The organism is Mesorhizobium sp. M0058, assembly GCF_040323095.1.
In the GTDB taxonomy this organism is placed as follows: domain Bacteria; phylum Pseudomonadota; class Alphaproteobacteria; order Rhizobiales; family Rhizobiaceae; genus Mesorhizobium.
On record NZ_JAMYUQ010000007.1, the window covers coordinates 169,718 to 279,832 of the forward strand.

Genomic DNA, 110,115 nt, shown 5'->3' on the forward strand with positions numbered 1-110,115 from the left:
TATCGAGCAACGTTCAGTTAGCGTGTTTGTTGCACCAAAAGCCGGTTTCCGGTTTCGGAACCATTTTAGCTTAAGCTTATTGAATGGCCGGGTGTGGGTGTGTTCATGCGTTTAAAATTCATCCGGCCAATGGAGCCCGAGCTTTTCGATGTGCCGCCGGCCGGCGACGATTGGAGCCACGAAATCAAGTTTGATGGCTACCGCACTCAGGTCATCAAGGATGAAGACGGCATCCGCTTCTTCACAAAGAACGGCTTCGACTGGACGGCTCGATATCGCTATCTCGCCGAAGAGGCGGCGGCGATCCACGCGGAAAGCTTCATCCTCGAAGGCGAAGCTATCATGATCAACGATGCCGGCCTGCCAGACTTCCATGCCATGCAGGCGGTGATTGGGTTGCGGCGCCCGTCGCCGGATATCTACCTGGTCGCATTCGATCTGCTGTTCCTGAACGGCCATGACCTGCGCGGGATGCCGACCGAAGATCGTCGCGAGATCCTGCACGAAATGATCCCGGCCGCTGGGCACATTCAATTCAGCGAGGCGATGCCTGGCACCGGCGACGCGGTTTATCACCTAGTCGACAAGGCCGGGCTGGAAGGCATGGTCTCGAAGCTCAAGGGCAGCACATATCTCAGCGGCAAGACGAGCGCCTGGCGCAAGATCAAGTGCTTTGAGGAAAAGGAAATGGAGATCATCGGCGCGCAGCGCGAGCGCGGCAAAGCTGCCCAGGTGATCATGGCTGAAAAGGGCCACTACAAAGGCGGTGCATTCGTCTCGTTCACTGCCGACAAGCGGCGGGCGTTATGGGATCGCGTCCAGGGCAAGGTTGGCGGCCCGGTCCCGAAGGGGCATAAAAAGGACAAGGCCGAGTGGCTGAAGCCCGGATTAGTCGGCCGGGTCAAGACCCTCAAAGGCGAAGAGAAGCTGCGGCACGCAAGGTTGCTGGACTTCTGGGAGGATGATGCAAATGGCCGTGCGTAAAGATCAGGAGCGCGTCACCTATGCATGGATGTACGGTGCGCAGGCGCGCAAGGATGGCAAGGAGCGCGCGGTGCCAGCTTACTGGCAGGAGCATGCCGACGCGTGGCTGCAGGGCTTTGATGGTGTGGCGGTGGACGGTTTTGGCAAGATCAAGACCGTCAACGGCGAGATTGTTCTCGAGTTTGGGTAAGGTCTTTCTTAATAAGCGAAATCTAATGTGACGTATTTCTGTCACTCAAACAGCCGCAGACTTCATTTTACTGATCACCGTTAGCTTCTTGGTAGCTCTCATGACTGTAAACGTCTTGCGGGCGAATAGCTTTCATGCTGCCTTCAGCGCACTCAGGAATCAGGGAGCTTAGGCATGGCGGAGCGGACTTTGGCGCGCGATGGGATTTGGGTTTTGCATCTCGCGCGCTTGCAGCAGCCAGCGTCGCTTCGCTGGAGCGCTTCTGCCTTTGCGATTCTTACGGTCACCCTTGCGCTGAGCGCCGCGCCGGCTTGGGCCGATGGCGGCAATGGCACAGGCGTGAGTGCTGGACAGGGGGGTGTGGACGGTGCACTAGCGGGCGCCACGGGTCAGAGTATCCCCAATGGGTCGACCGCCGGCGGCGGTGGTGGCGGCGTTGACCTAACAACGGGTAACGGTGCGCCCGGGGGATCGGGAGCGGGAGTCTTCACGGCCAACAGCCCAAATGGCATTGCCGGTGCGACTGGTGCTACGGGTCAGGTCATTTCCACAGAGGGGACAATTTCAACCAGCATCAGCGGCGGGGCTGGCGCCACAGGCTCACCTGGCACGAACAACGTCGTCAGGAGCGGCGGCGGTGGCGGTGGCGGTGTCGGCGTCAGTGCCACGGCCGACGTTACAGTTACTGGCACCGGATCGGTGGCTGGTGGCACTGGCGGTCGAGGCGGAACCGGTGGCACTTCCGGCAGCGGCGGTGGCGGCGTCGGCATATTTTCGTCTGCAAACGTGTTTGTAGAGGCGGGCGGCAGCGTTACCGGCGGCACGAGTGGCCTTATAGTTGGGGTCCAATCAGGCGGCGGCGGTGGCGCAGCTGCCATCGTCTTGACTGCCGGCGGGACAATCCAGAACAGCGGACATCTGCTCGGGGGTGCCGGCGGAAGAACCCTGCTCGGCGGCGGTGGGGACGGTGGCGCTGGTGTTCTTCTACTTTCGGGTGGAACGGTCATCAACGGGACCGGGGCGACGATCATTGGCGGCATTGGTGGTCAGGCCGGGGCGACCGGAACGGCAGGCGATGGCGGCGCTGGGATCAAGGGCTCCAACATCGCCGTCATCAATGCGGGTACGATCACAGGTGGCGCAGTCGGCGCGGGTGGTGGAACGCCGGTAGCCGGCAGAGCCATCCAGTTCACCGGTGGCGTCAATTCCCTGGAGATTCAGGCCGGCTCGAACATCACTGGCAATGTGGTTGCCTTCAGCAATGCCGATACGTTCAAGCTAGGCGGCGATACCAATGCAAGTTTCGATGTGTCCCAGATCGGCGCTGGCGCCAAATACGATGGCTTCGGACTCTATGAAAAAACCGGAAGCAGCACCTGGACACTGACGGGGACAACGACTGCAGTTACGCCGTGGACGCTGTCCGGCGGCGTCCTGCAGATTTCAAGCGATGGCAATTTGGGAGCCCCTTCGGGCGGCTTGACCTTCAATGGCGGCACGCTGCAGACGACCGCCGACATAGCCAGCGACCGGAGCGTCGCCCTGACCGGCAACGGAACGTTCCTGACCGACAACAGCACGACCCTCAGGCTCAGCAATGCCGTCTCGGGCGCAGGCGGCCTCACGAAAGCCGGAGGCGGCACGCTGGTTTTAACGGGCGTCAACACCTATGCGGGGGGCACGACGATCACAGCCGGCACGCTTGTCGGCAATGCGGCTTCGATCCGTGGTGACATCGGCAATGCCGGAACCGTCGTGTTCGACCAGGCGGCGGACGCCAGCTTTGCAGGCAATATCTCGGGCACCGGCGTGATGGTGAAGGATGGCGCGGGATCGCTAACGCTGTCGGGCACCTCTCTGCTTGACTGGACAATCGACCAGGGTGGTCTCGTCTCGGCGGCCGAGCGCTTCGGCGGCGATGCCGCGATCGGCGCCGGCGCCTCGTTTACATTCGACCAGGCTGCCAATGCGAGCTATGCCGGCGTGCTCTCGGGCGCCGGCAATTTCATCAAGAGCGGCGACGGCACGCTGGTGCTCGCCTCGGACAACTCTGCCTTTGCTGGCGGAACTTCGGTCACCGGCGGCACGCTTGCCGCGGGCGCTGCGAACGCGTTCAGTTCCTCCTCGCAGTTCTCCGTCGCCTCGGGCGCCACTCTCGATCTTGGCGGCACCTCGCAGTCGATTGCGGGGCTGAGCAACGCCGGAACGGTGCGCATCGCGGGCGGCGGCCTCGGCAAAACGCTGACCATCGGCGGCGCTTACGTCGGCAATGGCGGCAACGTCGTTCTCCACACCGAGCTCGGTGGTGACGGTTCGCTGACCGACATGCTGGTGATCGCGGGCAACACGTCGGGGACGAGCACCCTTCAGGTCGTCAATGTCGGCGGCTCGGGCGATCAGACGGTCGGAGGCATCAAGATCGTCGACGTCGGCGGCATCTCGAACGGCACCTTCTCGCTCAACGGCAATTATATCTTCGAAGGCGATGCGGCGGTCGTCGCGGGCGCCTATGCCTACAGGCTCTACCAGGGCGGCGTGAACACCCCCGGCGATGGCGACTGGTATCTCCGTTCCGAACTCGACAACAGCCTGCTCTTCCAGGCCGGTGCACCTGTGTACGAAGCCTATGCGGGCGTGTTGCAGAGCTACAATCAACTGGGTACGCTGCAGCAGCGGCTCGGCAACCGCTCGTGGACCGTAGAAGCGCAAGGCGCGGACGGTATCTCCGACGATGTAAAGGCCGAGGCCGGTATCGGGCTGTGGGGCAGGATCGAAGGCACCAGCGGCTCCTACGATCCTGAAAGCTCCACCACCGCAACGACGTATGATACCTCGACCTGGAGGCTGCAGACCGGCGCCGACATGCTTGTCTCGGATAGCGCGGCCGGTCAGCTCATCGGCGGCGTCGCCTTCCAGTATGGCACGGTATCCGCCGACATCTCGTCGGTGTTCGGCAGCGGGTCCATCGATACGACCGGCTATGGCGTTTCCGGCTCGTTGACCTGGTACGGCGCGGAAGGCTTCTACCTTGACGGCCAGGCGCAGGTGGTCTGGTACGACAGCAATCTCGACTCGGCGACCGCCGGACAGCGGCTCGTCGACGGCAACAACGGCGTCGGCTACGCGCTCGGTGTCGAAGCGGGCAAACGCATCATGCTCGATCCCAATTGGTCGCTGACGCCGCAAGCGCAGCTTGCCTGGTCGTCGGTCGATCTCGACGCCTTCACCGACCCCTTTGGCGCTAGGGTTACCCCCGGCACCAACGACAGCCTGCTCGGCCGCCTCGGCCTCTCGCTCGACCACCAGACGCAGTGGCAGGACCGTGCGGGCCGCGCCGGCCACACGAACCTCTACGGCATCGCCAACCTCTACTATGATTTTGGGGATGGCTCCTCGGTCGACCTGGCCGGCACCAACCTCTCAAGCCGAGACCAGCAGCTCTGGGGCGGTCTCGGCGTCGGCGGTACGATCAATTGGGCCGGCGACAAGTTCTCGGTCTTTGGCGAAGCTCTCGCCCGGACAGGTCTGAAAGACTTCGGTGACAGTTATGCACTGACCGGCTCACTGGGGTTGCGGGTCAAGTGGTGACGGAGGGCGCTCCCATCTGAAACTGGACCCTAGATGCCGAGCAGCTCATCCGTGAAAGCGGGTATTCTGCTCCGGAGTTGTGTTGAAATTCACGTGTCCTGGAAACTGCGCCGCCGGCGGGGGAACACGCCGGGCCCGCGCCGAAGGGCATGAAGCGGCCGGCGACGCAATGGGTCAAGCCGGGGCTAATTGGAGCGTGAAGCACCTGCGCGGCGAGGATGACCTGCGCCACGCCTCACTTCAGGACTTTCAAGAGGATGACAGAGATGGCCCAGCTAAGAAAGATCAGGAGCGGGCCACCTACGCCTGAGCACACGCGGCGTCAACTTTCTCGATTGGGCGATCGGCAACAATCTCCCCGAAACGGCTAAGACCGACGCCGTTTCGGTAAGTGAGTACATACACAAATTGTATGCCGACGCTAAAGCCTTGACGATCAAGCGCGAAGAGATCGACGAAGAGGTTGATAGCCTATATCGGACGCTGGTCGATGCCGTCGTGCACTTTGCCCCAGGTGTTCCCGAATGAGCAAGCCGGCCGTCCTATTCTTGAACCAATGGAAACACGATCTATCCGACGCCGGTGCGCCGAAAGAGCGAGCGGAGATCGAGCACCTCGCAAAGCGGCTAATCGCCGACGCGGAGGCTGAGGGGATTGCGGAAAGCGAGCTGACCGAGGCGTTCGACGACAAGGAGGTCGACAGCCTTTATCGTACCCTCCTCGATGTTAATTCTGGTTCTGGGCAACCAGAATGAGTGTTCGCGGCCTGAACCTTCTGGACAAGGGATAGCCGAGCAGCTGCCCATCGTGGGGAGGGGCGATCCGATCGCCGCCGGTGGCAGATAGGGGCCTCATGCGAGTGCAGGCGGCGCTTTGAATTGCGCCAACTGTGGCAGAAAAACAACTGCATGAATCGGCGCGCTCTGCTACCAAAAAAGGCAGTTATGGGAGATCACTTATGAAGAAGCTGCTTTTCGCTTTGTCATTGTCGTTGCTGACGTCGTCAGCCTTTGCTGCCGATGCCATCGTTGCAGAAGCCGCGCCGGTCTTTAGCTGGACAGGGGGGTATGTCGGCCTTCAGGCAGGCTATGCTTGGGGTGATGGTCGCGTTGACCAAATCGGTGGACCGGGCTTTGTAGACACAGACCCTGATGGGTTCCTTGGAGGCGTCTACGCCGGTTACAACTATCAGATGTCGAACAACATCGTGATTGGTGCGGAACTGGACGTCGTCTATGCGAATGTTGATGGCAGCGGCCAAGTATTCGCCGCTCCTGGTTTTCCAATTCCGGGCGCCAGCGTCACCGAAGAACTCAATTGGAGTGGGGCGGCAAGACTTCGCCTGGGATATGCAGCTGATCGCTTTCTTCCTTATATTGCGGGTGGCATTGCGTTTGGCGACATCAAAATAAGCAATGATACCGGTCCAGGTTCGTTTGGAGATACATTTACAGGATGGACGATAGGAGTGGGCTTGGATTATGCCATGACGGACAATCTGCTGCTGCGCGCCGAGTATCGCTATACTGACTTCGGCAGCGAATCATTTGAAGATACGGGATCGGATGTTGATCTGAAGACCAACGAGGTTCGCTTCGGCATCGCCTACAAATTCTAATCCCTGAAGTCCCATAGAAAGCCTGTCGCTTGCCGCGACGGGCTTTTTTTGTGCAAGAACCGGAAACATGTCCCTCGTTGCGCGATCCCCTCAACGGAGTTCGCTACCATGGTCAAGACGAAAACCCCTCACAACGAGTTTCGCAGGAACAGCTCGCCGCTCAGGACCGAGGCGGAACGGCTGCACAAGGCATCGTCAGCCCGCTTGTCGCCGAGCTGCGACAACCACCAGGCCGTGCAGGATCCGCATGAAGTGCTGCTCAAGACCGTGAAACAATCACCGACAGGGATGCGCTATCCGATGGCCTCTTACAGGTCCGGCGTCGCTGCCTAGTGCTGGATAGGTGGAGTCCCGAGACCAGGGAAGGGCAACACGTTGCCGCCCGTCCCCCGCTGGCGGCGCAATTCGATCTCGCGATAGATTAGGATGCCCATCACCATTTCCGCGCTGGCCATTTCCGATCTCGATGGCAACAACTTGAGCAATTGGTGCAGTTGTCGCGTTTCCATGGTCGCAATGTGGTGGCCGATGGCTTCGATGCTATCGCCCAAGTCCGCCAGTAGCCCTGCGGACCTCTGCATAGGCTTGCTCTACAGCCGCAAAAACGTGTTGAGATGCAGACGCATCCTTTGGCCTTCTGCAAATGCCAAGGCGTAGGATTCGATCGCGAATGATCGGGTAAGTTCCTGGTCTTCCTCGACCACGCGGACAAACCACTCGCCGCAGGCTTCGCCAACTTCGACACGAGGGTGTGCTTTGCGAATTGGAACTACGACAGCCATGGTGTTGCCTCCCCAGCAATCAGGCCAAACGGGGACCGTACTGTCGAAAGCGGTCTTCAACAAGAAAAGTTTGGGCTCCTATACGAAGCTGACGTGCCTCCAGAATGGCCGGCGCCAGTGGTTTTGGGGAACCTGGGTGGGTGCCGGCCAAGAGCGGACAGGTCCGCCGCGATGCATACATCGCCGATTGATGTCGCGGTGGTAATGGTGTGAGCGCGGAAGCTACGCTTTAGCCTTAGCCGTCTGCCTTGCCTTGCCCGTTGCAGTTGCCGTGGGCTGCGGTGCCTTCCTACCCAGACCGATCGACTTCGCCATGGCAGACCGTGAGTCCGCATAGTTGGGAGCGACCATCGGATAAGTGGATGGCAAGTTCCACTTCGTTCGATACGCGTCAGGAGTGAGACCGAAATCCACGCGCAGATGCCGCCGAAGGGTTTTGAACCGCTTACCATCTTCAAGACAGATGATGTAATCGGGAAATACTGACCTTTTCGGATTTACCGCAGGCACTGGTTCTTCGGTCGCGGCAGCCACGCGATGGCCGATGCCAGACAGCGACGCGTGCACTGAGGCTATCAGGTCCGCCAAGCCCGCGACTGGCAAGGGATTGTTGCTGACGTACGCGGACACCACGTCAGCCGTGAGTTCTACCAGTTCAGCGGCGTGGTTGTGGGCGTCGGTCATGGTGCGAGTCCTCGATTTTGAAGTCGATCTATTATAGCTGCTGCCGCAGCTGCGCAACTCGAGGCCCGATGATGGGCCGCTTCCCTAGTGGCCAGCGCCATTCCAAGGCCAACACCAAGCCGATGGGAAGGCCAAGGAACAGCTGGCGCGGACAGGGCGCCACACATCCAGGCGGGGCTCTCTGAGGGCGTTTGCGATATCGTCGAAGATCGCTTCGGTCCGGGCAATGTAGATCGAAACCTCGAATCGGTGAATCCCCGGTTTGTTCCGTCAAAGTCTAACGATCAGGGAAGCGCCCTGGAAAGCACGTGCAGTAACGGTTGATTCAACCATTGCTGGTAAATTGTGGAATGTGGGTGGCGGCTCCGACAGTTCGGGTGGAACTCAATGCCGAAGCCGCCTGCGCAGCCAAGGTTGGGGTTTGACCGCGCCGTCCTATAATGGGACAGCGCGGTCAACGATTCGTTAAAACGTTCTGGAACTAATTAAGCACGCGCTAATTGACTCGCGGTCTCGGGAGTCAGTGCATGCGTGAAGTTCATTCCTCCGATGGTGCCGATTTTGGCGGGACAAGCCTCCCGAGGGCTTTGGACAGCGTCACGTACCGGCCGGCGTCTTCGTCTTCCCTCTTCCTAGAGATCGGCCATTCGTTGGGCGAGTGGGTTGTTCGCATCATAGGCAGGAACGGTGAAACGTATTCCCGAGCATTCGAAAATGAGGCAGATGCCGTCGCTTTCGCTGGCGATCAGTCTTCTCGTCTAGGATTGGAAGCTCCCCCGAAGCGAGCAACTTGACCGCCCTTCTCTGAAGATCGAAAGCGCGAATCTGTGAATCCCCCTGGAACATCGTCGCCTCGAAACACTTCGGGCGGGTCGCACTGTTCCCATTTCAGGGTCTCCCAAAACTGCCCACTACCTGAACGGAGGTGGGCTTTTTTGTACATTAGCGGAACCTGACATTTGGGGGCTTGTTGCAAGAAGGGCAGCGAGTGGGTGTTCGCTGCTGGTTGAGGTCCCGCAAGACTCGGCCGGGCTCGCATCACCTGCCCTGGTCGGTGCGAGCCCACCGTCGCGCGACCAAGCGAGCTTCCCTGTGTCGGTCTCTATTTGATACTAGGAGACGGCGTTTTCATCATCACGCGCAATTGCATCTGGTCAATGGTTGCGACGATTGCAGCTGCCAGTGCTTCCGCCTCGTGGATCAGTTCCGGCCCATAGAGGCCATTCACCATCTCTTCGCTCGGTAACACGCCAGGCGGACAGTGATCCTCGATAGTGCGCCGGATGAGCGTCAGCGCTGCCCGGCATTCGTCGGCTTCGATCTTCATAATCATTGAAACATGCATTTGAGCTAAAATGTTCCGGAACAGATTTCGGGCTCGCGGCTTGAGACGGTGAGGGAAGAACACTAGTCATGCCCATCAGACGAAAAGCCGTGGATGCCGGGATTTTTAAGCCTGCCGAATTGGCCTTGCTAGGACGCGTTTTCGAGCAGCTTAAACTCGTCGACGACCAAACACCCGATGCGCAGGGCCGGTTGGCCTCTCGGATCATTGCCAACTACATGGCCGGGATAAAAGATGAGGCCGAACTTCTCTCGCTTTCGAAGCAGCCGTTAGGGCGGTAAGGTTGGGAAAGCTAGAGCTTCACCAGCCGCACAACATCAAGCGCGACCGTCACCACCGGGCCACCCAGGCTGACCGTTACGGCGTCCTTCTCGACCCGTGTGACGCTGCCGATCAGTTCGATGGTCTGACCTTTGACCACCTTCGTGGTGCTATCCCGAACGGAATGCGGAAATCCGTAGGTTGGTATCGACACGCTGATCCTGTCGTCAGTGACGCGTCGAATAATGGTGGCGTCGATCGCCACCTCATCGCCGATGTTGAGATCGCTAGCCATGCACTGGAGTCTGGTGCGGTCGTCTCACGGGTCAAGTAGCGGAACCTAATATGCGCTTTGAACTTATCGGCTGATGAGCACACGCGGCATCAACTTTCTCGATGGGTGAATGGCAGAGCACCTGCCCAACGCGATGACTGATGATCCAGCGGCGGTTAGCGACCTCGCTGACGAAATGATGAAATCTGCGGAGCGTGAGGGAATCGGTGCCGACGAGATCAACGAGGAGGTTGGCAGCGTGTTCGAGGTCATCCTTGAGGCGATGAAGAACCGGCCGGCGGCGAGGGTGGATGACACCATGCCGAGGTCAAAATGGTTCTGGATTGTCGTAGGGGTTCTCACAGCGCTTATCGTGCTCGCCTTAGTTATGTCCCTGACCCTTACCGCGCTCGGCTCGCACTGATGCCTAACGGACAATTCCAGCGATCCGGAGGGCGACTGCATCAAGTCCGCTTTTGTAAATCCTGGTGAGGACGTGCTCTGCGGCTTCTGCCCTTTGAGCAGTGCATCCGCGGAGGTCACCGCCTCCTAGCCTGGCAGGCCTATTGGCGAGGCAGTCCCAAACACCCCAGGTTCCCTTGGCTTCCATGTGGCAGTAAAATCTGTGCTGATGATTTTCCATATCTGCACAACGCCTAGCGCGATCTTTAGGGTGCATCACATCCTTGGAGGTGGTTAATGCGCGCCCGAGCGCCGCACAAAGTGAGCACACGTGGCCTAAGATTTCTCGACAGGTGGGTTGCTGCCGAGCAACTGCCTATTGTGGCGCGGGGAGATCCGATCGCTGCCAGCGACCTGGCAGATCAGCTGATGACCGCAGCCGAGAAGGCCGGCACCCCTGCCGACGAAATCAACGGCGAGGTCGAAAGCGTCTTCGAAGTACTCTTAGAGGTGATGCGTCGTCGCAACGGCCAGCGGTTGACACGTTCCTATTTCGTTCCCATCTTGCTTCCCCAACGTAATGAATGTGGGTTCTGGCTAAAATGTGCGGACGCGTCTTCGTCAAATCGACAATTCCCGACATGGTGCGGCGGTTCGAATTCGCCCATGCCGGCGATATCGAACGGCTCGGCAATGGCTTTCCAATCTGGAACGGTGCGCCGAGCCTCACCTATCCGATCATCGTTCGCGAAGAGCTGTCCACCAGTATGGCTGGCTTTGTTTCCGCGAAGTGGGGCCTTGTGCCTGGCTGGGCTCGAGATGGCGGCGGTCGGCCGCCGCCCGTCAACGCGCGCTGTGAGACCGTTTCGACCAATGGCCTGTTCCGGAAGGCTTATGCCTCGCGGCGCTGCCTGGTGCCGGTCGACGGATATTTCGAATGGCAGAAGCTCGATGCATCGGGCAAGAAAAACCAGCCCTACGCCATCGCCATGAAATCGGGCGAGCCTTTCGCCATGGCGGGCATCTGGGTAGAGTATGCCGACAAGACGACCGGCGAACTCATTCGCAGCTTCGCGGTCGTCACCTCCGAGCCGAACGATCTGATGGCCACGATCCATGACCGCATGCCGGTCATCTTGGCGCCGTCAGACTACATGCGTTGGCTTGGGCCGGAGCAGGATCCTCGTGACCTGATGAAGCCATTCCCGTCCGATCTGATGACGATGTGGCCGATCGACAGCAAGGTCGGCAGTCCGCGCAACAACACGCCCGACATCATCGACAGGATTGGCCTTGGGCCGACCGACCTTTTCGACGTTTGATCATTCCATGTCGGGGACTTCTCCGCTGACGAACAGCGTCGTGGGCGGGCCGTAGTCCCCTAGCGCAGGGTCTGCATCGCGGCTCCAGGCGATGACGCCGACATGTTTTGAAGCTAGCGCCTTAGCTGTGCGGATAGCGCGGTCTTCGCTCTGCTGGTCGGTCGGACCGTAGGCGGTAAACAGATCGCCTTCATCGCCGCGGTTGAATGCGACGACAACGATCAGCTTGGGCTTTTTCTGTTCGGGCAGAACGTTGTCGAACATTGAACTAGGCACTTCCGTCGGTGGCGCTCTCATCATCGAGCCCGCACGGCACCGGCAGATAGGCGTTGGCGATCAGCCAGTCGCCGATGATGGTCTCGATTAGATCGGACTTCGGAACAGCCATTTCGCCGGCGATGCTGGCAAGTGAATCCTCCACGCGGGGGCCGAGCTCCATGCCTGCGGTGTTCCTGATCACCAGGGCGGCCCGTCGGAGCATGACCTGAAGATCGGCGCGAGATAGGTCCGCAATGTGGTCCGATACGGACTGCAACTCCCCTGCGAAGGATGAGCGGGTCATTGGTGCCGTCCTGCTCCAGCGAGATATCGCTCGCCTTCGCCGCGGTGCTCCATGCAGAACCAGTGCGACTCCAGACGCGGCTTCGCAAAGCCGAACCCGCCATCCCGGCCGCAGCCGGCATGTTCGCACGCATGGTTGTCGACGCGCCGTCGATCGCGCGGGGCCCCTGTCATGCCTTCGGCAAGCCGTGAAGGTTCATCGCTCATGTTGAAAAGATTCCACAAATCGGCTTGACGATCAAGAAGAATGTTCTCTATTCGTTCTCATGGCGCACGATCCGATCGACACGCTGGGAAAGGCGACCCGGCACAACATGCTTGTGAAGGCCGAGTGCAGCTGCGGCAACGTCCGCTACTGCCGATCGGCCGATCTCATGATGGTCTACGGCGGCGGCGTCGACCCGCAGAAGCTGAAGTTTGACTGCAACCGGTGCAAGCCGCAGATCAAGATCACGCTTCTCGAGGTTCATCCCGAGCACTTGCCGAAGCGTCTGATGATCCACAAGCCGATGAGGATCGACGGCAAGATCGTGTGGCACACCGAACGATTTCGAGGGTAGGCGTGGCAAGGACGAAGCCAGCCAAGCAACCTTCAGACGTCGAGATCGATCGCTTCCTGGTGGCCGCGTAAGCGATTCATCAGAGCATCGTTCCGCCGCTATGTCTCCTAGCCGCGACCACTACGGAGCGCTCCGATCAGAGCAGAGCTCTCCGGGCGGGAGGCGCCGTTCATTCGGCGGAACGGTGCATCAGCATGACGTTTGAACAATGGCCGGCACGATTTGCCCCCGCCTCGCCTATTTTAGCGATATCGTGAGGTCGATGCTAAATTCGTCACCGACGGCCCATGTCTGCGGGATGAGCGCACCCCATAGATTGGTGCCCCCGTGATGGTTCATGTTGATGACGGTACCCGCGTCAGCGACGAAACACGCTCCCGCAAGATACGCTGTCCCGGAATCTAGTCCCTGCGCGGCTCCAACGGCTCGACCGTTGGAGGAAACGCCTGGCAATGCCGACGGGAAACCTAGAGACCAGATGCCCGAACCGTAGGTGGTCGTCGAGCCCATAGTGACGCGGCCGCGAACGCGGATGGAACGGCCCGCTCGCTTCCAAAAGAATTGCATCGTGCCGTTGTTGAGTACCGGGTTGGTGACACTGCCCGTCCAAACCGGCGTAAACGACTGCTCGATCGGATCGTCGACGTTGTTGATGCTGGTGCTTGTGGCGCTGGAATTGTCAACCACGGCATTAGCGGTGGTGCTGTGGTTCCCGATGATGTCGTTCTTGATCGCGCCGGAATCCAGCGTAATGGTGCCCGACAGAATATTGCCTGAAAATTCTAGCTCGCTCGCCGTGCCGCCGAGCGTCACCGACCCACCAAACGAATTGTGGGCGATGTGATGTTGTGTGCCGATGATCGTAGTCAGGGCATTGGCGCAGCGGTGCCCGGTCATAAACACCCGCCCTGTGGTGTTGCCCGTGAAGTCGACGCCGGCGCTAGGGTCATGTTGCCGTTTTTGAAGGCAAACAGAACGCCACCGCCGCAACCTGGATTGTTGAAAATGCGGTACCCGAAGGTAGTCGCTTCGGTGGCCGGGAAGCCGATGCACGGGTTGGTGATCGTAGTGCGCAGGAAATACCCGCCCTCGCAGCGAAACCTCCCCCCCGACGCTGTCTGTCGGGAATTCGATGCAGAAGCCGTTCATGTCGTTGATGAACGGATGGATCATGACCTGGTCCTGCCCTTGGTCGACCACAACCCCGCGCCCCGTCCATGTAGCGCCCAAGCCTTGCAGAAGCGGGCGGACAAGCACCGAGGCGTCCCCCATGCGGATCATGTCGCCGTTAAAACCCTTGAGCCATGCGCCTTGCCCGAAGACAGCGGACGGGAATCCCCAGCCCCATTCCAAGCAGACGCCGGCGGGGATGTTGATCTGCGCCGTGATCGTGTGTGATCGGGCGTTATACGCCTTCCGGCCGGGGCTGCCGTAGCAATAGTCCAGTAGCGACTGAATAGCGGCGGTCTGGACCGCGTTGCTGGCCGAAGCGACGCCGCCGAACATCAATTCGTTCGGAGCGGCTTCGTCAACGTCCCACCAGCCGCCATTGGCCGCGTCTACCGTGCCGTTGGGCAGGAAGCGGTCTGTCGAGCGGATACCACCCCAAGCCGGCTGCGCGGTAACGCGCTTGCGAGTGTGGCCGCCCCCGTCGCCAAGCGCCGCAAAATCGTTGACCCGAATGGTTGTGACCGTATTCGCGATAGTTGCCGCGGCCATATCGACAGTCGTCGCGAGCGTGCCGGCCGGGCCCGTCGTGCCTGTAGCGCCGGTGAGCCCTGTCGGACCGGTAGGCCCTGTTAATCCGGTCGGTCCTGTGGGGCCAGTAATGCCCGTCGGTCCTGTGGCCCCGGTGATGCCTGTCGGTCCCGCCACTCCGGTAGAGCCGGCCGCGCCGGTCGCGCCGGTGAGACCTGTAGCGCCAAAACCGGTTGCGCCAGTGATGCCCGTCGGTCCGGTGGCTCCTGCCGGCCCAGCGGCCCCACTGGGCCCTGTAGGTCCAGTCGGGCCGTCGCCGCGCAGCAGCGCCAAGACGGACGGGGACAGACTGTCGACCGTTACCTTTTCGTTCGGCAGAGCGCCGTCGGCCCGGCGTACGTCGGCCAGCGCGTCGATCGTTTCGTCGGCGCTGCGCACGAGCTCGGCCAAGTCGTTGTCGAGTTGCGTTCCGTAGGGCAGGTAGTGGTAGCTGAAATCGATAACGGGCTTCGTTGGATCGGGCATTTGGTGTGCACCAGAACGTCGCTTCCACATCGCACCGCGGCGCCGGAGCAGCGCTCCGCACTCAGATTTCAGATGCTTGTTGGAAGACCGTTGACGTTAGCCCCGGCAGGATCCGAAGCGGTTGGTGCAGTTGCCCGAGTTCTGCTCTGTGCCGGGCCGCTCCTTTGAGTTTGCACGCAGCCCACCAATGTACTATCGAGCACAGTGGGTTGGCTTTCTGCCAGGTGAGGCAGCCGGATATGACAAGCACCGATAACGGGACTGCCGCGCGTTGACGCGCTGCGTGCCGCAATGGCGCGTTTTCCGGAATATTGATCAAAGAGGTTGAAGGCGTTGGCCGCGAGATTTGAAGCGCTTGAGAAGCTGCGCAACAGGATCATGGAAGCGAACCACGACTATAGGGTGGGTGCAGATATTTTCCCCAGCCTCGATGTCGACAAGGTTGCCCGGGACTTGCAACTCGTCGAACAGGGAAAAGCGCGTGGCGAACAAGAGCAGCCACCAAGTTCGTCAAAAACGATGGACGAGGTCGAACATTCCATCGTCGAACGGGTGCAAGACGAGAAGAAGGCGGCCCACCAGATCCTCGAGGATACGCTCCACCTGTACTCCGGTCGTGTCGCGAACCTCGGCCTCGAGGAGCAGTCCGGCCTCCTTGAACAAGCGCATGCTTCGAGCCTGTCTGGTTTCAAGGGCGAAATAGCGATCGGGCTGGATACACTTCACGCCAGGCGGACCGACCTTCACGAGGCCACCAGAGAACTCGCCACATTCCGCAAGAACCACCGCCTGGAACGTGTGGCCAGATTGCAGCACGGAACGGCTCATGTTTTCAGGGTGGCATTGCTTGTCTTTCTCTTCCTGGTGGAGACGTATCTCAACGGGTCCTTTCTGGCGAAAGGCAACGACCAGGGCTTTCTCGGCGGCGCCACCGAAGCCTTCGCATTCTCCTTTGTCAACATCGTGTCGGCTTTGATCTTTGCCATTTTCTGCGTGCGTCTGGTGACGCACCGGTCGCTTGCGGTGAAGCTGATCGGAGCTGCTTCCATACTGCTCTATGCCTGTATTGCGCTTGGGATAAACCTGCTGCTTGCGCATTATCGCGAAGTCAGCGGCACACTCGCCGACGGCGCGGGCAACCTTGCCGTCCAGAGGATGTTCGATAACCCGTTTGGGCTCGCGGAGGTCAGATCGTGGATGCTGTTCCTGGTGGGTCTGCTCTTTTCGATCGTCGCTTTCATCGATGGCTGGTTTGTACTCGACCCATACCCCGGCTATGCCGGCGTCGAGAAGAGGCGCCGGGAAAGGCGACTGGACTATACCGACACCAAGGCCGATCTCATTGACCGCCTCATCGAATTGCGCGATGACCACAACGCCAAGGTCGCTGACATATTGAAGGGGCTTGGCAGCCGCAGGCGCGAACACGCGGCAATCCAGTCCAGCCGTGCCCGGCTCCTGGCCCTCTTCAACGAACACCAAGAGCAACTGGAGCGCAGCGGCAACCTGCTGTTTTCCAAATACCGCGAAGCCAACATCCGGGCGCGCAAGACTGCCGCTCCCAAACAGTTCTCCCAGCCGTTCAAACTGCAAAAGACCAAACCGGTTGTCCAAAACGATGGTGAGATCAAGGACAGCGATTTCGCTTCATCAATAGCAGCGGCCCAGCAGACACTGAACGAGCAGATGCGACAGATCGGCAAGGAGTGCGAGGCTGGCATCGAGAAATACCGCGACCTCGACAAGCTGTATCCGGAGACACTCGATGGGCAGGCCTAGGAGCCGCCGAAGCGCGGGGCGATCCCGCGGCAAGGGCACTGGCGCGATTGTCGGGGCGATCCTGTTTGGTCTGGCGTCCCTGGCGATGCTTTCCGGCTATATCTGGCTCAACGTCAAGGCCCGGGACGTTGTCGAAACAGACGCAGCGACGGGTTGCCCGGCAAAGGGCGGTCCCAACAGCGTGACGGCCGTTCTCTTCGACACCTCCGATCCCGTCCCGCAAGCCACCATGGAAGATCTCGCCAATAAATTCAGGCAGATTGCCGGTTCGATCAAAGAGGGCGGTTATCTGTGGGTCGGCAGCCTGACGTCAGCGCCTGGGAATCTCAAAGAGCTGTTTTCCCGCTGCAATCCCGGAGATGGCTCAACAGTTGACGTCTGGACCAGCAATCCAGGAAAGCACCAAAAGGTCTGGGAAGAAGCGTTTGACAAGCCGCTTAAGCAACTGACCGGGCAGTTGCCGTCAGACGGCCAGGCCGATCAATCGCCAATCATGGCTGGCGTCCAGAAACTCAAACTCAGCCTGTTCGACAACGGCGCGTTCGAAAGCGTTCCAAAACGGCTGATCCTGGTTTCAGACATGATGGAGAACACACCCGCCTACTCGCAATACAAATCCGGCCCCGACTACAGCGTGTTCAAGAAAAGCACTGCGAGTGCCCGTTTCAGGACTGACCTTCTCGGCGCCGAAGTGACCATCCTTTATTTCAACAGGCCGGAGAGGAAGTTTCCTTCCGTTGATCATGCCAATTTCTGGACACAGTGGTTTTCGGACAACGGGGGCAAGCTCAGCGACTTTACAAAGCTTGAAGGGATGTAAGCCATGGCCGCCCGCGGACGTCCCTTGATCGATTCGTGGATCTTTCCTCAGGCCTTCTATATCGGGCTGACGGTCTGCGGCTGCATCTTCATTGCCGTCACCAAGGCCGCCGGAATAAGCCCTGTGATCTCCTCGACGGTGCCGATAGGCATCATGATCGGCTATTTCGCATTTTCCTGGTACGTCGGGAAGCTCCGTCTTCATGCTGAGCAGACCGGTGACAACCTGTATTACATGGGCTTCCTGTTCACGCTCTCCAGTCTGGGCGCCTCGCTTTACCAATTCGGCACGGATGCCTCGACCGACGAAATCGTCAGAAATTTCGGCATCGCGGTCACCTCGACGATCACCGGTATCGCCCTTCGCATCTTCTACAATCAGGTCCGCCGCGACCCGGCTGACGTGGAGCGCGCTACACGTCATGAGCTGGCCGATATGACACGCCGGGTGCGCACCGAGATGGAAAGCGTTGCGCGCGAATTCGCCGACTTCCGTAGAGTCTGCAACCAGATGTTGGAAGAAGGCTTTACCGAAATCGCCCGACAAGCGGAAAAGAACGGCGACCAGGTCCGACAAGCCTTCGAGGGAATGGCGGCCAAGGCGATAAAGCCGGTGCAAGACACGTCGGAGAAGATTGCCAAAACGCTCGAGGAGACATTCGGCCGTATCGAAAACAGGTTTTCTGGCGTTGCCGAAAAGGTCGAAACGGTGGCCGGGTCTCTGGACCGAGCGAATGGCTCGATGGCCGCCACGGTTTCGAATTTCGAGGTACAGGCCGGCACGGTGGCGGAAAAGCTCGCCAAAGTGGTCATTCCCGATGAGGTCCTCAAGACCGATGTCGTCATGGTGTTGAAGGTGCTTGCCGCTTCCGTCGGCAAATTCACAGAACGTGCCGAGACACTCTCCAAGGAACAAGGCGAGCGGACCGATAAGCTCTCGGATGCCGTGCTGAGAATAGCGGCGCTTCAGAAAATGCTGCTGGAGCGGCTTGAAAAGCAGGCCGAGCAGACTGCCAGCACGACAGATCTGTTGTCGCGGTTTCTTGAGCGCGATGGTGTACCCGCCCGGGACGAAAGGTCTGCCGCAGCGCCGCTGTCGGTCACAGAACCCTCAGTCCGGCCATCCATTTTCGTCCCCCTGCATGAGGACGTCGCGCAGGTTGAATCGCCAGAGCTTGGAGCCACGACCAACGGGGGTGACGCCGAGAACCATGTGCCGCAGTCTTCGGAGGCGACCGCGGAAAAAGCACAGCCGAGGTCGAGATGGTGGCGTTGAACGAGCCAGATGGAGCCTCGGTCAGTTATGAGCGCAAAGGCCACGCGCGAGGGCTGATCCTTGGCCTCACCATGGCGGAAACGATGCTCCTGCTGGTCTTCTGTCTTCTCCTGGTCGCCGGCGCCATCGTCGAAAAAAAGCAGGCGGAATTGCGAGCAGCCCTGCAGAAGGCATCGCAAACCGAGGCGGAAGTCTTGCGACTTAGCCAGGAGAACCGGAGCTTGGTCGCCCAGGTCGCCGAGTTCATGGAGAGAACCACCGGTCAAAAGGTCCCTGCTGAGGAATGGCGAAAGCTGGTGCTAGCCAAGAAAGCAGTCGAGCTGATCGAGCAAAAAGGACTGACGGCCGAGGAAGCAGTTCGTCTGGCTGAGTCGACAGCGGTAGTCCGCGACAACAGGCTGACCTCCAATCGTTTGCGCGAGCTGCTGTCGGCTGACAAGCGTGCGATCGACGCAGAGCGGAAGTTGGCCGAAGCTGAAAAGGAGCTCGCCGAAACGACACGGCAGCCCAGGGATTTGCCACCAATCATCAATCTTAGCGAAGCCAATGGCTATTCCTTCGAGGTCAGCAGTGCTGGACTCAAGCCGAACTTCCGGACCAAGCTTGAAGGCGTGATTGCTAGGCAGATTGCTGCAATCGTCGCGAAATACGATGTCGATGTCGTCGAGGTGATCGGCCACACCGACGAGCAGCGATTGTCGAGGCAATCGAATATGGACTTTGTTTTGCGGCGGGTCCTCTCTGGGGATGAGGACGTCAGTGAAATGGAGCCGGGCGACAACGCCGGTCTAGGCCTGGCGCGAGCGATATCCGTCGCCTCCGTTCTGAAGAAAATACCAGAGTTGGACAAGCTCAACATCCTTCCGATGTCTGGTGGGCAACTCATCTTGCCTGACGATCGACTCACCAATGGTGCCCAGTCGGGAGATGCGCCTGCAAGGCGTCGTATTGAGATCAGAGTGCGCAAAAGCAAGCAGAAGCTGGCCGATGAAGGCAATCAGGCAGACAATTAAGCTTCTTCGGTGCTCAAGCGGCACCTTAGGGCCCCACGACAGTCAGCGCCACGGCCCAATCCATTGAACAAAAGCGGACATCGCCATGGGCAGGCCTCCGGCTGTCATCTGCCCAACACTGGTCTCGAACGACCGGAATGAATCCGATGCGGATCATCCGACCAATGGGTCGGAGCTGTCTTCCTTTGGCTCTGCAGTAATGCCAGACTGGATGGAGGGAGCACGACATGAGTGAGACCCGCAAAATAGCAGCCATCCTGGTCTCGGATGTAGTGGGCTACAGTCGGCTAGCCGGCGCAGATGAAGACCGCATCTTGGCACGGCTGCGCGCGCTGCGCAGCGATCTCATCGACCCCACCATCTCCGTCCATCGTGGTCGCGTCGTCAAGCGCACTGGCGACGGGAGCCTCGTCGAGTTCAACAGCGTGGTAGAAGCAGTGCGCTGCGCGATCGAAGTGCAGAATGCCATGGTTGAGCGCAATGCCGGGTTGCCGGATGATCGCCGCATCGAGTTCCGGATCGGCATTCACCTGGGCGACGTCGTGCAAGAACGCGACGGCGACCTGATGGGCGACGGGGTCAATATCGCCGCGCGCCTGGAAGGAATCTGCGAACCTGGCAATATCTGTCTTTCCGAACAAGCCTACTGGCAGGTTAAATCAAGGCTCGATATCGCGATCAACGATCGCGGGGAGATTCAGCTCAAGAACATCAGCGATCCGGTCCGGGTTTATTCGCTACAGGTCGGCGTTCCCTCCAAGGCCAAGCCCGCGGCAACAGCTGAGCCCAAGAAGCTTTCGCAGCCGCTGGCGCTGCCCGACGAGCCTTCGATTGCTGTGTTGCCCTTCGTTAACATGAGTGGCGATGCCGAACAGGAATTCTTCACCGACGGGCTGACGGAGGACATAATCACCGATCTGTCGAATGTGTCCGGCTTCTTCGTCATCGCCCGCAACTCCACCTTCGCTTACAAAGGCAAGCCCACCGACGTCCGTCAGATCGCTCGCGATCTAGGCGTCAAATATGTTCTCGAGGGCAGCGCTCGGCGATCCAACAAGCGGTTGCGTGTCAATGTGCAGCTAATCAATGCGGCGGAAGGCGGCAATCACGTGTGGGCCGAGCGCTTCGACCGCGAAATCGCAGACATCTTCGACCTTCAGGACGAGGTCACGCGACGCGTTGTTGAAGCGATTTCTGGCAAGCTTGGTGAAAAGAAACTTGTTGCGCGTTCCCGGCCGTCAAATCTCGAAGCCTATGATCTTTGTGTTAGGTCGCGAGGCAAGTGCAACAATTCAAGATCGGACAACAGTGAGGCGTGTGCTGACTTGGAACGCGCCGTTCAGATCGATCCAAACTACTGCGAGGGGCACAGCAATCTTGCCATCTCACTGCTGTTTGGCTGGATTGTCTGGGGAGAGTCACAGGAACCGAGCCGCGCAAAGGCTCTGATACACGCGCAACGGGCCGTGGAAATCGATCCCGACGATTCCCACGCTCGCAGGATCCTGGGCTGTGTTCAGCTTTATGAGCGCAATTGGGATGAAGCAAAATCCCAATTCGATGCGGCGGTTCGGCTCAATCCCAACAATGCAGATGCGGTTGCATGGATGGGTGAGCTTCAAATCTACTTAGGCGATCCGCAAGCGGCGCTGATAGCTTGTGCCGCGGCGCTCCGTATAAATCCTCGTCCACCCGGTTGGTATTTCTGGATCATGGGAATGGCACAGATTTCCGCCGGACACTACGAAGAAGCTGTTGCGTCCTTGAGCCGGGAGGAAACGTACGGGACCGGCTCGAGGGAGCACCTAGTCGTCGCGTTTGCCCTTGCCGGCCGCGTTCCTGAGGCACAGGAGGAAGCCCGCCTATTTCTTGCCGGGAATCCAAATTGGAAATTAGCTGACTTGGCGGCGAACTCTCCCTTTAAGGACATGAGCAGTGCGCAGCCTTTTTTTGACGGCTGGCGTTTGGCCGGCCTGCGGGAATAGGCCCATTTCGGCGGTGGTGATGTACCCGGGGCGCGCGAAGTGGTGCTATCGACCGGCCTATCCTTGAAAGCTGCCCCTCCGGTCCGGCCAAAGCCGCCAGTCGGCAGTCGCGGTCAGCGGCTAACGTCGCCTTCTGACTCAAAGCAGATGTTTTCTGGTGGCTAGTTGCGCGTAGGCGCGAGTGCTACGCTATACACGGAGGCATCGTGGCGCGCCCGGAACGAAAGCTTGTGGCAATTTTGGCAGCGGACGTAGCTGGCTACTCCCGTTTGATGCGGGCCGATGAGGCCGGGACTCTCTTTCATCTAAAGGCACTCCGCTCCGAAGTGATCGATCCAAAGATCACGCAATTCAAGGGTCGGCTGGTCGGCACCGCGGGCGACAGTCTGCTGATCGAGTTTCCAAGCGCTGTCGATGCGTTGCAGTTCGCGGTCGAGACGCAAGAACGCATAACGGCACGCAATACGGATCTTCCCGATGACCGGCGCATGGTCTTCAGAATGGGTGTCAACGCCGGCGAGGTTATCCTGGATGAAACGACGATTCACGGTGACTGCGTAAACGTGGCGGCCAGGCTGGAAAAGGTCAGTGAGCCCGGGGGGGTCGTCATAGGACGCAGCGTCTATGATCAAGTGAAGGGAAAGGTTCCCTACATGCTCGTCGACCTGGGCGAGCATACGATGAAGAACATTGCTGAGCCAGTACGTGCCTACCGGGTTCAAACAGAAGAGCGGGATAAATCAGAACCTGCAGCGTTAATTGCTTCTGGCGAGGATTTGGCACTCCCGTACAAACCATCGGTGGCGGTACTTCCTTTCACAAACATGTCGGCGGACCCCGAGCAGGATTATTTCTCGGATGGAATAACCGAGGACCTCATCACCGAACTCAGTCGCAGCCAGTGTCTGTTCGTGATCGCGCGCAATTCCTCGTTCGCTCTCAAGGGTCAATCCGTAAACATCACCGAGATCGGAAGGAAGCTCGGTGTACGGTACGTTGTCGAGGGAAGCGTTCGAAAGGCGGCTGCACGCGTCAGGATCACTGCGCAGTTGATAGAAGCGGCCACCGGCAATCATATCTGGGCCGAGCGCTATGATAGAGACCTCGAGGACCTTTTCGCCGTTCAAGACGAGGTGACAGAGAGGATCGCATGGGCACTGGTCGGCAAGGTAGGCGCTGCTGAGATCGTTCGGACCAGGCAAACGCAAACGAGCCTCAGCGCATATGACGCGTTCTTGCGCGGCATCGATGCTACGAACCGATTCACCGAGAAGGACACCGTCGCTGGTGTCGAGTTCTTAAAGCTGGCTCTTGGCTGGGAGCCTGATTCAGCGCGGGCGCATGCATGCCTCGCGGACGCCTACGCGACCCTATCCGCTTTCAGAGCTGACGGAGACATGAAGGCGTTGGCCATGCAGTCGGCCTTGCGGGCTATCGAACTCGGCGACGCCAGCGGATTGGCAGAGGCGGTCGTCGCCGCTCTGCATGGATGGAAAGGGGAGTTCGAGGCTGCCGAGACTCATGCTCAACGCGCGCTCGCGATGGGCCCGACAAACCCGGGCGTACTCGTCTGGGTCGGGTACATCTGCCTCTGGAGTGGTCAACTCACCAAGGCCCGCGAGATCGGCGAGCGGCTCAGGAGGCTGAGTCCGCTCGAACACCGCGATGTCCACGAGCTACTCGCATTCGCTTACTATCTGCAGGGCGACTACGAGGCTTCGCTGGATTCGTTCCGCCGTTGGGACAACAACAACTATGATCGCGGGTTCGCCAATCTGGCTGCGTGTTTGGGACAGCTCGGACGTGCCCAAGAGGCAGGTTTGGCTTGGGGCAGGTGCCTTGAGCGCAACCCTGGTTTCACTTTAGATGACTACAAGCGCGGCTCTCCATATCGCCGGCAGGAGGACGTGGAGCACTGGCTTGATGGCCTGCGGAAAGCAGGCATTGCGGATTGACGGATGACGGGGCCCGCGTAGGCCGACAATGTTCAAGAGCAACCCCGAGCGGAATATCAGACGAATCGACTCCTCCTCCGGATGCAAATACAATTTGGCGCAGTGAGAGCACCCCTGCGATGTCCGAACAGCGCGTTCAACGCCGCCTTGCTGCCATTCTGGCCATCGACGTGGTTGGCTATAGTCGCCTCACGGAGCGCGACGAGGTGGGCACCTTGACTAGGCTCAAATCTCGGCGTCGAGAGATCCTTCAGCCAATGATCTCCAAACATCACGGTCGCATCATCAAACTGATCGGGGATGGCGCGCTGATAGAGTTCGGAAGCGCAGTCAATGCCGTAAACTGCGCTGTCGAATTGCAGAAGGCTATGGATATCGCGAATGCAGATGTGGCTGGAGACCGACGCATTGTATTGCGTGCAGGAATTAATCTTGGAGATGTGATCGTCCAGGGCAGCGATCTCTACGGCGACGGAGTCAACGTCGCGGCTCGGCTCGAAAGTCTGTCGGAGCCCGGGGGATTGTGCATCTCGGGAAGTGTCTTCGAGCAGGTGAACGGCAAGCTGCCACATTCATTCGTTTCGTTGGGCCCGCAGACTCTCAAAAACATCGATCGACTGGTCCAAACCTATCGGCTGGCGGGCGAGGATGGAGCCGCGGTGGTGGCCTCGGCCATTGAACTTTCTCTCCCCGTCAAGCCGTCAATAGTCGTCCTCCCCTTTGTGAATATGAGTGCTGACGTCGAACAGGAATATTTCGTCGATGGATTGACGGAGGATCTGATTACCGACCTCTCCAAAGTGCCCGAGCTCTTCGTCATCGCCCGGAACTCATCCTTTGCCTATAAGGGCAGATCGGTAGACACCCGCCAGATCGCTCGCGAACTGGGCGTGAAGTATGTACTGGAGGGTAGTGCCCGACGGCTGGCGGACCGTGTTCGGATCAATGCACAGCTCATCGATGCACCCGCCGGTGGGCACATCTGGGCGGATCGCTTCGACCGGGACCTTGCCGATATCTTCGCGGCTCAAGACGAAGTCGTCGGCAAGATTGTTGAGGCGCTGGCCGGCAAGTTGGCCACGACAAACCTGAAGGAGCGCTATCGGCCAACGAACCTGAAGGCCTATGATCTCTATCTACGGGGGCGAGCTGAATGGGCACACTCCACAGAGGCGGGCGTTGCGGCCATACCCTTGTTCGAGCGGGCCATCGCGCTCGATCCTAACTACGCGGATGCTTATCGGTGGTTGGCGATCAGTCAGTGCGAGGCCTGGGTCTTCAGGAACTATCCGATGAATCCCCTTCGTCAACAGTCTATGGCGTCGGCAAGAAAGGCGATTGAACTCGATCCCGAAAATTCTGGCACGCATTGGGTGCTCGCGTTCATACTCCTTATCGAGCGCCAATGGGATGAGTCTGCCAAGGAGTGCGAGATTTCGCTCCGCCTCAATCCGAACGATGCCGATGCTTGGGCAAACTTCGGGAATCTGAAAATCTATGAAGGTCGCGGAGTAGAGGCCATCGCCTGCATGGAGAAGGCATTGCGCCTGAATCCGCGCCCGCCGAGCTGGTATTTCTGGTTACTCGGAGGTGCCCAATCCGCGGCCGGTAAGTATGAGGAAGCAGTGAAGACTCTGAGGAATGATGCAACATATCGAACAGAATCCAGGGTTAAATTGGCGTCGATCCTGGCGCTGCTCGGCCGGTTAGAAGAAGCGCGTGAAGAGGCCACGCTATATCTGGCAACAAACCCCCATTTCAGGATTAGCCATTGGGTCGAATCCCAGCCCTATCGCGACTTGGCCTTGCGAGACATGTACGTCGAAGGCCTTCGTACGGCTGGCTTTCCGGAATGACTAACTTCTTTCTCGACGACCACCACGCTGGAGTCGGCTTCTGGCTGCTCCGCCACAAGCAGCCGCAACTGATAATGCGGGAGGCCGCCGTTGGCTTCGGCGCGCGCCCATCAGTGGGTGATGCAACGCGTTTAATCTTCACTGCGCGTCAGTTTTCCCGCCGGCAGCGCCACTACTCCGGTAGCAACTGCGAGCTAAAGCGCCGCCTATAATCGTAGGGCGCTACCGCAAGAGCTTTGACGAAAGCGCGCCTAAGCCGTTCATCGTCGCCGAACCCGACCCGGTGCGCGATCTGCTGGACTGAAAAAGTGCTGCTCTCCAACAAACGCCGCGCTGCTTCAACCCTAAGGGCCTCGACGCCTCGGCCGGGGCTTTGTCCCGTGGTTTTCGTATAGACACGGGCGAAATTTCGCGGGCTCATCGCCATGAACGAGGCCAATGCGGGCACGGAAAGGTCGGTAGCAAGATTGTCGCGCATCCACTTGTGCAAGCCATCAAACCGGCCGGCGCAGTCGTGTGCTTGCCACCGAAGTTCGATGCTGAACTGCGATTGACCACCGGGGCGCTTTAAGAAAGCACCAAGTCCCGCGCGAGCGCCAGAGCTGCTGTATGCCCAAGGTCCTGTTCCACCATCGCGAGCGCCATGTCGATGCCGGCTGTGACGCCGGCCGAAGTCCAAATGTGATCCGCTCGAACGAAGATTGGATCGGATCTGACCTCGACCAGCGAAAAGCGCGCAGCCAGCTGCGAGCAATATTCCCAGTGAGTGGTTGCCGGCCGGCCATCGAGCAAACCGCAGCCGGCCAGGATGAACGCGCCCAGGCATATGGAGCCGAGGCGGCGTACATGCCGGCTTTGCTCGATCAGCCAGTCGCAGAGCGCACCAGTTTGCGCAACTTGCAGTGCGGCATCACCTCCGGAAACGAGAAGGGTATCGATCTCAACATCGTTGCATTCGGTCAAACGTCGCGTGCTGAGAGCGATGCCTGTGTCCGTTACGACCGGACCGCCACATTCGGAGACAAGCAGGGTCCGGTAGGCTGGTGCCCCGCTGGGAGTTTTGGCGTCATTGAACACCTGGAGAGGCCCCGTGACGTCGAGCAATTTCGTGCGGTCGAACAATACGAAAACGACTAACGGGGTGGCAGAATCCGAGGGCATGTTGGCATTTATGCCATGCCTGGTTTGTGACATCCAGACATTCAGAAAGGGGAGCCTATGCTGGAGCTTCGTCCGAATTGTGAATGGTGCGATTGCGACTTGCCGCCCGAAAGTCTGAACGCGCGCATTTGCAGCTATGAATGTACTTACTGTGCGATCTGCGTCGACACGATTTTGCAAAACGTCTGTCCGACCTGCGGCGGCAATTTTTCTACCAGACCCCTCCGGCCCTTTCGTGAGTGGCGACCAGGCTCGCGTCTGGGGCGAAGCTTTGATCCGGCCAGTACTGCGCGTAGATATTCCAGGTGGACAGCGCAGGAAGTTGGGGAACTTAGCCAGCGATTGCGAGGGGTGCCGCCCGAGGAGAGATAGAGACAGTGTGCGATGGAGTGACCAGCATGCTCAAGAAACACGACTATACCTGCGCGATCGAGTGGACCGGCAATCGCGGGCAGGGCACGAGAGCTTATCGCGGCTATGATCGCACATGGGACGTTAGAACGCCCGGCAAGGCAGTCATTCATTGTTCAAATGATCCATTGCTTGGTGGCGATCCGGCGCAGCCGAATCCAGAAGATCTGCTTCTCGCGTCGGTGTCGGCGTGTCACATGCTTTGGTACCTACATTTCGCCAGCGATGCCGGAATTGTCGTGCATTCCTACTCAGATGAGCCTGTCGGCCATGGAGAGAGCGAGCCAACTGGTGCCGGCCGGTTCATTGGAGTGAAACTGAGACCCAAAATCCATGTCGAAGCCGGCGCCGATTTGGACAAGGCTGACGCTATCCATCATCGAATACATGAAGTCTGCTACATCGCGCGTTCGGTGAACTTCCCAATTATGATTGAGGCCGTATACGTGAGAGTTTGACTGACGCGCCGATTCCGCTTGCCCCGGCCGGCTTCAGCTGTTGCCGCAACGAAGCCAAATGATAGAGCGGCGCCGGCAGCACGGTTTTAGTCGGCGCCGTTCTGGCGTAAATTCGATCTTCTCTGCAGCGAAACGTCTCCGCTAGCCAAATAATGCTTCACGAAGGTCGGCTCCGGACCTGGCAGTTATCACGACAAATCGGGGGTCACCGGAAGTGCGCGCTTATGGGCTGTGCCGGAGTAAACATGGAGGATCCGCCTTTGTGCAGCGTCGTCGATTTCCTGGCCTTCCAGGAAATCGTGGATCTGTTCATATGTCAGGCCGTATGCATCTTCGTCAGGGCGAAGTGGGACGAGGTTCTCCAAGTCGACTGTCGGCACCTTGTCTACGAGAGCTGGCGAAGCGCCCAAGTGCGCCGCTAGTGCGCGAACCCTGCGTTTGTTCAAGCCAGAAAGCGGAAGGATATCCGCGGCTCCGTCGCCGAACTTGGTGAAGAAACCCATCAAGGCCTCTGCCGCGTGGTGGTTCCGATGACCAGTCCTCGATTGGTGGCCGCGAGCGCAAACTGGGCGATCATTCGCTGACGAGCCTTGATGTTGCCTAGCAAGAAATCCACTCGGCCGAATGGCCGAGCTCAACATCAGCAAGCTTGATCGACTCGAGCATTGCGTCGGCAGCTGGCTGGATATTGATCCTGTGAACCTCGTCAGCTCGGATTGTGTGCGTCACTCTCGTCGGCCTGCCTGCCGTATGGGAGCCGGACGGCTAAAAACCTTGCGTTGAATCCAGAGGCTCGCAGTTCCTCGACGGCTTTTTGAGCCAGGAGACGCCGCTCGCTCGAATGATCTCGACCGTAGGCTATTCGGGTAGTGGGTCAGTTTGAAATTATGGCTTCAAGCGAATGAAGCGCGGCACCGAACACGTAGATTTGACCCACCCCTGCGTCTCAGGGCAAATCCATTTCATCATTTGCATCAGTTCCGAGTAGAGCCCCGACAAATTGTAGCCGAGCAGCGGTTCTTGATGGAATATGCGATTCCGCAGATCCAAAATCCGGTTCACCCGATCATATATACCCTTATGGTCGAGATTGGCAGGCATATGGGGAAATGCTTGGATAAGATGGCTGCTCCAGACGGCGGGCTTGTAGCGCGGCGCCATCATGGCAGCCCAAAATCCGAACGAGAGGCCGGCGACCATTTCGTCACAGTTTGGCTTAATACCGCGTTGTTTTAGCCGCCTGCGAGCGAGCGAGAGTTCCTGAACGCTACGTTCATCTAAAAATTTGCTCGCAACGCTCTCACGCCACCACTTATCGCCATATTTATCAAGGAAGACCGCGCCAATCGAATTGCGGTAGGCGACCTCGAATGCCTGCATGGGAAAGTGAAAAGACTGCCCCATCATCGTGTTCCAAATGTATAGGTGGATTGCTCGCTGCTTTTTGAACCCGGCCGCAAACATGTAGGGGTGAAGCCGAGCCGGCGTGATGGTGCGATCAAATGCGACCAAAAGCGCATTTGGAACTTCTTCATAATTTGTGTGTTGACTGATAGGCATATGTAACACCATATTCCGCACGCAAGCCGGACTTCGCCACTGCTCGCAAGCGAACCCGGATGGATAGAACCCTCGGACAGCCGCAAGGCCCTCCGGGGGTTTCGATTTTTAGGCCTTAGTCTGAGACTATCTCCAAAAGCAATTTCACGCGGTCAGGCGAGAACCCTGTAGCGCGAGCGATCTCAATCCTAACATCATCAAGCATTTCAGCTATCGACCGTGTCTCCGGCTTACCTGGCGTCGAGGGCGTATCGTCGTTCTGTGGCTCTGTTCCCTTAACAAGGTAGTCTTCCGGCACGTCTAAGGCCACCGCAACGGCAGAGAGCGCTTGGGGGCGCGGCACGGAGTTACCGTTTCGCCAGTTCCACACCGCCGTTGGGGTAACATTAACCAAACGAGCCATTTCGGACGCACTCAACTGTTTCGCGTTCATAGCGTCCGCCAGCCGACTCGCAAACGTGGCGTGGTCATTCAATCGGACGCGTTTTCTTGTGATGGTGAGTGCCATATCTCGCTCCACGACGGGCTGGCCGTAACTCGTACTACCGCGTTTCAACTTTTGCAAGTTGCAGATTTTTATTTTTGTAACTTATACGGCCCACGCTTCATTGGTCTGTCCGCTTCCCTCGCCTCGACAAGCCCAACGATGTCGCTGATTTCCCAGAGCTTGTCAGTCACTCCCGCAGCCATTGCAGGCGTCACACGCAGCTTATGGATGCGCACGAAGTTGTGCTACATAAAGTGCAGAGCGCCCGCGTAGGCGTGGGCTTCCACCTTCTTTGAGAAGCCGTTGGTCAAGCGAGTGAAGCGGCGCATGTGCATCCGCATGGTTAGGTTCTGGCGCTCGGCAAATGACGTGCTGACATGCTTGACGTCTGGATTGCCTTCGATCCGTTCTTTCCGCGCACCGGTGCATTCGGCAGGGCTGTAACGTCCCTTGGCGCTGTCAGGCGAAGCGCCATAGAGCTTGATCAGCATCGCGTAATCGACGTCGCCACCGAATGCACCTTCAACGGCCTCCAAGCTCGGCCATTTGAAGGCTGAATTTCAAACTGACCCACTACCGCTATTCGACATACCTGGAAGTCTCTGCTAATTATCGGCCATGGGGCTGACGATCATTCTCTGGGCGCTTGGCGCCTTCCTGCTGATCCTATTCTTCGGAATGCTGCTCAGTGCGCCACGAGGCATCGGCGCACTGGTAGAACACGGTCTTCGTCGGAAACCGCCCGAATCCCCGCTAGCCCGCCTCGTTGAAGAACACCGACGTCATCGCGATCCCCGCGGATCCTGAAGCGTCTGTCCGCTCTCGAACAACGTGCGCAGCCCCGCCTCAGGGTAGCTGATGCGCGGCCGGCGGTCGGCAGCCGACCGTGTACGCTGCACCGCGTTCGGCCCTGTCATGATATCCGCAAGTTCGCCCAGGTTGCCGCGCAGCTGCGCGCGCTTCGTCGCGTCACCGGCCTGTGTAATGAAGCTGGTGCCCAGAGACTTAGCGAAATCGAACAGCTTGCCGACCGGCGACGACGCGCCGAGTTCGGACGTGATCATGCGATTTGCTTCGGTCGGGCTGCCCGCCCCGTGCCGGCGCATGCTGGCCTGGAGGACTTCAAGAAGCTCTGGCATGCTCGCCGAAGCTTGGTTGTTCGGTAGAGCGCGCAGAATGGCGTCGAGCAGAGCGCTACGTTCGTCGTTGCCGGCAACGCTCTTATGAAACTTCGCGCCCGCGGTCTCGCGGCTGCCGCTCTGCGTCTCAGTCTGCGCGGCGGAATAGCGATCGGCGAGGTTCTGCCGGACGAGAGCGGCCGTTGTCTCGGGATCTTCTGCAGCGAGCCGCTTGACGGCATCGGCGTTAGGCGCAGCCGCGCCGGCGAGGGGATCACGGGGCGAGATGGCTTCGCCCGCAGTCCTGGTGTCAGTTGCCTTCGCCACCTGCCCGACCGGGCCTTGCTCAAGCGGGTCCAACTGGGTGCGACGTAGCGCTTCCTGTTCGGCCAGTGCCTGCGCGATCAGGAACATGCCCGCAATCAGCGACGCCCCCTGCTACGAGGGCGCCCGCGGTCTCGCCAGACGAGGAAGACGGCCACACAGACAGGTGGAACGATGGCGCCCGGCAAGGGCACGGGTAGCGCGACCGCCCTTGGAAGCATCATCATGTTGAGCAAGCGTCAGCAAGCGTCAGCAAGCCACCCAGATCTCCACGCCCTATGATGTTCGCTGTTTGCGTCCAGACCCGAGCTCGAACAAGATACTTGATCTCGCCCGTGAGACGGATTTCGCGCGTGCGCCGCGCTAGGAGGCGATCAACTTCGGCCGATATGGCAGGGTCTTCCTGCGCTTCGACGTGCTAAAACCATGGACCTTCCTCATTCTGGCGGCAACGGGAAAGTTTGCCAGATTATTTTGAAGATTTGACTGATGGCTGACTTGGCGTCCGTGCCGAGGATTGCGCCTGCATCGAACGCAACGGCCCCCGGTATTCAAACCCAGGGCTTGTCTGTGGGAATCATCGGCGCTCCAGGTGGTCAGGTTGTCCTGTTGATCGATGTTATCGCAAGGTTCGTCAGCTTGTTGTTGGTGGCCTTCTCCTCGTCGAGGATCTCGCTGAGCAGCTTATGCGCCTCGTCATGCCCCAGTTCCTTTGCCCATTCCCTTAGAGAGCCGTACCGGGAAATCTCGTAGTGCTCGACGGCCTGGCAGGCGGCCAGCAGGCCCGCATCGAGGGCCGTACCTGAGGCTTCCTCCATCAGTCCATCGGCTTCCTTGATCAGCCCCTCAATGGCGTCGCACTTCTCGCCAGAGGCCTTCTTGCCGATTGACTTGAACACCTGCTCCAGCTTTTTGATCTGCCCCTTCGTCTCTGCGAGGTGATCCTCGGCCGCTTTCTTCAGCTTGGGGTCATTCGCGGCTGCGGCCACTTTGGGCAAAGCCTTGGTAATCGCGTTCTCCGCGTAATAAATGTCCTGGAGGGTATGTTCAAAAATATCGGCCAGTGTCTTCATGATGATGCTCCATTTGCCGGAAGCGGCTTCGGAAGAAAGTGCCAGCAAAGCGAATGGTTCCTTCGGCTGGAGGAGGAAGACGTGATGTCCGGTATAAGCGGATATGCTGACCTGACGTCCCCGGAACTTTATTGTCGTTCGGCACGTTTCTCGCCGAACCAATCGAGGTTCAAGCAAAAAGGGGGAAATATGGAAAATCCAGGTGTCGGTTGGGTAGCAGCGATTGTCATCGGCGGTGTCGCCGGCTGGCTTGCCGAGATGTTCATGAAAAGCAACATGGGCGTGCTCATGAACATCATTTTGGGGGTCGTCGGCGCAATCGTCGCCAATGTTCTTCTCGGGCTGCTGGGCGTATCGCTGGCCGGCTGGCTTGGCTATCTTGTCGCCGGCTTCATCGGTGCGTGTATTTTGATTGCCGTGGCGCGAATGGTTAAGCGCTGAGCCTGAATCAACCTTATGCACGCAGTTACATGTGGCTGAGACGCGTGATCCCTAGATCACGCGTCATCTTTCGCATCGGAAAATCGAGGTATCAAGATAGGTCGCGTCGCCGGACCGTTCTGCCTTACATGTGGAGGTGACGGCGAAGCAATCTGATTGTTGTGATTGTTCGGCTTTGATTACACGTCGAAAATCGAGCTAAGAATTGGGATGCTTCCCGACCGTATCAAGCGGGACGTTGCCTAGCATGCGGAGACTAAGCCATTCCGGCACCGCAGTTTCGGGCTCGCAAGAATCAATGCTTACGGCAATGGCACGCTGCGTCTCTTCGGGCGCGCCACCATTTCAAGGACTCAGGAGAACGCCGCAGACTAAGGAGAAGATAGTCTGCGAAAGTTCCTTGTCGTCACCACCAACGTTGAGGCGGTCGTATTCAAATCGCCACTTACCGATTGGTTCAGGGCCAACCGGCTGCCCTCTGGTTGAATGACAACCTGCTCGACCGCTGGGTGGTTGGCAACAGACGCGAATATCTGACCCGTCACAGGTTTCTCCACGCATGACGAGCGACCGCTATGCGCGTCAAGTAGGTCATGAGGCATCCCCTAAGCGGACATGCAACCGCACGGCTGGCGCGACGTTCACGCAGGCGGTGCCGCAGAGAGGGCGGTCGATAGGTCCGATCTGTGAGTCTTGGCTGACACTGCGCTAGCAGGTCCCCGTATCGCTTCTCACGATCGAATTCTTTTCTCATTTTCGGCTCTTCGGCGGCAACAGCGCTATAACGTCAGCAGAAGGAGCATTCTACCGATGACAATGATCAACTGCGGGCTTATCCACGCCTTACCACCATCGAATCGCCGCGTCTTTAGCCGTCCCGAAGCGGCCAGCTTCGTGGGTGCAAGCGTCGGCTATTTCGACAAACTGGTGCGTGCCGGTATTATGCCACCGCCGTTACCGCTGCCTGGCGTCAAGCGCTGGGATGTTCGCGCACTCGAGAGGGCGCTTGACGGTCTGAGCGGGATTTCCGAGTCTCAAGATTCCGACAACGAGTGGGATCGGCTCGTCCAATGAAGCATAAGCTGCCGAAGCACGTCAAAGCCTTCATTGATCGAACCGGCCGGCCGCGGCACTACTTCAGACTGTCGAACACTACCCTGCCAGGCCTTCCATACTCGACGGAGTTCATGGATGCTTATGAGGCGGCGCTGAAGGCTTGGGAAGCCGGTAGGGCGGCGCCAACAAGCATGATAGGAGCTGATCGAAGCCAACCCGGCACAATCGGGGCGCTGATCCACTCCTATTACGGCAGTGCAGATTTCAGAAATCTCGCAAAGGCCAGCCAGAAGACCTATCGGAACGCACTCGAACGTATCCGTACTGAATACGGCGTCGGCTCGGTCGCCAGGATCGAGCGCAAGCACGTCCTCAGGATGATGGACAAGAAGGCTGAACACCCTGGCTCGGCCAACGAACTGCTGAAGATGATCAAGCTGCTGATGGGGCGCGCCATCGATATGGGAATACGCAAGGACGATCCGACGATCCGGATACGGCGCCTGAAAATCAAGTCGGGCGGGTTCATCACTTGGGAAGAGGATGACATTGTCGCGTTCTACGCGGCGCACGCTGTCGGCACCCGCGCCCGCCTCGCCCTCGACCTTCTGCTGTTTACGGGCCAGCGACGCTCAGACGTGATTGCCATGGGTCGGCAGCACGTCAAGAACGACGTCCTGTCCATTCGGCAGCAAAAGACCCGCACAGCCGTCTCGATCCCACTTCACTCATACCTCAAAGGCATTCTCGATGCCCGACCTCACGACAATCTCACATTTCTCCTGACGCAATACGAAAAGCCCTTCCAGCCCGAATCTTTCACTAACTGGTTCCGGGTCTGTGTCCGCGAAGCTGGTTTGCGGGAGGATCTGGCAAGCGGCGCCATGGGGCTTTCGCCGCACGGTCTGCGCAAGGCGTGTAGCCGACGGCTCGCCCAAGCCGGCTGCACGCCCCACCAGATCAAGGCAATCACCGGGCACAAAAAGCTCGATGAGATCGTTCGCTACACCGAGGCGGTCGATCAAATGCGCTTGGCGCATGAGGCGATGAATGCCATCGCCGGGCACGGAGCAGGAACAAAAACTGTCAAACCAACCAGGTTGGTTTGACAGTTTGGGTCGTAAGTTGTTGAAAACGTATGGTAGCGAACAGGCTATTCTACACTGAGCCGATACCCAATACCGCGCACCGTCTGCAGCCAGACCGGATTGGACGGATCGCGCTCGATCTTGCGGCGCAGGCGGTTGATCTGGACGTCGATGGTGCGCTCGCCGACTTCCGAATCGTCGCCGACAAGCTCGTGACGCGGGATCGTTTCGCCGGCCCGCGCGGCAAAGATCGCCAAGATCTCCTGCTCGCGGTCGGTCAGCTTCAGCGCCTCGCCGCCCCGCTTCAGCTCGCGCCTGGCGATCTGGAAGGTGTAGGGGCCGAAGACCAGCTGCTCGACCTTGGGCGTCGTCGCCGGGCCGCCGCGGCGCAGAATGTTATTGATGCGCAGGATCAGTTCGCGCGGGTCGAAGGGCTTGGGCAGATAGTCGTCGGCGCCGGCCTCGAGCCCAGTGATGCGGCTGTCGGTTTCCGATAGCGCGGTGAGCATCAGGATCGGTACGTTCTTCTCCGCCCGCAGCGCCTTGGTGAGGTCGACGCCGGTCTCTCCGGGCATCATGACGTCGAGGACAAGGAGGTCGAAGTCGAGTCCTGCAAGCTTTCGCCTGGCCTCGCCGGCATTTCCGGCGACTGTGACGCGAAAACCATTTTCGGTCAGATACTGCTTGAGCAAATTGCGAATGCGGGTGTCGTCGTCGACCACAAGCAGATGCGGCGCGTCATCGTCCGGCGCCGTCGGCTGGTCCACCCTCTCAATGGTCTCCATGGCTTTTCCCTGACATGTTTGCAGGCACAATGTCGATCTGCGCCCTTAGTTCCGGATTGACCATGGCTTCCAGGAATCGTTCGATCAAGGGACGCTCGCTGGCTCCGGAATCTTCCAATGCAGCACGGATGCGGCGTGACTGTGGCCGCGCCAGGGCCAGCGCCAGGGCGCGCCCCTTGGCTGTCGGATAGAGCTCCCGCTGGCGGCGGTCGCGCGGACCCTGCAATTGCACGATATGGTCGGTGTCGATCAGCTGCTTGAGCACCCGCGCCAGGCTCTGCTTGGTGATCTTGAGCACGTCGAGCAGTTCAGCGACCGTCAGTCCCGGCCGGCGGTTGACGAAATGCAGCACCCGGTGATGGGCGCGGCCAAAGCCGTAATCGGCCAGGATCTGGTCGGGATCGGAAGTGAAATCGCGATAGGCAAAGAAGAACAGTTCGATGATGGCAAAGTCGATGCCGTCTTCGTCGGTGATCGGCGTCTTGATCGGTTTTCCGGCAGCTGGGCTTCGATCCGTCATCATTTCTCCGTCCATAGAGGGAAATTATGTCAGTACTATTGACGTAATTTCCCCGCAATGGTAATTTTTGACAAGCTTTTCGGCTGAATGCGAACGAAAAGGCAAGGGAGTGCGGTTTTTCCGGAACTTCCTGAGTTTGCCAGAGTTCGATTCTCTGCTTACGCTTCAAGGGCCGCCCGACGCGGCTGTCGCGCAACAAGAACAACACCAATGATATGCGGGTCGCCGCCCGCGGGAGGTTTCCATGGCATCCGTTCCCTTCGACCAACTGGACGGCTTCATCTGGATCAACGGCGAGTTCGTCAAATGGGCCGACGCCAAGATCCACGTGCTGACCCACGGCCTGCACTATGCCAGCGCCGTCTTCGAGGGCGAGCGCGCCTATGGCGGTGCCATCTTCAAGCTCAATGAGCACACCGAGCGTCTGCATGAATCGGCGCGCCTGCTCGGCTTCAATATTCCCTATTCCGTGGCCGAGCTCAATGACGCCTCGACCACGCTTCTGAAGAAGCAGGGTTTCCAGGACGCCTATGTCAGGCCGATCGCCTGGCGCGGCAGCGAACAGATGGGCGTGTCGGCGCAGAACAGCCGCATCAACTGCGCCATCGCCATCTGGCAATGGCCGAGCTATTTCGACCCGGCGCAGAAGCTCAAGGGCATCCGTCTCGATCTGGCGGAATGGCGCCGGCCCGATCCGCGCACCGCGCCGTCGAAGTCGAAGGCCGCCGGCCTCTACATGATCTGCACCATGTCCAAGCATGCCGCCGAGGCCAAGGGCTATGCCGATGCCATGATGCTCGACTGGCGCGGCCAGGTCGCCGAAGCAACGGGCGCCAACATCTTCTTCGTCAAGGATGGCAAGATCCACACGCCGAAGCCCGATTGCTTCCTCGACGGCATCACCCGCCGCACCGTCATCGGCCTCGCCAAGGACCGCGGCCTTGAAGTCGTCGAGCGCGCCATCATGCCTGAGGAACTCGAAGGCTTGGAACAGTGCTTCCTCACCGGAACGGCAGCGGAAGTGACGCCGGTCTCCGAGATCGGTCCCTACCGATTCGAGGTCGGCGAGATCGCCAAGACTTTGATGAACGACTATTCTGCTGCGGTGCAACCTAAGCATGCGATAGCCGCAGAATAACGAAAGTCACAGCTTTTTTCGCAAGCAGGGGCGGTTTTGAGGCCGGCCCCTTTATTTCAGCATCTGTGCATTTGACTTTCGTATAATTCAGCGTCTCATGATGGTGTCGGCCCGGGAGGCTGGCAGCTATGGAGGGACTAGGTACATGGATACGAATACGCTCATTGCGCTCGTTGTGCAGGTAATTGCAGGTGTTGTCGGTGGTCAGGCGGTCGGCGTTGCGCTGAAGAATGCGGCGATGGGCCAGCTGACCAAAATCCTCGGCGGCGCCGTTGGCGGCGTCGGCGGCGCGGCGATCCTCGGCAGCCTGCTCGGCGGTACGGCCGACCCGGCAGCGGCTGCCACGGCAGCGGGCGGATTGGGTGATACGCTGAACCTCAAAAACCTGCTCGGCGGCGCCGGCGGCGGCGCCATCCTGACCGGCATCATCGGTGCGGTCATGGGCGCGATGAAGAAGTAAGCCTCTAGATCATTCACCGTTTCACGGCGAATGATCTAGTTTGTTGTTTTACGCAATTCCGGACGGAAAACCGCTTTACACTTTTCCTGGAATTGCTCGAGACTCAGGCTTCGTCAAAATGGGCGGCCGTTGGGCCGCCCATTTCTGTTTTAGGACGGACTGTTTGCCTTTCAGCAGTGGACGGCCTTCGCCCGCGCCTCTACATCACGCTGGAACAGCGAAAGGACAATCATGGGTCAGCTCAATGCCGGCATCGTGCCGGTCACGCCTTTCCAGCAGAACTGCACCATCCTGTTCGACATGGATGACAAGCATGGCGTCGTCGTCGATCCGGGCGGCGACATCGACAAGGTGCTGGCGGTGCTGAAGGACAATGCGATCACCGCCGCTGCGATCTGGATCACCCATGGCCACATCGATCACGCCGGCGGCGCCATGGAGCTGAAGGAAGCACTCGGCATCGAGATCATCGGCCCGCACGAAGCCGACAAGCTATTGCTCGACAATCTCGAGAACCAGGGCCAGCGCTACGGCATTGCCGGGGCGCGCAACTGCGTGCCCGACCGGTTTCTCGCAGAGGGCGAGACGGTTTCGTTCGGCTCACATATGTTCGAGGTGCTGCACTGCCCCGGCCATGCGCCCGGCCATGTCGTATACTACAATCGCGCGGCGAAGTTCGCTCATGTCGGCGACGTGCTGTTTCGCGGCTCGGTCGGGCGCACCGACCTGCCGGGCGGCGACCATGCGGCGCTGATCGCCTCGATTAAGAACAAGCTTTTGCCGCTCGGTGACGAGATCGGCTTCATCTGCGGCCACGGCCCGGGTGGCCGCTTTGGCGAGGAAAGGCGGACCAATCCCTTCCTGACTTAGCGATGTCTTTCTGCCAAGAAAAAAAGCGCTGGCCTTGCGGTCAGCGCTTTTTGTGGGACAGGGAAGCTCAATTCGCGACGCAGAAATGCTGCTCACCGTCATTGCCGGTGAACGTGCCGCTGCGGGCATTGAAGCTCCGGTAGCGGTCCGAGCAGTATTCGTACCAGTCGCGGGTCCACGGCTCGGCATAGCGGTCGGCATAGACGACCCGCGGTTCGGCATAGTAACGGCGCACCGGCGCCGGCCGCACTTCGCGGTAGTCGTAATCGTCGTCATAGCTGCTGTAGCGCGGCTGCGGGTTGCTCAGCGCACCGGCGATCAGAGCGCCGGCCGCAAGGCCGACGACACCGGCCGCAAGCGCGTCGCCATTATGATGACGACCATGGCCATGATGCCAGCGGTTCCAGTCCTTGGCATTGGCGGCAGGCAAGGTGGCGAGGGTGGTCGCGGCCAGAGCGGCGCCCAGGATGGCGGTCTTGAAAAGGCGATTCATTTTGGTCTCCTTCGTGCCGGCCCGGATAGTTTTCGGGGATGCGGTCCAGCCTAGGGGACGATTAATAGAAGACCGTGGCTGAACGGGGGCTGAACGGAATTGGCTGATACGATCCAGTTCTTGCGGCAAAACCAAGCGCGTACGCAAGGCGCTCCGCCTCGTCAATCTCCGTCCGGACTGTCTTGAGCCAGCTTAGCCGACCGACAGGTTGACGGCCTTCGGACCCTTGCCGCGCTTGTCCGGCTCGGTGTCGAATGTCACTTTCTGTCCATCCTCCAGACCGGAAAGACCCGAAGCCTGCACGGCCGAAATATGAACGAAGACATCCTTCTGCCCGTCGTCGGGCGTAATGAAGCCGAAGCCTTTGGCATGATTGAAGAATTTGACGGTGCCGGTCTGCGGCATGGGAAGCTCCCTTTGATCCCATAAAGTCCAGTTTCGGGCCGGCAAATGCCCGAAGGGAAATTTGTCCTTTATTTTAGCGCTATCGGCAAGAGAAAGTTTTGGCGACGGCGGCAACGCTGAAGGCTGGTCAAATAGATCGTGGCACCGAAGGCAATTCGCGCCAGACGATTGCTCCGGCGATCAGCCACGCCATGGACCGGTAGAGCGTCCTTTGCCTGCGGCGACGGCGGACATGAAAAAGGCGCGACCAGAAACGTCGCGCCTTCGAAACTCTGGACGGCTGACAAAGCCGGTTCAAACACGCTTGAGGTGCTTTTTCGAGCGCCCTGCGCGCGGGCACCGCCGGTTCAGGCCGCGCGGAGGTTGACCGCCTTCGGACCCTTGCCCATGCGGTCGGGTTCAACGTCGAAGGTGACCTTCTGGCCGTCGACGAGGGTACGCAGGCCCGAGGCCTCGATCGCGGAAATGTGGACGAACACATCCTTGGCGCCGCCGTCGGGCGTGATGAAGCCGAAGCCTTTGGTCGCGTTGAAGAATTTAACGGTGCCGGTCTGGGCCATTGGGGAAACTCCTTCACCCGTGTCAGTCTTATGGTTTGCCCGCCGCCTGGCATCGTGGGCAAGTCCCGGTGGTTGCTTCGGCAGTCCTGCATTTGCGCATGGTAAAACCCCCCGCCGAAAATGGGGCCGTCAGAGATTCACAGTATCGGGGAAAGGTCGTCCAAAACGTTCCGCTCTCCGGGTCGCAAATGCCCGAACACAAAATTTATCGCACGGAAACGTGATCGTTGCAAGATAGCGCCGCGGGCCGCGTCCATCGACGCATCCCAACGAAGGCGCTTCGATAAACCTGGGTTCTTAAGAGTTCATCAGCCAGAGCCCGGCCACGCATGGTCCAGCGGTCTGGTCCAGGGCCAAACCAATGCGCGGGCCGGGCATCGCATGGCTCCCGCGCCGCAAACGGGGGTTGCATTTGGCAAGGGAATGGCGAGGATCGACAGGCGCGTTTTGCGCCGGGGACGGGGGTCTCGAGGGAGGCATATTCATGAGATTTCTTGCGACGACCTTCTCGCGCCAGGGTTTTACTATTCTCTTCCTGTCGGGTCTTCTTGCGGCCTGCACCGTCGTCGTCGATGACGGGCCGGGACCACGTCCGCGCCCGCCACGGCCGGAACCGGAATTCTGCACCAGGCAATACGAGCCGGTCTGCGCGCGGCGCGGCGGTGACCGCCAGACCTTCGCCAATGCCTGCCTTGCCGAACGGGAAGGCTACCGCATCGTTCGCGACGGCCCTTGCCGCGACGGCGGCGGTGGTGGCGGTGGTGGCGGCGAAGAGCCGACATTCTGCACGCGCGAATACGCCCCGGTCTGCGCCCGCCGCCATGGCGAGCTGCGCACCTTTCCCAACGCCTGCGAGGCCCGTGCCGCCGACTACCGCGTCGTCGAGGACGGCCCCTGCTGATTTTTCCTTCTCCCCTGTCGGGTGAGTCCGCCGGAGGCGAATTCACCGTCCCACTGGCACGATAAAAAAGGCGGCGAATGCCGGGACCCTGCGAAGCAGCGGGGACCGGGCGGGTGGACCGGACCACCCTTGGTCCTTCGCAGGCTCAGGGCGTTCGAAACTCGAAAAGCCAACAATTGGCTTTTCGTCTGCTGCGCGGACCGCTTCTCACCCCCAAGGGAGAAGGCAAGGTCGCGGATCGGAGTGGTTGCCTACGCCGAATACGCCCCGTCGGCCGGGCCGGCATAAAGCTCTGCGCCGTCCTCGTCGCAAATGCGCAGACGGTCGGGGATCTGCGGCATGGCGAGGCTGTGGAACAGCGCGGTGGCGCCCTGCAGGGCGGCGCGCAGGTTCGGCGCGTCCAGCGATACCTTGTCGAGCGTGGCTTCGTCGACGTCGCGCGAGCGGCTCGACGAAGAACGTCAAGCAAGCCTCCGTTGCAGAGTTTTGCGCGAGATCGTCAGTCCGAGATCGTCAGTCCATTGCCGGCAGGTGCGCCAGGCGCGCCCTGCCTGGTCAGCCCTTCGACTTCGGCTTCAGGCTGCTCTCTGCCTGCTTGACCGAGGAACCGAACGGGGAGGCGGCCTTGGCCACCACCTTGTCTTTCTTGGGCTTGCGAGTTTCGCGATTGCTGCGCTGCTGACCCTTGGCCATCCGTCTGCTCCTTCGTACGTGCTGGGTGGGTGCGGTGTCAGACGGCCGGGCTGTCGGGGACAGCCGGGGCGTCCGCCACTTCGAGGTTGTCTTCCGTGGTGACCCGCTCATAGGTCTCCTGCTCGCTGCGGATGCGATATTGCGGCGAGCCATCCTTGACCGGCAATCTGCTCTTGATCTGAAACAGCTCGGCGGTCTTCTGGGCGAGCCCGCTGCGGCTCTTCATGCGCACGGTCTGGCCGACGGCGAAGAGGTGCGAGGGCGTGTCGGTGCGCGGACGCGCATTCTGCTGGAAGCGGATCATGCTGCGTTCTCCTGGTCGCGCCTCAGCGCTGTTTCGAGTTCGAGGTAGTCGATGGCGACAAGCTGGCTGGTGGCCGGGTTCTTCACCGCCCTTGCCGGCAAATGGATGAAGGTGGCGACGCGACGCCAGGCAAGCCGCGACATGCCCTCGATCAGCTCTTCGTCGTGATCGATGTCATAGTCGCCGGCCGGCAGTTGCCCTTCCAGCCCGCCAAGCACGAAGGGTGCCGCGAAATGGGCGATGGAACGGGTGGTGCGATCCGGCATTGGCTTGGCTCTGGTTCGTCGATGCTTTCCGGCATCAACAGGGAACTCAACCATCGGCGATTGGAATGAGTTTGGCGGGTCGAGTATCTCCGACGCCGCTATATGCCAAGCTTGGCCCAAAAAACGATCTCAGATCAATAATCCGAAATTGTTGGTTATTCAAGCTGATTTCCGCCACGGCTCGACCGGTATAAAAAATTTCTCGTATAAACCCTAATAAATCTGCTATCGTGGAACAATATCAGCCAATTTCTTATTTAGAGAGCATCGGAATAATTATTCCGGTGCCCCTAAGATTATTTTTTACGAAAGGCAAAAATATATGAGATTCATGAAAACGCCGGATCGTCCGACCGCAACAATCGAGCCAATCGTCCTCTTCCCCAAGGCAATATCAGTGCGCCTGACGATAAGAAGCGACGAAGCGGCACGGCGCAAGATTGCCGACACCGACGGCACGCAACGGCGGGAGCGCCGGCTCGCCGAGAGCCACCGGCTGATTTGAACGCTACATTTTGCTGTAATTCCTCTAGAGTTTCGAAGAGGTCCGCGCCCTTGGCGAGCCCACTCTTCCCTTGAACCTGCAGCGCCGATGGCCTAGATCGCGGCAAGCGGACAAAACACGGCAGGTTTCCCATCAACAGAGATCAGAGAAGAGCGGCGGGTGCTGGAGCTGGCGGACAGGCGCCGCTGGGCCTCGACCAATATGTGCAGCAGGCGCTGCAGCTGCATCAGGCCGGGCGCCGGCAGGAGGCCGAGACGCTGTACCGGCAGGTGCTGGCGCGCAAGGCCAATCACCCGGCAGCGGCGCATTTCCTGGGCCTGTTGCTGCACCAGACCGGGCGCAGCCCCGAAGGGCTGGAGCTGATCGAGCAGTCTGTGCGTCTGCAGCCGAAGAATCCCGATTTCCTCAACAATCTCGGCACGGTGATGCGCGATCTCGGCCGCGTTGCCGCGTCCGCCGATTTCTTCCGCGGCGCGGTCGATCTCAAGCCCGACCAGCTCGCGGCACGCGACAATCTGGGTTCGGCGTTGAAACAGCTCGGCCAGTTCGAGGCTGCGGAGGACATCTATCGCGGCACAATCGGGCGCAATCCCTTCCATGTCCGCGCCCGCATCGGGCTTGCCGAAACGTTGCAGGAAGCCGGTCGTCTGGATGAGGCGCTGGCGACCTTTCGCGAGGCGCTGACGATCCGGCCCAAGGATGCCGACCTGTTGCATGGGCTCGGCGTCGGGCTGATGGAAAAAGGCAAGCTCGATGAAGCGGCAGACCTGTTTCGGCAGGCGTTGGCGATCACGCCAGGCATGGCAAAGGCCTGGCTGATGCTGACGCAGGTCAAGCGCCAGAAGGAGCGCGACGCCGAACTCGCCGGCATGGAGGCCCAGCATGCCAAGGCGCCGGCCGACAGCCTGGCACGCATGCAGCTGTCCTTCGGTCTCGGCAAGGCCAATGACGATTTGAAGGACTACAACAGGGCCTTCGACTATTTCGCTGAAGGCAATGCGATCCGCCGCAAGGGCATCGATTATGATCCGGTCAGGACGCGGGCCGAATTCGAGGCGATGAAGACGGTGTTCAACGCCGGCTTTTTCGAAAAGCACAAGCCAAGTGCAATCTCCGACGACACGCCGATTTTCGTCGTCGGCATGCCGCGCTCCGGCACCACGCTGGTCGAACAGATCATCGCCAGCCATCCACAAGTCTATGGCGCGGGCGAGCTCAGCATGTTGAAAACCGCGGTCGGCAAGCAATTTCCGCTGACCATGCCGGGAGGTTTCCCCTGGGGACTGGTCGATGTATCCGACGCGGAGTTTGCGGAGGCGGGCCAAGCCTATCTCGACATGCTGCATGAGCGCTATCCCAACTTCAGGCATGTCACCGACAAGATGCCCGGCAACTTCCTGCTCATCGGCTTCATCCATATGATGCTGCCGAAAGCCAAGATCATCCATTGCGCGCGCGATGCGGCGGCGACCTGCCTTTCGATCTACAAGGTGCATTTCCGCGGCGACAACCACCGCTACGGCTATGATCTGGGCGAGCTCGCCGATTTCCACAACATCTACACCGACATCATGGCGCATTGGCACGATGTTCTGCCGGGCGTCGTCCATGACGTGCGTTACGAGGATTTCGTGGCCGACCAGGAGGGACAGACGCGGGCGCTGATCGGGCATCTCGGCCTGTCCTGGGACGACAAGGCGCTGTCGTTCCACGAGACCGACCGCCCGGTGCGCACGGCCTCGGCCGCGCAGGTGCGCCAGCCGATGTATCAGGGCTCGGTCGATCTCTGGAAGCGCTATGGCGACAGGTTGAAGCCGCTGCTGGACAAGCTGGACTGAGCAGCGGCTAAAGCTCGATGAAGGGCTGGAAGCCGCCGAAGATCATGCGCTTCATATCGAAGGGCATGGGCCCCAAATCGGGTGTCAAACGGGGATCGGCCATCACCTTGGCCATTACCACGTCGCGGCTTTGCCTGGACGAATAGACGGCCCAAGCAAAGACGACGATCTCGTCGTCTTTTGCCTGAACGGCACGCGGAAACGAGGTCAACTCACCATAGGGCACGTCGTCGGCGATACATTCGACATAGGCGAGCGCTCCGTGTTCCTTCCATATCGGGCCTGCGAGGTTGGCCAGCTTCTTGTAGTCATCGATATTTGCCTTCGGCACGGCGAGCACGAAACCATCGACATAGGACATCAGGTTCTCCTTGGAGTATCTCACAAAGCTCCTTACCGGCGTCAGCCGGTGAGGAGCTTTGTCAGCAGTGGTCAGTCTTTCTTCGCCGGCGCGTTCATCGCCCATTCGACCCCGAAGGGATCGCGCATGTTGCCCCACTGGTCGCCCCAGAACATCAGCTGCAGCGGCACTGCGACTTCGCAGCCGGCATCGACCGCGCGCTTCCACCAGTCATCGATCTCGTCGGCGCCGAGATGGAGCTGCATGGTATAGCCCTGCGGCTTGACGGCAGGCATGCCGTTTTCGGGGTAGAAATCGGAAATCATCAGCGTCGAGCCGTTGATGTGGAGATGGATGTGCATGGTGCGGCCCTGGTCATCGGGCGGATAGAAGAACACCTGCTCGGCGCCGAAGGCCTTCTTGTAGAACTCGGCGGCCTTGAAGGCGCCGTCCAGTTGCAGATAGGGGGTCAATCCACCGAGAACTTTCGCGGCCGGCTGAATGGGGGTCTGGTCGGTCATGTCTTGTTCCTCTTTGGGTTTGGTCTGGGCGCTTGGTTGGCCTTGCGAAGCCTAGGACGAACGAGGCGGCGGCGATCCTACATGTCTGATGCGATTTTCTGGGCCGATGCGATTTTTGGGGTGAAATGAACTTGCGTCGGCGGCGCCCAATCAGAGCGCAATCCTCGGTATGAGCAGGCTAGAAAAGGGGACTGCTTCTCCAACCCGCTGAGACGACAATGATCCTCTATTACCAGACCCATTCGCCCTTTGCGCGCAAGGCGCTCGTCTTCGCCCATGAGGTCGGGCTTGCCGACCGGCTCGAGGTCATTCATCACGAGACCAGCCCGACCTTGCGCAATGCCCGTGTCTACGCCGAAAACCCGCTCGGCAAGGTGCCGGTGCTGCTGCGGCCGGATGCGTCGCCGCTCTTCGATTCCGATGTCATCTGCGCCTATCTCGATACGCTGCATGATGGCCGCAAATTGCTGCCGCAGGACGGCGAAGCGCGCTGGCAGGCGTTGCGGCTGCAGGCGGTCGCCCAAGGCCTGGCGCAGACGGGCATAGGCCTGCGCTGGGACACGGAAAGGCGGCCCGAACAGTTGCGCTATGCAGCGCTTGCCGAAGGCTACCGGGAAAAAATCGAGGCCAGCTATGACTGGATCGAAAGCGCGCTGAACGCCGAGACATCGCTCCATGTCGGCCATATAGCGCTTGCCACCACGCTGTCCTGGATGGCGTTCCGCCAGCTGCCGTCCTTTCGCGCGCGGGCGCGGCTGACGCGCTGGTTCGAGGCGTTCGAAAAGCGTCGATCGATGCAGGCGACGCCGCTGTCTGGCGATACGCATGACTGAGCAACGGTCGCCCCGTGGCGGCCTGCATCGATCTTTCCCGACCGCATGGTCAGGGCGCCCTGCAGATCCGCGGGCCGTTTTGCGCGTCGATGAGGATTTCCGGCCAGCCGATATCCTTGCGCAGTTCGATCGGCAGGGCCAGAAGCTCGCGCTCGCTGCGATAGCGGGCGCGGTTCTGTGCGTAACGGGCGGCGACGCGGCCTATGGATGACAGGATGGACATGATGCGTTCTCCTCAGATGAAGCCGGCATCATCGTGTCGGCATCCCAAGGACGCAGCAGGTTCAGGCGATCCGACAGAGCGCTGAAAATATTCTGGGAGATGTGAAACCATGGGCCGCAACACAGTGCGGCCCATGGTGGTAGTTCCTCAGCCCACCGTTTCAGCCACCGAGCGGAAGAAATCCTCGGGGTCTTCGACTTCGGTCAGCTTCCGCTTGTCGACCAGCCAGAAGCGGTTGCCGACGGCGCGGATGAAGGAGCGGTCATGCGAGGCGAGCACACAGCTCGCCTGGTGCTTGAGCAGTTCCTCCTCCAGCGCTTCCTGGCCGTCAATGTCGAGATGGTTGGTCGGCTCGTCCAGCAGGTAGAAGTTGGGGTGGGTGAGCCTGAGCGCCAGCATCATCAGCCGCGCCTTCTGGCCGCCGGACAGCACACCGATCTTTTTCTCCTGCATCTCAATGACCACGCCGGCGCCGGCAAGCAGCGAGCGGGCGCGTTGCTCGCCGACATCGTAGCGGTGCGAGACCAGGGCCAGCGGCGTGTCGTCGCCACTGATGCCGGCCAGCGCCTGGTCGCTGTAGCCAAGCACCGTCGACGGCGTCACCTTGACGTTCGGCACCGTGTCCGGCTCGGCGATGGCGTTGCGGATCAGATCGACGAAACGCGACTTGCCGACGCCGTTGCGGCCGAGCAGCACGATGCGGTCGCCCTGGCAGATGTGGCGCTTGCCGGTCTTGAACAGCAGCGTGCCGTCCGGCGTTTCCACTGCGGCGTCATCCAGCGTAATCAGCACCTTGGCATGGGTGCCGCGGTTGGCCAGCCGGATCGCGCCGGCCGATTTCTCGCGATGCGCCGATACCGCGGCGTCTTCCAGCTTCTCCGCCCGTTCCCTGAGTTGCTTGGTCTTCACCGTCAAAAGGTCGCTGCCGGAATTGATGCCGATGTTGTTGAGCTTGGCGGCCTGCTTGCGCAGTTGCTGCGCCACCTTCATGTCTCGCTCGAACCGGCGCGCCGTCGAGGCGTCCAATTCGTCCAGGGCCTGCCGCGCCCTGGAATAGTGCAGTGCAAACACCGGCGAGTCCTCCGGGCGCAAGAACAGCGTGCGGTTGGTGACGGCATCGAGAAAGGCGCGGTCGTGACTGGCGATGACCACCGGCACTTCGCGCGGCAGGGCGTTCAGCCAGCTTTCCAGCTGGCTGATCTTAGCGAGGTCGAGATGATTGGTCGGCTCGTCGAGCAAAAGCACATCCGGATCGGTGACCCAGACGCGGGCGATCAGCGCCAGCCGCTGCCATCCGCCGCTCAGCGCCTGCATCGGCCGTTCGCGCATCGGCTCGGGCACGTCGAGCGAATCCAGCACCACGTCGACGCGCCACATCTCGCTGTCGGCCTGCTCGGCCGGCAAGGCATCGGCCACCACCTGATGGAAGCTGCGGCTGAGAAGGGCTGGCGGAACCGACTGCTCGACATGGCCGACACGCAGGCCGCGCGTGCGAGAAATGTCGCCCGAGGTCGGCTCCAGCGCGCCGGTCAGGCATTTAAGCAAGGTCGACTTGCCGCGGCCATTGGCGGCGACGATGCCGAGCCGGTCGCCGGCGCCGATGGTGAGGTCGAGATTGGAAAACAGCGGCGCACTCATGGTGACGCCGAGGGATTTGAGGCTGATCAGGGCCATTGCGATTTCTCTGGTCTTGCCGGAGACAACTCCGGATGCACTTTGACGGTGTGCTTGCCGGCCGTCAGGCTCAGCTTTGCGCACCACGAAGGGCAGACCAAAAAATCGAAACGGGAAAAAACCCGTGATGTCCCTGGTCAGCCCTGCAAGCGAACTCGCAGGGCCGAAATCGGGCCACGCTGACGATGGTGATCGATAGACACGCAGCCCTCCTTTCAAGACAAAACTTTGAGTGTGTGGAGCGATTACAGCAAAGGCGGGGGTGGAGGCAAGTGGCGATGGATGCGGCGGTGGTGGAGCGCTCTTCCCTTCTCCCACAAGGGGAGAAGGAAAGAGGTGCTATTTCCCCGGCCGCCCCGTCTTGCCCGGCCGGCGCTTTTCGCGGCGGGCGTCGCCTGGGTCTTCGTAGGAGCCGATGCCGGCGCGCTGGCGAACGAATGGTTTTGGGGAATCGTCGCGTTCCTTCGCGCCCCCCTCTGCCCTGCCGGGCATCTCCCCCACTCGGGGGGAGATTGGCTGGGGCTTGGCCGGCACTTTCCCTTCGACCGGCTTTTCCGTGCGCCGCACGGTCATCTCGTCGAGCGAATTCTTCTTGAACAGTGGCTTGGTGGCGCCGCCCGGAATGCCGAAGTCGGAGCCGTGCGCTTCCTGCGCCGACTGTTTCTTGAACAGCGAGCGCGACACCGCGCCTGACGGTGTCGGCATGTCGGTACCAGGCCCCATATCGTCGATCGACGGCTTGGCAAACAGCGGTTTCTTCACCGGCACGGCGCCGTCGGCGCCCATTTCGTCGAGCGCCGGCTTGCGGAAGAGGTTGGACCGGGCAGCCCTGGCCGCCTCTTCGGCGGCACGTGCCTCATCGAACTTGCGGAACCGCTCCTGTTCCTCAGCCGTACGGTGCTTGGCCACGCCCTTGTTGTGCTTGCCCTTCTCGCGGCCCGAAACCGGGCTTTCCATGTCGGCATATTTGGCCAGCGGGTCTTCCGCGATCGACAGTTCCATTTCGCGCAGCCGCTTGATCTCGTCACGGATGCGGGCGGCCTTCTCGAAGTCGAGATTGGCGGCGGCGTCGCGCATCTGCTTTTCCATGGCGTCGAGATGAGCCTTGAGATTGTTGCCCATCATCGCACCGGCGCCGTCGGTGAACTGCGAGATATCGGCGCGGACATGGTCCTTCTCGTAGACCGAGTCCAGAATGTCGGAGATGCGCGACTTCACCGATTCCGGGGTGATGCCGTTGGCCGCGTTCCATTCCATCTGCTTTTCGCGGCGGCGGTTGGTCTCGGCCATCGCCCGCTCCATCGAGCCGGTGACCTGGTCGGCATAGAGGATGACCTTGCCGTCGACGTTGCGGGCGGCGCGACCGATGGTCTGGATCAGCGACGTCTCGGAGCGCAGGAAGCCCTCCTTGTCGGCGTCGAGGATGGCGACGAAACCGCATTCAGGAATGTCGAGGCCTTCGCGCAGCAGGTTGATGCCGACCAGCACGTCGAAAGCGCCGAGGCGGAGATCGCGCAGAATTTCGATGCGCTCCAGCGTGTCGATGTCGGAGTGCATGTAGCGAACGCGCACGCCTTGCTCATGCAAATATTCGGTCAGGTCTTCGGCCATGCGCTTGGTCAAAACGGTGACCAGCGTGCGGTAGCCGGCGGCCGTGGTGTCGCGGATTTCGCCGACGACATCGTCGACCTGGCTTTTCGCCGGGCGGACTTCGACCGGCGGATCGATCAGGCCGGTCGGGCGGATGACCTGCTCGGCGAACACGCCGCCGGCCTGTTCCATCTCCCAGGCGCCGGGTGTCGCAGAAACCGCGACGGAGAGCGGTCGCATGGCGTCCCATTCCTCGAAGCGCAGCGGACGGTTGTCCATGCAGGAGGGCAGGCGAAAACCATACTCCGCCAGCGTCGCCTTGCGCCGAAAGTCGCCACGATACATGCCGCCGATCTGCGGCACGGTGACGTGGCTTTCGTCGATGAAGACCAGCGCATTGTCGGGGATATATTCGAACAAAGTCGGCGGCGGATCGCCCGGCTGGCGTCCCGTGAGATAGCGCGAATAGTTCTCGATGCCGGCGCAGGAGCCGGTGGCTTCCAGCATCTCAAGATCGAAGCGGCAGCGCTGTTCGAGCCGCTGTGCCTCCAGCAGGCGGCCGGCGCGCTCGAGCTCGACCAGCCGGTGCTTGAGCTCCTCCTTGATCGACTTGATCGCCTGGTTGAGCGTTGGACGCGGCGTCACATAGTGCGAGTTGGCGTAGATCTTGACGCTCTTCAGCTCGCCGGTCTTCTGGCCTGTGAGCGGATCGAATTCGGTGATCGCCTCGATCTCGTCGCCGAACATCGAGATGCGCCAGGCGCGGTCTTCAAGGTGAGCCGGGAAGATTTCGATCGTGTCGCCGCGCACGCGGAACGAGCCGCGCACGAAATTGATGTCCTGGCGCTTGTACTGCTGGGCGACGAGATCCGCGAGCAGAGCCCGCTGGTCGTGCCGGTCGCCGATCTGCATCTGGAAGGTCATCGCCGTGTAGGTCTCGACCGAGCCGATACCGTAGATGCAGGACACCGAGGCGACGATGATGACGTCGTCGCGCTCGAGCAGCGAACGCGTCGCCGAATGGCGCATGCGGTCGATCTGCTCGTTGATCGAGGATTCCTTCTCGATGAAAGTGTCGGTGCGCGGAACGTAGGCTTCCGGTTGGTAGTAGTCGTAATAGGAGACGAAATACTCCACCGCATTGTCTGGGAAGAATTTCTTGAACTCGGAATAGAGCTGCGCGGCCAGCGTTTTGTTGGGCGCCAGGATCAAGGCAGGGCGCTGCGTCTGCTCGATCACCTTGGCCATGGTGAAGGTTTTGCCGGAGCCGGTGACGCCGAGCAGTACCTGGGTGCGGTCATTGTTATCGACGCCCTCGACAAGATCCTTGATGGCGGTCGGCTGGTCGCCGGCCGGCTCGAAATCCGACACCATCTTGATAGCGATGCCGCCTTCGGATTTTTCCGGGCGGGCAGGGCGGTGCGGCGTCCACAGCACGCCGTCCTTGTGCAGCGGGTTGCCGGATTCGATCAGCGCCGACAGCGCCGCGACCGTCGCGGTGACGCTGCCCGAGGCCATCGTCTCGGCGTCTTCCAGCGAGATGTCGAGACCGGCGACCGGGTTGAGGCCGGCGGCGGTGCGCTCGCGCGCCGTTGCCGCGCCACCCATCGAGGTCCCGCGCGAACTGCGGCCGGGCGCAGCGGACCGCTCCGGGATCTTCTTCGCGGACCTTGGTGATTTGCCATCGCCCTTACCGGTGAGACGGCCTTCCTTCTCGGCCTCCTGCTCGATCTGCTCGGCCCAGTCGGCAATCGAGCCGCTCAGCGGCGTGCCGGTGAAGTCAGCCTGCGGCGCCTCGGCGAAGCCACCCTTGTGCAAGGGCTCCGAAGCATCGAGGAAATCGGTCAACGGGCTGCGCCGCTTGGGCAGCGAAGCGCTGTTGTCACCCGCCGGAGACGGTGTCTTTTTCTCGGGAAGTTTGGCCATGCCCCAAATATGGGCAGAGTCCGCCAAAATGGAAAGAGTGCAGTGGCAAGGGACACTAAGCGGGTCGAAGCTCCTGACACAAGGGTGTCAGGAGCTGTGTCACGCAAAGCCGGGCCACCTGCTCAATTGAACCACAGCGCGAAGGTCAAAAACCCACCGCCACCGAACTGACGCTGGATCTGGTCGAACTCGCCGCTGGTCACGATCTCACCGCTCTCGAGGTAGGGCGCGATGGCCGGGCCGGTAATCGACAGCACGAGGTCGAAAGGCTTCGGTTCCTCGAAGAAACGCTTCATGTTGATGCCCTGGCCGGTGCTGGCCGTGATGCGGAAATGCGGCAGCAGCTTGCGGCCTTCCAAAAGGTCTTCGGCCATGGTCAGAGTGGCGAGCCAGGCCTCGACCTGCTCCTCGCCGACTTCGAGCCCGGTGAGCGGGTTCTCGCCCTTCTGCTGCGGTCCCGGCAGCCATTCGCGGTCATTGTCGGTCTCGGCGCGGATCGCCTTCCAGTCCTGGCGCGACAGCCGGATCATTTCGAGCAGATGGCGGCGCGCCGCTTGACGTCGCTCGGGCTCGACCACCGGCCAGTTGACGAGGTGAACCATGGAGATGAAATCCGCGATGCGCCATTCCGATGAGAAGATGCTGCTGCCCATGTCCCCGGCGGGAGGCACCAGAACGTCCTGCAGCGGCAGTTTGGCGTGCGGGAACAGCATGTGGAACGAGCCGTCGAACATGGTCCTGAAATCATGCGCCAGCCAGAAATCGGCCTGCGCCATCAGGAATTCGGCATAGCCCTGCAGCCAGAAACCGTCGGCCCGGTCGAAGCGGAATGTGAGCGAGGGAGCGGCGCCGTCCGACGAGATACCGCCGCGCGACAGCGAGGCCATGATCGCGGCCATGCTTTCATCCGGCGCGATGGCACCGTCTTCGTTGAGATCGATGCCGGCATGGGTGAGGTCGACGACCATGCCGATATCGGCATCGGCGGGTACCGAGCCCAGAGTGGCCGCGGATGTCTCCAGCCGGTCGCGGAAGGCGACCAGAATGGCGCGGAACTGCTCATAGGTCAGCGGTTCGGGATTGGGATTGTCCGGAATCGGCAGCCGCATCAGCGGCAGCATGAAGGATTGCGGGCTTTCGAACCCGTGGCGGTGCAGACCGCCGGCGAGGATTTCCAGCGCGGTGAAGAATTCGCCGGCGCCGGCGGCATAGGCTGACGCCGGATCGCCTTTCGCTGCAGACTCAAGCGTTGTGAGCGCACGGTTGCGCTCGGTCACCGTTTTGGCCTCGAACAAAGCGGTCGCTGCTTCGGGCGCGGCGGCGCGGGCCGAAGATAGCGGCATCAACAGGAGGAAGGCGGACGCCAGCAGGCCTGCAAAACGTGTCATCTCATCCCTCCACTATGCGATGCGCAGACATTACACGCATTTGGCGCCGTGTCTGCCGGCGGCAGTGTTTCAAGGACTGACGGTCGACACTCCCCGGGCAGACCGTCTACACAAGCTAACCGATTGGGCAAACGATTGGGCGTCGCGTGTCGAACTATCCGCTTTCCTACAAACTGTCATGGCTGCCGCGCTTCCTGAAGCCGTCGCTTGGCGGCGATGTCAGGGATTTTGCGCCGATCGCGGCGACGACACTCATCGATCCACCGCCAGGGCGGAAGGTGCGGCTGGCCTTTGTCGGCGATATTTCGGCGGTGGCCAACCATCGTGCGCCGGAGTGCGATCCGGCGATCGCAAAGCTCTTGGGCTCAGCCGATCTGGTGATCGGCAATTGCGAAAGTCCGGTCGTCGAGCGGCCGAGCGTGGCGTTTGGCACGCGGCTTGGCACTCACCATGCGATGAGCGAGCGGTTTCTTGCCGCGGCGCTTGCCGCCGTAGGCATCGCGCGCGAAAGGCTCGTGCTGTCGCTGGCCAACAACCATGTGCTCGACCAGGGCGTCGCCGGTTTCGACGAGACGGCTGCGGCGCTGAAGCGGCTTGGCATCCGCACCATCGGCACCGCGAAAGAAGGACCGGTCGAGCAGGTCAAGGCCGGGCCGCTGACGATCGGCTTTGCCGCCTTCACACTGTGGCGCAATGGCGACGCCGGGCCATTCACCGAGCTCGTCTCGATGCAGAGCGATCCGGCGGCATGGCCGAGAGGCGCGGCCGACAAGAACATCGATCTCACCTGTGCGGTGCCGCACTGGGACTGGGAGTTCCGGCATTTTCCGCAGCCGCAAACGCAAACGCTGGCGAGGTTGCTGGCCGGTCACGGCGTGGGGCTGATTGCCGGGCACCACGCCCATGTCGTGCAGCCGGTGCAATGGGTCGGCAAGACGCTCGTGGCTTACGGGCTTGGCGACTTCCTCGGCACGGCGCTGGCGCGGCAGCCCTGGCCCGGCCGCATCGCCGGCATTTTCGTCGTCGATGTCAGCGCCGATCTCGGCAAGCGCGGTGCGATCGCCGGCTACCGGATGCATCCCTTCATGCGGCTGCGCGCAGGCGGGCATGAGCGGCTGGTTCCGGTCGAGGCGCTGACTGGCCGGATGAAGGGCAAGGTCGAGGCCAGGCTGAAGGCGATCTTTGGCGACTGACAACTTTCCCGTTATCATAGGTATAATAGGACTTTGCGAGGGGGCGATGGAAGCAGCTGAGTTCATGCCTGATGAAGCGGTGGTCGCCGGCATCAGGAAGAATATCGAGATCTATGAGGCTGGACGGGCTTCGGCCTGCCGCCAGGTGCGCTGGCGGGTGCCGGTGTTTCTGGGGCTGCTGCTGGTTTTTGTCGTGCTGGTGGCCTGGCTGTTCAACAAGGTCGCCGACGTGAACGAGCAATGGTTCTCGACGCCGCATGTGTTCCTCTATGCCGGCGGTTTCTTCGCGGCGCTGCTGCTGTACTTCCTGGCGATCAGGCCGGCGACGCGGCTGCAGCAATCGTTCCGTGACACGCTGCTGCCGATCATCTTCGGCTTCATCAGGGATGTGCGCTATCAGCACAGCGTGACGCCAAATTCCTTCGACCGGCTGCCGCGCGCCGTGGTCGGCGCCTTCAACCGGCAGAGCTTCGACGACATCGTGTCAGGCCGCTACGAGGATTTTCCGTTCGAGCTCTACGAGGCGGAGTTGCGCCAAGGTTCGGGCAAGGGCTCGTCTACGGTCTTCAAGGGCGTCATCGTTGCGTTCGAGACGATCGCGCCGTTCCCCGGCATATTGGTCGCGACGCGCCGCAGCAACGCGGTGGTCGGTTTCTTCCGCGGCATCTTCGCCGGCAAGATGCAGGAACTGTCCAGCGGCGATCCGCTGCTCGACGGCGACTACGAATTTCGCACCGACAATGTCGCCGCCGCCCAGCCGTTGGTGAGCGGCCGGCTGGCGCAGGCGCTGAAATGGCTGCACGAGACATGGCGCGATGATCCGGCGCGGGTGGCGCTTAATGGCAGCGATGGTTTCCTGCTCTTGCCGCAGCCGAAGAATTTCTTCGAACTGCCCGCCATTTCCGTGCCGCTCGATTACACCAAGCACATCGCGCCGATGATCGCCGATATGGGCGCGATCCTGGCGACCGCGGCGCTGGTGCGCAAGACCGGCGCGACGGATGGCGAGGCCTAAAGCGCCGCGCGTCGAAACGAATTCATGCGACGCGCTTCAGGTCTTGTTTTCATGCATTCGTTGCCCCAAAACGGCGGTCCTGTTTGGGCGCATGCATTAGCCAGGCTGCCGCGCGTCAGCAGGCGAAGCCGTAGTTCTGGCGGTAATATTCGACGTCTTCTTGCGCCATCGTCTTGAACATCACGCAGACGGTGAAGCTCCCGACCTGGCGACCGTTTCTGGTGTAGCCCCAGTCGGAAATATCGTCCCGCTTGAATTCGAGTTCCTGGCCGGCCACGACATTGTGCACCGCTTGCGGTTCATTGGCCAATGTTCCTGCAAATCCGGTCGCGGTCTTGTGGAAGGGGATGATCCAGAAATGCTCCGAGGCGTCTCCGTCCCTGACCTCGACTTTCAACTTGTAGCTGGTTGTCCCGGCTGGCGGCGCATCCGACAAGGACAGGAATTCATCGAGGCTGGCGCGCGCCTGCGCAATGGCCGCCGCCATGTCCGGATCGTCCCTGGCGACGCCTACAACCTTGTCGCCGCCCTGGCCGGAATCCTGCGCACCGGCCGGAACCGGCCCCAACGCCAGCATCAGGGACAGCATGGTTCGAACTGCATGCTTCATGAAATGGCGCTCCTGCGTGTCGATGCCTGACACCATCATGCATTTATCTGGAGTTTTCAACGGCAGTGCGACAGCGTGGTATGGTCCGGCGGCAGCCCGCTCACAACCCGCTCGGCACCAGCCCTGCCAGCCAGTTCGCGGACCGCTTGGCCATGCCGACCGTTGTCGACGCGACGCGGCCGAGATCTGTCTTGACCACGGCGTAGCCGTTCCTGGTGCGGTAGAGCACGCCTGTTCCGCCATCGACCACTTGCTCGTAGGCGACGGGCCGTACCGCTGCTGCCTCCATGGCCGTCGTCGGGGAGCCGACGGGAACGCTCGGCCGATGGCTCAGTTCCGGCGGCAACGGGGTTTGGACATTCCGGCTGGCCGGCTTCAGTTCCGGGCGGGATGCGGCCGCCGCCAGTTGCGAAGAAGACGCCGACCCCTTGCTGCGGCAGATGCCAGAGACCAGCGGATAGTCGAAGTTCTTCTGGTGCAGCATCTGGCTTTTCATCGCCGCTTCGCAGTCGGCGATAGTCGCCCACTTCGCCGGCGTCTCGCCGATATATTCGCAAAGCTTGGCGTCGCAGTCACAGCCGACAATGGTCATGGCGACAAGGGCGGTCTTGAGCACGGTCTTGTCCTTCGGATTGCCCCCCGGCAGCCAGTCCTTCCATCGCGCGCGAACAAGGCGGGATTTTGGCCGCGATCACGCGATGAGCCGGGGGATGCGTTTTTCGGGTACGGCTCACTATAGGTGGATTTCTAGACACCCGGTAGCAGATAGGGCGGGGGCGTGATGCATTTGCAGGAAGAAGCCTGAATAAATCTTGTCGGCTATGGCCGCGACAACTGTTTCTTGGCCCGGTTTTCTACTACGATACTACGGGGCGATACAACAATATAGGAGGGGTTTGTCATGGGAAGAATTGTCCGGTCCGCTGAGCCTGTGCCGAAAAGGGATTCAACGCTCGAGGGCATTCCAGGCGATGCTCCGCTCGGCGTCGACGATGACAAGCAAGAAGATCAAGGATCGAAAGGCGGCGACGGCTATCTCGACCGGGTTGCGAAGTACGTGCCTGCCGAAGTCGTGGCATTTTTCATCTTCGTCAACTCCATCCTGGTCAATGCCACTGAGCAGCCGGTTGCCAAGGCGTTGACCGATGCGGTGGCGGAAGAGACCAAAGGCAATCCGGGGGACATTCCGGGTAAGGTGCAGGCAGCCATCTATAAGATTGAAATGGCCGGTATCAGCGTCTGGACCATTTCATGGATCATGTTGATCGTCGCGCTGGCGATGACGCCGGTGTATCTGAAATCGGTCAGCGATTCAGCCGACAATGCGGAGGCTCCGGGAGCCAACATCGTCATGTCGATGCTCGCCTTCCCATTCTGGGCCTATGCCGTCAACGCGCTGGCCCTCAGGCCATGGCATGACGGTGCGCTGGCCAGCATCATGCTCGCCACCTTCACGCTCATCAGCGGCGCCATACGGCCGGAATATATAAACGCTGGCCTCAATTTGATCCCGGGCATCGGCCCGAAGAAGTAGCTTGGCCCGCCGGGCAGGCCGCGGTGCAGGGCGCGTCTTCAGTCGGAGAGGTGTTCCAGCCTGGCGCCTGCTTCGAACAGCGCCGACAGCACGATGTGCAGTCTTGCGCACGGCGACGATCAGCCGGTGCGACGGGTGGCCGGATCGATCGGAACCGGTTGGCTGAACGGCGTGCGGGAGCCTTTGGGCGGAGCGAAGTCCGCCGCCGAAACACGGTGAGCATGATCGCGTCGTTGCCACCGATCTCGACGAAGGACACGCCTCTGTCGATCAGGCGCGGGATCATGTCGGTGAATTGCTGACCGCGCCTGGTGATGAAGTGGTTCCGTCAGCGCCGAAATCGCGTTCCAGCAAAGTATCGGCTTCTTCACGCGTCGCTTCGCCGACCGGACCTTGGCCCAAAAGACAGTCGGCGCCGGGATTTCTCCCAGCGCCTCCCTGTCAGATCAGGACACGGTCGCGGCAGCAACTTCCGCAAAGTCGTCGCGCCATGCCGGCCTTGATTTTGACGGTCCTGCCAGTCACCGCCCGAGGGCAGTGCCCGTTCCAGACCACGCCGTTCTCCACCCTTGCGAGCTTCGTTCGGCGCGCCATCGAAGGTTTTCGCCGTCCTTCATGGCAGCATCGGTCCGCCGTTGGCGTTCGCACGCTTTCCGCGGCCCCGTAGGTCTCGGCATCCGTCCCTCGAACAAGCAAGCCTGCTCTCGCTTCGGGCCGTACGGGCCTCAGGAAATCCGCCTTTTCGCTTTGCCTTTCGGCGTGGCGATCGGTAGCCGCCTGAGATGGTTAAACTTACGCCGGGTAAGGGTTTTGGGGAATGGGCGTGAGCCTGTGGATAACGGGATTATCGGGGATCGTTTGCCACAAAGCTCGGAATTTCGACTCCAGCTGCATTAGACAGCCCGCCGGCTTTTTGGCGCCTGATCGGCTGTGCCCCTTGCTCCGCCGGCTGGCGCGGGCTTCAATGCAGGCAAAGCATCGAGCCTATCGGCTCGGTGCGGGGAGGGTGCGCATTGAAAGTCGGGGTGGTGCTCAATCCGATTGCCGGCGGCGGCCGGCTGAAACGGCATTGGCCGGAGGTCGCCGCATCGCTGAAAAAGCATTTCGGCGAATTCGAGCTGCGCGAGACGCAGGCCGAGGGCGACGCCGAAAGGCTGGCGCTCGACCTCGCGGCAAGCGGCTTCGAGCTGGTGATCGCGGCCGGCGGCGACGGCACCGCCAGCGAGGTGGCCGACGGATTGCTGCAGGCTTTCGATGAGAGCGGCCGGACAACCGAACTTGGCTTGCTGCCTTGCGGCACCGGCATCGATTTCGCGCGCGGACTTGGCCTGCCGAAAGAGGTGGATGCGGCGTTGAAGCGGATCGCCGAAGCCAAGGCGCGCAAGGTCGATGCCGGGCGCATCTGCTACATCGACGACCATGGCGCGCTGGCCAGCCGGCACTTCATCAATATCGCCAGCCTCGGCCTGTCCGGCGCCACGGACCGTGCGGTCAATGCCGACAAGCGCAAGGGCAGGATGTCGGCCAAGGCGCTGTTTTTCTGGCGCACCGTGGTCGAGTTCATCCGCTACCGCTTCCAGGACGTCAGGATCACCGTCGACGATGGCACCCCGGTCGAGGCGCGCATGGCGCTGGTGGCGGTCGCCAACGGAAAGTTCTTCGGCGGCGGCATGATGATCGCCCCGGACGCCGCACTCGCCGACGGCCAGTTCGACATCGTCATCCTGCGCGCGGCCGGCAAGCTGAAGCTGATCTGGGATATTCGGCTGCTCTATGGCGGCCGGCACCGCAACCATCCGGCCATCACCATATTGCGTGGCCGGAAAGTGGTGGTCGAACCTATCGGCGATGTCGAGAAGAACGGCGCGCTGGTCGACATAGATGGCGAGTCGCCGGGGCGTATACCCGCGACGTTTGAGATCCTGCCCGGAGCGCTGACGCTGAGATATTGAATCAAGCCGTTGAGGGATTGATTCAGGTGGTTTGAGCGGCGATTCCGGCGAACCGGCCAAGGGCCTGAAATCGCAGGACATATTTACCCGGCTTAGCTTTCCAGCTTGGCTGGGAAACCGGGCGCGCGCAGATCCATGTCGACGGCATCCTCGAGCAGTTTGACGATCTGGGTCGACCAGGCGCCGCCGCCATATTCCTGTTTGCCCATCAGGAAAATCTCACTCACAAGCGGCGCCAATTGGAGTGGCAGTCTGAACTCCCTGCCCATCGCAAGCGCAAAGCCGAGGTCCTTCAGTGCCAGGTCCATGGTGAAGCCAATGTCGTAGGAGCCGTTGAGGATGAGCTGGCTTTCGGTCTCATGGACGAAGCTGTTGCCGGAAGAGGCGACGATGGCGTGGTAGGTTTGCGCGAGGTCGAGGCCGCCTTGCTTGGCCAACATCAGCGCCTCGCCGGCGGCGACGAGATGGATGAAGGCCAGCATGTTGGTGATCACCTTGATCACCGCCGCCGAGCCGACCGGACCCATCAGGAACGACTTTGCGCACATCGCTTCGATGGCCGGACGATGGCGCTCGTAAAGCGCAGCATCGCCGCCGACAAGCGCGGTGATCTTTCCGACCGCGGCCAGATGCACGCCGCCGGTGACCGGGCACTCCAGCGTCTCGATGCCTTTGGCCGCGGCGAGGGCGGCTAGGCGCAGGATCTCGTCGCGGCCGTTGGTCGACATCTCGATCCAGGAGCCGCCCCTGGGCAGACCCTCGAGCAGGCCGCCGGCATTCGCCAGCACCGCTTCGCTGACCTTGGGCGAGGGCAGGCAAGTAATGGCATTGCCGGCCTGTGCCGCCGCTTCGGCCGGGCTGGTCGCGGCCGTGGCGCCGAGCGCCACGAGGCGCTCGACGGCGGCGGGGTCGCGGTCGAAGACGATGACGACAAAACCGTTGCGCAACAGGCTGGCGGCGAGGTTGCCGCCGAGATGGCCAAGGCCGATAAAGGCGTAACGTTCGCTCACGGCATCAGCGGCATTTGCATCATCTGCAAATGCAGGTCCTTGCCGGTGTAGGGATGCGCCTCGCAGACCGCCTCGTTGAGCTCGACGCCGAGGCCGGGCTCCTTCGACGGAATGACATTGCCGTCCTGCCACTCGATCTTCTTCTTCAAGAGCGTGGCGTGGAAACCGTCCCACTGCTTCAGCGATTCCAGGATGAGGAAATTGGGCAGCGTCACCGCCAGCTGGATGTTGGCGGCGCCGACGATCGGCCCGCAATAGCAGTGCGGCGCGATCTGGATGTGGTATGCCTCGGCCATGGCGGCGATCTTCTTGGTTTCGAGAATGCCGCCGGAACGGCCAAGGTCCGGTTGCAGGATGGTGGCGGCGCGGTTCTCGATGATTCGGGCGAATTCGAACTTGGTCGTTAGCCGCTCGCCGGTGGCGATCGGGATCGACGTGCCTCGCGCCACCTGAGCCATCACTTCGGGCATGTCGGGCGGCACCGGCTCTTCGAACCACAAGGGATCGTAGGGCTCGATGGCGCGTGCCATGCGCAGCGCACCCGACGCGGTGAACTGGCCATGCGTGCCGAACAGAATATCGGCGCGGGTGCCGACGGCTTCGCGGATCGCCTTGACCATGCGGGTGGAGACATCGATGTCGATCAGGCGCGGCTGGTGGCCGTCGAAGGCGGTGTAAGGACCGGCCGGGTCAAGCTTGACGGCGTTGAACCCCTGCTCGACATATTCGAGCGCGCAGGCCGCCGCCAGTTCAGGGTCGTTATAGACGTTCCTGCCGTCCGGCGCGTCTTCCGAATGGACGCTGCCGGTATGCGGATAGAGATAGGTGTAGGAGCGCAGCGTCTCGTGCACCTGGCCGCCGAGCAGTTTGTAGACCGGCTTGTTGGCTTCCTTGCCCACAATGTCCCAGCAGGCCATTTCCAGCGCCGAGAAACAGCCCATGCCGGTAACGTCGGGGCGCTGGGTAAATCCTGAGGAATAGGCGCGGCGGAAGAAGGTCTCGATGTCATGCGGATCGTGGCCGATCAGGTAACGCTCGGCCATGTCCTCGACCAGCTTCGCTGTTATGTGAGCCGAGAAGGTGGCGTTGTAGGCCTCGCCGTAACCGACGACGCCGCCATCGGTGGTCAGCTTGACGAAGATGAAATACTTGCCGCCGATGCCGGGCGGCGGGTTGCCGACTACCCAGGTCTTGACGTCGGTGATCTTCATTTTTGGTCCTCCAGAACCAGTTCGGCGCCCTTCCATCCGGTCATGACCGAGGCGGCGTTGGTGTTGCCGGTGATGTTGGCGGGAAAGATCGAGGCGTCGATGACACGCAGACCTGCGAGCCCGTGCACTTTCAGGCGCGGGTCGACGACGGCGGCCCCGGCGCCCGGCCCCATGCGGCACGTCGAGACCGGGTGATAGACGGTGCCTGAGCGCTTCCTGAAATCCTGGATCAGATCGGCATCCGATTGGATCGATGGGCCCGGCAAAACCTCCTCAGTGATGATCTCGGCCATGGCGGGCATCGAGGCTATCTTGCGCACGAATTTCACCGCCGCCAGCATCTCGTCGACATCGGCGTTGGTGGAATAGGCGTTGGCGACGATCCTGGGATAGTCCAGCGGATTGCTGGAGCGGATCATGATCTCGCCGCGGCTGGACGGGCGGCAGTTGGAGAGGCCGATGGAAAAGCCCGGCCACGGATCTGGCGTCAGGATCGGCCGCTCGCCGCTCTTCGGAATGACGGTCGAGAAAGCCTGGAAATAAAGCTGCATGTTGGGGCGCGAAAACGCCGGGTCGGTTCGGAAGAAGCCGCCGCCATGGTTCATCGACAGCGACAGCGGGCCGGAGCGGGTGAGGATGTACTGCATGCCGACCAGCAGCTTGCCCCACCAGGGCCGCAGGATTTGGTTAAGCGTCGGCACGTTTCCCTTGAAGGTATAGTTGATGCCGACATGGTCCTGCAGATGCGCGCCGACATTTTCGTTGGCGTGGACGACCGGGATGCCAAGCCCCTTGAGCAGTGACGAGGGGCCGACGCCGGACAGTTGCAAGAGCTGCGGCGAGTTGATCGAGCCGGCGGACAGGATGACTTCGCGGCCGGCCCGCGCCGTCTTGGTCTCGCCGTTCTGCAGATATTCGATGCCGACGGCTCGCTTGCCCTCGAACAGGATTCTGGTCGCCAGCGCATTGGCTTCGACGCGCACATTCGCGCGCTTCATCGCCGGGCGCAGGAAGGCGCGCGCGGCCGACATGCGGCGGCCATTCCTGGTCGAGATCTGGTAGACGCCGACGCCTTCCTGGGCGGCGCCGTTGAAGTCAGGGTTGAGCGGCAGCCCAGCCTGCTGGCCGGCTGCGAGGTAGCGCCTGGTCAGCGGATGGACGGCGTTCGTCGTGTCGGTGATATGCAGCGGCCCGCCGGTGCCGCGCCATCTGTCGGCGCCGGCCTCATTGTCCTCAAGCGCCTTGAAGCCCGGCAACAGATCGTCATAGCCCCAACCGGGATTTCCGGCATCGCGCCAGTCGTCAAAGTCCTCGCGCGCGCCACGGATCCAGACCATGGCGTTGATCGAGCTGGAGCCGCCAAGCAGCTTGCCGCGCGGCCAATGGTCGACATTGCCGGCAAGGCCGGGGTCCGGCACGGGCTTGTAGTTCCAGTTGACCGCCGGATCGAAGAAGGTCTTGCCGTAGCCGAGCGGCATCTGGACATAGAAGCGACGGTCGGTGCCGCCAGCTTCCAGCACCAGCACGGAGTAACGGCCGGAAGCCGACAGCCTGTCGGCGAGAACCGAGCCGGCTGAGCCGGAGCCGACGATGATGAAGTCATAGGTCTGCATGATTGGTGTTGGCGGCTCCGCAAAACTGGCTGCAGCCTATCCGCGGCAGGCTTCCGAAGTCGCGGTGCCTTCCGGCATGCGTTGTGAAAAATGCGACCGTGAGACGCCTGGCCGGAAAAGCTGCCATGGAACCGACATTGCGCCGGGAGCCTCGCCCGTCGCGTTGACCTCTTGGGTCCATGACGCTAGGGGATCGAGGGCAATCGTTTCAGGGGATCCGGCAGATGGTGCATTACGCGGACGGACGGCCGATCGGCGATCTGACCTTGCGTACGCTCGCCATGCCGGCCGATGCAAATGCGGCCGGCGACATCTTTGGCGGTTGGGTGATGGCGCAGATGGATCTTGCCTGCGGCATCCGTGCGGCCGAGCGGGCCAAGGGTCGCGTGGTGACGGCGGCTGTCAAGGAAATGTCCTTCGCCAAGGCGATGAAGATCGGCGACACGCTGTGCATCTACACCCATGTCGAGCGCGTCGGCCGCACCTCCATGACGCTCAAGGTCGAGGCCTGGGCGCAACGCTACCTCTCCGACCTGATGGAGAAGGTCACCCACGCCGATTTCGTCATGGTGGCGCTGGATAGCGACGGCAAGCCGAAGCCGATTCCAACCGAAAGTTGACATCGTCGATTCTGCCAAGCTTGCGCTTAGTAACATCCCCCGCGCGGGCGATGCGCTGCGCGACATCCAATGGTTGCCTTCACATCCGATTCTGCGGGCGGCGGAGGGAAGACAATGCGTCAACACATGCTGAACGGCTGGCTCGTGGCGGCCCTCGTCGCGGTGATCTGCCTGCTTGGCACGACCGCTTATACCGAGATCAGGAAAGAGCTTCCAGGCGTTGCCTGCACGCACGACCGGACCGTTGGCAACGAGCGGACTGCCCAGCGGTCTGCAAGGGTAGAGACGTGCGGCGCAGTGTGTTGCAGCAACCCTGCGTCAAAGGCCTGAGGGCCCGTCAGCGGAAGACCTCGTCAGCCTCAAAATGATGATGCGCCGGCGAACGAAACGCTGCAGCTATGTCGCGATGGCGTGACCAACGATGCAAGGGCGGATCCAGTTAAACCCGGGTACGCGTCGTCGACGGCAAAATCCGTAAACTATTGCTGGGCAACGGTTTTCAGGCGTGCACGCCATCGAATCTTTCACGCGCCGCCTGGACCCGCGAGGTGTTCTTCCGCGCCCATTCGCCGAGCGCGCCGACCGGCACCAGCAGCTCATGGCCGAGCTCCGTCAGCTCATAGTCGACGCGTGGCGGGATGGTCGGGAACACGGTTCGGGTGACGAAGCCGTCGCGCTCAAGACCGCGCAAGGTGGTGGTCAGCATCTTCTGCGAAATGCCGCCGACAGCGGCGCGCAACTCATTGAAACGCAGCGGTCCGCCGCCCAGCTTGCCGACGACCAGAACGGTCCATTTGTCGCCGACGCGCTGCAGGATTTCCGAGACGGCGCGGCAGTCTTCGGTGTTGTGCGGGTGCCTCAGTAACATAACGGTGCCTCCTTGCGCTGCCATTTGTCAGTATCTCATATAGCGCCGGTATCCAAACGATACCAGCTTTTGCATATATGGAGAGCCCCATGTCCAAGCCCAAAATCGCCATCGTCGTCGGTTCGACACGCGCCGCGCGTTTCGCCGATGTGCCCGCCCAGTGGATCGCCAAGATCGCGAAATCTCATGCCGACATCGACGTCGAGACCGTCGACCTGCGCGACTGGCCGCTGCCCTTCTTCGACGAGGTCGCCTCGTCCGCCTGGGCGCCGTCGCAGAACGAAGTTGCCCAGCGCTGGCAAAAGAAGGTCGCCGAATTCGACGGCTTCATCTTCACCGCCGCCGAATACAATCATGGCCCGACGGCCGTGCTGAAGAACGCCATCGATTACGCCGCCAATGAATGGAACAAGAAGCCGGCCGGTTTCGTCGGCTATGGCAGCGTCGGCGGCTCGCGCGCTGTCGAACATTTGCGTCTTGCCGCGGTCGAATTGCAGATGGCGCCGGTCAAATCCGCCGTTCACATTGCCTGGAGCGATTTCCTGGCGGTGCGCCAGGGCGAGAAGAAGCTCGAGGAGATCGAGCATCTGAACCAGGCTGCCACGGCGCTGGTCAACGACGTTGCCTGGTGGGCCCGCGTGCTCAAGGCAGCGCGTCAGGCCGACGCGATTGCCGGCGAAGCCCAGGCGGCCTGAGCCTTATCCTCCCAAGGATCGATGATTTTTCCAAAGGGCGGCGTTTGCGCCGCCCTTTTTCATTCACGTGAAGGGCGCTCTCGGCTCCCTTGGCCGGATGGTGGAGTCGGACCGGCAAACTCGCGCTGATGCCTTGACGATCCCGCGCGAAGGATCGCCGCCTGTCACAGCCAACCGCCGGAAAACCCGGCCCGGCGCAGTCCTGTGGTGATGGCCGGCACGCGGCGCATCAATCGCCACAGGAAGTCGGACCGGTAGTTCTCGATCATCAGGGCGATCGGCCCCTGGTTGATGCCGACATGGTCCGGCGATACCCAACCGCAGGCGCGGCCGTCGTCGGCAGCGATCGTCGGGTTGAAGCTCGCGGTGAAGCCGTAAGGGTTGCCGTCGCGCAGGTCCATCTCGTGGAAATGGCGCAGCGCCGGCAGCACGATTTCCGGCGCAAAAGGCAAGGAGGCGATTGCCGCCCATGGCGACAGCGTGCCGTCATCGGGGCCAAACGGTGCGCCGCGGGCGAGATAACCGAAGAAGCGGCGTCCATCGGCTCGCCGCGCGATCGGACCTGGGCCGTCGCTGGCGGTGACGCCCCAGCAATTCTCGCCATAGCCCGCGAACCCCCTCGGATTGCGGATTGCGTAATCGCGCTGCAGATACGTCGCCTGGCGGCTGTTTTCGAAATAGTCCCGGTCGTGATCGCGCACGAAGGCATCGCCGATGTCGCGAAAATCGATCCAGATATGCGAGAACTGGTGGATGAAAAGCGGGCCGGCATAGACCATCTCGCGGCCGTAGATGGTCTTCCATTTGTAAGTGGACAGCCAGGCCGCGTAGCTCTCGGGAGTTAGCGAGTGGGTCGGCGAACCGAGACCCAGGACGTACAGGATCAGCGCCTCGTCAAATCCTTCCCAGCGGTAGCGGAGAAAGCCTTTTCCAGGCCGCCAGCCATGGGTGACGGTGGCGCCGCCGTTCTGCGCCCAGCGCCAGTCGGCACGGCGGTAGAGCGCATCGGCAAGCTGGCGGATTTCCAGTTCGAGCTCATCGTCCTCGTCGAAATAAGCGCCGGCGGCCAGAACACCGGCAAGCAAAAGGGCGGTATCGATCGTGGACAGTTCGCAATTCCAGACGCGGCGGCCGGTCTTCATGTCGAGGAAATGATAGTAGAAACCCCTGTAGCCGGTGGCATCGGGCTCCGGCCCGTGCGGGGCGTTCCAGAAGAAGCGAAGCGTCGCGAGCGTCCGCTCGATTGCGGCATCGCGCGTCATGAAACCGCGCTCGACACCGACGGGATAGGACGACAAAGCGAGCCCGACGGCGGCTATGCTGGCAGGCGACGCCTGCGTGTTGCGGTCGGCGACCAGGCCGTTGGCAGGGTTGGCCTCGTTGAGAAAATACTCGAAGGACAGGCGCTGGATATCTTGGAGAAGCTCGTCGTTTAGCGCGTGTTCGTTCGATGCATCCATGACAATCGATATAGAGGCTTTGGCTGCTTTTGCCATTCTTCCAGCGGATCAATCATCGGTGAGGGCAGGCTGGGGCCGATAGCGAAAGGCGCTGCCGACGCACCGAATTCAAATCGAGGGGCTGCGAAGATCGGTTGGACCGCCATATGCACGGCCCTGCCATCTGGCCTGGCCGTCCTCCCCTGATATATCCGGCTGCGATCCATCACATGAGCATGCCCCGTGAAGTTACCCAGCCCGTCAGGCGTCGTTTCCCCCATGACCCCGGTGCTGGTCTGTGCACTTGCGATCTTCCTTCTGTCCGCCATGGATGCGGCAATGAAGATCCTGGTCATCGCCGTCGGTGTCTACAACACGGTGCTGTGGCGAAGCATGCTTGCGAGCGTGGTCGCGGGCACGGCCTGGGCGGCGGGGCCGCGTTCCCTTCCCACGCCTTCCGTGCTGCGGCTACACGCGCTGCGCGCCGTGGTCGTGGGCATCGTTCTGCTGTCGTTCTTCTGGGGCCTTGCCAGATTGGCGCTAGCGGATGGGATCGGGCTTAGTTTCGTCGCGCCGCTGTTCGCTCTCCTGCTGGCGGCGCTGCTTTTGGGCGAACGCATACAGCGCCAGGCGATCTGGGCGTCGCTGGCGGGCATCGCCGGCGTCGTCATCATCATGGCCGGACAGTTCGGGCAAGGGAACTATACCGGGGATGCCCTGCTTGGCACGGTGGCGGTGCTCGCATCGACGGTGTTCTACGCCTACAATCTGATCCTCTCGCGGCGGCAGGCGCTGGTGGCCAAACCAGTCGAGATCATGCTGTTCCAGAACCTGTGCGTTGTCGCCGTCCTTCTCCCCGCCGCTCCCTGGCTCGCGGTTGCCCTGCCGGGCAATCTCTGGCTTCCACTGGCCGGAGTGACGGCGCTGTCGCTCTCCGGCCAGTTCCTGATGAGCTGGTCCTACGCGCGGGCCGAAGCGCAATATCTGATCCCAACGGAGTATTCTGCCTTCATCTGGGCGATCGTGTTTGGCTGGCTGTTCTTCGACGAGGCGGCGACCTGGACCACGCTGGCTGGAGCGGCCCTGATCGTGGCCAGTTGCCTGATCGCCTCGCGCTCCAATCCGAAGCTTGCCGAACCGATCGAAGCCGCGGTCTGAGGGCGCTATTCGCTTTGACGGCAGAGTGTCAACGCACCACTTCGCGATGGCCGCTGGGCAGCCGGGTGGCGATCAGCTTGTCGATACGGCGGCCATCGAGGTCGACGACCTCGAAACGCCAGCCTTGCGCGTCGACGCATTCGCCGGTCGCCGGCAGATGGTGCATGTGCGACAGCACATAACCGGCGACGGTCTCGTAGTCGCGGTTTTCCGGCAGGTCGATACCGAGAACGTCAGCCATCTCGTCGGCTTGCATGTATCCCGCGAGCAGCCATGAGCCGTCCTCGCGCTTGACGGCGTTTTCCTCGTCGCCGGCATCAAGGTCGGCGCGGAAGACGCCGGTGATGGCCTCGAGAATGTCGGCAGGCGTGACGATCCCTTCGAAATGGCCGTATTCGTCATGCACCAGCGCCATCGGCACGTCGGATTCCTTCAGCTTCTGCAGCACATCCAGCGCGTCGGCCTGATCGTAGACGATGGGGGCGGCGCGCACATGCTTGCGCGGATCGAGTGCGCGGCCGGCGAGCAGGGCGGCCAGCACGTCGCGCGTCTGAACAACGCCAACCATGACGTCGACGCCGCCATCGCCGGCCGGCAGGCGCGAATGCTGGGTCTCCATCAAGAGCTTGCGGATGGCACCCTCATCGGACTGCAAATTGATCCAGTCGACCTCGGTGCGCGGCGTCATCACGGCGCGCACGGCGCGATCGCCGAGCCGCATGACGCCGGCGATCATGCGCCGCTCGTCGGATTCGATGGTGCCATGGTGCTCGGCCTCGGCGACCAGCATCTTGATCTCTTCGTCGGTGACCTTCTCCTCGCTCTCGCCGCGCTGGCCAAGCAGCCACAATATGGCGCGGCCGGAAATGTCGAGCAGGAACACCAGCGGCGCGGAGACGGTGGCTAGGATGGTCATCGCAGGCGCCGCGCGGGCGGCAACACGCTCGGGATCGCGCAGCGCGATCTGCTTGGGCACCAGCTCGCCGACGATCAGCGAGAAATAGGTGATGATGGCGACGACGATCCCGACGCCGAGCGGGTCGGCGATGTTTTCGCGCATGCCGGTCGTGGCCAGGTACACCGAAAGCCTGTCGCCCAGCGTGGCGCCGGAGAAGGCGCCCGACAGCACGCCGACCAGAGTGATGCCGATCTGCACCGACGACAGGAATTTGCCGGGATTGGAGCCGAGCGTCAGCGCACGCCCGGCGCCATTGACGCCGCGGTCGATCATCGCCTTGAGCCGCGCCGGGCGCGACGACACGATGGCGAGCTCGGACATCGACAGAAGGCCGTTCACACAGATGAGGACGACCACGGTGGCGATTTCGACGTATAGCATCAGGGCTCAATAGCATTGCGGCGGGCCGCAGGAAAATAGTCCGCGATGATTTTTGGAAAATGACAGTGGTTCAGGGGAATTGCCTGAGCACCCCGACAACAGCCTTGCCGTCGGTGAAATAGGGATCGCCGCCGCCGTTGCGTCCGGTCCTGGTGGCGCCGATGCCCGGGATGTCGCTCACCGAGATCACCATGCCGGCCGCCGACAGGTCGTGGATCACGAGATCGCGCTCGGCGTCGATGTCAGGGGCGATATGGTGGGTGATGGCGCCGGTATCGTGGCTGAGACCAACGCCGCGGTCGAAGCTGGCCGAGCCCATCCAGAGCGTTCGGCCGTCGTCGCCGGTCGCATCGCTGCGCCAGAAGCGGACATGATGGCGCCGGTCGGCGCTGCCGCCGACCGGCTTTTCGAAGGCGAGATCCTGGGCGCGGCCTTCGAACAGCAGCCGGCTGACCGGGGCGTCAGGATAGGGATGATCGAACAGCACGCTCTCACCGATTTCGATCGCGGTCTTTAGCGTCACGCCATCGGCCGTATCCCATCCGGCCATGGCGAAGGCATGGATCATCTCTTTTTCGGTACCGACAAGGCCGATATTGATCGGGTCGCCCGGAATGCCTTGCGGCGTGTGTGTCACCATCTCGAAAGTCTGCGTGCGAAAGCCGCGGTCGCGAACCGTCCAGAATTCCGGCGCAGCGACATAGGCGAGGGCCAGCCAGACCGCCAGAAGAGCGGCGAGCCAGGTCAATGCGCGTCGTTGCAGGCTTCGTCGGCTCATGAAAGCGGCTCGATCCGTGCGGTATCTGTGCCTGACGGACCCCGGAAATCAATGGCCAGCGGCGAGCAGCCGTTCTATCGTCGGCCATCGTTTTTGCGGGGGGTGAGCAGGAATGGATAAGAAGCCGGTGGGTCGCAGCTCGATGGCATTGACCGCGGACCTTGTCGCAAGGGTCGAGCGTGTCGAACCGGATGCGGGTCCCGAGCCCGGAACAACCGAGCATACAGACGCGGAGTTCGATAGTCTTGTCGAGCAACTTCTGTCGGAGCATCGGCCTGAAGCGCTATGGGTCTTTGCCTACGGGTCGCTGATCTGGAACCCCGAATTTGCCCATGTCGAGCAGCGCCCGGCCACGGCGCCAGGATGGCACCGCTCGTTCTGCCTGACGCTGACCCGTTGGCGCGGAACCCGTGATTTGCCGGCGCTGATGCTGGCGCTCGATCGAGGCGGCAGCTGCAACGGCATCGTCTATCGGCTGCCCGCGGAAGACCATTTCGGGCAACTTGGCCAGTTGATGCGCCGCGAGATCGATGCCAACCCGCCGACTAACGTGCCATGCTGGATCAAGGTCAAGACCAAGGATGGGCCGTTGCGGGCCTTGGCTTTCGTCGCCGCGCCAGACGGCAGGGCCTATGCCGGCCGGCTGCCATTGGAGCAGGTTGCCGACACGCTGGCGCGGGCTGCCGGGCATTGGGGCTCGTCGGCTCAATACCTGTTCCGAACCGTCAGCAAGTTGGAAGAGAGCGGTATCCGCGACAGGAACCTTTGGCGCATCCAGGATCTGGTGGCCCAGCAAATCATCGCTTCCACCAGGAACGCCAATCCCGACTGATTTCTGAACGGTGAAACGCTTTAGCGGCAGGCGCGGTAGCCGCTTTTGCGGTTCTTGATGTCGAAATGGAAATGGTTGCGGTGATCGTAATTGTAGCCGGGACCGAGCACGGTGGTGAAATACTGGCAGCCGTCGGCACGCACATTGTTGAGGAAGCCGCGGGTGCGGAAGGCAAACAGGCCGGGCTTGCGCACGTCGATGTCGTCGCCGTTGTTGAGCTCGATGCTCATGACGTCGAGGGCGTTGCCCTTGCCGTGCTCGGACAGGACACCTTCGCCGGCGATGTTGCGGCAGGAATAGCTCGAGCCCTGGTGGATGGTCTTGACGCCCGAGAAATAGCGCCAGCGGGCGGAGGGAACCAGTTCGTTGCTGGTCCAGGCGGCGAAACTTGCGGCCATGTCGCAGGTCAATGTTGCGGCGGGCTTCATCTGGATGCCGCCGATGGCGGAGACCTTGACCGGCCAGTCTATGCCGCACTGTCCCTCGTGGATCGGCTGGACATCGGTGTAGACGACGCGAAGGCGCTTCAGCTCGCCACGGCAATCGGTTTCGCTGGCCGGCATCTGCTGCGGCTCCGACTCCGACATCGGCTCGTCGATGCGCGGATAGGCGGCAGTCATATAGGGATTGGACGGGACGAGCTTCTGCATGCCTTCATATTGCGGCACGGCCGCGGTCTGCGAGCCAACATCGACGGCCGGCTGCAGCGACAGCACGCTGCCCGTGTTGCAAGCTGAAACGGCGGCCAGCGCAAGACCGGCGGCCAGTATCGCTGTGCTTTTTGCCTTCGCGGCGGCGCGAAATATTGCGGCCATGGGCGGAATCCTGTCCTTGATCGGTGGGATTTTAACGATCAAGGGTAAAGGAAAACTCAGCGTCCGCGTTCATGCCTGCGGCCGAAATGCGGCAGCCAGACCATCACCGGCATGACGATCACTGGAGGGCCATCACTGGCAGAAAGTGCCACCATTCCGGCGCGGTTCGAGATCGAGATGGAAATGCAGGGAATGGTCCGGGTCCGCGCCCGGTCCAAGCACGGTCTTGAACGGTCCGCAGGCGGCCTTGCGCACCGCATTGAGGAATTTGCCGTCCTTCTCGGGCGGCGTTGGACCGACTTCGACCTTTCTGCCATCCGACAACGTGAAGCTGGCAATATCGAGCGCGTTGCCGAAGGCATGTTCCGACAGATGGCGCGTGCCGTTGCGCGGCCGGCAGACAAAGGCCGATGCCTGGTTGATCGATTTCAGGTCGGCGCCGAATTCGGCTTTCGCCGCAGGCTGGATGATTTCGGCGGCAAAGCGGGCTGCCGCCTCGGCCATCGGGCAGTTGAGTTCGGTCGCGGGGCCGATGGCGATGGATTTTCCGAGCGACTTCAGCACCAGGGGATAGGGGATCGAGCAGCCGATGTCGGGATTGCTTTCCGCCTTATGCTCCTCGAATTCGACACCAAGGGCCGTCAGCCGCTCGCGACAGGCGACTTCCGCCGCCGGCATTTTTGCATCGGGCACATCGGCCGAGCGCGCATCGGGCAGCATCTTCTTGTCGCCGGCATCGGGTTTTTCAGGTGGTTGCGGAGCAACGGCCAGCGGCTGAGCTTCAGGTTCCGAAGTGTCTGGCTTTTGTGTCGGAATCGGCACCGCGGCCGGCGGCTCGGGCTCGCTTTGCTTATCGGTCGACGGCTTCGGGGCTGACGGTCCGGGCCGCGCCTGCTTTTTAAAACGGGACTTTTCTTCGTTGAATCGATCGTCATTGGACCGGTTGGGCGCGCCAAGGGGGTTCGGACCTTCGGCCTTTTGCTTTTCGATCGGTGCCGCGCCGGTCTTCGGCGCCTCTGAAGGACGCGCCTCGGGCAGCGGGACAACGCGCGAGGGCTGCACCGGAACATCGGCGGGCGAGGGCTCTTTATCCGGGGTCTTTTGTTCCACCTGCTTTGGCGTGATGTGCCGCTGTGGCCTGGGCTTCTGGCGGTGTTTGCTGCGCGGCTTAGGATGCGAGTCGACCCGCGGTGAAAACAACTGCTCCAACCGCTGTGACAGCGGCGTGTAATGCTTCTTGCGCTGTTTGGCGTCGGCTTGCGTCAGCAGCAGAGCCGTGACGACCATGACTAGTGCAACCCTGCATGTTCGGGAAAGTACAACAGACCCCATCGTCCTCAACGGCGCGAACGCCCGGAGGTTGCCTGCGGCCCATCACGAACGGTAACGACGTCGTTACGCGCCAATCGCTTCCAGCCCTTCTTCCAGCCAGTCGGCCAAAAGCGGCATGCCGAGCAGGTATTTCGCCGTGCGCTTGTTGGCGCGGTCGCGCGCGGCGGCAACCGCATCGGACCATTCCGCTGCGTCATAGTCGCCGCGGCCGACCCAGGCCAGCGCGATCAACTCGGCCGCTTCGTCGACGTTGAGGTCGTTGATCAGCTCGCGCAGCTCTTCCTCGGTGAGGTCTTCCGCGCTTTCCTCCGCCAGACCGTCATGGTGGTGATTGGCATGTGATTCACCATCGAGCTCGACCTCATGCTCGGCACCGTCGGCATAGTCTTCGTTGACGGCAGCACTCAGTCCCTTTGCCTTGAGAATGAACAGGCGCACGGTGTCCGGGCCGATAGATAGCTCCCATTCCCGCTCACGGCGCTGTTGCACTCTCGGGGTACCCCCGCTGATCTTCCCGAATGATAGCTGATTTGCAGCGCGCGTCACGTCATGTTCTGATCCCTGGCTCCCGCCTTGACGGAATTCAGGTTAGGCACGGCCGCACAAATAGTTTCGGCGGCTGCGGGTTTCCGGGATGAAAAGTCTGCATCCCGGCGTTAGCTTTTCATTATCGTCATTTTCCCTCAAGATCGTCATTATCCCTCAAGGAGGCTTCGATGCATAAAAGAGTGTTGATCCAGGCGGCTGCGGCGGTTGTCGCGCTGCAGTTCTTTGCGGTTCCGGTGTTTGCGGCCGGCGGCGGTGGCGGTGGTACCGAGACCACCACCCAGTGCAAGAAGGGGCAGGTCTGGGACAAGAAAAAGCAGAAATGCGTCGCGCCGAAGTACGGCATGCTGGACGACGACAACATCTATGATGCTGGTCACGACCTGGCCATGGCCGGGCGTTATGATGAGGCAATCGCCGTACTCAGCCTTGCCGCCAACAAGCAGGATCCGCGCATCCTCAACTATCTCGGCTATTCGCATCGCCATTCCGGCCGTGTCACCGTCGGCCTCGGCTATTACGAGGAAGCGCTGCGCATCAACCCGGATTACACGCTGGTGCGCGAATATCTCGGCGAGGCCCATCTGCAGATCGGCGATCTGGCCGGCGCTCAGGCGCAACTGGCCGAGATCGAGAAGCGGACGGGCAAGGATTCGCGCGAATACGGCATGCTGGCCGAACAGATCTACCATTTCATGAGAAGCTGACCCCACCCCAACGGCTTCTCTGGGCCGGCTGCGAGCAATCGCAGCCGGTTTTTGTTGTCGCAACTGCAACACGCTGCACATGCCGTGACGGCAATTGCGCAAGTCGGCTCATGATTTTTCAAAAAGCCTGCTTTTTGAGCGTGAAAAACGCGCGAGGATCGCTATATTGGGGAAAATTGCGGTGAAACGGTTCCGTTAGCCCGAGGCTGCCGGACCCGTTTTCTTTTTATACCCATCGACAAGGCTTTCCCCGAAATGCGGGGGTGGCGGCAGGAAAGGTCAGGCATCATGAACAAGGTCCCGATGACAGGCGAGGGGTTCGCGTCATTGAAGGAAGAGCTGCGTTGGCGCCAGCAGGAGGAGCGGCCGCGCATCATCGAGGCGATCTCCGAAGCGCGCTCGCATGGCGACCTGTCCGAAAATGCCGAATATCATGCCGCCAAAGAGGCGCAGAGCCTCAATGAGGGCCGTGTCAACGAACTGGAAGACTATATTGCTCGGGCCGAGGTGATCGACGTCACCAAGCTTAGCGGCGACAAGGTCAAGTTCGGCGCCACGGTGGTGCTGGTCGACGAGGACACCGAGGAAAAGAAGACCTACCAGATTGTCGGCGACCAGGAAGCGGACGTGAAATCGGGCCGTATCTCGATCTCATCGCCGATCGCGCGCGCGCTGATCGGCAAGGAAGTCGGCGACGCCATCGAGGTCAACGCGCCTGGCGGCGCCAGGGGTTATGAGATCGTCCAGGTGCAATTTATCTAGCACCTCAGATACTTCTGAAAGGCTCTAGGCTGGTGCTCGTGATTTGAGCGCCAGTTGCTTCTTAGCTTCCGCCACCACCTTCGCCGGCGTTAGGCGCTCCCCCGATGCGGCCAGCAGCGTTGAGGCATATTGCCCGCGCGGGCCGGTCAAACCCGGCTCGGTCGCCAGGAACACCGCGACCGTCGGCAGGCCGAAGGCGCTGGCGAGGTGGGTCAGACCGGTGTCGGCGCCGATAACCAGCGTCGAGCGGCCAAGGATCGCGGCAATGTCTGCCAGCGGCGATCTCGGCACCACGATCGTTGACGGCACGGCTTTCGCGATTGCCTCGGCGACCGCCTTCTCACGCTCGTTCGACCAGGTGGTGACCGGCGTCATTCCGGTACCAACCAGCAGGCGAGCGGTTTCGATCCAGTCTTCGGCGGGCCATTTCTTGTCTTCGCGGCTGGTGCCGTGCAGCAGGAAGGCCGTCTTGCCGTCGATGCCGGCCAGGTGGCCCGGAGGCGGCACAATCCCGGATGCCAGGGTCGAAAGGTCGGGCTCGTAGCCGAGCGCCAGCCCGAACAGCCGGCGCGTGCGTTCGATGGCGTGCAGGTTGCGCGGCACGGCGTATTTGCGCTGGTAAAACAACGTTGCCGAGGGCTCCCGCGCGCTCGCGCGGTCGAAACCTGCGATTGGTGCCGCTGCCTGTTTCGCCACCAGGGCCGATTTCAGCAGCCCCTGCGCATCGATGACGAGGTCGTACTCGCCTGCTTGCAGAGCGCGGCGCAAGCTTGTCGCCTCCCGCCATGTGCGGGCGTTGAACAGATGCTTGCGCCAGCGCCGGATGGCGACGGTATGGATCTTTGCTATCGCCGGATGCAGCGCGACGATGGCGGCAAAGGCTTCTTCGACGCACCAGTCGAAGGCGATATCGGGGCGCTTGCGGCGTGCATCTTCGACGGCGGGGAAGGTGTGGGTGACGTCGCCCATCGAGGAGGACTTGACGATCAAAACCTTCATGCGGCGGCCGGGAGTTCCAGCAACCTGTCCGCCGCCGCTGCCACTTGGGCAACGTCCAGCGTCTTCAGGCAGTTGAGGTGGCCGAGCGGGCAGATCTTCCGGTGGCAGGGCGAACAGGACAGATGCAACCAGATCAGTTCGCGCTGTTCAGCCAACGGCGGCGTGTTTTCCGGCGAGGTCGAACCGTAGACGGCAACGACCGGTGTGCCGACGGCGGCCGCGACATGCATCAGCCCGCTGTCGTTGGACACCGCCAGCCTGGCCGCGGCGATCAGGTCGATGGCGTCCTCCAGCCGCGTCTTTCCTGCCAGATCGACGACACCGGGCGCGAGTGCTGCGATCTCGGCGGTGACGTCGCGATCGTTCTTCGAGCCGAACAACGCGACCTCGAATCCTTTCGCCATCATCTCTCCGGCGAGGCCGGCATAGCTTTCGCTAGGCCAGCGTTTGGCCGGACCGAATTCGGCGCCGGGCATCATGGCGACGAATTTTCCCGGCTGCAGGTCGAAGCGGGCGAGCAACTCTTTCTGATTGCCGCCATCGACGGTCAGGTGCGGCGCCCGGAAATGGCCACCCTGGGCAAGACCGAAATAGGCCTGCGCGGTGCGCCGTTTGACGGCATCGGGCAGCGGCACGATGTCGGTCAGCAGGCCGTAGCGCATTTCCCGGAGATTGCCGAAGCGGCGGGGGATGCGGGCAAAGAACGGGATCAGCGCCGATTTCCAGCTGCCCGGCAGGACGTAGGCCATGTCGTAGCGGCCGCGCAGCAGGCGGCCGAAGCGGCGGCGAATGGTGAATTCGAGCGCGCCCGGTTGCAGCGGGAAATCGATCTGCTGGCGAATCTCGGGCATGCGCTTGACCAGCGGGGCCGCCCAGGCCGGGGCCAGCACGTCGATGGCGGCGTTGGGATGGACGTCCTTCAGCGCTGAAAACAGGCACTGCGCCATGACCATATCGCCCACCCAGCGTGGGCCGATCACGAGGATCGTTGGGCTTTCAGCCATTCGACATAGTCTCTGACGCCGGTTTCCACGCTGCGGAATTGCCCATTATAGCCGGCTGCGCGCAAGCGGGACATATCAGCTTGGGTAAAACTCTGGTAGCTGCCCTTGAGGTGATCGGGGAATTCGATGAACTCGATCTCGCCCTGGCCCAGCGTATCGATCACGGTCTCGGCAATGGCGCGGAACGGCTGGGCGCGGCCGGTGCCGCAGTTGAAGATGCCGCTCGAGCCGCGCTTCCACAGCCACAGATTGACGTCGGCGACATCGCCGACATGAATGAAGTCGCGGCTCTGTTCGCCAGGCCCGAAGCCGTCATGGGCGCCGAACAGCTTTGGGTTTTCGCCGCGCCCGACCTGATTGAACAGATGAAAGGCGACCGAGGCCATGGCGCCCTTGTGCGCCTCGCGCGGGCCATAGACGTTGAAGTAGCGCAAGCCGGCGACCTGCGAATGATCGGTGTCGAACACAGTGCGCCTGACATAGTCGTCGAATAGTTTCTTCGAATAGGCGTAGACGTTGAGCGGCCGCTCAAGTGCGGGGTCCTCGCGAAACTCCGAACCGCCGCCGTAGACGGAAGCCGAGGAGGCATAGAGGAACGGTATGCGCAGCGAAAGACAGCCATGCAGCAAGCGCTTTGAGAAGGCGTAGTTCACGTCCATCATGAACTTGCCGTTCCATTCCGTGGTGGTCGAGCAGGCGCCCTGGTGGAAGACGGCCTCGACGCGGCCTAGGTCGCCGGCTTCCAAGGTGGCCAAGAATTCGTCCTTGTCGAGATAGTCGGCTATCTGCAAATCGGCCAGGTTGGCGATCTTGTGGCCGTCGGTGAGGTCGTCGACGACGAGGATGTCATCATGGCCTTCGGCATTGAGTGCGGCGACGATGTTGGAGCCGATCATGCCGGCCCCGCCCGTGACGATGATCATGAATGCCTCTGGTTGCTTGCGATTCCGGTCCTTATAAGGGAGGCCAAGCGTACTGTCGATGAAGCACCACGACGCCACAGTGAGACCGCGAAGCGGCCGCTTTATTCGAGGCCCGCAAGCTAGGGGACAAAAAATGCCGTCGACCGAACTGCTCATTGCGTTTTTCGCCACCACGGCGATCTTTGCCTATATTCCAGGACCGGCGATGCTCTATGCCGCCGCGCAGACCATGGCGCGCGGGCGCTGGTCGGGGCTGACGGCGGCACTTGGCATCCATCTTGGCGGTTATTTCCATGTCTTTGCGGCTGCCGCCGGGCTGTCGGTGCTCTTCCATGCGGTGCCGCCGCTCTACATGGCGGTCAAGCTCATCGGCGCGCTCTATCTGATCTGGCTTGGCGTGTCCTTGTTCCGCAAGCGCGGGGACGGTGACACGGCGCTGCCGGCGATCGAGCGCAAATCGGCGCGCCGGGCATTTTTCGAGAGCATCACCGTCGAAGTGCTCAATCCGAAGACGGCGATCTTCTTCATGGCGTTCCTGCCACAGTTCATCGATGCCTCGGCGGGTTTCCCGGTGTGGCTGCAATTCGTCGTGCTGGGCACCATCGTCAATTTAATGTTCTCTTCGGCAGATATTGTCTGCGTGTTGCTGGCAGGCATGGTGATCGCCCGGCTGAAGCGCTCCAGCCGTGCGCAGCGCATCATGCAGCGGGCGGGCGGGGCGGTGCTGGTCGGACTGGGCGTCCACGTCGCGTTGCAGAAGAGCTGACGGCCGCCCTGACGTTGCGCTGCGCGGATTTGCGGTATATCGGCTTCGCCATGAACGATCCGGCCCGTAAATTGACAATTTTCAGCGTGATTGAGGTCGGCCTTTCCCTCGCATTGCCAGTGACATGATCAAGCACAATCCGCCTTCGCCCGAACCTTTGCACCGCGCCATTGCCCGCTTTGGCGACGTTGCCGTGCTGGTGGTCGGCGACTTCATCCTCGACCGTTTCGTCAACGGCGTCATCGAGCGCATCTCGCCGGAAGCGCCGATCCCGGTGCTGCACGGGCGCGGCGAGACCTCGACGATGGGCGGCGCAGGCAACGTTGTCGCCAACATCGTCTCGCTGGGTGCCAGTGCTATTCCCATATCGGTGATCGGCACCGATGTGGCCGGCGACAATCTGGTGCGCATGCTGCGCGAACTCGGCGCCGATACGGCTGATATGGCGCAGGAGCGCGGTCGCATGACGTCGTCGAAGAGCCGCTTCAGCGCGCTCAATCAGCAGGTGCTGCGCTTCGATGAGGAAGAGATCAAGCCGCTCGACGACAAGGAACGGGCGGACCTGGTCCGGCATTTTCGCGCCGCACTCACGCGCGCCGACATCGTCATTCTGTCCGACTATGGCAAGGGCATCTTGCTCGACGGCGTCGCCGCCGACCTGATCGCCATCTGCCGCGAGGCGGGAAAACCGGTGCTGGTTGATCCCAAGGGCCGCGACTATGCGCGCTATGCCGGCGCGACCGCCATCACGCCCAACCGCAAGGAGCTTGGCGAAGCTGTCGGTCGCCCGGTTTTCGCCGACGACGAGATCGTCGCGGCGGCACGCCAGCTGATTTCGGCACATGGCTTCGACTTCGTCGTCGCCACCCGCAGCGAAAAGGGCATGAGCGTCGTCGGCGCGGATGAGGCGCGCCACATCGCCACCCAGGCGCGCGAAGTGTTCGACGTTTCGGGCGCCGGCGATACGGTAATCGCGAGCTTCGCGCTGGCTCTGGCCGCGGGCGCCGATCGCGTCATGGCCGCCTCCATCGCCAATGCCGCCGGCGGTGTGGTGGTGGGCAAACGCGGCACCGCGCGGCTGACCGTGGAGGAACTCACCGGCGCGCTGTTCCGCTCGCACGGCCCCACCGCCCATAAGGACGCCATCCTCGATGCCGCATCGGCCGCGCGCATGGTGGCGGCGTGGAAGGACGAGGGCCTGAGCGTCGGCTTCACCAATGGCTGCTTCGATATATTGCATGCCGGCCATGTCAGTCTTCTCCACGCGGCGCGCAGCCAGTGCGACCGGCTGGTGCTCGGCCTCAACAGCGATGCCTCGGTGCGTCGGTTGAAAGGCGCCGGGCGCCCCGTCAACGATCAGCATGATCGTGCCTGCGTGCTCGCCGCCCTGGCCTCGGTCGATGCGGTCGTGGTGTTCGAAGAGGATACGCCGCTGGCGCTGATCGAGGCGCTTCTGCCCGACATTCTGGTCAAGGGCGCCGACTACACGGTCGAAACCGTTGTCGGCGCCGATGTGGTGCAGAAGGCGGGCGGGCGCGTCGTCCTGGTCGACCTTGTCGCCGGCAAGAGCACCACCGGCACGATCGGCAAATTGCGCGCCGGCGGCGGTACCAACTGAGGGATTTCATGTCCGGACTGAATGACTATCTGGTCCGCTCGGCGGCCGCGATCACCGCGACAGTCGAGCGTGACCTGACCGCCGAGATGGAACGTGCTGTGAGTGCGGTCGTCGCCGCGCTTTCCTCGGGCAAGGCGCTGCTGGTCTGCGGCAATGGCGGCTCGGCCAGCGACGCCATCCACATTGCCACCGAACTGGTCGGCCGCTTCCTTAAGGAGCGCAAGGCCTACAATGTGATTGCGCTGCCGGCCAACGCGGGCATGCTGACCGCCTGGGGCAATGACTATGGCTTCGACACCGTGTTTTCGCGCCAGGTCGAGGCGCATGGCGCGCCCGGCGGCGTGCTGCTTGCCATCTCGACCAGCGGCAATTCGCCGAGCATTCTGGCTGCCGCCGAACAGGCTCGGATGATGGGCATGACGGTGGTCAGCCTCACCGGCGACAGCGGTGGCAAACTCAAGCCGCTCACCGACATACTGCTCAACGTGCCCTCGACCTCGACGCCGATCATCCAGCAGGGACATCTCTGCCTCTACCACTATCTCTGCGAGGTGGTGGAAGACCGTCTGTCGAATGGCTGACACCGGGGCCTACGGTCCATACCCGCTGGCTGAGCCCGGCCTGTGGGTTGAGCGGGTAGGTTCGCGGGTGTTTCCAGCCAACGCGCCGGCGCTGTTCCTCGACCGCGACGGCACCATCAATGTCGACACCGGCTATCCCGACGATCCAGCCAAAATGGCGCTGCGCGACAGCATCGTGCCGGTCATCGCCGCCGCCAACCGGGGCAACATCCCGGTGGTCATCGTCACCAACCAGTCAGGCGTCGCGCGCGGCTATTTCGGCTGGAAGGAATTTGCCGCGGTCAACGGCCGGGTTCTCAAGCTGCTTGCCGCCGGCGATGCCTTCGTCGACATGGTTCTGGCCTGCGCGTACCACGAGGCGGGCAGCGGTCCGCTGGCGGTCGCCGACCATCCGATGCGCAAGCCCAATCCGGGCATGCTGCTACAGTCCCGGCAGCGCCTCGGCCTCGATCTCAAACGCTCGCTGATCGTCGGCGACAATCCCGCGGATATGCAGGCCGGACAACGTGCCGGCCTGCCGCGCGGCTGGCTGGTGGATGGCGAGGGAAGTAATGAGCCGGGCTTCGAGGTTCTGCCGCTGCGCAACCCCGATGATCTGGAAGGGCTTTTGAGGGCTGTCGAGTCGCTCGGATCGAGACTGATTTAGCTTTCCGGATCTGTTGCGACGCAATCTCAATGGGTTAGCTTGAGCGTTTCACCGTTTCGCAGAAACGGCGAGCCGATCCATTTCTTTGCTTTGACGCTATTCCCCAGGAAAGCACCACGCTCTTTTGCGGAAAAACTGCAGAGATCAGACATCATTCAAGCAAGAAATTTGCAGATGTCATTCCATCGAAGAACGAGGGGAATTCATTGAAGAAAGCAATCTCTGTTGCCGTTGTCTTATCGGCATTGGTTGTGCTGTCAGCCATAGGGTATGTCTGGCAAAAACACGGCGTGTATGGGCTCAATGCACTTCTTCGCCGCGGCGGAAGCTACTGGATCGCCGTTGCACCCGACGATGCGCGTCTCTCGCCTGCCATGCAGCTTGCGTTGAAATCGGAAATTCCTGATGTGACCGCTGGAGCCAGCTCATGGAATGAAACCGAGCCTGGATTCCAGGTCAGAGAAATCCCCGTCATGGCGGGCGACCGTGAAATTGACCGGCTCTATCTCAACCGTTTCGATCCAGCCAAATTCCGTTTCGTTGCCCGTAACGAGCCCAGTGGTGCCAAGGACATCGACCAGTGGGAAGCGGCACTCAATCCACAAGGCACAGGCGGCACCGTTCTGATCGTCAATGGCAGTTATTTCGGACTGAAGGGCGAAGCCGACACGCCCTTTGTCAGCATGGGTGCGAGGCTCGGGCCGGATGAATACGATGCGAAGGCCGGCGCCTGGTTCGTGAATGCCTCCGGCACGCATGTGGTCGATCTCAATTCACGTGACTGGCGCGCAGTCACGGAGAATGCCGAAAACGCTATGGTTTCCTATCCATTGCTTGTCGGTGAGGACGGCCGCAACAATGTACGCGCCAAGAGCAACTGGTTGGCCAACCGCACCTTTATCGCGGAAGATCGTCAGGGCTGGATCATCGTCGGTTCGACCAAGGACGCTTTCTTCTCGCTGGACCGGCTAGCAAACTTCCTGTTGCAGACCGACCTCGATCTCAAGACGGCGCTAAACCTCGATGGCGGGCCTGTTGCCTGCCTCAGCGTCCGCTCCGGGAACTACCGGTTGAAACACTATGCCAAGTGGGAAGCCCAGGTCGCAGATGGCGACGTCTCACTGCTTCAAGCACCGCTAGATGTGCCCTGGGGATTGCCTGTTGTTCTCACGGTGGAGCGCAGGTAGCAGATCCTGCCCTTGGCAGGGTGGGTCAAAGTACTCCCGATTCCGTAGCTGAAACCGGATGGCATATTCAACCTTGGCCGCTCATGTTCACGCAATCTGACCCGGAATACCCTACGATTTCGGCGCCAGAATTCGCTTTCTGGCTCATATTCGTCGTCAACATAATTGTGATCGGCGCGGCGTTCTCACGTCAAAAAACATTTTCCGTCTCAAATGGTTGCCGCATGTCATCACATTCGTCTGGCTTGCTTGCTCACCTATTTTGCTGGCCTTTTTAGCTTTGCCGGAGATGTCCCCTGGTGAGAGCCCCGGCCCTGGGGACGGCTTCATTCTTTTGCCAGTTGTCGGAGAGGTAGCAGTGTGTCTGTTGGGGTATGTCTTGGTCGGCGTCGCACATGCTTTTTCGAAGTTAATCTCGCCTATCAGGCGCTGAACGCCACCAGCCCTTCGTCCTTGACGCGGCGGATGGTCAGCGCGGTGCGCACCGTGTCGACATTCGGCGCCGAAGCCAGTTCTTCGATGACGAAGGTCTGGAAGGTGCCGAGATCACTCGCCACGCAATGCAGCAGGAAGTCGGATTCGCCCGAGACCATCCAGGCGTCGCGCACGATCGGCCAGCCGCGAGTGCGCTCGGCGAAGGTTTTGAGTTCCGCGTCGGCCTGGTGATGCAGGCCGATCAGGCAGAAGGCGACGACATCCATGCCGAGCGCCGGCGCGTTGAGCAAAGCGCGATAGCCTTTGATGATGCCGGTTTCCTCCAGCCGCCGGACACGGCGCAGGCAGGGCGGCGCGGAAATGCCGACGCGGCTCGACAGTTCGACATTGGTCATGCGCCCGTCGGCCTGAAGCTCGCGCAGAATCTTCCAATCGATGGCGTCGAGGTCGGCTTTCAGGGGCATGGCGGTCTCTGCTTAGCGCAAGAATCTTTCGCGATCTCGTCATTAAACGACTTTTGTGGCGATGCCAGCCCTTGGTCGGGCGATTTTGCGACCGTAACGGAAGCGGCCATTGCGCGAATAAGCCTGTGGGCCGAAGCTTTCCGGGGACGACGGCCTGATCGTCTTGCTGGTGTGGTTGGCAACCCTTACATTACCAGCACCGTTTCACGTCTTTTTCCAAGGCACACTCGATTGTCCGCCCCGCAGAGGCTTTAGATGACCACCAAGCACGCGCCTGTCCTTATCATCGGTTCCGGCCCGGCCGGCTATACGGCGGCGGTCTACGCCGCGCGCGCCATGCTGAAGCCGATGCTCGTCGCCGGCCTGCAGCAGGGCGGCCAGCTGATGATCACCACCGATGTCGAAAACTATCCGGGCTTCGCCGATCCGATCCAGGGCCCGTGGCTGATGGAGCAGATGCTGAAGCAGGCCGAGCATGTCGGCACTGACATCGTCAACGACATCATCACCGAGGTCGACCTCAATGTGCGGCCGTTCCGCGCCACGGGCGATTCCGGCACCACCTACACGGCCGATGCGCTGATCATCGCCACCGGTGCGCAGGCGAAGTGGCTGGGCATCCCCACCGAACAAACCTTCATGGGCTTCGGCGTGTCGGCCTGCGCCACCTGCGATGGTTTTTTCTATCGCGGCAAGGATGTCGCTGTCATCGGCGGCGGCAATTCGGCGGTGGAGGAGGCGCTCTATCTCTCCAATCTGGCGAAGAGCGTGACCGTCATCCACCGGCGCAACGATTTCCGCGCCGAGCGCATCCTGCGTGAGCGGCTGTTGAAAAAGGACAATGTCCGAGTCATCTGGGACACGATCGTCGACGAGATCACCGGCCGGCCCGGCAAGACGCCGCTGCCGCCTTCGGTCGAAGGGCTGAAGCTCAGAAATGCGATGACCGGCGAGGTCAGCCATCTCCAGGTGGACGGCGTGTTCGTGGCGATCGGCCATGCGCCGGCGGTGGAATTGTTTGTCGGCAAGCTGAAGCAGAAGCCGAACGGCTATCTGTGGACGGCGCCGAATTCGACCCGCACCGATGTGCCCGGCGTGTTCGCCGCCGGTGACGTGACCGACGATATCTACCGTCAGGCGGTGACCGCCGCCGGGCTCGGCTGCATGGCCGCGCTCGAGGCGGAAAAATACCTGGCCGGCATCGAGGTGCACCGCGAAGCGGCGGAATAAAATCTATCAAGACGGCGTCGCAAGCCGTTCAAAAGCCTGATTTTTCATTCAGACGCCAAAAACAGAACGAGGGGAACTCAATGGCGTTGGACTGGGACAAGCTTCGCGTGTTTCACGCAGCGGCGGAGGCTGGGTCGTTTACCCATGCCGCCGAGACTTTGCACCTGTCGCAATCGGCGATTTCACGCCAGGTCAGCGCGCTCGAACATGATGTCGGGGTGCCGCTGTTCAATCGCCATGCCCGCGGCCTGGTGCTGACCGAGCAGGGCGAAATGCTGTTCCGCACGGCGCATGACGTGCTGATGAAGCTGGAGACCATCAAGTCGAAGCTGACCGAGGCCAAGGACCGTCCCTCAGGCGTGCTGAGGGTAACGACCACGGTCGGGCTCGGCGCCGGCTGGCTGACCGAGCGGGTGCAGGAATTCATCGAGCTCTATCCGGAAATCAGCCTGCAGCTGATCCTGGCCAATGAGGAACTCGACCTCACCATGCGCCAGGCCGACTGCGCGATACGGCTGCGCCAGCCGCAGCAGCCCGACCTTATCCAGCGCCGCCTGTTCACCGTGCATTTCCACCTCTATGCCTCGCCGTCCTATGTCGGCAAGCACGGCAAGCCGACCTCGGTCGCCGATCTGAAGAACCATCGCATCGTCACTTTCGGTGTGCCGGTGCCGTCGCATCTGTCGGAGCTGAACTGGCTGGAAACGATCGGCGATTTCGACGGTGGGCAAAGGGTGCCGACGCTGCAGATCAACGACATCTTGTCGATCAAGCGCGCCGTGCAGGGCGGCGCCGGCATCGCCATGCTGCCCGACTACGTGATCTCCAAGGAATCGGATCTGGTGCAGCTTTTGCCGGAGACCGAGGTGCCGTCCTTCGACACCTATTTCGCCTATCCCGATGCAATGAAGAACCAGGCCAAGCTGCACGTCTTCCGCGACTTCATCATCGCCAAAGCGCGCAGCTGGTCATTTTAAACATGCCCTTGGGAGGTGCTGGTCACCCCCGCCAAGGCGTCAGCCGTGGCAGCCAGCCGGGAACATTGCGGCGGTAGGTCTCGTATTCGCCACCGTAGCGGCGGGCGAGAGTCGGCTCCTCATAGAACCTGACGAAAGAGCCCATGACGATCGCGCCGATGGCGGCATAGGCAGCGACGCTCCAGCTTGAAAACAGCAACGCCTGGCCGAGGATGATCGACAGCACGGCGACGTACATCGGGTTGCGGACATGGCGGTAGACGCCGCCGATCACCAGTCTCTCGGTGGGTGCTACAGGCGCCGGCGTGCCCATGCCTTCGAGCGCGAAGCGGGCAAAGGAATGGACGAGCAGGGCGATGGCCGCGACGATTAGGATGGAGCCAGCCGGCACGAAGCCGGGCACCGTCGACAGCGGCAGACGGTAGCGGTCCGTCAGCAGCCAGGGCACCAGCCCGGCCACGACACAAGGTGCGGCGATGAAGAAGACCGCGCTGCCGGCGATCGCCTGGGTGTCCGCATGTCAGGTCTCCCTTCTTCCGGCCGACCCTTCCCATCCCGCTGCCGCAAAAATAAACGCCTGCTGCCCGATTCAACGTCATTCGGCTTTTTGCCCGCGAGCGCGAGAATCAGCCCGACTTGCGGTTCTGCGAAGGCAACCGCACGGTCGCGCCATTCATTTGGCAACTTTTCGTGGTCCTATGGCCCCTAGACATGGGTTAGACCACAGCCTGTACCTTTTTGCATGCGTGTGTTGCAAAATAGATGCTTGTTTCTTGGGCATGAACAGCACATATATAGATCATCTCCTGGGCGCGTTCTCCTCCCATTAGCGCCCTCGAGTGTTCCCCTCTGGAGGTTAGCCTTAACAGGCACTTCCAATCAAACTCAGCCGGATCTTCATTGATCCGGCTTTTTTGTTTCCGGGCCTGCCGTAGCCAGCGAAAAATCGAGCAAAATCGCCGCGTAACAGTGACATGTAACCTCAGGTAACATGCCGCAGGCGCGATTCATCGTTTAAGCAGATCATAGGACGCGGTGTGGTTCGACCGGGAGATGGGGGCATCACTCGGAAGATCCGGGCTCAGGCGGCTACCGCGTCCGAACCTATTCGTCTGTCAGTGCCGCATGGCGCGGCGGATACGTGCGGCGGACCTGCCGTTTTCCTCCCAAGAAGACGGTCCGCAATAAGAGCGGCGTCCGGGTCATCCGGGCGCCGTTTTTTGTGCGGATCATCCTTCGGCCTGTCAGGCAGCCTTGCCGTTGGCGTTCATCGCCTCGTCGGCCAACCGACCGGTCAGCTCGGCCATGTGATCGAAGGCGCAACGATAGCTGGCGACGCCGGAGGTCGCCGAGCGCAGTTCGATGATCAGGTCGCCGATCTCGGCCTGCGGCATGGTCGCCTCCACGACATCCCATCCCGGCCAGTCAGGCCGCGCGTCGTAGCCAAGGATCTGGCCGCGCCGTTGCGGGATCAGCGCGATGATCTTCGAAGTGGCTTCGGACGGCGTGACGATCTCGACCTTCATGACCGGCTCGAGCAGCACCGGCGAGCAGGCCGCCATGCCTTCCTTCATGGCCAGCTTGGCCGCCATCTGGAAAGCCATGTCGGAGGAATCGACGGCGTGGTAGGAGCCGTCGGAGAGGTTGACGGCGACATCGACGACAGGGAAGCCGAGCGGGCCGGATTTCAGATAATCGCGCACGCCGGTTTCGACCGACTGGATGTAGGTCTTGGGCACGACGCCGCCGGTGATGGTGTCCGAGAACTGAAAGCCGGAGCCGCGCGGCAGCGGCTTGATCTCGATCACCACATCGCCGAACTGGCCATGGCCGCCGGACTGCTTCTTGTGGCGGCCGCGCTGCTGCACCGTCTTTCGGATCGTCTCGCGATAGGGGACGGCAGGCGCATGGCCTTCGACCGGAATCTGATTCTTGCCTTCCAGCCGCTCGCGCACGACCCGCAGATGCATCTCGCCATGGCCGGACAGCACGGTCTCGGCCGAGTCCTGGTTGTGGCGCAAGGTGAGCGAGGGATCTTCCTCGGCCAGGCGCTGGATGGCCGCCGACATTTTGACCTCGTCCTTGCGCTCCTTCGGCCGTAGCGCAAAGGCAAAGACCGGCTGCGGCGGCGTAAGCGTGACCAGCGGCTTGATACCGCCCTTCGTGGAACTCAACGTCTGGCCGGTCTTGACCTCGTCCAGCTTGCCCAACGCCACCGTGTCGCCGGCCTTGGCAGCGGTGAGCTTGGACTGGTCCTTGCCGAGCATCTTGTAGATGCCGGAGACCTTCGCCGTCTCGCCATTCGACAAATAGAGTTCGGCTGCATCGGCGATCTGGCCGGAGAGTACGCGCGACACGGACAGCTTGCCGCCATGCGCGGTGTGGATGGTCTTCATCACCTGGACCACGGTGTGATTGCCGTCGGGGACGCCGAGCCGTTTGCGCGTCGCCTCGACATCCGGTGCGTCATGGCGGATCGCCTTCAAAAGGCGCAGCACGCCGTTGCCTTTTTCGGCGGTGCCGATAAGCACCGGCGTTATGGCGCCGGCGCGCAGGTCGGCGGACAGATCGTCGAAGACCGCGTCTTTCGGCGGCTCGATCTCCTCCAGCAACTGCTCCATCAACTGGTCGTCATGGTCGGCAAGCGTCTCCAGCATGGAGAAGCGAGCCTCCAGTTCGCGCGCCTTGTCGTCAGTTGGAATTTCGGCAACCTGGCTTTCGGCATATTCGCGGTAGATGTAGGCGCGCTCTAGCGCCAGGTCGATGGAACCGATCACCACATTGTCCTTGCGCAGCGGAATCTGGCGCAGCAACAGCGGCGCCGCGCTCGTCGGCTGCAGCATCTTCAGCGTATCGCGTACGCCGGCGATTGCCTTGTCGACCTTGTTGAGGAACAGGATGCGCGGCACGCCGAGATCGTCGAGCTTGCGCATGATGAGCTGCAAGGCTGGGATCTTCTTCTCGTCGGCCTCGGCGACGACCACCGCGAGATCGCAGGCTGCCAGCACCGGCTCGGCCTCGAAGGAGAATTCGATCGATCCGGGACAGTCGACGAAGGTGATCTGCTCGCCCATGAATTCGGTGGTGGCAAAGGTCGCCTCGACGCTCATGGCGTGCGCCCGCGCCTCGGGCGAATGATCGGAAACGGTGCTTCCCGATGAAACGGGATTTTGGCGGGGGATGGCGCCCGTACGGGCGAGGTTGGCTTCGAGAAGTGTCGTCTTACCGCTTGCAAAGGGACCGACTATGGCAATGCATTTCGGTCCCGTGCGTCGTCCTCCGGCGCGAGTACCCATGGCTGACCTCCACTCAGGCTTGGCCCTTGGAGTGCGATCAGCAAAAGTGGAAACGGTTTTGCGCCGATCGCACCCTGTCGTGAGCGGCGGCCGGCCTGTTCGACCGTCGCGGGGCGGGGTTGTTTCTCTTAGCCACCTGCCCAAGCCCATCGTCCCACGGGTTAGCCGGCAGGGCAAGGAAAATAGGAATCCGGTGCGCCGTCAGGCGGCCGAGGCAAGACCCCGGGGATCAGAACCGTCCGGCGATTTCAGCTTGCCTGGGTGCGGCGCGTGGGCGTGGCGGCTGCACTCTGCTTCACCACCATCTCGGCGTAGCGCGACAGCAACGGGTTGAACAGGTCTGGGCGTTCCCAGAACGGTGCATGGCCGGCGCCTGATATGACATGGCATTGTTCCCACAGCAAGCCATAGGCCACCGTCTCGAAGTAACTCAGCCGCACCAGCGGATCATGCTCTCCATTGATCACCGCAACCGGGAACGGGGCGTGCTCGACCACCTGTTTCTGGTCGGCGCCCTTGCCGGCAAACATGCTGCGCGCCACGCCGGCGCGAAGCCTGCCGTCGGTGCGCCTTATGGCTTCGCGGAAAGACGGACTGGCGGTATCGCCGAAGCAAAGCGCCTCGAAGCGCTCGATGTCGCGTTCGGAGTAGACCTTCTTGGAGGCCAGCAGCATGTCCCAGTTGGCGTGAAAGCCGCGCAGCATGCCAAGCGGCCCCCGCGACACCGGCGGCGCTCCGGTCAGCACCAGGCCGCTGACCGCATGGTGAAAGCTGGCCAGTTCGACCGCCACATGGCCGCCGAGCGACCAGCCGAAGATGATGGCGTGGCCGATGCCCAAAGCGTCGAGAAGCCGGGCTGTGGTCTGGGCAAGGCCGGTAATCGTATAGGCGGTCGCCGGGTCGCGGGCATCGGAGGACTCGCCGTGGCCGGGAAGGTCGAAGGCGATCAGCCGATGGCCGTCGGCAAGCGGGCTATCGAACTGACGGGCAAACACGGCGCGCGAACTGCCCGACCCATGGATCATGACGATGGGCATGCCGGACCCAGACGACTGGCTGAGGCGCAAGTCGGCCTGCGGCGTGCGGATGGTGCGGTGAGTGATGCTCATGCTGGATTAGACCTTGAGATTTGCCTGACCGCCAACATCGCATCGCTGGCTCTATATGTTCTTTAAACATGTGGTTAAGAAAGGATTTCTAAAGAGATAGCCGGCACGATCGCTGGCTCCATGGCAATCACGCGCGGAATCCCGACAATGGAACCAGTCCTCGATCTTCTTGTCTCGATCTGCAGCATCGCGATGCTTGGCCAATATGTCTGGTCGATGCGGGCGCATTTCCAATCGCAGGCGATGTCTCCAGGCGCCATGGTGATTTCGGCGGCGGTCATCGCCACGGCGCTGTTCTTTCTCGCCACCCTTTGGATCCAATCGCAGCCGGGTTCGGCAAAGCTCACCGGACTTGCCGTCGAACTGGCGAGCTCTGCCCTGTTCTGGTGGGCGATCGTCACGTCGCGCAAGGTGCGGCTGCGCTTCGTCTTCGCACCCGACGATCCGCACAGCCTGCTGACCCACGGCCCCTACGGCCATGTCCGCCACCCCTTCTATACGTCCTACATCGTCTTCTGGATCGGCTGGGGGATCGCGACCTGGTCGGTCTGGGCGTTGGTGCCGGTCGCCGGGATCGCTATCCTCTATGTGTTTGCGGCGCTGGACGAAGAGAAGAAATTTTCGCGCACGCCGCTGGCCGGAGCCTACGCGGACTATCGCGTACGTGCCGGCCTGTTCTGGCCTCGGCTGGGGTGGTAGCGAGCACCGGGGCAGGGTAGGTTCTACTGAACTCAGGGGTCACCAGAGATGAAGATCATTGCCTGCGGCAGCGTGCCGACCATCATCGCACCGGAGAAGTATTTCACCGGCCGCGTGCTGCAGACGCCCATCATCGAGAAGGAAGCGCCGGCGCGGCTGCGGGCCACGCTGGTCAGCTTCGAGCCTGGCGCGCGTACCCACTGGCACACGCATCCGCTCGGCCAAACGCTCTATGTCACGTCGGGCGCCGGCCTTGCGCAGGCATGGGGCGGGCCGATCCAGGAGATCAAGGCGGGCGACGTCATCTCGTTCGAGCCGGGCGAGAAGCACTGGCACGGCGCGGGTCCAAAGACGACAATGACCCACGTCGCCATGCAGGAAGCGCTGGACGGCGTCCACGCAGATTGGATGGAAGCGGTCACGAGCGAGCAGTATGGCGGCTGAGGTCTGCTCTTGACAAAAACCCGGCTCGAAAGGCCGGTTTCATGTCTCGGAGCCTGATCAGGTCAGCGATGCCGTGAACCGCTGGATGCGCGTGCAGGCTTCCTCCAGCAGCGTCTCCGACGTCGCGTAGGAGATGCGGAAGTTGGGGCCGAGGCCGAAGGCCGAGCCGAACACCACTGCGACACCCTCGCCTTCGAGCAATTCGGAGCAGAAAGTCTCGTCGGTGTCGATTATCTTGCCGGCTTTGGTCTTCTTGCCAATCAGCTGGGCGCAGGACGGGTAGACATAGAAGGCGCCTTCCGGCGACGGGCAGGTTATGCCCCGCGCCTGGTTGAGCATCGACACGACGAGGTCGCGACGGCCCTGAAAGATCGCCTTGTTCCTGGCGACGAAATCCTGCGGGCCGTTGAGCGCCTCGACCGAGGCCCATTGCGCGATGGTGCAGGCGCCCGAGGTCTGCTGGCCCTGGATCATGTCCATCGCCTTGATCAGCTGGACGGGACCCGCGGCATAGCCGATGCGCCAGCCGGTCATGGCATAGGCTTTCGAGACGCCGTTCATGGTCAGCGTGCGCTCGTAGAGTTTCGGCTCGACCTCGGCGATCGTCCTGAAGACGAAGTCGCCATAGGTCAGGTGCTCGTACATGTCGTCGGTCAGTGTCCAGACATGCGGATGCTTCAAGAGCACGTCGGCCAGCGCGCGCAGCTCGGCTTCCGTGTATGCGGCGCCGGACGGGTTCGACGGCGAGTTCATCAACAGCCATTTGGTCTTCGGCGTGATCGCCTTTTCCAGCACGGCGGGAGTGAGCTTGAAACCATTGTCGATCGAAGTATCGGCGAACACCGAGGTGCCGCCGCAGATCGCCACCATTTCGGGATAGCTGACCCAATAGGGGCGGGGGATGATGACCTCGTCGCCTGGGTTCAGCGTCGCCATGAAGGCGTTGAACAGGATCTGCTTGCCGCCGGTGCCGACAATGGTCTGCTCGGGCTTGTAGTCGAGATTGTTCTCGCGCTTGAATTTTTTCGCGATCGCCTCGCGCAGCGGCGCGATGCCCGAAACCGGCGGGTATTTGGTCTCGCCGCGGCGGATCGCCTCGATCGCCGCATTCTTGATGTTGTCGGGCGTGTCGAAATCCGGTTCGCCAGCGCCGAGGCCGATAATGTCGCGGCCGGCATTTTTCAGCTCGCGGGCTTTCTGCGTCACCGCGATGGTGGCGGAAGGCTTTACGCGGGCAAGGGCGTCGGCAAGAAAGGCCATGACCAGATATCTCCAGAGGGGTCGGCGCAACCGCAAACAGCTGCGGCGCTTCTCATGTCGCATCGACCCGGCAAGTGCAAGCATTGTCGGATGAGCCAGGGGTCAAGGACCTGTGAAGATCGGCTTTTGAAGCGCGTGCATGACGGTTTCGCTCTGCGCTGCGGGCTCTGCAATCGACGGCTTATCCCCGGCAAGACTAAATTCATCAACGGCCGCTAAAACCTTTGACGGCAGGATCGCCAGCCATTTCGCCTGTCTCGCGGAGCGAGGGACCCTTGTCGCGCAGCACCGGGCTTGCCCACATCATCCGTCACGATGACGGCACCGTTTCAGGTGTCTGGGGTCCCTACACGCTGCAGAGCGCCTTTCAGCCGATCTTCGCCTTCAAGGAGGGCAAGCTCTCGATCGCAGCGTTCGAGGGGCTGATCCGGCCGTTTCGTGACGGCGAGCCGCAATCGCCGATGAACTTCTTCCGCACCTGTCCGGCCGGCGACCGCCTGCATATCGAGGCGCTGACGCGCACGCTGCATTTGCTCAATGCCGGCGCCTGCCTGCCGCAAGAGGCTTCGATCTTCGTCAATTTCGATCCGTCGGTGTTTACCGAGCGCTCCATCGCCGACAACGCGTTGCGCGACATGCGGCTGGTGCTGCACGAAGCCGGGATCGATCCGCGCCGCATCGTGTGCGAGGTGACCGAGCAGAAGTCGGCGTCGCAGGAAACGCTCTACAGCTTTGTCGAGGCGCTGCGGGCCAATGGCTTTCGCATTGCCGTCGACGATTACGGCGCCGATGAATCCGACATCAACCGCATCAAGGGGCTCAAGCCCGACATCGTCAAATTCGATGCGCACTGGATCACGCAGCTCATGGAATCCGGCGCCGGCTTTGCCCTCTTGACTGCCATGGTGACGAACTTCGAACTACAGGGCATCCGCACGGTGTTCGAAGGCATCGAGGAAGGCTGGCAGCTTCAATTGGCCGAGAAATCCGGCGCATCGATGGTGCAGGGCTTCGTGCTGGCAAAGCCGGAACTGGCGCCGACCAGCTTTCGCGCTTTCGGCAAGGATGGGCAGCCATCCGTCGCGGCGGCCGAGCCTGGCAAGACGCCTGCCGGCCCGACTGCAGGGCCTCCGGCGCGGTCGGGCAGGGTGTTCGGGCGCAGGACCGGGCCATGACCGGGCAACGCGAGAGGCGTCGCGATATCGGCGAAGCGATCTTTGCCGACGAGGTCGGCATCGAATACGGCGTCTATGGCGCGTTCCGGCTGAAGAGCGCCTACCAGCCGATCTTTGCGCCACGCGGTGGCGCGTTGGCCGCGGTTGCCGTCGAGGCGCTGATCGAACCGCAGCGCGCTTCCATGCCGGTTGCACCGGCCATGTTCTTCGACAGTGTTGCGCCGGGCGACCGCCTGTTTGTCGAGACGATGTGCCGGATGCTGCATCTGAAAAACTTCCGCAACATCGGCGTCGACGGGCTCGACCTGTTCTTCAATTACAACCCGATGATCAACGATCATCTCGGGCGGGCGCTGGCCGAGATCCGGCTGATGACGCGGCATCTCGGCGATCTCGACCTGCATGCCGCCATGCTGGTCTGCGAGATCACCGAACAGGCGGCCGACGATAATGTGCTGGCCCCGCTGGTGCGCGAGATGCGGCGCCACGGCATCCGCATCGCCATCGACGATTTCGGCACCGGCCACTCGACCGCGGAGCGGATGAGCCTGCTTCAACCGGATATTGTGAAGATCGACGGCGGCTGGTTCGCCGAATTCTGCCGCCACGCTGCCGCCGAGCGCTTCTTCCGGCCGCTCGTCTCGTCGCTGCACGATCGCGGCGCCAAGGTGCTGGTGGAAGGCATCGAGCAATCCGTGCATCTGCGCGTCGCGCTGGATGGCGGCGTCGACCTGCTACAGGGGTTCCATCTCGGCCGCCCGGCGCTGGCCGGCACGATCTTCAACCGGGAGCCGCTGTCGATCGAGGCGCTGCTTGGCGCCGACAACAAGGTGGTGCCGCTGCATCTGCGGCGCTGATTTGTGCTCGCGCTTGCCGCCGCTTCGCGGCTCGTTCCGGACCGGACGCCAACGGGCGCGATGCCCGGTTGGGCTTGCGGCCTTCGGCCGTAGCGCGCATTCAAAGAGGGCGAACTCGGCCCGCGTGAAGTTCAGCCAAAGCCTGCTCGGCAAACTTATCCAGCCGGCCAGCCTTGGCGTCCGCCTCGATCTGCATATCCCACACCTCTGCCTGATACGCTGCGAACCATTTGGTAAAGGCCTTTAGTTCTTTGGTGTTCAGGGCTGCGATGGATCTTTCAATCTGTTCGAGCTTGGTCATGGGGCGATACTAGCATGGCCATCGTCCAATTCCAGACAAACAAAAAGGCGGGATAAATCCCGCCTTCCCATTTTCGGTAGCCTGATCGGAGCTTTAAGTCCGGGCCGGCAGCTATCTGCTGATCCAGCTTGTCGGGTCTTTCCGCTCCAGCGCGCTTCTCGCGCGACCGTCAGTACATCCGTGACTTGCCGCGCGCCCCGAACTCTCGTCCGGCGCGCGCTATCGCAAAATCAGGCTGCCTTGCTCAGAGAACCAGCGGACGACTTGCCTGTGCGGCGGTCCTGCTCGATCTCGAAGTTGATTTTCTGGCCTTCGACCAGGGTCGACAGTCCAGCGCGCTCGACAGCGGAGATGTGAACGAAAACGTCCGCACCGCCCGAATCAGGCTGAATGAAGCCGAAGCCCTTGGTGGCATTGAACCACTTGACCGTACCAGTTGCCATATGAATAGTCCTCGCATTTGCTTTGGTTTGACCGAACCGAGGTTCAGCCGGTTTGTATCGAGATTTTGGAGATAGACGTCAGCAAACGCGAAGATCGCGAGGCCCGGATCGATCGGCCGAAATATCAATGGAGCTGATATAGGCGGGTTTCGCACCAAAAACAAGATGGCTCGAAAAATGGCGTTGCGGTGGCGCCGCCCAAAGGCCGCCCCAATCGCATGAAAGCGTCCAGCAATCGGGAAGATCGGGACGCCCGACGGCGTTAGTCCGGTTTTGGGAGACTGTCATGAAAACGGTTGTGAAAACCATTCTGCTTGCTGCCTGCCTGACGCTGGCGGCCGCCGAGGCGCAGGCGATCTCGCGCTACGACCCCACTCGTATGAGCTGCGACAGGGTGCAAGGCACGATCGCGCGCCAGGGCGCGGTCATCCTGCGCTATCAGTCCAGGCGTGTGCCGGGGCTGCCGCTCTTCGACCGCTATGTGCAGAGCCAGCAATTCTGCAATGTCGGCGAGGTCAGAAAGCGCGCCTATGTACCGAGCGCCGATACCGAATCCTGCCCGGTCTATCTCTGCAAGCGGATCGAGAACGACCATTTTCACCGCCGCTTCCTGCGCCGTCATTAGGCATATTGATATTCAGGTGAGGCCGGCCTGCGAACGATGGTCTTCTGCGCGTCCGGTGCCCACGTACATTAAGCACGCTCCGCTCCGGTTCTCGAAGACCATAGTTCTCGGTGCGGCCTGACCTGAATCTCAACATACCCAGCCGGCATACCATTCAAGCTCTTAGAACCCGAACGAGACCTGCGCCGCCGGCGGCGGGCCGACGCGCACGCCTTCCATGGCCAGCATCTTTTCCTTGGTGGCCGAGCCGCCGGGCGCCGAGAAGCCGCCGATCTTGCCGCCCGCGGCTAGAATCCGATGGCAGGGGATGACCAGCGGCACCGGGTTGGCGCCCAGCGCTGCCCCGGTTTCGCGCGGCAGGCCGGCTTGGCCGGCGCGCTTGGCCAGTTCGCCATACGTGGTGGTTTCGCCGTAATGCAGTTTTCGCGCCGCGTCGTAGATGGCGAGACGGAAGTCGTCGACGCCGTCGAGATCGACCGGCACGCCGGAGAAATCGACGTCCTCGCCTGTGGCATACGCCTTGATCGAGGCGATCAGCTCGACCACCCATTGCGGCTGCCCAGTGTTCGCAGTGGTATTGGCGGCAACACCGGCATGCCGCATCAGCCGGCGCTCCACTGCTTCGCGGCTCCTTTCGGGCAGGCAGAGCCGGATCAGGCCCTTTTCGCTCCAGGCGATGCCCATGAAGCCGATCACTGTTTCTAACACTGCGTGGCCGGCTGTGATCGAAGATGCCGTTTCCATGATGCGCTCCTTTCCGCAAAGCGGCGAAAACCGGGATACCAACCGGTACATATGCAGAACAATATGGCATCTGATCCCGGCTCTCGCCACCCGAAAACCACCAGATGGTCCCGATTGCCCACCAGGAATCGCTGGTGTAAGGACTTCTTAACAACCGACAAATCGGACCCGCGCGGCTTGCCAGCAAAGTTCAACCTTATCGCAATCTCTGTGATCGTCGGCGCAGCTGCCCTCAGCGGCTGCCAATCGACCTCGCAAATGAAGGCTACGCCTGCGCTGACCGAAACCGCGACCGCTGCCGGCAGCGATGCCGGCTTCACCGTGCCGCTGCCCGATACGGTTTCGGTGCTGCCGCAATCCTCGGGCATAACACCCGTTCAGTCGGCCGAAGCGACGCCGGCCACGCCAGCGCTCGATGCCGCTGCGCAGCCGGTTGCCGCGACCGCGGCCTTTGCCGGCGCGACGCCCACGGCCCCGGCCGTGCCTGCGGTGATGGCCGCCAATGCTTGGCAGGCGCCTGCGCCCGCCAAGGCCGGACAGCCGGTCGCGGCGCAATATACGACCGCCAGCCTTGTCATGCCGGCGACCGCCAAGGGCGGCCAGAACGCCATGCCCGGCGTGCAGCAGGTAGCCTATGTCGTGCCGCAGAACCCTGCTTCCCTGGGCCAGTTCCCCGCCGCGCCCCTCGGTCTCCCGGAAGAAGAGCATGCGACCGGCATGCGCGGCGACGTCGACCGGCTGATCCAGAAATACGCTGCTCTCTACGAGGTGCCGGTCGATCTGGTGCGCCACGTCGTCAACCGCGAAAGCACCTACAATCCCAAGGCTTACAATAACGGCCATTGGGGGCTGATGCAGATCAAGCACGCGACGGCGCGCGGCATGGGCTATGACGGGCCGGCCAAGGGCTTGTTCGACGCCGAAACCAATCTGAAATACGCGGTCAAATATCTGCGTGGCGCCTGGCTGGTGGCGGGTGGCAACGCCAAGAAGGCCGATTGGCTCTACCAGACCGGCTATTATTTCGACGCCAAGCGCAAAGGCCTGCTCGAGGCCACCGGCCTCGGTGTCGACCGCAAGCGCCGCCGGCTGCAGCCCGACGCCTGAGCGCGATGCCTGAACCGCGCCCGCCGGCTCCAAACGACATCCGGCTGCGCAAAATCCTCGACGAGACGCTCGTTGCACCGCACTGGCCGGCCGGCTTTACCATGCGCTGCTTCGAACATGGTGACGCGCAGCCCTTGCATGCGCTTTTGACCGAGGTGTTCGACGACGGCACCGACGGCCCGTTCGACGAATGGTGGCCGCGCATATCCAGCGATGCCGAATTCGACCCGGCGCTGTGTTTCCTGGTCATCGACGCCAAGGGACGGCTGGCGGCGGCAGCGCTGTGCTGGACCAGGGCCTTCGTCAAGGACCTCGCGGTCCATCCCGAAGCGCGCGGCAAAGGCATTGGCGAAGCGCTGATGTGGCAGGCTTTCAACGCCTTTCGCGATCGAGGCGCGGCCCATGTCGACCTCAAGACCAACACGGTCGAGAACGCCGCCGCGCTCAGGCTCTACGAGCGGCTGGGAATGGTGCCTGTCGCCTGGGAAGGGTAAGGGCTTTTTTCTTGCCGCAATTCCCTGGGGAAAACGCTACGCGCTTTTCCCAGGAAAACCGGTTCCCACTTTTCCTGGAATTGCTCGAGCGCTGTTGAAATCCTTCGGATTGTGAACTGCTTCACATAGGCCGCCGCAACCGGATGCTACCTCACCATCCATGCCTTTCGACCGATGGCGGATCGACGACTGGCAGATGTGGAGGGGCTGCACCGGCATGTGTTCAGCCACTCCTTGGCGGGTCCCAGGCGGGGGTTTGGGGCCCGCCAGTCGTTTTACGGCAGCCCTCAGATATCGGGCGCATTGCCGATCTTCTTTTTGAGCTCAAGCGCCCAGGCGCGGCCCTCGTCGCCGCCCCACAGCAGCCAGGCGATATGGCCGGCCGATGGATTGTCTTCATTGCCGTAATTCTTGCCGCGCTTGTCGACCTCGTGGCGGGCGAAGTAGCTGACCATGCGGCGGATAGTGGATGGCGCCAGCTTTTGGCGGTTCTTGAGTTCCGTCGCCCGCGCCACGCCGATCTCGGTGCCGCCCCGGCCGAATTCTCTTCGCAGCCTCAACCCCTTGGCGGCATTGTCGGCCACCACTTGCGGGCAGCGCAGATCGATCTCTTCATCCTCTTGCATGTGTCTCCCCAGCTCCGGAAATCTAACCTGCAGACGCAATACAGGGAAGTGCAACCGGCTCCCAATGCAGCGCCGTCCATTAGGATCAGCGCGCCATCGGCATCTGCGAGATCCTGTGGAACCTTATGGATTTCACGCCTGAGGGTCGGCCGAACTGGAACGAACAGCTGCAATATGGCGAGGCGTGCTGTCCTGAGGTTTGTCCGCCAGGGGCTCGGGACGGCTCTTCGGCAGATGGTCGCTGACGAATAGTTCTCCGGACGCAACCCTGCCGCCAATGCCGCGTTTGATTAGCCGAGGGAAATTTTCAAATCGGAGACCTCAGATGAAAACGCTTCTCACCATTGCCGCCGTCGCCTTGTTCGCCGGTGCCCCTGCCGCCTTTGCGGCCAACTCGACTGCGGTCGCGCCTGCCATGGCCGCCAGCAAGGTCGATACCCCAACCTTCGTCAAGACGGTGCCTAGCTCCAACGAATTCGAAATCCAGTCGAGCAAGCTCGCCGAGGAGAAATCCAAGGCGGCTGACGTCAGGAAATTCGCCAAGCAGATGGTCAAGGACCACACCAAAGCCGGCAAGGAGTTCAAGGCGGCGCTGAGCCAGGGCCAGACCACCGGTTCGACCAAAGCCGCGGGGCCGGCCCTGCAGCCGAAGGAGCAGGCAATGCTCGACGAGTTGAAGAGCGCAAGCGGCAAGGATTTTGATGCCAAGTACATCCAGATGCAGACGGACGCGCACAAGGAGGCCGTAGCCCTTTTCAGCAGCTATGCCAACTCGGGCGACGACCCGGCGATGAAGGAATTCGCCAAGAAGACGCTGCCGACGCTGCAGATGCACGAGAAGCACGTGAAGGAACTCGCGGCGGCGCATCAGGGTTGAGGGTTGGTGACTGGCCAGCAATAGCATTCTACGGCGCCCGCCTCTGTCCTGCCGGACATCTCCCCACGAGTGGGGAGATCAGCAGCGTCGGCGCCGTGCTTTTCTACCGACGGTGAAAATTGGCGAAGGCTGAGGCGACAGCCAATCTCCCTCCTTGTGGGGGAGATGTCCGGCAGGACAGAGGGGGGCGCCGTAGAGTGCGACGGCCGATGCCTGCCGTTGGCAAGGCATTGCGGCAAAGTGGCTCTGTGGCTGCGCCGGCAGTGACATACACTGCCGCCACCAATTCAATGGAGCTCCCATGCCCAAGATCGACCTGTCCACCGTGCCTGTCCGCAAGGGCTCCGGCTACCCCGCACCCTTCGACGCCCCTTGCGCCGAGCGCACACGCCACCGCCTCGGCGATGCCGGCGGCCTCACCGATTTCGGCGTCAACCTGATGACATTGCCATCAGGCGGCTGGTCGAGCCAGCGCCACTGGCACAGCCATGAGGACGAGCTCGTCTATGTGCTGGAAGGCGAACTGGTGCTGGTCGAGGATGGCGGCGAGACGCTGCTCAAGGCCGGCGATTGCGCGACCTTCGCCAAGAACAGCGGCAACGGCCACCACATGATCAACCGCTCGTCCACAACGGCGCGCTATCTCGAGGTCGGCTCGCGCGATCCGGATGATCTCATCACTTGCTCGGACATCGACATGATGAGCCCGAGTTCCGATGGCAGGTTTCTGCACAAGGACGGCATGCCCTATCCGGGGCAGGGGTGACGGCTGGACTATGGTCCGGCGCTGGTGTTCGCTGGGCGGGGGGATAAGCTCCTCACAATCAAAGGTGGCGCAGGCCCCCTCATCCGACCGCTTCGCGGCCACCTTCTCCCCACTGGGGAGAAGAGGGAAGCGCTGGCGCTGACCGGCTCCTCTCCCCTCGGGGAGAGGTCAGCCGAGCGAAGCGGAGGCTGGGTGAGGGGGCCTTGGCGCCAGCTTGGCAAACAAGGGGAAGATCACCATGAAAAAAGAAGTCATCGAAGTGCCCGTCATGTCGGCCAAGGTGCGGGCGCTCGGGCTGCCGTGCTCGACGGCGGTGAGGGCCAATGGCTTCGTGTTCATCTCGGCGACGCCGCCGGTGGACATGGTGACCGGCGAGATGGTGCGCGGCGACATCGAAACGCAGACCGAGGCGTCGCTGAAGGCGCTGAAACACTGCCTGGAAGCCGCCGGCACCTCGCTGGACAATGTGGTGATGGTGCGCATCTACGCCGTCAATTCCGGCTTCTACAACGCCATCAATCGGGTCTATGCCAGATATTTCAGCGTCAACCCGCCGGCGCGCAGTTTTGTGCCGGTGGCATCATGGCCGATGGAGTTCGATATCGAGATTGAGTGTGTGGCGGTGGGGTGAGAGACGAAGGAATGTCTAAGGCAGTATTCGCAAGCCGAGCACTCAGTGCTTGTGCCGCACTTCTCCTCCGCCGCACGCACGTGTGTCGTGTCAATTAGAATCTTTGGATTAGCAACTCGGAATGTTTGACAACTGTGCTCCAACGAGCAATGCTTGGAAAGGGGGAGACAATGTTTACTCGTTTATCGTTTGAAAACTACCGGGCCTTCAAAAAAGGGTCTCTTCGAATCGCGCCGATAACGATACTGGTTGGCGCCAACAGTATAGGTAAAAGTAGCATCCTTCAAATACCATTGCTGTTCAAGCAAACTCTGGATCAGACGGATCATAAATATCAAGCAGCCTTAAAGATACACGGAAAAGATGTGAGCTTTGGCAGCGCTAGGCAGGTGTTCAATAAACAAGATACAAGCAAGCCTGTGATGTTTAAGTTTTCATAGACCATGCCTTGCTAGGTTTCCTCAAGCAGCAAATGCAGGAAAGGCTCAGGGATATAGAGGAGGAGTTGCTTCAATATTCATATTATATATTACGTTCAGATAGCAAAATCGTACCATCTGAACTTTCTGCAAGTATTAGACGTGGTATGGAAATGCGGCACAGGTCGCGATCCGGCGAGAGAATTTCTGCAGACGTCATATCTGCTATCATAAAATTCATCTCTACTGTCAATCTGGATAAAATCGACGTTCCAAGATTCATATCTCGCTCGCTCATATCTGGAGGTGGTCTAACTGCAACCGATTTTGAATTGAGTAAGAGCTTTGTGAGTAAGCTCCAAGATATACGATCTCCCTCTTTTAGTCTCGTGTTCCATTTGGGTTACAAGGAGGGCGCTGTCGAGTCTGTTCTCGGAATTCAAAAATTCGAGCTTTTCAATGAAAAGCTAAGGGTTCTCGCCTTTGATTTTAGCGATGCCACTGAGCCAAGTATGAGTTCTGATTTTTCTGAAAAGAACATACCAAAATATATAAGGTCTGCTATCGATTCATCGATCAATTCTGGAAAATCGGTTTTCCATTTTTTTGGCGAGAGCAAAGGCAAGGCTTACCTCTTCCAGACATTTGTCGAGATGATACTCGACAAGGCGTTATCTGGGTTTAATTCTCAATTCTCTCCGAACTCCATATCTCACATTGGTCCTTTGCGTGCGCATCCGAAGAGATTCTACTTTCTGGATATAGCACAGCCAGGCTCGTCTGAAGGTGAGTTGATGATCGAAGCGTTGCGTGAGAATGAGGAGTTGCGTAAACAAGTTAACAAATGGCTAATCCAGTTCGGCGTCAATGTAAGCGTAGCGCAATTCCAAGAGATAATTTATCGTCTTTCGGTTAGAAGCGCCGAGAATCCCTTTGATTTAGACATTACTGATGTTGGATTCGGAATATCGCAGATTCTTCCTATTTTAGTGGAAGGTTTTCTTTCGCCATTTGGGAAAACAATTTTGATTGAGCAACCAGAGATACATTTGCATCCGAAAATGCAGGCTCAGCTTGCGGATTTATTTATAGACATAGCAAATATCAGAAGAAAGGAAGGGAGGCGCTGCGTTATTATTGAAACTCACAGCGAGTATCTTTTGAATAGAATTCGCGCGCGGGTTGCTCAGGGAGTCATTAGCAACGCGGACATAGCTATCCACAACGTTGAGAAGGTTGGAGCGGATGCTTCAATAAAAGGTATATATATTCCAGAGGATGGGTCCTTCGAGTGGCCAATTGGATTTCTGGAAACAGACTTAGAGGATACTCTTGCCTATTTGGGTGCACGAAAATGAGTGTCTATACTATTTGTGGAGAATTTGTTCGAGCTTGCTGCACTGATGAATATTATGCCCTAAATGTCTTGTTCGAATTTGTGAAGGACAATGACAAACGCATTGCAGTCGATAGAGCGCAAAGGAAAATTTTGCGAATTTACGTCGATATTTGCAAAGAGAAAAGGGCTAAGCACATGAGTGTCTGGCTTAAACAGCTGGCGGCCAATCAAAATAGAAATGTAGAACTGGTAACCGTTAACGTCACTGCGCAGAGCGAGAGGGAAATTTTTGTTGAAGCCGCGCTCCGTGCTCCAAAACCAAGAAAGATGATTATCTGGTCTTTCGATGACTATCCGAGCGCAGATGCGAACGGAGGGGTCCAATATTTAGACCGGGAGTGGGCAAAAAAGGATGTCGTGTTGGCGAATGAACCAAGGGAAAAAGCCAAAGAAAGGGTTGAGACCGTGACAAAGTATGAAATTAAATCCGGCCACGGGACGAACATCATTATTGGATCACGCTTGAAGGATAGCGTTCATCACCTCAATAGTCACGTCTCTCAAGAGTCGGCAGAGCTGCTAGGATCGGTAGCAGAATGTGTGGAAGCTTCTGGATCCCAAGAAGCAGGCGACGTTTTCGATAAATTGGCGGAAGAGGTTAAGAAGGAAGGCAAGTCAGAATCGGCTGTATCGGGGTACGTGCAGAAACTTTTTGACTACATTCCGGACATGGCACGAATTGGAAAAACAGTGAAAGAGACGGTAGAGGTGCTCATGGGGACTTCGTAAGTCTAAAACCTAGGCCTAGCGATCGTAAATGCTCTCAAGCAAAATACTCCTGCAGCGGCCTGACCTCCAGGCTCCCCGCCTTCAGCGCCGCAATCGCCTCGGCCACCGCCGCGGCGCCCGACAGCGTCGTGTAATACGGCACCTTCTGCATCAGCGTGGCGCGGCGCAGCGATTTCGAGTCCGACACCGCCTTCTGGCCGTCCGTGGTATTGAAGACGATCTGGACCTGGCGGTTGCGGATGGCGTCTTCGATGTGGGGGCGGCCTTCCAGGACCTTGTTGATCTTCTGGGCGTCGACGCCGTTTTCGGCGAGGAAGCGGGCGGTGCCGGATGTGGCGAGCACCTTGAACCCCTGGCCGGCGAGGCGCTTGACCGCCGGCAGGATGCCGGCCTTGTCCTCGTCGCGCACCGAGACGAACAGCGTGCCGGAGCGCGGCAGGTCGACGCCGGCGCCGAGCTGGCTCTTGGCGAAGGCCAGCGCGAAGTCGCGGTCGAGGCCCATGACCTCGCCGGTCGAGCGCATTTCCGGGCCGAGCAGGATGTCGACGCCGGGGAAGCGGGCGAAGGGGAAGACGGCTTCCTTGACCGCGATGTGGCCGGGATTGCGCGGATCGGGCATGGCGCCGTAATGGGCGAAGGCGTCTTCCAGTTTCTCGCCGGCCATGATGCGGGCGGCAATTTTCGCAATCGGACGGCCGATGGTCTTGGCAACGAAGGGCACGGTGCGTGACGCCCGCGGGTTGACCTCCAGCACATAGACCGTGCCGTCCTTGATCGCATACTGCACGTTCATCAGGCCGCCGACGTTGAGCGCGCGGGCAAGCGCCGCCGTCTGGCGCTCCAGCTCGTCGACCAGTTCGGAAGGCAGCGAGTGAACGGGGAGCGAGCAGGCACTGTCGCCCGAATGGATGCCGGCCTCCTCGATGTGCTCCAGAATGCCTGAGACGAAGGTCGACGTGCCGTCGCACAGGCAGTCGACATCGACCTCGATGGCGCCCGAGAGATAGGTGTCGAACAGCAGCGGGTTCTTGCCCAACAGCGTGTTGATCTGGCCGGTCTTGTCGTTGGGGTATTTCTGCTTGATGTCCTCCGGCACCAGGCCGGGCACGGTGTCGAGCAGGTAGCTCTGCAGCATGCCTTCGTCATGGATGATCTGCATGGCGCGGCCGCCGAGCACATAAGAGGGGCGCACCACCAGCGGGAAGCCGAGCTCGCCGGCGACCAGGCGCGCCTGCTCGACCGAATAGGCGATGCCGTTCTTCGGCTGGCTGAGGTTGAGCTTGTGAAGCAGCTTCTGGAAGCGGTCGCGGTCTTCGGCGAGATCGATCATGTCGGGTGACGTGCCGAGGATCGGAATGCCGGCCTTCTCCAGCGCATCGGCCAGCTTCAGCGGCGTCTGGCCGCCGAACTGGACGATGACGCCGACCAGTTCGCCCGAGGCCTGTTCGGCGCGCAGGATCTCCAGCACGTCCTCCGCCGTCAGCGGTTCGAAGTACAGCCGGTCGGAGGTGTCGTAGTCGGTCGAAACCGTCTCCGGGTTGCAGTTGATCATGATTGCTTCATAGCCGGCGTCGCGCAATGCGAAGGCGGCGTGGCAGCAGCAATAGTCGAACTCGATGCCCTGGCCGATGCGGTTCGGACCGCCGCCAAGGATGACGACCTTCTTGCGCGACGACACATGCGCCTCGTTGGCGAGCGCGCCGGCGAAGGGCACTTCATAGGTCGAGTACATATAGGCGGTGGGCGAGGCGAACTCGGCGGCGCAGGTGTCGATGCGCTTATAAACCGGATGAACGTCGAACTTTTCGCGAATCTTTTGAATCACTTCGGCGTCGGTCTTCGTCAGCGACGCGAGGCGGGCATCGGAGAAGCCCATCGCCTTCAGCATGCGCAGATTGACGGCGTCTTGCGGAATGCCGTGCTCGCGGATGCGGGCTTCCATGGCAACGATGCCGGCGATCTGTTCGAGGAACCACGGGTCGATCTTGCACATTGCGTGCACGTCTTCCAGCGAGGTGCCCATGCGGATCGCCTGCGCCACCATGCGCAGCCGGTCGGGCGTCGGCGTGCCGAGCGCTGCGCGGATGGCGTTGCGGTCGTCGGCGTGGTTGGCAGCTACGGCACCGTGGCCGAGGCCGGGGATCTCGATTTCGTCGAGGCCGGTAAGGCCGGTTTCCAGTCCACGCAAAGCCTTCTGCAGCGATTCCTGGAAGGTGCGGCCGATGGCCATGACTTCGCCGACCGACTTCATGGCGGTGGTCAGCACCGGCTCGGCGCCGGGGAATTTCTCGAAGGCAAAGCGCGGGATTTTGGTGACGACGTAATCGATCGACGGCTCGAACGAAGCAGGCGTGGCGCCGCCGGTGATGTCGTTCTCCAGCTCGTCCAGCGTGTAGCCGACGGCAAGCTTGGCCGCGATCTTGGCGATGGGGAAGCCGGTCGCCTTCGAAGCCAAGGCGGAACTGCGCGAGACGCGCGGGTTCATCTCGATGACGACGAGGCGGCCATCGGCCGGATTGACGGCGAACTGCACATTAGAGCCGCCGGTCTCGACGCCGATCTCGCGCAGCACCGCGATCGAGGCGTTGCGCATCATCTGGTATTCCTTGTCGGTCAGCGTCAGGGCAGGGGCGACGGTGATGGAATCGCCGGTGTGCACGCCCATCGGGTCGATGTTCTCGATCGAGCAGACGATGATGCAATTGTCCGCCTTGTCGCGGACGACCTCCATCTCATACTCCTTCCAGCCGAGCACGCTCTCCTCGATCAGCACTTCGGTGGTCGGCGAGGCGTCGAGGCCGGACTGGACAATGTCGTAGAATTCGGCGCGGTTGTAGGCGATGCCGCCGCCGGTGCCGCCCATGGTGAAGGACGGGCGGATGATGGCGGGCAGGCCGACATGGTCGAGCGCCTGCGCGGCGATCGCCATGCCATGGCTGATGTAGCGCTGCTTGCGGTCGCCTTCGCCGAGGTTCCAGCGGGTTTCCAGCGCGTCGAGCGCGGCATCGAGGTCGGCAGGCGCCTCGGCCTTGACGGCGGCGCGCTCGGCCTCATGGGTCTTGCGGTCGGCGTTCTTGACGTCGGTGGCATTGGCCAGCATCGACTTCGGCGTTTCCAGGCCGATCTTCTTCATCGCCTCGCGAAACAGCGCCCGGTCCTCAGCCTTGTCGATTGCCGTGGCGTCGGCGCCGATCATCTCGACATTGTAGCGCTCGAGCACGCCCATGCGGCGCAGCGACAGAGCGGTATTGAGCGCGGTCTGGCCGCCCATGGTCGGCAGCAGCGCGTCGGGCCGCTCCTTGGCGATGATCTTGGCGACGACTTCAGGCGTGATCGGCTCGATATAGGTGGCGTCGGCCAGTTCCGGGTCGGTCATTATGGTGGCCGGGTTGGAATTGACCAGGATGACGCGAAAGCCCTCTTCCTTCAGCGCCTTGCAGGCCTGTGTGCCGGAATAATCGAACTCACAGGCCTGGCCGATGACGATGGGGCCGGCCCCGATGATCAGGATCGACTTGATGTCGGTGCGTCTTGGCATCGTTGTGAGTTCCGTTCGGCGAGCGGCTTGCACGAAAAACCGGGACGGGAAGACCCGGCCGGTTGTGCTTGCGATTCTGGTATCAGGCTAGGAGGGCCTTATAGGGAAGAGTTTTGGGAGATGTAACCCCGAAAATGAGGCTATGCAGTAGGGATCAGGCAGCAGGGATCAGGCAGGAGCGAGGTTAAGCCGTCTATTGCCTACCCTACTGCTTAACACCTAATCCCCCAGCGCGAGCTGATCCGTAATCTCAAACCGCTCGGCAGCGCCGATCCGGATCATGTTGAGGCTGCCTTCCCTTGTGAAGCGGAACTCGCTGGGCGAATCCGAGTTGGCCGGCATGCCGGCAGAGAAGGAGATGGCGCGCGTGCCGCCATCGGGCCAGGTCACGGTGATGTCTGCCTTGTCGGCGCCATTGTGGACGATGTTGACGGCGCAGCGGGTCATCGGCTGACCGACATAGCGCGCGCAGGGGATCTCGGCGGTGGCGCCGAGGGCGGGCGGGGGTTCCAGCCGTGCAACGGTTTGCGTAGCGGTCGCAGCTTTGGCCTGGTCCGGCCGTGGCGTCGGGGATGGTACCCTCGGCGCGGACGTCGCATCTGGTGCGACTTCCGCATTCGCGGCGGAATCCTGTACCGGCTTCCCTGTGGTCTCCGTCGCCGGAGCCTCCGTGGCAGCGATCTCGCCCGTCGTCGGGCTTTCATTGGCTGCGAAGGCGAGGCCATAAGCATCCTGCATGGCGGTCCTGCCGATCTCGGCGGCGGATTTCGGTGCGCCTGGATCCGTGCCGCCAAGGCGCTCCGTCAGGTCGAGTGGGGCCGGCGCGGGTGCAGCCGGGGTGGGTGGAGCCTGAGTGGGTGCAGCCGGAGCGGCAGAGGCGGCGGGTGCAGTTGTCGGGGGCGCTGCGGCCACGTCGGCCGGCTGCGTCGGCATGTCGGGCGCGAGCGCCGGGCCGCCGGCTTCAGCGCTGGCGGTCACTTGGGGCGGCGCGGCGTCAACTTCGACCACGGTCGGGTTGTCGGGGATAAGATAGCGCGCGGGCGCCCAGCCTTTGACCAGTGGATTGTCGATCTCCTCGACCTTGCACCAGCGGTGGCCGTCCACTTCGCTGCAGCCGAAATTCCTGACGCTCGAGCCGATCGGCAGGCGCGCCTGGGTTCTGCCGACCGGCGACGGCGTGGCGCGGATGTTGAGGAGATCGCCTGGGCCGAGCTCGGTCACTATGGAAACGATGTCGGCAGGCGCGTCCTCGGCATTCGCCGGCATGCTCACCAGCAACAGGCCCATGAGCAACAGCCCCATGAGCAACGGGGCCCGCAGGAGCGGAGCGCCAGTCAGTCGATGCAAAATGGTTCGGATTGTGCGCCTCATCATTTGGCCGTGCGCCGATTACCCTTGCGGCAGCAATCCTGCCGTATGCCAAGGCGGTTTTATAATGGACGATATGCGGCCATGTAAGTCTGAAAATGCGTCCGATGTTTGGTGCCGCGAGGCCGAGGCAGGGCGCAGCCGTGCGGTCAAGCGGAGCCTTGCCAAGAGGGTTTGGGCATGAAGCCGGTCCTCAGCGCATGCGCCCATTCCGGTCGGCCCGCCTGTGCGGCCTGTCTCGCCGCCGCTTCGTGGTCGTAGTCGACGGCGATGGTCTCGAAACGGTCTGGACCATCGCCATCCAAGGTGAGGATGCCGTAGCGCGCATGCGGGCTGCCTTGCTCCGAAACATGCGCCGGGGACATGTCATCTTCATAGGCGGGGGCGCCGACGCTGCCGGGATTGAAGAGCAAGGGGCCGCCGGGGATACGGACCAGTTCCGCGCGGTGGCTGTGGCCGCACAGCACGACGCGGCAGGCCGGGTCCAGCGCCTGCAACCGCCGCTGAATAGCGGCAAGCGGCGCGCGCACCAGTTGGCCATCGACGATCGCGTCGAGCAGGTATTTCTCGTCATGGTCGGGCCGCGCATGGAACGCGACCACGCCGGGAATAATCTCCAGCGTGAAAGGCAGGGCGAACAGCGCCTCGCGCTGCGCTGATGTCAGCCGTTCCTGCGCATAGCGGTCTGAAGCCCACATCATATCGTCGGCCGGATCGACCGCGACGCGGCGGTCATGGTTGCCGCGCACCGTCGGCAGGTCGAGCGCTTCGAGCCGCTCGAACGTCTCGCGCGGCCACAGTGGGCCGGAGACGCAATCGCCCAGGTTGACGGTGAGATCGGCGCCGCCGCGTCTCTCGAGATCGGCGAGGACGGCATCTAGCGCCAGCACATTGCCATGGATATCGGCGAGAACGGCAATGCGCATGCGAGGGCTCCCTTGGTGCAGCCCGTTGAGGCTTGCGGCCCGGCTTCCTATCAAGCCGCTGCCTTCATTATCAAGCCCTTGAGGCCGTTCGAGACAGCCGGGAGCTGGCTATCGCGGAAGCACTCCATCTGCTAGCGTCCACGCCATTCCGAAGTTCATCCGGGGGAAGACAGGCGATGACCCGCGACCAGATGGTTGCCCACCTCCGCGCCGCCAATGATGTCGCGCGCGAGACTGCCGCGCACGGGCACCATCCTTTCGGCTGCGTGCTCGTCGGCCCCGACGATCGCATCCTGATGCGGCAAGGCAACATCAACACCGTGCGCCACGCCGAAACCGAGCTCTCCCGGCGTGCCGCGGACGCCTATGCGCAGGAATTCCTCTGGTCCTGCACGCTGGTCACAACCGGCGAGCCCTGTGCGATGTGCACGGGAACGCTCTACTGGGCCAATATCGGCCGGCTGGTCTACGGCTTCGAGGAAACCAAGCTTCTCGCGCTGACCGGCAATCACGCAGAGAACCCGACGATGAACCTC

The 110,115-nt window shown here is 61.3% G+C and carries 113 protein-coding genes and 4 pseudogenes (1 of these 117 running past the window's edge); 61 read left to right on the forward strand and 56 right to left on the reverse strand.

The genetic code is table 11. The annotated features are described in order from the left end of the window. Positions 1-105 precede the first annotated feature (105 nt). The 6 genes from NKJ75_RS13835 to NKJ75_RS13865 all read left to right on the forward strand — a co-directional run bounded on the left by NKJ75_RS13835 (position 106) and on the right by NKJ75_RS13865 (position 6,713). Positions 106-984, forward strand: a complete 879-nt coding sequence (locus NKJ75_RS13835) for an ATP-dependent DNA ligase (protein WP_023817503.1) — start codon at positions 106-108, stop codon at positions 982-984. After that, on the forward strand, positions 971-1,174 hold the full coding sequence (locus tag NKJ75_RS13840) for a hypothetical protein (RefSeq protein ID WP_352499807.1): 204 nt from the start codon (positions 971-973) through the stop codon (positions 1,172-1,174). Before NKJ75_RS13835 ends, NKJ75_RS13840 begins: the two co-directional genes overlap by 14 nt. 699 nt (positions 1,175-1,873) lie before the next feature. Then, positions 1,874-4,762 (forward strand): autotransporter family protein, encoded by a 2,889-nt coding sequence (locus tag NKJ75_RS13845; protein ID WP_352499808.1) that lies wholly within the window; start codon positions 1,874-1,876, stop codon positions 4,760-4,762. A gap of 524 nt (positions 4,763-5,286) precedes the next feature. Next, complete coding sequence (locus NKJ75_RS13855) at positions 5,287-5,517, forward strand: hypothetical protein (protein ID WP_352499809.1); 231 nt, start codon at positions 5,287-5,289, stop codon at positions 5,515-5,517. 203 nt (positions 5,518-5,720) lie between these two features. Then, positions 5,721-6,380 carry an outer membrane protein gene (locus tag NKJ75_RS13860; protein WP_023817512.1) on the forward strand — a complete coding sequence of 220 codons (660 nt, stop codon included), beginning with the start codon at positions 5,721-5,723 and terminating at the stop codon, positions 6,378-6,380. Positions 6,381-6,488: 108 nt separating this feature from the next. Next, positions 6,489-6,713, forward strand: coding sequence for a hypothetical protein (locus NKJ75_RS13865; protein WP_023817515.1), 225 nt, complete (start codon positions 6,489-6,491; stop codon positions 6,711-6,713). On the opposite strand, the gene NKJ75_RS13870 is transcribed toward NKJ75_RS13865, so the two are convergent. From NKJ75_RS13870 to NKJ75_RS13885, 4 genes are all read right to left on the reverse strand, one after another. Then, positions 6,710-6,931: a hypothetical protein gene (locus NKJ75_RS13870; protein WP_352499810.1), complete on the reverse strand. Its 222-nt coding sequence runs from the start codon at positions 6,929-6,931 to the stop codon at positions 6,710-6,712. The two genes, NKJ75_RS13865 and NKJ75_RS13870, sit on opposite strands and share 4 nt — an antisense overlap. A 39-nt stretch (positions 6,932-6,970) precedes the next feature. Then, positions 6,971-7,162: a hypothetical protein gene (locus NKJ75_RS13875; RefSeq protein ID WP_023817519.1), complete on the reverse strand. Its 192-nt coding sequence runs from the start codon at positions 7,160-7,162 to the stop codon at positions 6,971-6,973. A 222-nt stretch (positions 7,163-7,384) separates the two neighbouring features. Continuing rightward, the gene (locus tag NKJ75_RS13880; protein WP_352499811.1) at positions 7,385-7,846 is read right to left on the reverse strand and encodes a Ros/MucR family transcriptional regulator; all 462 of its coding nucleotides are present in this window, start codon (positions 7,844-7,846) and stop codon (positions 7,385-7,387) included. A 1,102-nt stretch (positions 7,847-8,948) separates the two neighbouring features. After that, positions 8,949-9,179 carry a hypothetical protein gene (locus NKJ75_RS13885; RefSeq protein ID WP_352499812.1) on the reverse strand — a complete coding sequence of 77 codons (231 nt, stop codon included), beginning with the start codon at positions 9,177-9,179 and terminating at the stop codon, positions 8,949-8,951. A gap of 80 nt (positions 9,180-9,259) precedes the next feature. Between NKJ75_RS13885 and NKJ75_RS13890 the strand changes: the two genes are divergently transcribed. Beyond that, on the forward strand, positions 9,260-9,472 hold the full coding sequence (locus tag NKJ75_RS13890; protein WP_023716351.1) for a hypothetical protein: 213 nt from the start codon (positions 9,260-9,262) through the stop codon (positions 9,470-9,472). A gap of 11 nt (positions 9,473-9,483) precedes the next feature. On the opposite strand, the gene NKJ75_RS13895 is transcribed toward NKJ75_RS13890, so the two are convergent. Next, complete coding sequence (locus NKJ75_RS13895; RefSeq protein WP_352499813.1) at positions 9,484-9,747, reverse strand: hypothetical protein; 264 nt, start codon at positions 9,745-9,747, stop codon at positions 9,484-9,486. 109 nt (positions 9,748-9,856) lie between these two features. Here NKJ75_RS13895 and NKJ75_RS13900 point away from each other — a divergent pair, with 109 nt between their 5' ends. Both NKJ75_RS13900 and NKJ75_RS13905 read left to right on the forward strand, forming a co-directional pair. Further along, positions 9,857-10,150, forward strand: a complete 294-nt coding sequence (locus NKJ75_RS13900; RefSeq protein ID WP_352499814.1) for a hypothetical protein — start codon at positions 9,857-9,859, stop codon at positions 10,148-10,150. A gap of 580 nt (positions 10,151-10,730) precedes the next feature. Beyond that, on the forward strand, positions 10,731-11,450 hold the full coding sequence (locus NKJ75_RS13905; RefSeq protein ID WP_352499815.1) for an SOS response-associated peptidase: 720 nt from the start codon (positions 10,731-10,733) through the stop codon (positions 11,448-11,450). Here the strand turns inward: NKJ75_RS13905 and NKJ75_RS13910 are convergent, their stop codons facing one another. Beyond that, positions 11,451-11,714 carry a hypothetical protein gene (locus NKJ75_RS13910; RefSeq protein ID WP_352499816.1) on the reverse strand — a complete coding sequence of 88 codons (264 nt, stop codon included), beginning with the start codon at positions 11,712-11,714 and terminating at the stop codon, positions 11,451-11,453. It lies immediately after the preceding gene. A gap of 4 nt (positions 11,715-11,718) precedes the next feature. Then, complete coding sequence (locus tag NKJ75_RS13915) at positions 11,719-12,012, reverse strand: hypothetical protein (protein WP_352499817.1); 294 nt, start codon at positions 12,010-12,012, stop codon at positions 11,719-11,721. A 265-nt stretch (positions 12,013-12,277) separates the two neighbouring features. Between NKJ75_RS13915 and NKJ75_RS13920 the strand changes: the two genes are divergently transcribed. After that, positions 12,278-12,571, forward strand: a complete 294-nt coding sequence (locus NKJ75_RS13920; RefSeq protein WP_352499818.1) for a hypothetical protein — start codon at positions 12,278-12,280, stop codon at positions 12,569-12,571. Between the two features lie 237 nt (positions 12,572-12,808). Here NKJ75_RS13920 and NKJ75_RS13925 read toward each other — a convergent pair whose 3' ends face one another. Continuing rightward, a complete protein-coding gene (locus NKJ75_RS13925) occupies positions 12,809-14,794 on the reverse strand; it encodes a collagen-like triple helix repeat-containing protein (protein WP_352499819.1) in 1,986 nt (661 codons plus the stop codon). A 333-nt stretch (positions 14,795-15,127) separates the two neighbouring features. Between NKJ75_RS13925 and NKJ75_RS13930 the strand changes: the two genes are divergently transcribed. From NKJ75_RS13930 to NKJ75_RS13960, 7 genes are all read left to right on the forward strand, one after another. After that, positions 15,128-16,573 (forward strand): hypothetical protein, encoded by a 1,446-nt coding sequence (locus NKJ75_RS13930; RefSeq protein WP_352499820.1) that lies wholly within the window; start codon positions 15,128-15,130, stop codon positions 16,571-16,573. Continuing rightward, positions 16,560-17,393, forward strand: coding sequence for a hypothetical protein (locus NKJ75_RS13935; protein ID WP_352499821.1), 834 nt, complete (start codon positions 16,560-16,562; stop codon positions 17,391-17,393). Before NKJ75_RS13930 ends, NKJ75_RS13935 begins: the two co-directional genes overlap by 14 nt. A gap of 3 nt (positions 17,394-17,396) precedes the next feature. Continuing rightward, positions 17,397-18,668 carry a hypothetical protein gene (locus tag NKJ75_RS13940; protein WP_352499822.1) on the forward strand — a complete coding sequence of 424 codons (1,272 nt, stop codon included), beginning with the start codon at positions 17,397-17,399 and terminating at the stop codon, positions 18,666-18,668. Then, positions 18,656-19,681: a hypothetical protein gene (locus NKJ75_RS13945; protein WP_352499823.1), complete on the forward strand. Its 1,026-nt coding sequence runs from the start codon at positions 18,656-18,658 to the stop codon at positions 19,679-19,681. The genes NKJ75_RS13940 and NKJ75_RS13945 overlap by 13 nt, the downstream gene beginning before the upstream one ends. 227 nt (positions 19,682-19,908) lie before the next feature. After that, positions 19,909-21,666 (forward strand): adenylate/guanylate cyclase domain-containing protein, encoded by a 1,758-nt coding sequence (locus NKJ75_RS13950; RefSeq protein ID WP_352499824.1) that lies wholly within the window; start codon positions 19,909-19,911, stop codon positions 21,664-21,666. A 206-nt stretch (positions 21,667-21,872) separates the two neighbouring features. Continuing rightward, positions 21,873-23,621, forward strand: a complete 1,749-nt coding sequence (locus tag NKJ75_RS13955; protein WP_352499825.1) for an adenylate/guanylate cyclase domain-containing protein — start codon at positions 21,873-21,875, stop codon at positions 23,619-23,621. Between the two features lie 119 nt (positions 23,622-23,740). Then, positions 23,741-25,477: an adenylate/guanylate cyclase domain-containing protein gene (locus tag NKJ75_RS13960; protein ID WP_352499826.1), complete on the forward strand. Its 1,737-nt coding sequence runs from the start codon at positions 23,741-23,743 to the stop codon at positions 25,475-25,477. A gap of 172 nt (positions 25,478-25,649) precedes the next feature. Here the strand turns inward: NKJ75_RS13960 and NKJ75_RS32870 are convergent. Beyond that, positions 25,650-26,638, reverse strand: a pseudogene (locus tag NKJ75_RS32870) (GlxA family transcriptional regulator). 57 nt (positions 26,639-26,695) lie between these two features. On the opposite strand from NKJ75_RS32870, the gene NKJ75_RS13975 reads away from it, so the two are divergent. Both NKJ75_RS13975 and NKJ75_RS13980 read left to right on the forward strand, forming a co-directional pair. After that, on the forward strand, positions 26,696-27,010 hold the full coding sequence (locus NKJ75_RS13975) for a DUF1272 domain-containing protein (protein WP_352499829.1): 315 nt from the start codon (positions 26,696-26,698) through the stop codon (positions 27,008-27,010). 26 nt (positions 27,011-27,036) lie between these two features. Then, complete coding sequence (locus NKJ75_RS13980; protein ID WP_352499830.1) at positions 27,037-27,507, forward strand: OsmC family protein; 471 nt, start codon at positions 27,037-27,039, stop codon at positions 27,505-27,507. A 188-nt stretch (positions 27,508-27,695) separates the two neighbouring features. Here NKJ75_RS13980 and nadE read toward each other — a convergent pair. The 6 genes and pseudogenes from nadE to NKJ75_RS14010 form a co-directional block, all read right to left on the reverse strand. Next, positions 27,696-28,333: pseudogene (gene nadE, locus NKJ75_RS13985) on the reverse strand (NAD(+) synthase); the annotation flags it as partial. A 59-nt stretch (positions 28,334-28,392) separates the two neighbouring features. After that, positions 28,393-29,067 carry a hypothetical protein gene (locus NKJ75_RS13990; protein ID WP_352499831.1) on the reverse strand — a complete coding sequence of 225 codons (675 nt, stop codon included), beginning with the start codon at positions 29,065-29,067 and terminating at the stop codon, positions 28,393-28,395. A gap of 115 nt (positions 29,068-29,182) precedes the next feature. Then, on the reverse strand, positions 29,183-29,575 hold the full coding sequence (locus tag NKJ75_RS13995; RefSeq protein ID WP_352499832.1) for a helix-turn-helix domain-containing protein: 393 nt from the start codon (positions 29,573-29,575) through the stop codon (positions 29,183-29,185). Between the two features lie 68 nt (positions 29,576-29,643). Next, a pseudogene (locus NKJ75_RS14000) lies at positions 29,644-30,090 on the reverse strand (IS1 family transposase); the annotation flags it as partial. 246 nt (positions 30,091-30,336) lie between these two features. After that, positions 30,337-31,086, reverse strand: a complete 750-nt coding sequence (locus tag NKJ75_RS14005; protein WP_352499833.1) for a hypothetical protein — start codon at positions 31,084-31,086, stop codon at positions 30,337-30,339. 506 nt (positions 31,087-31,592) lie between these two features. Next, positions 31,593-32,069 (reverse strand): YciE/YciF ferroxidase family protein, encoded by a 477-nt coding sequence (locus tag NKJ75_RS14010; protein WP_352499834.1) that lies wholly within the window; start codon positions 32,067-32,069, stop codon positions 31,593-31,595. A 189-nt stretch (positions 32,070-32,258) separates the two neighbouring features. Here NKJ75_RS14010 and NKJ75_RS14015 point away from each other — a divergent pair, with 189 nt between their 5' ends. From NKJ75_RS14015 to NKJ75_RS14025, 3 genes are all read left to right on the forward strand, one after another. After that, complete coding sequence (locus NKJ75_RS14015; protein WP_023817571.1) at positions 32,259-32,510, forward strand: GlsB/YeaQ/YmgE family stress response membrane protein; 252 nt, start codon at positions 32,259-32,261, stop codon at positions 32,508-32,510. 810 nt (positions 32,511-33,320) lie between these two features. Further along, a complete protein-coding gene (locus NKJ75_RS14020; protein WP_023817573.1) occupies positions 33,321-33,584 on the forward strand; it encodes a hypothetical protein in 264 nt (87 codons plus the stop codon). Further along, positions 33,581-34,675, forward strand: coding sequence for a tyrosine-type recombinase/integrase (locus tag NKJ75_RS14025; protein WP_023817575.1), 1,095 nt, complete (start codon positions 33,581-33,583; stop codon positions 34,673-34,675). The genes NKJ75_RS14020 and NKJ75_RS14025 overlap by 4 nt, the downstream gene beginning before the upstream one ends. A 44-nt stretch (positions 34,676-34,719) precedes the next feature. On the opposite strand, the gene NKJ75_RS14030 is transcribed toward NKJ75_RS14025, so the two are convergent. Both NKJ75_RS14030 and NKJ75_RS14035 read right to left on the reverse strand, forming a co-directional pair. After that, positions 34,720-35,439: a response regulator gene (locus NKJ75_RS14030; protein ID WP_023672025.1), complete on the reverse strand. Its 720-nt coding sequence runs from the start codon at positions 35,437-35,439 to the stop codon at positions 34,720-34,722. Further along, positions 35,426-35,959, reverse strand: coding sequence for a MarR family winged helix-turn-helix transcriptional regulator (locus tag NKJ75_RS14035; protein WP_023683723.1), 534 nt, complete (start codon positions 35,957-35,959; stop codon positions 35,426-35,428). Before NKJ75_RS14035 ends, NKJ75_RS14030 begins: the two co-directional genes overlap by 14 nt. 244 nt (positions 35,960-36,203) lie before the next feature. Between NKJ75_RS14035 and NKJ75_RS14040 the strand changes: the two genes are divergently transcribed. The 3 genes from NKJ75_RS14040 (at position 36,204) to NKJ75_RS14050 (ending at position 38,427) form a co-directional block, all read left to right on the forward strand. Continuing rightward, on the forward strand, positions 36,204-37,097 hold the full coding sequence (locus NKJ75_RS14040) for a branched-chain amino acid aminotransferase (RefSeq protein ID WP_023695790.1): 894 nt from the start codon (positions 36,204-36,206) through the stop codon (positions 37,095-37,097). A gap of 145 nt (positions 37,098-37,242) precedes the next feature. Further along, the gene (locus NKJ75_RS14045) at positions 37,243-37,557 is read left to right on the forward strand and encodes a hypothetical protein (protein WP_023672022.1); all 315 of its coding nucleotides are present in this window, start codon (positions 37,243-37,245) and stop codon (positions 37,555-37,557) included. Positions 37,558-37,788: 231 nt separating this feature from the next. Further along, positions 37,789-38,427 (forward strand): MBL fold metallo-hydrolase, encoded by a 639-nt coding sequence (locus NKJ75_RS14050; RefSeq protein ID WP_023695789.1) that lies wholly within the window; start codon positions 37,789-37,791, stop codon positions 38,425-38,427. A gap of 67 nt (positions 38,428-38,494) precedes the next feature. Here the strand turns inward: NKJ75_RS14050 and NKJ75_RS14055 are convergent, their stop codons facing one another. The 3 genes from NKJ75_RS14055 to NKJ75_RS14065 all read right to left on the reverse strand — a co-directional run bounded on the left by NKJ75_RS14055 (position 38,495) and on the right by NKJ75_RS14065 (position 39,885). After that, complete coding sequence (locus NKJ75_RS14055; RefSeq protein ID WP_352499835.1) at positions 38,495-38,920, reverse strand: BA14K family protein; 426 nt, start codon at positions 38,918-38,920, stop codon at positions 38,495-38,497. Between the two features lie 192 nt (positions 38,921-39,112). Next, positions 39,113-39,325 carry a cold-shock protein gene (locus NKJ75_RS14060; protein ID WP_023672019.1) on the reverse strand — a complete coding sequence of 71 codons (213 nt, stop codon included), beginning with the start codon at positions 39,323-39,325 and terminating at the stop codon, positions 39,113-39,115. 347 nt (positions 39,326-39,672) lie between these two features. Further along, a complete protein-coding gene (locus tag NKJ75_RS14065) occupies positions 39,673-39,885 on the reverse strand; it encodes a cold-shock protein (RefSeq protein WP_006202520.1) in 213 nt (70 codons plus the stop codon). A 484-nt stretch (positions 39,886-40,369) separates the two neighbouring features. Between NKJ75_RS14065 and NKJ75_RS14070 the strand changes: the two genes are divergently transcribed. Next, positions 40,370-40,786, forward strand: a complete 417-nt coding sequence (locus NKJ75_RS14070) for a Kazal-type serine protease inhibitor domain-containing protein (protein ID WP_023833512.1) — start codon at positions 40,370-40,372, stop codon at positions 40,784-40,786. A gap of 555 nt (positions 40,787-41,341) precedes the next feature. On the opposite strand, the gene NKJ75_RS14075 is transcribed toward NKJ75_RS14070, so the two are convergent. The 3 genes from NKJ75_RS14075 to NKJ75_RS14085 are packed head-to-tail and all read right to left on the reverse strand — an operon-like array spanning position 41,342 to position 42,049. Beyond that, on the reverse strand, positions 41,342-41,479 hold the full coding sequence (locus NKJ75_RS14075; RefSeq protein WP_023683725.1) for a hypothetical protein: 138 nt from the start codon (positions 41,477-41,479) through the stop codon (positions 41,342-41,344). Between the two features lie 37 nt (positions 41,480-41,516). Further along, complete coding sequence (locus NKJ75_RS14080) at positions 41,517-41,783, reverse strand: hypothetical protein (protein ID WP_023683726.1); 267 nt, start codon at positions 41,781-41,783, stop codon at positions 41,517-41,519. Beyond that, on the reverse strand, positions 41,780-42,049 hold the full coding sequence (locus NKJ75_RS14085; protein ID WP_023672014.1) for a hypothetical protein: 270 nt from the start codon (positions 42,047-42,049) through the stop codon (positions 41,780-41,782). Before NKJ75_RS14085 ends, NKJ75_RS14080 begins: the two co-directional genes overlap by 4 nt. A 322-nt stretch (positions 42,050-42,371) precedes the next feature. On the opposite strand from NKJ75_RS14085, the gene NKJ75_RS14090 reads away from it, so the two are divergent. Both NKJ75_RS14090 and NKJ75_RS14095 read left to right on the forward strand, forming a co-directional pair. Continuing rightward, on the forward strand, positions 42,372-42,554 hold the full coding sequence (locus tag NKJ75_RS14090; RefSeq protein ID WP_023805992.1) for a hypothetical protein: 183 nt from the start codon (positions 42,372-42,374) through the stop codon (positions 42,552-42,554). A gap of 203 nt (positions 42,555-42,757) precedes the next feature. After that, the gene (locus NKJ75_RS14095; protein WP_023724948.1) at positions 42,758-44,392 is read left to right on the forward strand and encodes a tetratricopeptide repeat-containing sulfotransferase family protein; all 1,635 of its coding nucleotides are present in this window, start codon (positions 42,758-42,760) and stop codon (positions 44,390-44,392) included. A gap of 7 nt (positions 44,393-44,399) precedes the next feature. Here NKJ75_RS14095 and NKJ75_RS14100 read toward each other — a convergent pair whose 3' ends face one another. After that, positions 44,400-44,753, reverse strand: coding sequence for a DUF1428 domain-containing protein (locus tag NKJ75_RS14100; protein WP_023833511.1), 354 nt, complete (start codon positions 44,751-44,753; stop codon positions 44,400-44,402). Between NKJ75_RS14100 and NKJ75_RS14105 the strand changes: the two genes are divergently transcribed. Further along, on the forward strand, positions 44,640-45,005 hold the full coding sequence (locus NKJ75_RS14105) for a hypothetical protein (RefSeq protein ID WP_352460608.1): 366 nt from the start codon (positions 44,640-44,642) through the stop codon (positions 45,003-45,005). The two genes, NKJ75_RS14100 and NKJ75_RS14105, sit on opposite strands and share 114 nt — an antisense overlap. Here NKJ75_RS14105 and NKJ75_RS14110 read toward each other — a convergent pair. Continuing rightward, a pseudogene (locus NKJ75_RS14110) lies at positions 44,912-45,253 on the reverse strand (VOC family protein); the annotation flags it as partial. The gene NKJ75_RS14105 and the pseudogene NKJ75_RS14110 sit on opposite strands and share 94 nt — an antisense overlap. Positions 45,254-45,471: 218 nt before the next feature. On the opposite strand from NKJ75_RS14110, the gene NKJ75_RS14115 reads away from it, so the two are divergent. After that, positions 45,472-46,086 (forward strand): glutathione S-transferase family protein, encoded by a 615-nt coding sequence (locus NKJ75_RS14115; RefSeq protein WP_023833510.1) that lies wholly within the window; start codon positions 45,472-45,474, stop codon positions 46,084-46,086. Positions 46,087-46,135: 49 nt separating this feature from the next. On the opposite strand, the gene NKJ75_RS14120 is transcribed toward NKJ75_RS14115, so the two are convergent. The 4 genes from NKJ75_RS14120 to NKJ75_RS14135 form a co-directional block, all read right to left on the reverse strand. Beyond that, on the reverse strand, positions 46,136-46,309 hold the full coding sequence (locus NKJ75_RS14120) for a hypothetical protein (RefSeq protein ID WP_023672009.1): 174 nt from the start codon (positions 46,307-46,309) through the stop codon (positions 46,136-46,138). Positions 46,310-46,456: 147 nt separating this feature from the next. Continuing rightward, positions 46,457-47,983, reverse strand: coding sequence for an ABC-F family ATP-binding cassette domain-containing protein (locus NKJ75_RS14125; protein WP_023833509.1), 1,527 nt, complete (start codon positions 47,981-47,983; stop codon positions 46,457-46,459). A gap of 339 nt (positions 47,984-48,322) precedes the next feature. Then, positions 48,323-51,499, reverse strand: coding sequence for an excinuclease ABC subunit UvrB (uvrB, locus tag NKJ75_RS14130; protein WP_352499836.1), 3,177 nt, complete (start codon positions 51,497-51,499; stop codon positions 48,323-48,325). A 122-nt stretch (positions 51,500-51,621) separates the two neighbouring features. Then, on the reverse strand, positions 51,622-52,887 hold the full coding sequence (locus NKJ75_RS14135; RefSeq protein ID WP_023744308.1) for a hypothetical protein: 1,266 nt from the start codon (positions 52,885-52,887) through the stop codon (positions 51,622-51,624). 146 nt (positions 52,888-53,033) lie between these two features. Here NKJ75_RS14135 and NKJ75_RS14140 point away from each other — a divergent pair, with 146 nt between their 5' ends. Beyond that, complete coding sequence (locus tag NKJ75_RS14140; protein WP_023744309.1) at positions 53,034-54,080, forward strand: CapA family protein; 1,047 nt, start codon at positions 53,034-53,036, stop codon at positions 54,078-54,080. A gap of 46 nt (positions 54,081-54,126) precedes the next feature. Then, the gene (locus NKJ75_RS14145) at positions 54,127-55,095 is read left to right on the forward strand and encodes a DUF3137 domain-containing protein (protein ID WP_023744310.1); all 969 of its coding nucleotides are present in this window, start codon (positions 54,127-54,129) and stop codon (positions 55,093-55,095) included. A gap of 115 nt (positions 55,096-55,210) precedes the next feature. Here the strand turns inward: NKJ75_RS14145 and NKJ75_RS14150 are convergent, their stop codons facing one another. Both NKJ75_RS14150 and NKJ75_RS14155 read right to left on the reverse strand, forming a co-directional pair. Beyond that, a complete protein-coding gene (locus NKJ75_RS14150; protein WP_023744311.1) occupies positions 55,211-55,705 on the reverse strand; it encodes a YegJ family protein in 495 nt (164 codons plus the stop codon). Positions 55,706-55,805: 100 nt separating this feature from the next. Further along, on the reverse strand, positions 55,806-56,321 hold the full coding sequence (locus tag NKJ75_RS14155; RefSeq protein WP_023744312.1) for a hypothetical protein: 516 nt from the start codon (positions 56,319-56,321) through the stop codon (positions 55,806-55,808). 285 nt (positions 56,322-56,606) lie between these two features. On the opposite strand from NKJ75_RS14155, the gene NKJ75_RS14160 reads away from it, so the two are divergent. Together NKJ75_RS14160 and NKJ75_RS14165 are read left to right on the forward strand one after the other, a co-directional pair. Continuing rightward, positions 56,607-57,239 carry a hypothetical protein gene (locus tag NKJ75_RS14160; RefSeq protein ID WP_155923215.1) on the forward strand — a complete coding sequence of 211 codons (633 nt, stop codon included), beginning with the start codon at positions 56,607-56,609 and terminating at the stop codon, positions 57,237-57,239. A 1,013-nt stretch (positions 57,240-58,252) separates the two neighbouring features. Next, a complete protein-coding gene (locus tag NKJ75_RS14165; protein WP_023737831.1) occupies positions 58,253-59,191 on the forward strand; it encodes a diacylglycerol/lipid kinase family protein in 939 nt (312 codons plus the stop codon). 92 nt (positions 59,192-59,283) lie between these two features. Here the strand turns inward: NKJ75_RS14165 and NKJ75_RS14170 are convergent, their stop codons facing one another. From NKJ75_RS14170 to NKJ75_RS14180, 3 genes are read right to left on the reverse strand one after another with little or no spacing between them, the layout of a single operon-like run. Further along, positions 59,284-60,201: an NAD(P)-dependent oxidoreductase gene (locus NKJ75_RS14170; protein WP_352499837.1), complete on the reverse strand. Its 918-nt coding sequence runs from the start codon at positions 60,199-60,201 to the stop codon at positions 59,284-59,286. Next, a complete protein-coding gene (locus NKJ75_RS14175) occupies positions 60,198-61,412 on the reverse strand; it encodes a mandelate racemase/muconate lactonizing enzyme family protein (RefSeq protein ID WP_352499838.1) in 1,215 nt (404 codons plus the stop codon). The genes NKJ75_RS14170 and NKJ75_RS14175 overlap by 4 nt, the downstream gene beginning before the upstream one ends. Continuing rightward, positions 61,409-63,025 (reverse strand): GMC family oxidoreductase, encoded by a 1,617-nt coding sequence (locus NKJ75_RS14180; protein ID WP_352499839.1) that lies wholly within the window; start codon positions 63,023-63,025, stop codon positions 61,409-61,411. The genes NKJ75_RS14175 and NKJ75_RS14180 overlap by 4 nt, the downstream gene beginning before the upstream one ends. Positions 63,026-63,249: 224 nt before the next feature. Between NKJ75_RS14180 and NKJ75_RS14185 the strand changes: the two genes are divergently transcribed. After that, positions 63,250-63,645: an acyl-CoA thioesterase gene (locus tag NKJ75_RS14185; protein WP_023671995.1), complete on the forward strand. Its 396-nt coding sequence runs from the start codon at positions 63,250-63,252 to the stop codon at positions 63,643-63,645. 499 nt (positions 63,646-64,144) lie between these two features. On the opposite strand, the gene NKJ75_RS14190 is transcribed toward NKJ75_RS14185, so the two are convergent. Next, on the reverse strand, positions 64,145-64,513 hold the full coding sequence (locus NKJ75_RS14190) for a winged helix-turn-helix transcriptional regulator (protein ID WP_023683744.1): 369 nt from the start codon (positions 64,511-64,513) through the stop codon (positions 64,145-64,147). Positions 64,514-64,602: 89 nt separating this feature from the next. Between NKJ75_RS14190 and NKJ75_RS14195 the strand changes: the two genes are divergently transcribed. Further along, positions 64,603-65,208 (forward strand): NADPH-dependent FMN reductase, encoded by a 606-nt coding sequence (locus tag NKJ75_RS14195; RefSeq protein WP_023671992.1) that lies wholly within the window; start codon positions 64,603-64,605, stop codon positions 65,206-65,208. 164 nt (positions 65,209-65,372) lie between these two features. Here NKJ75_RS14195 and NKJ75_RS14200 read toward each other — a convergent pair whose 3' ends face one another. Beyond that, on the reverse strand, positions 65,373-66,668 hold the full coding sequence (locus NKJ75_RS14200; protein WP_352499872.1) for a glucoamylase family protein: 1,296 nt from the start codon (positions 66,666-66,668) through the stop codon (positions 65,373-65,375). A 258-nt stretch (positions 66,669-66,926) separates the two neighbouring features. Here NKJ75_RS14200 and NKJ75_RS14205 point away from each other — a divergent pair, with 258 nt between their 5' ends. Then, positions 66,927-67,805 (forward strand): DMT family transporter, encoded by an 879-nt coding sequence (locus NKJ75_RS14205; RefSeq protein ID WP_352499873.1) that lies wholly within the window; start codon positions 66,927-66,929, stop codon positions 67,803-67,805. 28 nt (positions 67,806-67,833) lie between these two features. Here NKJ75_RS14205 and NKJ75_RS14210 read toward each other — a convergent pair whose 3' ends face one another. Both NKJ75_RS14210 and NKJ75_RS14215 read right to left on the reverse strand, forming a co-directional pair. Continuing rightward, complete coding sequence (locus tag NKJ75_RS14210) at positions 67,834-69,144, reverse strand: hemolysin family protein (RefSeq protein ID WP_023689708.1); 1,311 nt, start codon at positions 69,142-69,144, stop codon at positions 67,834-67,836. Positions 69,145-69,214: 70 nt separating this feature from the next. Further along, positions 69,215-69,922, reverse strand: coding sequence for an LssY C-terminal domain-containing protein (locus NKJ75_RS14215; protein ID WP_023724930.1), 708 nt, complete (start codon positions 69,920-69,922; stop codon positions 69,215-69,217). Between the two features lie 112 nt (positions 69,923-70,034). On the opposite strand from NKJ75_RS14215, the gene NKJ75_RS14220 reads away from it, so the two are divergent. After that, positions 70,035-70,754: a gamma-glutamylcyclotransferase gene (locus tag NKJ75_RS14220; protein WP_023671986.1), complete on the forward strand. Its 720-nt coding sequence runs from the start codon at positions 70,035-70,037 to the stop codon at positions 70,752-70,754. Between the two features lie 20 nt (positions 70,755-70,774). On the opposite strand, the gene NKJ75_RS14225 is transcribed toward NKJ75_RS14220, so the two are convergent. From NKJ75_RS14225 to NKJ75_RS14235, 3 genes are all read right to left on the reverse strand, one after another. Beyond that, positions 70,775-71,569: an extensin-like domain-containing protein gene (locus NKJ75_RS14225; protein WP_023671985.1), complete on the reverse strand. Its 795-nt coding sequence runs from the start codon at positions 71,567-71,569 to the stop codon at positions 70,775-70,777. A 132-nt stretch (positions 71,570-71,701) separates the two neighbouring features. Then, on the reverse strand, positions 71,702-72,778 hold the full coding sequence (locus tag NKJ75_RS14230) for an extensin-like domain-containing protein (RefSeq protein ID WP_023748179.1): 1,077 nt from the start codon (positions 72,776-72,778) through the stop codon (positions 71,702-71,704). Between the two features lie 186 nt (positions 72,779-72,964). Next, a complete protein-coding gene (locus NKJ75_RS14235) occupies positions 72,965-73,390 on the reverse strand; it encodes a DUF3775 domain-containing protein (protein WP_023683751.1) in 426 nt (141 codons plus the stop codon). Between the two features lie 227 nt (positions 73,391-73,617). Here NKJ75_RS14235 and NKJ75_RS14240 point away from each other — a divergent pair, with 227 nt between their 5' ends. Together NKJ75_RS14240 and greA are read left to right on the forward strand one after the other, a co-directional pair. Beyond that, complete coding sequence (locus NKJ75_RS14240; RefSeq protein ID WP_023689712.1) at positions 73,618-74,154, forward strand: tetratricopeptide repeat protein; 537 nt, start codon at positions 73,618-73,620, stop codon at positions 74,152-74,154. Positions 74,155-74,442: 288 nt separating this feature from the next. Continuing rightward, positions 74,443-74,916 carry a transcription elongation factor GreA gene (gene greA / locus NKJ75_RS14245; RefSeq protein ID WP_023671981.1) on the forward strand — a complete coding sequence of 158 codons (474 nt, stop codon included), beginning with the start codon at positions 74,443-74,445 and terminating at the stop codon, positions 74,914-74,916. 24 nt (positions 74,917-74,940) lie between these two features. Here greA and waaC read toward each other — a convergent pair whose 3' ends face one another. From waaC to rfaD, 3 genes are read right to left on the reverse strand one after another with little or no spacing between them, the layout of a single operon-like run. After that, on the reverse strand, positions 74,941-75,915 hold the full coding sequence (gene waaC, locus NKJ75_RS14250; RefSeq protein ID WP_023744317.1) for a lipopolysaccharide heptosyltransferase I: 975 nt from the start codon (positions 75,913-75,915) through the stop codon (positions 74,941-74,943). After that, a complete protein-coding gene (gene waaF, locus NKJ75_RS14255) occupies positions 75,912-76,919 on the reverse strand; it encodes a lipopolysaccharide heptosyltransferase II (protein WP_023744318.1) in 1,008 nt (335 codons plus the stop codon). Before waaF ends, waaC begins: the two co-directional genes overlap by 4 nt. After that, on the reverse strand, positions 76,892-77,842 hold the full coding sequence (gene rfaD / locus NKJ75_RS14260) for an ADP-glyceromanno-heptose 6-epimerase (protein WP_023683756.1): 951 nt from the start codon (positions 77,840-77,842) through the stop codon (positions 76,892-76,894). The genes waaF and rfaD overlap by 28 nt, the downstream gene beginning before the upstream one ends. Positions 77,843-77,975: 133 nt before the next feature. Here rfaD and NKJ75_RS14265 point away from each other — a divergent pair, with 133 nt between their 5' ends. The 5 genes from NKJ75_RS14265 to NKJ75_RS14285 all read left to right on the forward strand — a co-directional run bounded on the left by NKJ75_RS14265 (position 77,976) and on the right by NKJ75_RS14285 (position 82,640). Next, entirely contained in the window at positions 77,976-78,608 is a 633-nt protein-coding gene (locus NKJ75_RS14265; protein WP_023671977.1) for a LysE family translocator, read from the forward strand. Between the two features lie 124 nt (positions 78,609-78,732). Further along, entirely contained in the window at positions 78,733-80,226 is a 1,494-nt protein-coding gene (rfaE1, locus tag NKJ75_RS14270) for a D-glycero-beta-D-manno-heptose-7-phosphate kinase (RefSeq protein ID WP_023671976.1), read from the forward strand. Between the two features lie 8 nt (positions 80,227-80,234). After that, a complete protein-coding gene (locus NKJ75_RS14275) occupies positions 80,235-80,807 on the forward strand; it encodes a D-sedoheptulose-7-phosphate isomerase (protein ID WP_023671975.1) in 573 nt (190 codons plus the stop codon). Continuing rightward, on the forward strand, positions 80,800-81,453 hold the full coding sequence (locus NKJ75_RS14280) for a D-glycero-alpha-D-manno-heptose-1,7-bisphosphate 7-phosphatase (protein WP_023728202.1): 654 nt from the start codon (positions 80,800-80,802) through the stop codon (positions 81,451-81,453). Before NKJ75_RS14275 ends, NKJ75_RS14280 begins: the two co-directional genes overlap by 8 nt. Positions 81,454-81,659: 206 nt before the next feature. Then, positions 81,660-82,640 carry a phosphodiester glycosidase family protein gene (locus NKJ75_RS14285; protein ID WP_245261277.1) on the forward strand — a complete coding sequence of 327 codons (981 nt, stop codon included), beginning with the start codon at positions 81,660-81,662 and terminating at the stop codon, positions 82,638-82,640. Positions 82,641-83,062: 422 nt separating this feature from the next. Here NKJ75_RS14285 and NKJ75_RS14290 read toward each other — a convergent pair whose 3' ends face one another. Then, positions 83,063-83,539 (reverse strand): Lrp/AsnC family transcriptional regulator, encoded by a 477-nt coding sequence (locus NKJ75_RS14290; protein ID WP_023671972.1) that lies wholly within the window; start codon positions 83,537-83,539, stop codon positions 83,063-83,065. A gap of 255 nt (positions 83,540-83,794) precedes the next feature. On the opposite strand from NKJ75_RS14290, the gene trxB reads away from it, so the two are divergent. Both trxB and NKJ75_RS14300 read left to right on the forward strand, forming a co-directional pair. Next, positions 83,795-84,769: a thioredoxin-disulfide reductase gene (gene trxB / locus NKJ75_RS14295; RefSeq protein WP_023671971.1), complete on the forward strand. Its 975-nt coding sequence runs from the start codon at positions 83,795-83,797 to the stop codon at positions 84,767-84,769. Positions 84,770-84,849: 80 nt separating this feature from the next. Next, a complete protein-coding gene (locus NKJ75_RS14300; RefSeq protein ID WP_023671970.1) occupies positions 84,850-85,746 on the forward strand; it encodes a LysR family transcriptional regulator in 897 nt (298 codons plus the stop codon). Between the two features lie 22 nt (positions 85,747-85,768). Here the strand turns inward: NKJ75_RS14300 and NKJ75_RS14305 are convergent, their stop codons facing one another. The 3 genes from NKJ75_RS14305 to NKJ75_RS14315 all read right to left on the reverse strand — a co-directional run bounded on the left by NKJ75_RS14305 (position 85,769) and on the right by NKJ75_RS14315 (position 90,151). Continuing rightward, entirely contained in the window at positions 85,769-86,194 is a 426-nt protein-coding gene (locus tag NKJ75_RS14305; protein ID WP_352499840.1) for a methyltransferase family protein, read from the reverse strand. Between the two features lie 796 nt (positions 86,195-86,990). Further along, positions 86,991-89,042: an elongation factor G gene (locus tag NKJ75_RS14310; protein WP_352499841.1), complete on the reverse strand. Its 2,052-nt coding sequence runs from the start codon at positions 89,040-89,042 to the stop codon at positions 86,991-86,993. A gap of 248 nt (positions 89,043-89,290) precedes the next feature. Then, positions 89,291-90,151: an alpha/beta fold hydrolase gene (locus tag NKJ75_RS14315; protein ID WP_023671967.1), complete on the reverse strand. Its 861-nt coding sequence runs from the start codon at positions 90,149-90,151 to the stop codon at positions 89,291-89,293. A 147-nt stretch (positions 90,152-90,298) separates the two neighbouring features. On the opposite strand from NKJ75_RS14315, the gene NKJ75_RS14320 reads away from it, so the two are divergent. Further along, entirely contained in the window at positions 90,299-90,850 is a 552-nt protein-coding gene (locus NKJ75_RS14320) for a methyltransferase family protein (RefSeq protein ID WP_023683763.1), read from the forward strand. A 48-nt stretch (positions 90,851-90,898) separates the two neighbouring features. Continuing rightward, a complete protein-coding gene (locus NKJ75_RS14325) occupies positions 90,899-91,294 on the forward strand; it encodes a (R)-mandelonitrile lyase (protein WP_352499842.1) in 396 nt (131 codons plus the stop codon). Positions 91,295-91,351: 57 nt separating this feature from the next. On the opposite strand, the gene NKJ75_RS14330 is transcribed toward NKJ75_RS14325, so the two are convergent. Further along, positions 91,352-92,554: a pyridoxal phosphate-dependent aminotransferase gene (locus tag NKJ75_RS14330; protein ID WP_023683765.1), complete on the reverse strand. Its 1,203-nt coding sequence runs from the start codon at positions 92,552-92,554 to the stop codon at positions 91,352-91,354. Between the two features lie 275 nt (positions 92,555-92,829). On the opposite strand from NKJ75_RS14330, the gene NKJ75_RS14335 reads away from it, so the two are divergent. Then, a complete protein-coding gene (locus tag NKJ75_RS14335; RefSeq protein WP_352499843.1) occupies positions 92,830-93,729 on the forward strand; it encodes an EAL domain-containing protein in 900 nt (299 codons plus the stop codon). Further along, positions 93,726-94,586, forward strand: a complete 861-nt coding sequence (locus NKJ75_RS14340; protein WP_023689726.1) for an EAL domain-containing protein — start codon at positions 93,726-93,728, stop codon at positions 94,584-94,586. Before NKJ75_RS14335 ends, NKJ75_RS14340 begins: the two co-directional genes overlap by 4 nt. 100 nt (positions 94,587-94,686) lie before the next feature. On the opposite strand, the gene NKJ75_RS14345 is transcribed toward NKJ75_RS14340, so the two are convergent. Beyond that, positions 94,687-94,887 carry a hypothetical protein gene (locus NKJ75_RS14345; protein WP_023671961.1) on the reverse strand — a complete coding sequence of 67 codons (201 nt, stop codon included), beginning with the start codon at positions 94,885-94,887 and terminating at the stop codon, positions 94,687-94,689. A 230-nt stretch (positions 94,888-95,117) separates the two neighbouring features. Next, positions 95,118-95,330 (reverse strand): cold-shock protein, encoded by a 213-nt coding sequence (locus NKJ75_RS14350; protein ID WP_015316174.1) that lies wholly within the window; start codon positions 95,328-95,330, stop codon positions 95,118-95,120. A 298-nt stretch (positions 95,331-95,628) separates the two neighbouring features. On the opposite strand from NKJ75_RS14350, the gene NKJ75_RS14355 reads away from it, so the two are divergent. Further along, positions 95,629-95,955 (forward strand): hypothetical protein, encoded by a 327-nt coding sequence (locus NKJ75_RS14355; RefSeq protein ID WP_023689728.1) that lies wholly within the window; start codon positions 95,629-95,631, stop codon positions 95,953-95,955. A 162-nt stretch (positions 95,956-96,117) separates the two neighbouring features. On the opposite strand, the gene NKJ75_RS14360 is transcribed toward NKJ75_RS14355, so the two are convergent. Further along, positions 96,118-96,699: a methylated-DNA--[protein]-cysteine S-methyltransferase gene (locus tag NKJ75_RS14360; protein WP_023691537.1), complete on the reverse strand. Its 582-nt coding sequence runs from the start codon at positions 96,697-96,699 to the stop codon at positions 96,118-96,120. A gap of 177 nt (positions 96,700-96,876) precedes the next feature. Between NKJ75_RS14360 and NKJ75_RS14365 the strand changes: the two genes are divergently transcribed. Together NKJ75_RS14365 and NKJ75_RS14370 are read left to right on the forward strand one after the other, a co-directional pair. After that, a complete protein-coding gene (locus tag NKJ75_RS14365; RefSeq protein ID WP_352810815.1) occupies positions 96,877-97,806 on the forward strand; it encodes a transglycosylase SLT domain-containing protein in 930 nt (309 codons plus the stop codon). Between the two features lie 5 nt (positions 97,807-97,811). Then, positions 97,812-98,300 carry a GNAT family N-acetyltransferase gene (locus NKJ75_RS14370; protein ID WP_023724918.1) on the forward strand — a complete coding sequence of 163 codons (489 nt, stop codon included), beginning with the start codon at positions 97,812-97,814 and terminating at the stop codon, positions 98,298-98,300. 287 nt (positions 98,301-98,587) lie between these two features. Here NKJ75_RS14370 and NKJ75_RS14375 read toward each other — a convergent pair whose 3' ends face one another. Beyond that, on the reverse strand, positions 98,588-98,926 hold the full coding sequence (locus NKJ75_RS14375) for a hypothetical protein (RefSeq protein WP_023724917.1): 339 nt from the start codon (positions 98,924-98,926) through the stop codon (positions 98,588-98,590). A 325-nt stretch (positions 98,927-99,251) separates the two neighbouring features. On the opposite strand from NKJ75_RS14375, the gene NKJ75_RS14380 reads away from it, so the two are divergent. The 6 genes from NKJ75_RS14380 (at position 99,252) to NKJ75_RS14405 (ending at position 103,747) form a co-directional block, all read left to right on the forward strand. Then, positions 99,252-99,803, forward strand: a complete 552-nt coding sequence (locus NKJ75_RS14380; protein WP_023672417.1) for a DUF4142 domain-containing protein — start codon at positions 99,252-99,254, stop codon at positions 99,801-99,803. A gap of 301 nt (positions 99,804-100,104) precedes the next feature. Next, complete coding sequence (locus tag NKJ75_RS14385) at positions 100,105-100,569, forward strand: cupin domain-containing protein (RefSeq protein WP_352499844.1); 465 nt, start codon at positions 100,105-100,107, stop codon at positions 100,567-100,569. Positions 100,570-100,807: 238 nt separating this feature from the next. Continuing rightward, positions 100,808-101,200, forward strand: coding sequence for a Rid family hydrolase (locus tag NKJ75_RS14390; protein WP_023672419.1), 393 nt, complete (start codon positions 100,808-100,810; stop codon positions 101,198-101,200). Positions 101,201-101,370: 170 nt separating this feature from the next. Next, positions 101,371-101,640 (forward strand): AAA family ATPase, encoded by a 270-nt coding sequence (locus NKJ75_RS14395; protein ID WP_352499845.1) that lies wholly within the window; start codon positions 101,371-101,373, stop codon positions 101,638-101,640. A gap of 32 nt (positions 101,641-101,672) precedes the next feature. After that, entirely contained in the window at positions 101,673-102,977 is a 1,305-nt protein-coding gene (locus NKJ75_RS14400; protein ID WP_352499846.1) for an AAA family ATPase, read from the forward strand. Then, positions 102,974-103,747, forward strand: a complete 774-nt coding sequence (locus NKJ75_RS14405; RefSeq protein WP_352499847.1) for a hypothetical protein — start codon at positions 102,974-102,976, stop codon at positions 103,745-103,747. Before NKJ75_RS14400 ends, NKJ75_RS14405 begins: the two co-directional genes overlap by 4 nt. A gap of 34 nt (positions 103,748-103,781) precedes the next feature. Here the strand turns inward: NKJ75_RS14405 and carB are convergent, their stop codons facing one another. From carB to NKJ75_RS14420, 3 genes are all read right to left on the reverse strand, one after another. Next, entirely contained in the window at positions 103,782-107,285 is a 3,504-nt protein-coding gene (carB, locus tag NKJ75_RS14410; protein ID WP_352499848.1) for a carbamoyl-phosphate synthase large subunit, read from the reverse strand. A gap of 219 nt (positions 107,286-107,504) precedes the next feature. Further along, a complete protein-coding gene (locus tag NKJ75_RS14415) occupies positions 107,505-108,587 on the reverse strand; it encodes an SH3 domain-containing protein (RefSeq protein ID WP_352499849.1) in 1,083 nt (360 codons plus the stop codon). A gap of 215 nt (positions 108,588-108,802) precedes the next feature. Further along, positions 108,803-109,579 carry a metallophosphoesterase family protein gene (locus NKJ75_RS14420; protein WP_352499850.1) on the reverse strand — a complete coding sequence of 259 codons (777 nt, stop codon included), beginning with the start codon at positions 109,577-109,579 and terminating at the stop codon, positions 108,803-108,805. 176 nt (positions 109,580-109,755) lie between these two features. Here NKJ75_RS14420 and NKJ75_RS14425 point away from each other — a divergent pair, with 176 nt between their 5' ends. After that, on the forward strand, positions 109,756-110,115 hold the 5' portion of the coding sequence (locus NKJ75_RS14425; RefSeq protein ID WP_352499851.1) for a nucleoside deaminase. The gene runs 111 nt beyond the window's last position; the window shows 360 of its 471 coding nt (coding positions 1-360); it begins with the start codon at positions 109,756-109,758; its stop codon lies off the right edge, out of view.

Coding starts and splice junctions, on each gene's coding strand:
- NKJ75_RS13835 (WP_023817503.1), top strand. CDS start 106: ATGCGTTTAAAATTCATCCGGCCAATGGAGCCCGAGCTTTTCGATGTG.
- NKJ75_RS13840 (WP_352499807.1), top strand. CDS start 971: ATGGCCGTGCGTAAAGATCAGGAGCGCGTCACCTATGCATGGATGTAC.
- NKJ75_RS13855 (WP_352499809.1), top strand. CDS start 5,287: ATGAGCAAGCCGGCCGTCCTATTCTTGAACCAATGGAAACACGATCTA.
- NKJ75_RS13860 (WP_023817512.1), top strand. CDS start 5,721: ATGAAGAAGCTGCTTTTCGCTTTGTCATTGTCGTTGCTGACGTCGTCA.
- NKJ75_RS13865 (WP_023817515.1), top strand. CDS start 6,489: ATGGTCAAGACGAAAACCCCTCACAACGAGTTTCGCAGGAACAGCTCG.
- NKJ75_RS13875 (WP_023817519.1), bottom strand. CDS start 7,162: ATGGCTGTCGTAGTTCCAATTCGCAAAGCACACCCTCGTGTCGAAGTT.
- NKJ75_RS13880 (WP_352499811.1), bottom strand. CDS start 7,846: ATGACCGACGCCCACAACCACGCCGCTGAACTGGTAGAACTCACGGCT.
- NKJ75_RS13885 (WP_352499812.1), bottom strand. CDS start 9,179: ATGATTATGAAGATCGAAGCCGACGAATGCCGGGCAGCGCTGACGCTC.
- NKJ75_RS13890 (WP_023716351.1), top strand. CDS start 9,260: ATGCCCATCAGACGAAAAGCCGTGGATGCCGGGATTTTTAAGCCTGCC.
- NKJ75_RS13895 (WP_352499813.1), bottom strand. CDS start 9,747: ATGGCTAGCGATCTCAACATCGGCGATGAGGTGGCGATCGACGCCACC.
- NKJ75_RS13900 (WP_352499814.1), top strand. CDS start 9,857: ATGGCAGAGCACCTGCCCAACGCGATGACTGATGATCCAGCGGCGGTT.
- NKJ75_RS13905 (WP_352499815.1), top strand. CDS start 10,731: ATGTGCGGACGCGTCTTCGTCAAATCGACAATTCCCGACATGGTGCGG.
- NKJ75_RS13910 (WP_352499816.1), bottom strand. CDS start 11,714: ATGTTCGACAACGTTCTGCCCGAACAGAAAAAGCCCAAGCTGATCGTT.
- NKJ75_RS13915 (WP_352499817.1), bottom strand. CDS start 12,012: ATGACCCGCTCATCCTTCGCAGGGGAGTTGCAGTCCGTATCGGACCAC.
- NKJ75_RS13920 (WP_352499818.1), top strand. CDS start 12,278: ATGGCGCACGATCCGATCGACACGCTGGGAAAGGCGACCCGGCACAAC.
- NKJ75_RS13925 (WP_352499819.1), bottom strand. CDS start 14,794: ATGCCCGATCCAACGAAGCCCGTTATCGATTTCAGCTACCACTACCTG.
- NKJ75_RS13935 (WP_352499821.1), top strand. CDS start 16,560: ATGGGCAGGCCTAGGAGCCGCCGAAGCGCGGGGCGATCCCGCGGCAAG.
- NKJ75_RS13940 (WP_352499822.1), top strand. CDS start 17,397: ATGGCCGCCCGCGGACGTCCCTTGATCGATTCGTGGATCTTTCCTCAG.
- NKJ75_RS13945 (WP_352499823.1), top strand. CDS start 18,656: ATGGTGGCGTTGAACGAGCCAGATGGAGCCTCGGTCAGTTATGAGCGC.
- NKJ75_RS13950 (WP_352499824.1), top strand. CDS start 19,909: ATGAGTGAGACCCGCAAAATAGCAGCCATCCTGGTCTCGGATGTAGTG.
- NKJ75_RS13960 (WP_352499826.1), top strand. CDS start 23,741: ATGTCCGAACAGCGCGTTCAACGCCGCCTTGCTGCCATTCTGGCCATC.
- NKJ75_RS13975 (WP_352499829.1), top strand. CDS start 26,696: ATGCTGGAGCTTCGTCCGAATTGTGAATGGTGCGATTGCGACTTGCCG.
- NKJ75_RS13980 (WP_352499830.1), top strand. CDS start 27,037: ATGCTCAAGAAACACGACTATACCTGCGCGATCGAGTGGACCGGCAAT.
- NKJ75_RS13990 (WP_352499831.1), bottom strand. CDS start 29,067: ATGCCTATCAGTCAACACACAAATTATGAAGAAGTTCCAAATGCGCTT.
- NKJ75_RS13995 (WP_352499832.1), bottom strand. CDS start 29,575: ATGGCACTCACCATCACAAGAAAACGCGTCCGATTGAATGACCACGCC.
- NKJ75_RS14005 (WP_352499833.1), bottom strand. CDS start 31,086: ATGTTCCTGATCGCGCAGGCACTGGCCGAACAGGAAGCGCTACGTCGC.
- NKJ75_RS14010 (WP_352499834.1), bottom strand. CDS start 32,069: ATGAAGACACTGGCCGATATTTTTGAACATACCCTCCAGGACATTTAT.
- NKJ75_RS14015 (WP_023817571.1), top strand. CDS start 32,259: ATGGAAAATCCAGGTGTCGGTTGGGTAGCAGCGATTGTCATCGGCGGT.
- NKJ75_RS14020 (WP_023817573.1), top strand. CDS start 33,321: ATGACAATGATCAACTGCGGGCTTATCCACGCCTTACCACCATCGAAT.
- NKJ75_RS14025 (WP_023817575.1), top strand. CDS start 33,581: ATGAAGCATAAGCTGCCGAAGCACGTCAAAGCCTTCATTGATCGAACC.
- NKJ75_RS14030 (WP_023672025.1), bottom strand. CDS start 35,439: ATGGAGACCATTGAGAGGGTGGACCAGCCGACGGCGCCGGACGATGAC.
- NKJ75_RS14035 (WP_023683723.1), bottom strand. CDS start 35,959: ATGACGGATCGAAGCCCAGCTGCCGGAAAACCGATCAAGACGCCGATC.
- NKJ75_RS14040 (WP_023695790.1), top strand. CDS start 36,204: ATGGCATCCGTTCCCTTCGACCAACTGGACGGCTTCATCTGGATCAAC.
- NKJ75_RS14045 (WP_023672022.1), top strand. CDS start 37,243: ATGGATACGAATACGCTCATTGCGCTCGTTGTGCAGGTAATTGCAGGT.
- NKJ75_RS14050 (WP_023695789.1), top strand. CDS start 37,789: ATGGGTCAGCTCAATGCCGGCATCGTGCCGGTCACGCCTTTCCAGCAG.
- NKJ75_RS14055 (WP_352499835.1), bottom strand. CDS start 38,920: ATGAATCGCCTTTTCAAGACCGCCATCCTGGGCGCCGCTCTGGCCGCG.
- NKJ75_RS14060 (WP_023672019.1), bottom strand. CDS start 39,325: ATGCCGCAGACCGGCACCGTCAAATTCTTCAATCATGCCAAAGGCTTC.
- NKJ75_RS14065 (WP_006202520.1), bottom strand. CDS start 39,885: ATGGCCCAGACCGGCACCGTTAAATTCTTCAACGCGACCAAAGGCTTC.
- NKJ75_RS14070 (WP_023833512.1), top strand. CDS start 40,370: ATGAGATTTCTTGCGACGACCTTCTCGCGCCAGGGTTTTACTATTCTC.
- NKJ75_RS14075 (WP_023683725.1), bottom strand. CDS start 41,479: ATGGCCAAGGGTCAGCAGCGCAGCAATCGCGAAACTCGCAAGCCCAAG.
- NKJ75_RS14080 (WP_023683726.1), bottom strand. CDS start 41,783: ATGATCCGCTTCCAGCAGAATGCGCGTCCGCGCACCGACACGCCCTCG.
- NKJ75_RS14085 (WP_023672014.1), bottom strand. CDS start 42,049: ATGCCGGATCGCACCACCCGTTCCATCGCCCATTTCGCGGCACCCTTC.
- NKJ75_RS14090 (WP_023805992.1), top strand. CDS start 42,372: ATGAGATTCATGAAAACGCCGGATCGTCCGACCGCAACAATCGAGCCA.
- NKJ75_RS14100 (WP_023833511.1), bottom strand. CDS start 44,753: ATGTCCTATGTCGATGGTTTCGTGCTCGCCGTGCCGAAGGCAAATATC.
- NKJ75_RS14115 (WP_023833510.1), top strand. CDS start 45,472: ATGATCCTCTATTACCAGACCCATTCGCCCTTTGCGCGCAAGGCGCTC.
- NKJ75_RS14120 (WP_023672009.1), bottom strand. CDS start 46,309: ATGTCCATCCTGTCATCCATAGGCCGCGTCGCCGCCCGTTACGCACAG.
- NKJ75_RS14125 (WP_023833509.1), bottom strand. CDS start 47,983: ATGGCCCTGATCAGCCTCAAATCCCTCGGCGTCACCATGAGTGCGCCG.
- uvrB (WP_352499836.1), bottom strand. CDS start 51,499: ATGGCCAAACTTCCCGAGAAAAAGACACCGTCTCCGGCGGGTGACAAC.
- NKJ75_RS14135 (WP_023744308.1), bottom strand. CDS start 52,887: ATGACACGTTTTGCAGGCCTGCTGGCGTCCGCCTTCCTCCTGTTGATG.
- NKJ75_RS14145 (WP_023744310.1), top strand. CDS start 54,127: ATGGAAGCAGCTGAGTTCATGCCTGATGAAGCGGTGGTCGCCGGCATC.
- NKJ75_RS14150 (WP_023744311.1), bottom strand. CDS start 55,705: ATGAAGCATGCAGTTCGAACCATGCTGTCCCTGATGCTGGCGTTGGGG.
- NKJ75_RS14160 (WP_155923215.1), top strand. CDS start 56,607: ATGGGAAGAATTGTCCGGTCCGCTGAGCCTGTGCCGAAAAGGGATTCA.
- NKJ75_RS14175 (WP_352499838.1), bottom strand. CDS start 61,412: ATGAAGATCACCGACGTCAAGACCTGGGTAGTCGGCAACCCGCCGCCC.
- NKJ75_RS14180 (WP_352499839.1), bottom strand. CDS start 63,025: ATGCAGACCTATGACTTCATCATCGTCGGCTCCGGCTCAGCCGGCTCG.
- NKJ75_RS14185 (WP_023671995.1), top strand. CDS start 63,250: ATGGTGCATTACGCGGACGGACGGCCGATCGGCGATCTGACCTTGCGT.
- NKJ75_RS14190 (WP_023683744.1), bottom strand. CDS start 64,513: ATGTTACTGAGGCACCCGCACAACACCGAAGACTGCCGCGCCGTCTCG.
- NKJ75_RS14195 (WP_023671992.1), top strand. CDS start 64,603: ATGTCCAAGCCCAAAATCGCCATCGTCGTCGGTTCGACACGCGCCGCG.
- NKJ75_RS14200 (WP_352499872.1), bottom strand. CDS start 66,668: ATGGATGCATCGAACGAACACGCGCTAAACGACGAGCTTCTCCAAGAT.
- NKJ75_RS14205 (WP_352499873.1), top strand. CDS start 66,927: ATGACCCCGGTGCTGGTCTGTGCACTTGCGATCTTCCTTCTGTCCGCC.
- NKJ75_RS14210 (WP_023689708.1), bottom strand. CDS start 69,144: ATGCTATACGTCGAAATCGCCACCGTGGTCGTCCTCATCTGTGTGAAC.
- NKJ75_RS14215 (WP_023724930.1), bottom strand. CDS start 69,922: ATGAGCCGACGAAGCCTGCAACGACGCGCATTGACCTGGCTCGCCGCT.
- NKJ75_RS14220 (WP_023671986.1), top strand. CDS start 70,035: ATGGATAAGAAGCCGGTGGGTCGCAGCTCGATGGCATTGACCGCGGAC.
- NKJ75_RS14225 (WP_023671985.1), bottom strand. CDS start 71,569: ATGGCCGCAATATTTCGCGCCGCCGCGAAGGCAAAAAGCACAGCGATA.
- NKJ75_RS14240 (WP_023689712.1), top strand. CDS start 73,618: ATGCATAAAAGAGTGTTGATCCAGGCGGCTGCGGCGGTTGTCGCGCTG.
- greA (WP_023671981.1), top strand. CDS start 74,443: ATGAACAAGGTCCCGATGACAGGCGAGGGGTTCGCGTCATTGAAGGAA.
- waaC (WP_023744317.1), bottom strand. CDS start 75,915: ATGAAGGTTTTGATCGTCAAGTCCTCCTCGATGGGCGACGTCACCCAC.
- waaF (WP_023744318.1), bottom strand. CDS start 76,919: ATGGCTGAAAGCCCAACGATCCTCGTGATCGGCCCACGCTGGGTGGGC.
- rfaD (WP_023683756.1), bottom strand. CDS start 77,842: ATGATCATCGTCACGGGCGGGGCCGGCATGATCGGCTCCAACATCGTC.
- NKJ75_RS14265 (WP_023671977.1), top strand. CDS start 77,976: ATGCCGTCGACCGAACTGCTCATTGCGTTTTTCGCCACCACGGCGATC.
- rfaE1 (WP_023671976.1), top strand. CDS start 78,733: ATGATCAAGCACAATCCGCCTTCGCCCGAACCTTTGCACCGCGCCATT.
- NKJ75_RS14275 (WP_023671975.1), top strand. CDS start 80,235: ATGTCCGGACTGAATGACTATCTGGTCCGCTCGGCGGCCGCGATCACC.
- NKJ75_RS14280 (WP_023728202.1), top strand. CDS start 80,800: ATGGCTGACACCGGGGCCTACGGTCCATACCCGCTGGCTGAGCCCGGC.
- NKJ75_RS14290 (WP_023671972.1), bottom strand. CDS start 83,539: ATGCCCCTGAAAGCCGACCTCGACGCCATCGATTGGAAGATTCTGCGC.
- trxB (WP_023671971.1), top strand. CDS start 83,795: ATGACCACCAAGCACGCGCCTGTCCTTATCATCGGTTCCGGCCCGGCC.
- NKJ75_RS14300 (WP_023671970.1), top strand. CDS start 84,850: ATGGCGTTGGACTGGGACAAGCTTCGCGTGTTTCACGCAGCGGCGGAG.
- NKJ75_RS14310 (WP_352499841.1), bottom strand. CDS start 89,042: ATGGGTACTCGCGCCGGAGGACGACGCACGGGACCGAAATGCATTGCC.
- NKJ75_RS14315 (WP_023671967.1), bottom strand. CDS start 90,151: ATGAGCATCACTCACCGCACCATCCGCACGCCGCAGGCCGACTTGCGC.
- NKJ75_RS14320 (WP_023683763.1), top strand. CDS start 90,299: ATGGAACCAGTCCTCGATCTTCTTGTCTCGATCTGCAGCATCGCGATG.
- NKJ75_RS14325 (WP_352499842.1), top strand. CDS start 90,899: ATGAAGATCATTGCCTGCGGCAGCGTGCCGACCATCATCGCACCGGAG.
- NKJ75_RS14330 (WP_023683765.1), bottom strand. CDS start 92,554: ATGGCCTTTCTTGCCGACGCCCTTGCCCGCGTAAAGCCTTCCGCCACC.
- NKJ75_RS14340 (WP_023689726.1), top strand. CDS start 93,726: ATGACCGGGCAACGCGAGAGGCGTCGCGATATCGGCGAAGCGATCTTT.
- NKJ75_RS14345 (WP_023671961.1), bottom strand. CDS start 94,887: ATGACCAAGCTCGAACAGATTGAAAGATCCATCGCAGCCCTGAACACC.
- NKJ75_RS14350 (WP_015316174.1), bottom strand. CDS start 95,330: ATGGCAACTGGTACGGTCAAGTGGTTCAATGCCACCAAGGGCTTCGGC.
- NKJ75_RS14360 (WP_023691537.1), bottom strand. CDS start 96,699: ATGGAAACGGCATCTTCGATCACAGCCGGCCACGCAGTGTTAGAAACA.
- NKJ75_RS14370 (WP_023724918.1), top strand. CDS start 97,812: ATGCCTGAACCGCGCCCGCCGGCTCCAAACGACATCCGGCTGCGCAAA.
- NKJ75_RS14375 (WP_023724917.1), bottom strand. CDS start 98,926: ATGCAAGAGGATGAAGAGATCGATCTGCGCTGCCCGCAAGTGGTGGCC.
- NKJ75_RS14380 (WP_023672417.1), top strand. CDS start 99,252: ATGAAAACGCTTCTCACCATTGCCGCCGTCGCCTTGTTCGCCGGTGCC.
- NKJ75_RS14385 (WP_352499844.1), top strand. CDS start 100,105: ATGCCCAAGATCGACCTGTCCACCGTGCCTGTCCGCAAGGGCTCCGGC.
- NKJ75_RS14390 (WP_023672419.1), top strand. CDS start 100,808: ATGAAAAAAGAAGTCATCGAAGTGCCCGTCATGTCGGCCAAGGTGCGG.
- NKJ75_RS14395 (WP_352499845.1), top strand. CDS start 101,371: ATGTTTACTCGTTTATCGTTTGAAAACTACCGGGCCTTCAAAAAAGGG.
- NKJ75_RS14400 (WP_352499846.1), top strand. CDS start 101,673: ATGCAGGAAAGGCTCAGGGATATAGAGGAGGAGTTGCTTCAATATTCA.
- NKJ75_RS14405 (WP_352499847.1), top strand. CDS start 102,974: ATGAGTGTCTATACTATTTGTGGAGAATTTGTTCGAGCTTGCTGCACT.
- carB (WP_352499848.1), bottom strand. CDS start 107,285: ATGCCAAGACGCACCGACATCAAGTCGATCCTGATCATCGGGGCCGGC.
- NKJ75_RS14415 (WP_352499849.1), bottom strand. CDS start 108,587: ATGGGGCTGTTGCTCATGGGCCTGTTGCTGGTGAGCATGCCGGCGAAT.
- NKJ75_RS14420 (WP_352499850.1), bottom strand. CDS start 109,579: ATGCGCATTGCCGTTCTCGCCGATATCCATGGCAATGTGCTGGCGCTA.